Genomic DNA, 85,162 nt, shown 5'->3' with positions numbered 1-85,162 from the left:
AGGTGTCGGCGAAGCCGACGGAGGGGGAAGAAGCCGGCTCAGCAGCACTTCCCCCTCCGGCCTTCGGCCTCCTCCCCCTCTGGGGGGAGGATTTTTCAACCATCCGACTAGGGTCGCTAGCCGTCTCTAGCCTCCCGCCAGAAACCCGACACTAACGGCTACAGGTAAGCACGGCCTTCGGAGAGGATCACGACGCCCCCTACCCCTCCTGGCCGTCCTTCTTGCGCTGGCTGGGCTTGAGGATGACCTTGTCGATGCGCGAGCCGTCCATGTCGACGATCTCGAGGTCGAAACCGCCGATCGTGACATGCTCGCCCTCGGTGGGCAGGCGGCCCAGGCGGTCGAGGATCAGGCCGGCCACCGTGTGGTAGCCGCCCTCGGCCTCGAAGTTTTCGCCCAGGTGATCGTTCAGCTCCTGGATATCGAGGCGGGCGTCGATCAGCCAGCCGCCATCATCGCGACGGATGATGCGCTTCTCGTCGTCATCGTGATCTTCCGGGAAGTCCCCGGCGATCATTTCCAGCAGGTCCAGCGGGGTGATGGCGCCCTGCAACGAGCCGAACTCGTCGACGACGAGCGCCATGTGCAGGCTGGTCGACTTGAAGAGCTGCAGCGCCTTGAGCAGCGACATGGTCTCGGGGATGGCCAGCGGCTGCTGGACGTGGGCTTTAAGGTCCAGAGGCTCGCCCGACAGGCAGGCGTCCAGCAGGTCCTTCTTCAGCAGCACCCCGACATCACCGTCGAGGTCGCCCTCGGTGGCGACCACAATGCGCGAATGGGCGCTGGCGCGGATTTCGGTGAGCACGGTCTCGGTGTCGTCGGCCAGCGACACCCAGAAGAGGTCGCGGCGCGGGGTCATGGCGACGCGCACGGGACGATCGCCCAGGCGCAAGACCTCCTGGATCATCGAGCGCTCCTCGGGCTCGATCAGGCCCGCGTCAGCGCCCTCGGCCAGGACCGCCTCGACCTCTTCGGAGGTGACGCTGGTGTTGCGCTCGTCACGCACGCCCATCAGGCGCAGCACGGCGGCGGTCGAGACGGTGAGCAGGGTCACGAAGGGCCGCAGCACCGTGGCCACAATCGCCAGGAACGGCGCCATGCGGCGGGCGATGGCGTCGGGGAAGATCAGCGCCAGCCGCTTGGGCACCAGTTCGCCCAGGATCACCGACACATAGGTCAGGCCGATGACGACGATCGTGGTGGCGATGGCCTCGGAATACTGGGCCAGGGCCGGGACGCTGGCCTCCAGCCAGGTGTCCAGCGCGGCGGCGATGGTGGCCTGGCCGTAGGCGCCGGCGAAGATGCCGATCAGCGTGATGCCCACCTGGACGGCCGAGAGAAACCGCGTCGGGTGCTCCGACATCTCCAGGGCCAGCTTGGCCCCCCGATCTCCCCGCTCGGCGAAGCCCTGCAGGCGCGCCTTGCGCGCCGAGACAACGGCCAGTTCGGACATGGAAAAGACCCCGTTCAGCAGAACGAGGAAAAGGACGACGACGAGCGCGACGAGGATCATGGCCCTTCAGGGTCAGGGACGCGTCGCCGGACGGCGACTGCGACCGGCGCATGGGGAGGTCCGGCGCGCCACTATACAAACAAAAACGCCGCGGCCCATAGAGCCGCGGCGCGATTGCTGGACAGGCGCCCTCTTACGAGGCGGGACGCGCCATGGTCACCTTCTTGGCGGCCAGGTCCTTCTGGGCGTTGTGCTGGCCGGGGGGCAGCGGGATCAGACCACGGCCCTGCAGATAGCCGCCACGGCCCGTCGCGGCGTCGGACGTGAACTCGCGAACGAACTCTTCCAGGCCCGGGGTGACGCCGAGGTTGGCCTTCTTGACGTAGATGAACAGCGAACGCGCGAGCGGGTAGGAACCGTCCGAGATCGTCTGGGGGGTCGGACGCACGCCGTTGACGGTCGCGCCCTTCACCTTGTCCATGTTCTCTTCAAGGAACGAGAAGCCGAACACGCCCAGGGCGCCCGGCGTCTTGGTCAGGGTGCCGACGATGGCGTTGTCGTTCTCGCCAGCGTCAACCCAGCCGTCGCCGCGCAGCGGGTCGACCAGCGACTTGAACTTCTTTTCGTTGTCCGAACGGATCGCGTCGACCGTCGGATACTTGCGGGCGCCGGCCTCGATGGCCAGTTCGACAAAGGCGTCGCGGGTGCCCGAGGTCGGCGGCGGGCCGTAGACCTGGATGCGGTTGCCCGGCAGGCCGCCGGCGACGTCGTCCCAGCTGTTGTGCGGGTTGGGAACGAACTTGCCGTTCTTGAAGACCTGTTTGGACAGGCCTTGGTACAGGTGCTCGAGCTTGAAGTTGTAGTCGGCGCCGTCCTTGTCGGTGGCGACCACGATGCCGTCGAAGCCGATCTTGATCTGGATGATGTCCTTGACGCCCTTGGCGGCGCACTGGTCGAACTCCGACTTCTTCATCGGACGCGACGCGTTGGCGATGTCCGGGAAGCCTTCGCCCGTACCCGAGCAGAACAGCTTGATGCCGCCGCCGGTGCCGAGGCTTTCAACCTTCGGGGCCTTCTTGCCGGTCTTCTTGGCGAAGTTTTCGGCGACGCGGGTGGTGAACGGGAACACGGTCGAGGAGCCGGCGGCCCAGACGTAGTCGCGGGCGGCATGGGCGGGGGCGGCGGCGAGGCCCGACAGGGCGACGGCGGCGGCCGCGCAGGAGAGAAGCTTCTTCATGACGAACTCCGGAGGAGACGGAAGGGGAAGGCCGGGCGGCTCCATGACGGGCCGCCCGTTTCATTTCGAGCTTAGAAGTCGAACTGAGCGCGAAGCTGGAAGGTGTTGACGTCGACGTCGTTCAGCTGGGCGTTCGTGCCCGTCAGGACGGTCGGGTTGTCGTTCTTCGACTTCGTGTAGTTCGCCTGGAAGCGGACGTACGAGAAGGGGTACCAGTTCAGACCTGCGGTCCAGGCGGTGTACTTGCCGGCCGTAGCCACGCCCTTCAGATCGGTCAGGTCGGTGCTGTCGTAACGGATGGCCGCTTCCAGCGCGCCCATGCCGCCGGCGGTCACCGGGTTCAGGATGCGGGTGCGGTTGAACTCGCCGCGGGCGGCTTCATAGCGGCGGGTTTCGCCGGTGAGGAAGACGCTGGCGGTGACATAGTAGGCGTTCAGGTCGACGTCCGCAGCCTTGTTGGCTCGTTCGGCGGTGATGCGAGCGTACTCGCCTTGCAGCGAGAAGTTCTTGTGCAGCAGCACGCCTTCCAGGCCGATGGTCTTGTCGCTGACGCCGACAGCGCCGGTCGACACGTAGCGCACGCCATAGTTGGTGTTGTTGCGGACCTGGTAGGTGAAGTTGGCCTGGTCGCCGCGGTTACGATAACGATACCAGCCGCCGACGTGGACCGTCGTGTAGTCGGTCATCACCGGCGCGTAGGTCACGCGGCCGTTATAGCCGAAGGTTTCGCGCGAACCGGTCGCGGCGTTGGTCGCGACATCGGCGCTGTTCAGGCTGTCACCCGACACCGCCACGGCGGCGGTCCAGTTGAAGCCGGTCTTCTTGACCTGGACGTTCATCACGCGGCCGGCGTTGATGAAGTCGTTGAACGCGCCGCGTTCCATCATCGTGTTGTAGCGCGACGAGGTGATGTCCTCGAGCGACACGGTCTTGAAGTTACCGACGATGAACGAGGTCGTTTCGTCCGGCTTGTACTCGAGGGTCAGGTCTTCCCACTGCGTGGTGCCGCCGCCGCTCGAGATCGAGGCTTCAGCCTTGTAGGCCCAGTTGGCGTTCCAGGTGCCTTCAACGCCCAGGCGCGCCGTGCGCAGACGGGTGTTCGAAGCCTTGAAGTCCACGCCCGTGCCCGTGCGGTCGACGTCTTGGAAGACGGTGTCGACATAGACGCGGCCGCGCACCTTGAAGGTCAGCGACTCGTTGGCGAACTGCGGCGCGCCGCGCCAGGTGGTGGTGGTGTCCTGGGCTTGGGCGGCGACGCCCAGGCTCAGAGCGAGCGCGACGCCCAGCGCCGAACCAGCGACCAGCGAGCTCTTGGTGCTCATCGTGAGAAATCCCCTTTTGCGCCCCTGTTCTCGCGCCCGTTCGTCGAGCGGATCAGGAATGCTTGGGGGCTTACCGACGAGACGTGACGCTTCCGCCACAGCTTTATGACAGCCCAGCGACAAGCGTTTCCGAAGGGTTAAGCTGTGGCAAAGGGGCCACAAAACATCGCCGCGACGCTGCGAGATTCTCCGTCCACCGACGACCTGTCCTCAAAACGGGGAGCCCCGAAACGACGACCGCCTCCCTGGTCGGCCAGGGAGGCGGCGAAAAGTCAGGACTGCGGATCGATCACAGCAGCCGGGTGCGGATGACCTGGGACAACAGGTCGATCATCGAGACGGCCACCACGATGACCAGCACGATGCAGCCGGTCTGGTCGAACTGGAACGCGTTGATCGAGTCGTAGAGGATCTGGCCGATGCCGCCCGCGCCGATGATGCCCAACACCGTGGCGGCGCGGCTCGACGATTCGAAGCGATAGAGGGCGTAGCTGGTCCACAGCGGGGCCACCTGCGGGATCACGCCCCAGACGATCTCCTGCAGCTTGACCGCGCCGGTGGCGCGCACGCCCTCGACCGGGCCCTTGTCGATCGACTCGACCGCTTCGGCGAACAGCTTGGCCAGAACGCCGCCGGTGTTGAACATGATCGACATGACGCCTGCGAAGGGCCCCAGGCCCACGGCGGTGATGAAGATCAGCGCCACGACGAGGTCCGGGATCGAGCGGATCAGGTCCAGGACCCGGCGCACGGGCTGCTGCACCCACACCGGCGCGATGTTGCGCGCCCCCAGAAGACCCAGCGGGATGGCGACGATGATCGCCAGCGCCGTCCCCCACATCGCCATCTGGATCGTCTGCCACATCTTGCCGATGAACAGGCTCCAATCCATCGACATGAACAGTTCAGGATCACCGAACGGCTTGAAGAACAGCTGGGCGAAGCCCTGCGTCTTCTCCGTGTCGGTGAATAGCTGCGGAAACTTGTCGATCTCGGCCGGCTTGAAGCTGATGATCAGCAGCAGGATCACCCCGCCCCACAGCAGGGTGTCGAAGGCCAGGGCCGAAGTCGAGCGCTTCGGCGGGGGCGGGATCGCCCCGTCCATTTTTGCGGCTTGGCTCATCCAGGACCTCAGTTGGCCGGCTGAGCGACGACGCCCGCCTTGCCCTCGGCGGCCACACGCTCGGCCTTGACGCCGTCGAGGACCTTCTGGGCGGCGGCGAGCTTGGCCTGGTCACCCGCCTCGCGGGCCAGGCCCAGCTGTTCTGTCGCTTCCATCTCGCGCACCACCAGCAGGTGGGTGTCATCGGCCGGCTTGAAGCCGCCGATCGAGAGTCGCTTCAGATAGCCGCGTTGCTGTTCGGCTTCGGGCGTGTCGCCTTGCGCATAGGTCAGGAAGAACTGGCGCAGCTTCTCCTTCACGACCGGGTCGATGTCCTTGCGCCAGACGATCGGATCCTCCGGCAGCGTCGGGGATTCCCAGATAATCCGGATCTTGTCGGTGACGCCCTCGCCGCGAGCCTTGGACAGGTTGATGGCGGTGGAGTTGTTGGTCGAGGCGTCCAGCTTGCCGTTGGCCACCGCGAACAGGTTCGCCTGGTGGTTGGCGCTGATCACGGTCTTGAAGCACTCTTCGGGCTTCTTGTTGGCCGGGATGAACACATAGGTCATCGGCGCGAGGGTGCCCGAGGTCGACTTCTTGTCGCCGATCCCGAAGTCCAGGCTCTTGTCGCACTTGAGCAGGTCCTGGACGGACTGGATCTTGCTGTCGGCCGGAACAATGATCACCGACTTGTAGCCATCCGTACCCGACGGATCGAACGTGCGGGCGAACACTTCGCCATTCGCGCGGCGGACCGCCTCCAGGCCCGACTGGTTCGAGAACCAGCCCAGATCCGTCTGCTTGGCGCCCATGGCCACGATCAGCGACGAGTAGTTGGACGAGAAGAACGGCTTCACCTTGAGGCCGGTCTGCTTCTCCATGTCCTTCAGGATCGGCGTCCAGTAGCTCTCCATGTTCTGGGCCGACTCGGTCGACAGGATGGAGAAGGTGACCTCGTTAGTGGCCGCCGGCGCGTCGGACTTGCCCGAGCACGAGGCGAGCGCCAGGGCCGAAAAACCGGCGGCGATGACGAGAGCCGAACGACGGCTGATCATTGGGGAGCTCCTTCCCAGAACACGTCTTCGAATTCCGGGCCGTAGATATCGATGAGTTTTTCGCGCTTCAGGTCGGAGGCCGGGCCGTCATAGACCTTCTGGCCGGCTTTCAGGGCCACGACCCGGTCGCAGTAGCGCAGGGCGTAGTCCACCTGGTGCAAGGTGACGACAACCGTGAGGCCGTCGCTTTGATTCAGGTCACGAAGGATCTCCATGACCTTGCGCGCGGAGACCGGATCCAGCGAGGCGACCGGCTCGTCGGCGAGGATGATCTTGGCCTTCTGGACCAGCGCGCGCGCGATGGCGCCGCGCTGCTGCTGGCCGCCTGACAGGGTGTTGGCGCGCTGGGCGGCGTATTCGGAGACCCCGACACGGTGCAGCGCCGCCATGGCCGCCTCACGCGTCTCCTTGGGCCACCAGCCCATGAGCCCCTGGAGCAAGGGGATCCGCCCCAGCGAGCCGAGGGCGACGTTGCTGAACAGCGACAGCCGGCCGACCAGATTGAACTGCTGGGCGATGAAGCCGATGCGGACCCGCGCCTTGCGCACCTGATCCGAAACCTTGCCCCGCGCCTGCACGGGACCGCCGAACGCGGTGATGACGCCTTCCCCTTCATCGATGGTCTGGAGGCCATCGATGGAGCGCAGGAGCGTGGATTTGCCCGACCCCGAGGGGCCAATGAGCGCGATCATCTCGCCCCGATTTACATCGAGCGAGACAGTGTCCAGCGCGCGGCGAGACCCGAAGGTCTTCGAGGCGGCGCGGATCGAGAGAACAGGGTCCGACGTCATGGTCGGGACGAATCCTTAACGTGGTTTCACAGGTTGGGAAATGCGTTCTCCGGTTTGCGGGACGGACGCAACGGATTTGTGACAGGCGACTGCGTTTTCTAGGCCCGCCACGGACCGCCACCCCAGCAGGGAAGCCCCTGTATTTTCAGCCTTGGCGAGGTGAAAGGCGGTGAAAAGGGTCGCCCCAGCCCCTGCGACCCGGGCCTGGATCAATTCGCCCCGAAACGGGGCCGCAAAAGGGTCTTTACATCCCGGATCAATGCCCCTATTTCGCACGGCTCCGGCGGACCCGAAGTCCTCTAAACGCTGCTAACGCCGGCCTGGGTTTAACTTCCAACAGGGGGTTACGTGAATTGCGCACGTACCATTCGCCCCTGGACCTGGTCCGTGAGCGGTCACCGGAACGTCCCGTCGCACTCGTGCGGCCTGACGCGGTTGCCGTAGCTGCGCGCTGGTTCCAGTCCGAATTTAAAGGCGACGTCTTCTACGCGGTGAAGGCCAATCCTTCGCCGTGGGTGATCCGTGAGCTGGCGCAGGCCGGCGTGCGATCCTTTGACGTCGCATCGTTGAACGAAGTCGAGCTCGTGGCCGCCGAGGCCCCGGGGTCGCGCATGGCCTTCATGCACCCGGTCAAGAGCCGCGCCGCCATCTCGGCCGCGTACTTCGACCACGGCGTGAAGACCTTCTCGTTCGACACCCATGAAGAGCTGGCCAAGATCCTGGACTCCACGGGGCAGGCCAAGGACCTCAACCTGATCGTCCGCATGGGCGTGCAGGCCGAGGGCGCGGCCTACAGCCTGTCGGGCAAGTTCGGCGTCGAGATGCATAACGCACCGGGTCTTCTGCTGGCCGCGCGTCGCGCGACCCAGGACCTGATGGGCGTGAGCTTCCACGTGGGCAGCCAGTGCATGCGCCCGACCGCCTTCCAGGCGGCGATGGCACAGGCCTCTCGCGCCCTGGTCCGCGCCGGCGTGCTGGCCGATGTCGTCGACGTCGGCGGCGGCTTCCCGTCGATCTATCCGGGCATGGTCCCGCCGGATCTCTCCGAGTATCTGGCGGCCATCGACCGCGGCTTCGCCGAGATGATGGTCCACGAGACCACCGAACTCTGGTGCGAGCCGGGCCGTGCCCTGGTGGCCGAGGCCTCGTCGCTGCTGGTCAAGGTCGAGCTGAAGAAGGGCGACGCGCTCTATCTGAACGACGGGTCCTACGGCTCGCTGTTCGACGCCGCGCACATGAAGTGGCCCTTCCCGGTGAAGCTGTACCGCAAGAGCGGCGAAGTGGTGGAAGAAGGTCTCAAGCCCTTCCGCTTCTATGGCCCGACCTGCGACAGCGTCGACCACATGCCCGGCCCCTTCTACCTGCCGGAGAGCGTCGACGAGGGCGACTATATCGAGATCGGCATGCTCGGCGCCTATGGCGTGGCCATGAACACCCGCTTCAACGGCTTCGGCGAGACCGACACCGCACAGGTTCAGGACGCGCCGATGGCCTCGATGTACGGCCTGGCCAAGCGCTCGATCCCGGTCGTCCGTCAGGAGACGGAAGAGCGCAAGATCGTCCGCTTCTCGCGTCCGAAGGGCGCGGCCGGCAAGCGCAAGCGCCGTCGCTAGGTTTGATACAAGGTCTTTCCGCCGTGCGTCCTTCGAGGCTCGCCGGCGGCGAGCACCTCAGGATGAGGAACGCCTTGCACTGAACTCCTCATCCTGAGGCGCCCACGCAGTGGGCCTCGAAGGACGCACGACGCGAAATCGTCACTAAGCCTCGCGATAGAACTGAGTTACACCGCGCCGCACTCAAGCCGTGAGCGTTTGGGTACGAACCGCATTTCCACCGGTCGGTCGCTCCGTCCCGGCAGGTGGCTAGTTTCAACGACGGGCGTCCAAAGTCAGGGAAACCGAAGCGATGAACGCTCCCGTTCCGAACAACCAGAAGGCCGAACTGCTCCAGAAGGTCGTCGAGCACGTCGACATCACGTCGTACGACGCCCGCCCGATCATCGACTCGATGCGCAAGATGTCGTTCAGCTCGCGCGACACCGCCCGCGCGGCCGACATCTTCAACATGGCCCTGGCCGACAAGGGCTGCTCGACCTGGCTGATCCTGGCCGGTTCGACCTCGGCCGGCGGCTGCATGCACGTCTATCGCGACATGGTGAAGAACGGCATGATCGACGCCGTGGTCGCCACCGGCGCCAGCATCGTCGACATGGACTTCTTCGAGGCCCTGGGCTTCAAGCACTATCAGGCCGCCGGCCCGGTCGACGACAACGTCCTGCGCGACAACTACATCGACCGCATCTACGACACCTATATCGACGAAGAAGAGCTGCAGGCCTGCGACCACACGATCCTGGAGATCTGCAACCAACTGGAGCCCCGCGGCTATTCCTCGCGCGAGTTCATCTGGGAGATGGGCAAGTGGCTGGCGGAGGGCAACGCCAAGAAGGAAGGCTCGCTGATCCAGACCTGCTACGAGGAAGGCGTGCCGATCTTCTGCCCGGCCTTCGTCGACAGCTCGGCCGGCTTCGGCCTGGTCAAGCACCAGAAGGAAAAGATCGCCGAGAAGAAGCCCTACCTGATGATCGACGCGGTCGCAGACTTCCGTGAACTGACGGACGTCAAGATCGCGGCCGGCACCACGGGCCTGTTCATGGTCGGCGGCGGTGTTCCGAAGAACTTCGCCCAGGACACCGTCGTCTGCGCCGAGATCCTCGGCGTCGAGGCCGACATGCACAAGTACGCCATCCAGATCACGGTGGCCGACGTGCGCGACGGCGCCTGCTCGTCGTCGACGCTGAAGGAAGCCGCCTCGTGGGGCAAGGTCTCGACCACCTACGAACAGATGGTCTTCGCCGAAGCCACCACGGTCGTCCCGCTGATCGCCAGCGACGCTTACTGGCGCAAGGCCTGGGAAGGCCGCGAGAAGCCGCGCTGGAACAAGCTGTTCGGCAAGTAAGGCTGACGGTCCGGCGGGCTTGATCGACCGGACTTGAAAATGCAGGGTCTCCGAAAGCGATTTCGGGGACCCTTTTTTCATGCGCGCTGTCTGGCTCGTCACCACCGCCGCCCTGATGCTGACCGGCTGCGCCACGTTGGGCGGCGACGCGCCCAGCAACCGCTACCTGGCCAAGGGCGTCTTCGACGCGCGCGACCACCTGCCGCCGCCGCCCGCCAAGGGCTCGCCGGCCGCGTTGCGCGATCGGGCGGTCTTCCAAGCCACCCGCACCCTGAAGGACACGCCGCGCTGGTCCCTGGCCCAGGCCGACGACGTCGAAGAAAACGTGCTGGACGGTTACGCCTGCGCGCTCGGCGTCAGCCCCTCGTTCGAGCGCAATCCCAAGCTCGCCGCGACCCTGCTCCGCATGAGCCGCGACGTCCGCTCGGCCGTCGCCGGACCCAAGCTGAAGTACCGTCGCCCGCGCCCCTATTTCAGCGAGGAAGGCCCCATCTGCATCAAGCGCAGCCTGGGCCTGGCCTTGTCGCCGGACTACCCTTCGGGTCACGCGACCTGGGGCTGGAGCGTCGGCCTCGTCCTGGCCGAACTGGCCCCCGACCGCCGCGATGCGATCCTGGCGCGCGCCAAGGCCTATGGCGAAAGCCGCGTGGTCTGCGGCGTGCACAACATGAGCTCGGTCGAGGCGGGTCAGATGAACGCGGAGAATCTGCTGGCGGCGCTGAAAGCGTCGGACGCGTTCAAGGCGGATCTCGCCGCCGCCCGGGCCGAACTCGACGCGGCGCGATCGGCAGGGCCTGCGCCGGCCCCGGCGCGCTGCGAGGCCGAGGCGGCGGCGTTGTCCAAACCGCTTCTGTAGCTTGCGCCCGCGCCACCCGACCTCTACCTCTTGACCATGGCCAACGCCCCTTCCTGCGGACACGACCACCACAACCACGGCGTCGCCGGCGCGGCGCTGGCGGCTGAGCTCGATGCGGCCGAGGCGCGCTGCACGGCCGCCGATCAGCGCCTGACCGCACCGCGGCGCCGTGTGCTGGAACTTCTGCTCGAAGCCGGCCAACCGGTGAAGGCCTACGACCTGATCTCGTCCTTCGGGGGCGATGGTCCGCCGGCCAAGCCGCCGACCGTCTACCGCGCGCTCGACTTCCTGGAGAAGCAGGGCTTCGCCCACCGGATCGAGAGCCTCAACGCCTATGTTGCGTGCCGCAAGGAAGCCGACGGCCACGCCGCCGCCTTCCTGATCTGCGACTGCTGCGGCGCGACGCGGGAAATCGAACCCAAGGCCAGCGCCGAGATCATCGCCGCCGGCGAAGCAGCGGGCTATGCGCTGACAGGCGTGACGATCGAGGCCCATGGCCTCTGCGCGGATTGCAGAAGCTGACGCAACCCCGCTAGACTCGAACGACCGTTCCATTCGTTCGAGAGTCCTCATGACCGCCCAGTCCCTTCCCGGCGTCGAGATCTGGCGCGGCGGCGTGAACACCTGGGACTGCGACGAGATGGGGCACATGAACGTGCGCCACTACGTCGTCCGCGCCCAGGAGGGGCTGATCGGCATGGCCGCCGAACTGGGCCTACCCCACGCCTTCTCGCCCCACGCCAATGCGACCCTGCTGGTCAAGGAACAGCACATCCGCTTCCTGCGCGAGGCCCACGCCGGCGCCCCGCTCTACATGCTGGGCGGGGTCATCGAGATGAGCGAGACCGAGGCGCGGATCCTGCAACTGCTGATCCACCCGGCCTCCGGCGAACTGGCGGCCACGTTCCAGACCACCGTCGTCCACGCCACGCCGCGGGACGGCCAGCCCTTCCCCTGGCCCAAGATCGCGCGCGAGCGCGCCGAGGCGCTGAAGATCGCTGTTCCCGAACGCGCCCAGGCCCGCAGCATCGACCTGTCGTCGTTCACGCCCACGGCCAGCCTCGCGCGCGCCGACGCCCTGGGTCTGGCGCGGATCGGCCTTGGCGGCCTCCTGCCATCGGACTGTGACGTGTTCGGAAGGATGCGGACCGAACAGTTCATCGGCCGGGTGTCGGACGGCATCGGCACGTTCATCCATCCCTTCCGCGACGTCGTGGTCGAGCACGCCGAGCACAAGCCTCAACGGATGGGCGGCGCGGTTCTGGAGTACCGGATCGTGCATCTGGCCTGGCCGCGGGCCGGCGATCGGATCGAGATCCGTTCGGGCCTCCTGGGAACCGACGCCCGGACAATGCGCGTCGTCCACTGGATGTTGGACCCCGCCACGGGCGAGCCTTGGGGGACCTCCGAGGCGGTGGCCATCACCTTCGATCTTGACGCCCGCAAGGTGGTGCCGGTCAGCGACGCGGCCCGGGCGGCGCTGGCCGCCCATGAGGTCAAGGGACTGGCGCTTTAAGCCGTCGCCATCTCAAAAAGGGCGTCGCGCACCAGGTCCGGGCGCTCCATGGGCAGGAAGTGACTCGTGCCTTCGACCGTCTCGATCCGCACGTTGCGGCCCCGGCGCCCGAAGCCGTCGCCTGCGCGGCAGGTGGAGTGCTTCTGCGCCTTGAGAATTCTCACAGGCGCGGTCACACGTCGGACCGCGCGCCAGGGATCATGCGCCTGGGCCGCGTAGTTCGAGGCCTCCCAGGCCGGCGCGCAAGCCAGGCGGACCTTGCCATCCGGGGCGTCGACAACCCCACCGGCCACATAGTCGGCCAGCATGGTTTCAGGCCAGGTCTTGAAGGCGCCGCGTCCCTTGTAGCCGGCGAACACCGCCTCTCGGTTGTCGAACACCTCGCGCCGCTTCATCGCCGCCTGGGCGATCGGTAACTGCAGGAAGCCTCGGCCGGAGGTCCAGGGGGCTTTGGCGTAGAGGTTGGCCAGCCAGGGCATGATGACCGGGTCCAGCAGCAGCAGGCCCTTGACCCGTTCAGCGCGCTCGGCGGCGGCCAGCAGGCTGACGGTGCCGCCCATCGAGTGACCCGCCAGCACGACCGGCGGCCCGTCCAAGGCGTCCAGCAAACCGACGAGGTCGTCCCGCAAATCCCGCCACGAGCGCCGGCCCCTAGGATCGGCCGGCAGACTCGTCGCGCCGTGACCGCGCTGGTCGATCGCCAGAATCCGCAGACCTGCCGCCAGCGGCGACAGGAGCGTCCGGTAGGTCTGGGCGTTGAAGCCGTTGGCGTGCACGAAGACGATGTCGATCGCCCGATCCTCGGGACCAAACTCCAGGGCGGCGATCTCGCCGCCGGGCACGGCCACGACACGTCGGCGAGGTTCGCGAAAAACGGCCGCGTCCATGGCGTGGCTCCCTCAAAGTAATCAGCCGTAAGGTAGGCGTCTCCCGCCGCCGCGTCCATGCAGCTCAGCATGGCGTGACGATTGGCGCCGCGCCCGCGCCCCGAGCGGCCGGGCGCACAACGACAAAAGGGATCGCCCGTCTAAGCCAGACGAACGATCCCCTCTCAACCGCCATTGGCGGAAAGCGACTCTGTGAAGCGTTAGGCCTGGGTCAGCTGCCACTCGCCGCGATTGTCGCGGCAAGCGCTGTAGCGCTGGGTCGAGGTCGCCTGGCCGCCGCCCGAAACCGCAGCGTCGATCACGCGGCAGCTGGCCGCCATCTGGCCGTTGGGACGCACCAGCGAGGCGGCCGCATAGCCGACGCCAAAGCCGCTGCGACCGACCAGCACCCAGCCGCCCGTCGGCGCCTGGCCGATGGCGTCAAAGGTCTCGCCCGCCGCAAGCTTGCCGACCACGGCGGTCTTGGTCGAGGGACCCGCACGCAGGTTCACCGTCGACGCGGCGGTGTAGGCGCCGGCGGTCGCGGCCAGGGTTGGCAGGGTCTGCACGCCCTGGGCGTAGCGGATGTTGCGGCCGTCGATCGGCGGCCCGTAGCTGGACGAGACCACGTTGATCCGGCCCGAATTGCCGGTGCGGCTGTTGCTCCAGGTCTGGGCGACACCCGTCTCCAGCGCCTTCTTGGTGGCCTGCTCGGCCAGGGCGGCGTCGGTCGACTGCATGCGGCAGCCGATATAGGCGCCCGCCGCCGCGCCGGCCGCGGCGCCGACCAGCGCGCCCAGGGTCTTTTCGTTCTTGGAGACCTTGCTGCCCAGCAGCGCGCCGGCGGCCGCGCCGATCAGGGCGCCGCCTTCCTGCTTCTTGCCGGAGCCTTCGCAGCCGAAGATGCCGCCGAGCGGCTTGGATTGCTGGGCCAGCACCGGAGCTGGCGCGACCGTCAGGCTGGCGCCCAGGACGGCGGCGATAGCCAGGGCGGTGGCGGGGGTCTTGCGCGTCGTCATGTCGTTTCCCTTTTCCGTAGGGTCAGTGTTGTCGCCGCCCTCCCCCCGTCCGATAGTCGCGGACGACATAAGGGAGGCCGGCATGAGCAACCAGGATCAGGCGAACTATAGCTGTTTCAAGGTCGAGATCGAGGCTGGCGTCGCGCACATCCAGTTGAAGCGCCCCGAAGCCATGAACACCATGACACGGCCGTTCTGGAATGAGCTTCCCGCGATTGTAAAAGATATTGATGACAATGCGCGGGCGCGCTGCATCGTCATTTCCTCGACCGGTAGGCATTTCAGCGCCGGCATGGACCTGTCGGTGTTCACCGACGACGAGGGCGTCACGGTCCGCAACGAAGCCGACCGTTGGGTGGCGGCCGAGAGCTTCCGCCGCTTCGTCCATCACCTGCAGGACACCTTCAGCTGTCTGGACAAGGCGCGGATGCCGGTGATCGTCGCGATCCAGGGCGGTTGCATCGGTGGGGCGGTCGATTTCATCAGCGCCTGCGACATCCGCTACGCCACCACCGACGCCTTCTTCTCGATCCAGGAGATCAACATCGGCATGACCGCCGATGTCGGCACCTTCCCGCGCCTTTGCAAGCTGATCCCCGAGGGTTGGGTGCGCGAGCTGGCCTATACGGGTCGCCGCCTGCCGGCCCAACGGGCCCGCGACATCGGTCTCGTCAACGAGGTGTTCGACACCCACGAGGAAGTCGTCGCCCACGCCCTGGCCACCGCCCGCGAGATCGCCGAGAAGTCGCCGCTGGCCGTGGCCGGCAGCAAGGTGATGATCAACTACGCCCGCGACCACACGATCGCCGACGGCTTGGACTACATCGCCACCTGGCAGACGGGCATGTTCTCGGGTCCGCACATGGCCGAGGCCTTCACGGCGAAGGCCCAGAAGCGCGACGCGGTCTATCCGGACCTGCTGCCGCTGAAGAAGAAGATGTAGTTCAGGAGGATCGGCGCTTCCTGGGGGCGCCGATTTCCTTGTTCATCGCCTGGAGGGACCGAACCAGGTCGTCGCAGGCCAGCTTCGACGCTTCGCAGAGCACCTGCATCTTCACATAGACCTTGCCGCCCGGCCCGGTGACGACCTCTCGGCGGACGGCGGCCGGATAGGCGGGGTGCTTGGCGTCTGGGAACGACCACAGCGTGCGCGGCTGCGCTTGGATAATGATCGTCCAGCCTCCCTGGACAGACGTCTGGACGTCCGACCGCGTCTGCAGATCCGCCAGCGCGGCGGCGACCGACGGATAGCCGATCGGAGACTCGCTGACCTCGGGCAGAGGCCCGCTGTCCTGCGCTAGGGCGTGGGCGAAAGACCCGGCCACCAGAATGGCCGCCAACAGCATCACTCGCATCGCACGCCTCCAACTCAACCTCAGGATGCGCTCGCGACGCGCTCACGTCAAGCGGCGTTCATCCCATCAGTAAACGAATGTCATCGGCGTATCCGCCGCCGGCAGGCAGCTGCGGTCCACCGGCTTGGTCGGATCCTGGAAGAAGCTGCGGATCATCTTGCGGGCGCACGGATGACGGCTGACGCCGTGGGTGGCGTTGGTCACGATCACGACCTGCGAACCCTGATACCCCTTGGCGGCGGCGCGGGTCAGTTCAGGCGGGCAGCCGGGGTCGATCTCGGCGGCCAGGAACAGGGTCGGGATGGCGGTCTTGACCGGCGCCTGCTCCAGTTTGGAGATCGGCCCGAAATCCAGGCCGGCGCAGACGTCGTGGATGCGCTGCATCGAGGCGACCATCAGGCGGGCGACAGGATCCTTTTCGGTCCCGTCCGCCACGGCGGCGCGGGCCTCGAAGGGGATTTCCTCCTTGCACAGATGGGTCATGAACTGACCCTCGCTGTAGTAGTCACGGCTCTCGACGAACTCGGCCACCGGCGAGATGTCACCCTCGATGATCTTCCAGAGGTCACGCGGCAGGACGCTGGCGGTGAAGTAGCTGGCGTCCATCAGATAGCCGCCGAGGTCGTCGGCCGTGTAGGTCTTGCCGTTGATCGTCTGGGGCCCAGCCAGCCAGCGCTCGGCCACGACGGCCAGCTTGGCCTTCAGGTCCGGATAGCGCTTGGCGCACTCGGCGACCTGCGCGCACTTGGCCATGACGATATCGATCGAGCCCGAGACCATCGCCGGACCGCCGACCGTCCAATCGGCCTCAGGCGGCCAGGGCGAGTCCTGGACCACCGCTCGAACGCCTTGCGGCGTATGCGCCTGGATCGCCGCCTCGATGCGCGTGCCATACGAGCCGCCGTAGAGGTCGATCAGCGGCAGCTTCAGAAGCTTGCGCAGGTCCTGGACGTCCTTGGCGACCTCGACGGCGTTGTATCGCGACAGGTTCACGCCCTGGGCCTGGAACGCCTTCATGCACGCAACGATGGCCTGGGCGTCCTTATCGCTGGGCGGGCCCGCGTCGGTGAGGTTCGCGCCCGGACAGTCCAGGTTCGGCTTGGACTGCCCGCCGCCCCGCTGGTCGATGAAGATCCAGTCCTGGTCGACGGCGACATACTCCAGCGCCGCCTTGCTCTTGAGCATGCGCGGCAGGCCGCCGACCGCCGAGCCGCCGGGCCCGCCGTGCAGATAGACGACCGGCGGCTGGCCGGCCTTGGGCTCGCTGGCCTTGACGATGGCCACGGCGACGTCGATCCGGCGGCTCTTCGGGTCGCCGCGCGTCTCGTCGACAATAAGAGTCCCGCACCGCACCTGCCGCGCGGCGTCCTTGTAGTCGCCCTTGCAAGCCGACGGCTTGAACTGCGGCGCTGCGGCGTGAGCAGCTCCGCTGAGGCCGGCCAGCGCCAAGGCGCCGGCGGCGATCATCCAGGACAAACGCGACATCAAAGACTCCTACGGTTCGCGTGCATCAACACCAAGGTTAATGCGCACCGCAAGACTCAGCGCGAAATTATGCCCGGATCACTAGCTGCGGGGGGCCGGCCCGCCCCCAGCATAGGACTAGAAGCGGTAGGCCACCGAGAGCACCGCCGAGGGCTGGGTGGCCTTCACGACGAGGGGGCTTTTGCGCGCATCGCCGGTCAGGCGGCTGAGGCTGGTGGTCGCGCCCAGGCTGATCTTGTCGTTCAGGCGGTAGTTGGCGCTCAACGACATGGAGACGTCCTTGACGCCGCCGCCGGGACGGTAGACCGGCAGCTTCGAGGTTGCGGCCTGGGCGGCGCTGATCCCGAAATAGGCGCGGTTGTACTGGCTGTCGGCCCAGGTCGTCGAAACGCTGGGCGTCAGGCTCAGGCGATCAGAGACCCGGATCGGATAGGCCAGGCTGGCGTCCACCAGAGCCCCGTCGACGTCGCCGGAAACCACCTTGGTCGCGCTCACCGTGGCCAGCACCTCGCCCAGTCGCATGTCCGCCGCGACACGCAGCCCGGCGCCGCCGTCCAGACGCCCAACACCGGTTGGGACGTCGCGTCGACGATAGCCCGGGACATAGGTGGCGCCCGCGCTGACCTTCACCGGCGATCCGTCGATGACGGTATAGCCGACGCCCTTGCGCCCGCTGGCGAAGAACCGGCCATAGGTGACGTCGATCACCGGGAACGGCATCAGCCGATAGTCGTCCGCGCCCTGATAAGCGGGCGCATAGACCGCAGCGATCCCGATCACGGCGCGATCCGGCGCGCGCGACTGCGCAGCGGCGGAGGTCACCATCGCGAAGGCGCCCACGGCCGCCAGGCCGCCTGCAGCGAGCGTGGAAAACGAGGTCATGGTCAGCGGGCTCCTCTAGGCATGCCTCGTGTATACGCGAACGCCCTCGACGCGGATGTGACGATGAAATTGAAAGTTGAGAGCCCCTAGCCAGCGACCCGCGCTAAAGCCAGGTCTAGACCGGCATCTCGGCGCCGCTCAGGTCAGCCCCTTCGAGCCGCGCGCCGGCGAGATCAGCCTCAATGAACCTGGCCCGCTGCGCGCTGGCCCCGCGCAGATTGGCGCCGCGAAGCGCCGCCCGGGTCAGGTCTGTGCGGATCACGCGATCCTCTGCGATCCTGAGCGGGCCAAGCTTGGCGTCCGTCAGATCGGCCCTGGAGAGCTGGGCGCCGACCAGCCGCGCGCCGCGCAGGTCGGCGCCGCGCAACTTCACCCCGCGAAGATCCGCCCCGGCGAGATTGGCCCCCTGCAGTTGCGCGCCTTCAAGGTCCATGCCGAAAAAGACCGCGTTGGGAGCCGACAGACCACTGAGACGACGGTTCTTCAAGCGGCGCAGTGGACGAAAGTCGACGTCGGCGACGCGTGCGATCGCGCCGTCGCGGCCGTCGGTCTTGCAGAACAGCTCGTGCGCCTCCAGCACCTCGTTCAAGGGCAGATCATCGACATAGATGATCGGTGGCGGCGCGCGCAGCACCTCAGTCAAATCCGCGCCGGTGAAGTCCGCGCCGCTCAAGTCGGCGCCTGTCAGAACCGCCCGGCGAAGCGACACCCTCGACAGGTCCGCGTTGTGCAGGATGGCGCCGGTCAGGTTCGCCCCATCCATTACGGCGTTTGTCAGCCGGGATCCTTGCAGCGTGACGTTCGAGAGGTCGGCGTCGGTGAAGTCGGCCTGACGCGCGAACGCACCGGAGATCTGGGCGCCGTTCAGGTTGGCGCCTTGCAGCATGGCGTAGTCCAACTCTCCCGGGCGCTTGGAATGTTCCAGGATCCGAAGGCCCTTCTCGTCGTCCTGCACCGCCGTGACGCCTTCGCGCAGGTCGCAGTTGGACAGGTTGGCCCCGCCAAGATTGGCGCCCCGCAGGCACGCGCCGCGCATGTCGCACCGCGAGAGGTCCGCATCGCGCAGATCGCAATCCCGAAGATCCGTTCCAAAAAGCGTCGCGCGGCTCAGCTTGGCGCCGCGCAAGGACGCGCCACCCAGCAAGGCGCCGGTAAGGTCGGCCTCCGATAGATCGGCCCCGTCGAACTCGTAGTTGTTGAGGTTCACATACTGCAGCGTCGCACGCCGGCCCTTGGGAACCCCCTTCAGATACCGGGCGTGCGCCTCCAGAACCTCGCGCACCACCGACGGATGCACGTTGCGGATGAGACTCGGTCGTGACGGTGCGACGGAAGGCATCGTGCGGGACGGACGCTCAAGGAGGACGGAATGACGCGGGAACAGTCCCGAGCCTCCCACGACAGCCTTAAGCAACAGTTCAAATCGCGACAGAAAGCCGCATCGCCCGACGCGCCTCGCCTCCGGAGGGGCGACCGTCAGGGCGCCTGGTCAGCGAGACGCGGTGTGACGCGTGAGCGGCGAATAGCTTCGGCGGAAACCGACGCCTTAGCGCGGCGCGTTCGGCTTGTTGCTGGTGTCGCTGGGCGCGGCGGCGCCGCCGGTCGCGGCCTCGATCAGGGCTGCAATGCGGTCGGTCGAATCGGCGGCCTGGGTGATGATGTCCAGCGGCGAGGCGCGAACCGAGGCGGCCACCTGGTTGGCGGCGGACTTGGCGGCCGAGACCACCGCGTTCTGCGCCATGGCGATCTTGCTGGTGGCCATGGCGATCTTCATCGCCTGGGCGTCCTGATAGATGAAGCCGTTGGTCGGATAGACCGTGGTGCCAAGATCGCGGATCGGATCGTACCAGACCTTGACCTGCGTCCAGTCGCCGTTGGGCGAGACGTCCACGACGGTCACGTCCTTCTCAATCTGGCCGCGGTCACCTTCGATGACGGACCAGTTCGCGTGGGTGACCTGGATGACCCGATCGGTCAGCACCTGGCTGACGAACGCCACATGGCCAAGGTTCATGCGGGCCGTGGGCTTGAAGGAAAGGACCGAACCGATCTTCGGGGCCGAACCCGTGTCGTACTTGCCGGCCGCCTGGCTCCACCAGGTGCGGGCGTCGCCGAAGATCTGGATGCCCGACATCAGACGCGCAAACGGTACGCACTGCCAGTAGCCGTCAGCGTTCGCGCCGGACACCGGCACAAGGCTGATCATGGCGGCAGCGGCCAGGGAACCCAGGAGGGTCCTCGTCCGTTTCGTCATGCTGTGGGTACTCCCCGCGTCACTGGGTGAAGGGATAACCCTACCGGCGATTGGTGAAAAGAGTATTTATCAGGCGCCCGCCGCGGCGAGGCGGCGCTTCCGCCACGTCGCCGCCCAAGCTTTCATCTGTTCCCGGCACGGATTCTCAATGACGTGGTAGGAAATCGCGGACAGAGGGACCAACGCCGCGACAATCAAAACCCAGACTAGGAGCGGCAACTTGTCGCTATCGGTATTCAGGATTTTCGTGGCGACGTTGATCGCCACGATCTTCCAGGGGATGCAGATCATATAGGTCGAGTAGCTGATCTCACCGAGATAGACGAAAACCTTCTGACCGACGAAGGTGGAGCTCGCCGACGCCCGGCTCGCCAGCATGAAGATCAGCCCGCCCAAAAGCATGACAATGCCCAAATCCGGGGCGCCGATCTGGATGGCGACAAGGATCAGCAACGCCATAAGGGCCATTCCGGGCGAAGCGAGTCGGCTTGGGAACCGTCCCGAGCGCCACAGGGCGTGCAGCGCGCACCCCAAGGCGAAGCACGGCACGATCCGCAGCGCGCCCCAACGGATCGTCGCTTCGGTCAGAGGGAAGCCTGCGAGGGTCTGGAAAAGGGGGTAGATCACGGCGATCAGCGCCAGGGCGGCCAGAACCGCAGCGATCGGCCGCTCACGCAAACGCCAGGCGAGGAAGGCGAACCCCGGGAAGGTCAGATAGGCGAACCACTCGGCGGAGATCGACCACGAGGCATGGTTCCAGCCAGCAACGGGCGCAAAGCCCCAGGCATGAACGAGCAACAGGTTCGCCGGCAACGACTCCCAGGAAAGGATGTTCGGATCGACCGCCATCCCCGCGAGGGTTCCGGCAATCGCCATGCCCCCAACGCCGATCAGCGTCGCCAGATGCAGGGGATAGACCCGCGCCAGTCGGTTCCACAGGAAGTCGCCGTAGCGGAACCGCCCTTCACCGAAGCCGGCGAGATAGACGTGGCAGAGAATGAACCCCGACAACACGAAGAACGCCTCGACGCCCAGATAGCCCTTGGCCGCGACGGCCGGCGTGAAGCCCACATCGAGATTGGGCCAGTAGTGGTAGAGCACCACCCAGAACGCCGCGAAAAATCTAAGGGCCGTGAGCGGCTTGATGTGGGCTGCGTCGGGCATAAATCGTCCTCCGGCGTCGCTTTTCGAGACACAAGGTCTCGACAAGCAGGGCGCTCGTCCCCCATTTGGTCGCTCTCACGGTTCCGTGCGGGGAGGCGCGGCGCCAGAACCCTATTGGGGACCCATGAACGAAATCCTTAGCCTTGCTGTTGATCCGGCCGCCTGGGCCGCTCTTGTCACGCTCGTCGTGATGGAAGTGGTGCTGGGCATCGACAACCTGATCTTCATCTCGATCCTGTCGAACAAGCTCCCTGAAGAGCATCGGCAGAAGGTCCGCCGGATCGGCATCTCGCTGGCGCTGATCATGCGCCTGGTTCTGCTCTCGACCATCGCCTTCATCGTCGGCCTCACCGCCCCCGTCTTCGACCTCGGGATCAGCGGTCCTGTCGGATCGCACGGCGAACCCGGCTTCGAGACCGCCTTCTCCTGGCGCGATCTCATCCTGATCGCTGGCGGCGTCTTCCTGATCTGGAAGGCCACCAAGGAAATCCACCACGCGGTGGATCCCGGTAAGAGCGATGACGTGCTCGAGAAGGACAAGGCCACCGTTGTGATCAACAACGTCGGCTCGGCGATCTTCCAGATCATCCTGCTGGACCTGGTGTTCTCGATCGACTCCATCCTGACCGCCGTGGGCATGACCGAGCATCTGCCGATCATGGTCATCGCCGTGTTGGTCGCTGTGACCGTGATGCTGCTGGCCGCCGACCCGCTGGCCAACTTCATCAACAACAACCCGACCATCGTCATGCTGGCCCTGGGCTTCCTGCTGATGATCGGCACCGTGCTGATCGCCGAGGGCTTCGGCGCTCACGTGCCGAAGGGCTACATCTACACGGCCATGGCCTTCTCGGCCGGGGTCGAAGGCTTGAACATGCTGGCGCGCAAACGCGACGCGAAGAAGCAGGAACCTCAGGCCTGAGGTTCAACCTAAAACGGTTGACCAGAAATCCCTGGAGCGGCTCGCTCCGGGGATTTTTTTGTAAGGCGCGCCGAAGATCGGCTCAGAGGAAGCTGTAGGGGTCGACGTCGATCACGACCCGCACAGAGTTGGGAACCTTGGCCCGCGCCCGCCAGGCGGCCATGAAGCCCTGGAGGTCGACATTGCGCGCCGCCCGAACCAGGAACCGCTTGCGGCGACGGCCGCGCACCAGGGCCAGCGGCGCGTCGGCGGGGCCGAACACCTCCACGCCCTCGGCGTTGGGAATGACCGCCGCCAGCGCCTCGACATAGGCGTCCAGCGCCGCCCCGTCCGGCCCCGAAGCGATCACCGCCGCCAAACGCCCGAATGGCGGCAGGCCGGCGTCCTCGCGCATCGCCATCTCAGCGTCGACGAAGGCGTCGCGATCCTGCGCCGCAAGCGCCTGCATCACCGCGTGGTCTGGCGCATAGGTCTGCAGCAGCGCACGCCCGGGCTTTTCGTGTCGTCCCGCCCGGCCGGCCGCCTGGGCGAGAAGCTGGAACGTCCGCTCCCCCGCCCGCAGGTCGCCGCCTCGTAGCGAGAGATCCGCATCGACCACGCCCACCAGGGTCAGGTTCGGGAAGTTGTGCCCCTTGGCGGCGGCCTGGGTCGCCACCAGAATGTCGATCTCGCCGGCCGCCATGCTGGAGACGAGCGCCTTGGCCCCCTCCGCATCCATCACCGTGTCGGACGAGAACACCGCCACCCGCGCGTCGGGGAAGATATGCCGCGCCTCTTCCTCGACCCGCTCCACCCCAGGACCGATCGAGACCAGCGAGTCCTTGGCCCCGCAGTGTGGGCAGGCCTCGGGCTTCTTCATCGAGAACCCCGTCAGGTGGCAGACCAACCGGCCGGTGTAGCGGTGCTCGACCAGCCAGCTGTCGGTGTCGGGCGATTTCATCTTCTCGCCGCAGGCCTTGCACAGGACGAGCGGGGCGTAGCCGCGCCGGTTCAGGAACAGCATGGCCTGCTCGCCGCGTTGCAGCGTCAAGGCCATCGCTTTGATCAGCGGCGGCGATAGCCAGCGGCCCGGCTCCGGCGGGGTCTGGCGCATGTCAATCAGACCGATGTCCGGCAGTTGCGCCGCCCCATGCCGGGCCGAAAGCCGCAGCCAGCGGTAGCGGCCGGTCTGGGCGTTGTAGAGGCTCTCCAGCGATGGGGTCGCCGAGGCCAGCAGCACGCTGGCGCCCTCGATCTTGGCGCGGGCCACGGCCAGGTCGCGGGCCTGGTAGATGAAGCCCTCTTCCTGCTTGAACGAGCTGTCGTGCTCCTCATCGACAACGATCAGTCGCAGCTTGCGGAACGGCAGGAACAGGGCGGAACGGGCCCCGACCACGATGCGGGCGTTCCCGTTGGCGACGGCTTCCCAGACCTGCCTCCGACGCGGCGGCGACACGCCCGAGTGCCACTCGGCCGGGACCGCGCCGAATCGCTGCTCGAACCGCGCCATCACCGCCTGGGTCAGGGCGATCTCAGGCAATAGGACCAGCACCTGCGCATCCGGGTCCCTCAACGCCTCGGCGACCGCTTCCAGATAGACTTCGGTCTTGCCCGAGCCCGTGACGCCGTCCAGCAGCGCAGCCTGGAAGCCGCCGCTGTCGAGCATATCCTTCAGCACCTCGACGCAGGCGGCCTGACCCGGGTTGAGCGCGCGGGCCGGCAGCGACAGGTCAGGCTGCGGCAGGCCGCGTTCGGGCTCCACAAACTCGACGGCCAGCACGCCCTCGTCGAGCAGCCCTTTGACGACGCCCGCGGAAACCCCCGCCGCCGAGGCCAGGGCTGCGCCGGAGAGCCTGGCGCCCTCGGCGGCGGCCATGACCTTGAGTCGCGCAGGCGTCACGCGCGCGGGCTGAGCGCCGGTGAGCGCCAGAACCTTATCGGGCTTGGGCGGCGGGTGGCGCAGCCCCCGCAAGGCCATGGCCAGCGGCCAGCCAGGGACATCGACCGAGTACCGCGCCGCCCACTCGACGAACGCCAGCGCTCCAGGCGGCAACGGCGGATCGTCGACCCGCTCCAGGATAGGTTTCAGCGGTCGGTTGCCGCCCGCGCCATCGCGAACCGCCGTCACCACGCCCCGGACGACGCGCGGCCCGAGCGGCACGGTCACATGATCGCCCACGGCCAGCGTAAGGCCCTCCGGCTCGGCGTAGTCAAAGGCCTCCGGCAACGGCATCGGCAGCAGGACGGAAGCAATGCGCGACATGGTGCGAGCTTCTGCCGCGAAACCGTCCCCAGGTCGAGAGTGTCGGACGCGGGCGGCATCAAGCCGCTGTTAACCGTCTTGGCGCTTCATCTGGTCGCCTTGAGTCTGTAGCCGGTGGGGACGAGATGAGCGACGCGACGCGAGCGACCAGAACGACGGTCGTCGATGCAGAGAGCGTGCGTGACTTCCTCCGCACCGAACCGGAGTTCCTCCGCCAGGACGAGAACCTGCTGGGCGAGCTGGGCCTGCGGGTCGACGCGGCGAACGTCGTTGACTTTGGCCCCCGCGCCCTCGCCCGCGCCGCCGCCGCCCATCGCCGCGAAGCGACCGTGCGGCAGGCCATCGAAGCCAACGCCCGCGCCAACTACTCCGCCCAGGCCCAGACCCACGCTGCGGTGATCGACATGCTCGACGCCCGCAACCACTCCGACCTCGCTCGCCGGGTTGATGAGATGGCGCAACTGCGCTTTGGGCACGCCGCCGGCGTGATCGCGCTGGAAGGTCCCCACCGCGTTCCGGCGGGCTGGCGGGCCCTGGCCGAGAGCCAGGTCGACATGCTGCTGGGCGATGCGCCGATCGCGCGCATGGGCTTCTTCGCGCCCGCGCTGCCCCTGTTCGACGACAAGGCCGAGACGATCCGCAGCATGGCCATCGTGCGCATGGCGATCTGGGAGCCCCGTCGCGAGGCGCTGATCGCCTTCGGCTCGACCGACCCCGAAGGCTTCACGCCGGACATGGGGACCGAACTGGTCAATTTCCTGGCCCGCGTGGTGGAGCGTACGGCCGAACGCTGGCCCGTCCTGTGAGCGCCCGCCAGGCCTACGCCGCCTGGCTGGACCACCTGACGCTGGAGCGGCGGGCCTCGCCGCGCACCGTGCGGGCCTATGGCGACAATGTCCTGGCCTATCTGAATTTCCTCGAGATCCATCGGGGCGAACCGCTGAGCCTTACCGCGATGGGCGAAATCGCGGCGGCGGATCTGCGCGGCTATCTGGCCTCGCGCCGTCAGGGCGAGAACGCCCTGGCCCCGCGTTCGCTGTCCCAGGCGCTGTCGTCGATCCGCGCCTTTCATCGCTATCTGGACCAGCGCCACGGCGTGCCGAACGCTGCAGTGGAGCTGGTGCGCGGTCCCCGACTGAAGATCGGTCTGCCGCGCCCCGTCTCCGAGGATCAGGCGCGCGATCTGATCACTGAGGCCGCCGACGACACCGAACGCGACCCGTGGGAGACCGCCCGCGATGAAGCGGTGCTGACCCTGCTGTGGGGTTGCGGCCTGCGGATCAGCGAGGCCCTCTCCCTGCGCATGAGCGACGCGCCTTTGGCCAGCGCCCTGCGGATCACCGGCAAGGGCGGCAAGACCCGTATCGTGCCGGTGCTGGACGCCGTCCGCGATGCGATCGCGGTCTATCTGGATGAACTGCCGTTCAAGCTGGGCCCTGATGAGCCCCTGTTCCGCGCCAAGCGCGGCGGGCCATTGTCGCCGCGCCACGTCCAGGGCTTGGTGCAGACCCTGCGCGGGCGGCTGGGCTTGTCCGATCGGGTGACGCCCCACGCCTTCCGGCATGCGTTTGCGACGCACCTCCTGGGCGCCGGCGCAGACCTGAGAGCTATCCAGGACCTCCTGGGTCACGCCTCATTATCGACCACGCAGCGCTACACCGAGGTGGACGCCGCCAGCCTGCTGGCCGCCTATCAGGCCGCCCACCCAAAAGCTTGATGAAAGACAAGGCCGCCGTCGCGCCGGAGTTGATAGCGAGGCTAGATTTGGGTGCGTCAGACTGTCGCTACACCCGCCAGGCGCGCGCGCGTTAACCGCGATTTTACCGCGCAGGGGCGTTGTGGGAGTCGAGAAAAGGACGACTGCGCGACCGCTCGTCGACGAGGCCCCCATGAACTTCGACAACCTGAAGATCTCAACAAAGGTGGCGTTGCCCGCCGTCGTCCTGACCGTGGTCGCCCTGGCGATCATGGGCATGGACGCCCTTCAGGCCCGTAAGGCCGAGGACAGCACGCGCACCGTCATTGAGAATCGCGCCCCTGCGGAGCTTGCGGCGTCTCGCTTCAACCGGCGTCTGATGGCGATTGGCTATGCCTCCTATCGGACGGTCGCGAACGAAGGGACGTCGGCGGAAGCAAAACAAGCCAGCGACGATATCGATACGGCCTACAAGGAGGCCAAGGAGCAGCTGGCGGTCGTCAAGAAGAGCGACCCGAGCACGGCCAAGACGGTTGCGGACTTTTCCGCGCGCCTTGAAAAAATCTACACCAGCGCACGTCAAGGCGCGGACCTGGGCCTTCAGGACATAGATCCGGCCGCGATGATGGTCCTGGCGGTGATCGACCCCGAGATCGCCGCGCTCAACAAAGACGTCTCCAAGTTCACCAACACCCGCAACGACGAAACCAAGGCCATGGCCGAGGAGGCCTCGAAGAAGGCCGCCGCCGGAATGATGTTCTCGATCATCTTCGGCCTCGTCGCCGCGGGCAGCGCCCTGCTGTTCGCCCTTTGGATCGGCTCCAAGAAGATCGCCGCCCCGCTGATCGCCACCGCCAAGACCATGGATATCCTGGCCCAAGGCTCGGTCGATGTGGAAGTGCGCGGCGCGGATCGCAAGGACGAGGTCGGCGCCATGGCCCGCTCGGTCCAGGTGTTCAAGGACAACGCGGTGGCCCTGCGCACCGCTGAGGCCGCGCAGCAGCGCGCCAGCGCCGAGGTGGAGGCCGAGCGTCGCCGCAATCAGGAAATAGCCGACGCCGCCGCCAAGGAGCAGGCCATGGTCATGGAAGCCATTGCGGGCGGCCTGGCCCGCCTGTCGGACGGCGACCTGACCTACCGCCTGGATCAGCAATTCCCCGAGGCCTACAAGCGCCTGCAGAGCGATTTCAACGGCGCGATCTCCCAGTTGGAAGAAGCCATGGGCACCATTGTCCACGCCGCCAGCAGCATTGGCGCCGGCTCGGATGAGATCGCCTCGGCCGCCGACGACCTGTCGCGCCGCAGCGAGCAGCAGGCCGCCAGCCTTGAAGAGACCGCAGCGGCCCTGGATGAGATCACCGCCACGGTGCGGCGCTCTTCGGCCGGGGCGCAGGAAGCGTCCAAGGTGGTCGGCTCCACCCGTTCGGACGCCGAACGTTCCAGCGTCGTGGTGCGCAACGCCGTCGACGCCATGAACCAGATCGAGAAGTCGTCGCAGTCGATCAGCCAGATCATCGGCGTCATCGACGAGATCGCCTTCCAGACCAACCTGCTCGCCCTGAACGCCGGCGTCGAAGCCGCGCGCGCCGGTGAAGCGGGTCGCGGCTTCGCCGTCGTCGCCCAGGAAGTGCGGGCCCTGGCCCAACGTTCGGCCGATGCGGCCAAGGAGATCAAGACCCTGATCTCGACCTCGTCCCAGCAGGTCAATCAAGGCGTCGCCATGGTCGGTCAGACCGGCGAGGCTCTGCAGGCCATTGTGGTCAAGGTCGGCGAGATCGACGCGCTGGTCGGCGAGATCGCCGCCTCGGGCCAGGAGCAGGCCACCGGCCTCAACGAGGTCAACGCCGCCGTCAATCAGATGGACCAGACCGTCCAGCAGAACGCCGCCATGGTCGAGCAATCGACCGCCGCCTCGCATGCGCTCAAGAACGAGGCCGGCAATCTGATGCAGATGATCTCGAAGTTCCGAGTCAAGGGCTCGGCGAGCGTCGCTGCTGCGGGCGGCGCCACGCGCGCCAGCCGCTCGGTCGCCCCGCCGCCCGCCGCACCGCGCGCTTCGGCCCCAACCCCGTCGCCGTCCTCGTACTCGGCGTCGCCCGGCCCGGCCCTCGCCAGCGCGACCAGCCGTCCGGGCGCCAACCCGGTCGCCGCCGCCCAGGCCAAGCTGGCCAAGGCCGTCGGCGCTTCGTCCAGCGACGACTGGGAAGAGTTCTAAACCGTTTCAGTACGCGTAAGCCCCGCCGCCCCTCTGGCGGGGTTCCTCCCCTCGAAAAACAGACTGGCCCCGCCTTCCCTCAAAGGCGGGGCCATTTTTCTGCGCGCGTCTTCGGTTGGGTCGGGCGGACCTCAGATAAGAAAACGGCGGGGTCCGCCTTGCGAACCCCGCCGGTCTTCAAGCGGCTTGTGCGCGGCGTTACGCCTGCATCGTCCAGCCTTCGACGCCCATGGCCGCCTGGCGCAGGGCTTCCGAACGGGTCGGGTGCGGGTGGCAGGTGCGGGCCACGTCTTCCGAAGCGCCGCCGAACTCCATGGCCACGCAGTACTCGGCGATCATGTCGCCGACGTTCGGACCCACCATGTGGGCGCCCAGGATGCGGTCGGTCTTGGCGTCGGCCAGGATCTTCACGAAGCCGTCGGTCTCGTGGTTGATCTTGGCGCGGCTGTTGGCCAGGAACGGGAACTTACCGACCTTGTAGGCGACGCCCTCGGCCTTCAGTTCGTCCTCGGTCTTGCCGACCGTGGCCACTTCCGGGCTGGTGTAAACGACGCCCGGGATGATGCCGTAGTTCACGTGGCCAGCCTTGCCCGCGATCAGCTCGATGCAGGCCACGCCCTCGTCCTCGGCCTTGTGGGCCAGCATCGGACCCGAGGTCACGTCGCCGACCACCCACACGCCCGGGACGCCGGTCTTGAAGTGGTCGTTGGCGATCATGCCGCGCTTGTCCGGCGTAATGCCGACCGTCTCCAGGCCCAGACCCTGCGTGTACGGACGACGGCCGATGGCGACCAGCACGTAGTCGGCCTCGATCGTCTGGGCGTCGCCGCCGGCGACCGGCTCGAAGCTCAGCTTCGCGCCCTTGGCCGTAGCCGTCGCGCCGGTGACCTTGGCGCCCAGTTGGAACTTGAAGCCCTGCTTGGTCAGGATCTTCTGGAAGGCGGTCGCCACCTCGGTGTCGGTGCCCGGCAGGATGCGATCCAGGTATTCGACGACGGTGACCTCCGCGCCCAGGCGCTTCCACACCGAACCCAGCTCCAGGCCGATCACGCCGGCGCCGACGACGACGAGGTGCTTGGGCACTTCCGGCAGCGACAGGGCGCCGGTGGAGTCGATGATGCGCTTGTTGTCGACGGTCACGCCCGGCAGCGGGGTCGGCTCGGAGCCCGTGGCGATGACGATGTTCTTGGTCTCGAGGGTGGTTTCCGAACCGTCCTCGGCCTTAACGATCACCTTGCCGGCGCCGGCGATGCGGCCCCAGCCCTTCACGTAATCGACCTTGTTCTTCTTCATCAGGAACTCGACGCCCTTGGTCAGGGCTTCGACGCTCTCGGCCTTCTGGGCCATCATCTGGGAGAGGTTCAGCTTCGGCTTCACCTCGATGCCCAGCTTGGCGAACTCAGGACCCGTCGCGGCGGCGTACAGCTCCGAGGCGTGCAGCAGGGCCTTCGACGGCATGCAGCCGACGTTCAGGCAGGTGCCGCCCAGCTTGCCGCGTCCCTCGATGATCGCAACCTTCAGGCCCAGCTGGCCCGCGCGGATCGCCGCGTTATAGCCACCAGGACCGCCACCGATGATGACGACGTCGTACTGAGCCATGGGTCTATCGCCTTCAGGACGCGCCATAAGCGGCGCCGGACAAATGTAGGGCCTCGCCGGCCGCTTTGTCAGACCTCTGGAGGCGCGTGTTCCTTAGAGGGAACCCGGCTAAAACGAAACCCGCTTTCGACGCGCGCCCCTTGAAAATCAAGGGAAACGTCGTCGTCACCCCTTCGATGGCGACGACGCCACGCACCGACCAAGCGGTGCGGCGGGCGAGCCGTCCGAGCGGGGCGCTGTTCAGGCCGACCAATCTCTGAGCACCAAGCCATCGATGCGCGAGAACTCCCGCGTATTGCCAGTGACCAGTGTCCAGCCGCGAGTGAGCGCCTGGCCGGCGATCAGCACGTCATAGGCGCCAATCGGAGTCCCCGATCGCCTCAAGGCGACGCGGACACGGGCGGCCATGGAAACGTCTTCTCGGGAAAGAGGCTCGAAGACGACGTGGCGCGTCACGTCAGCGAATACGCCTGCGGCCCTAATCGGATCGCGGCTCGCCAAGACCCCGAACTCCAGTTCATGCTGTACGATCACCGATGCGACCATCGGCTCGGACGTTAAGACCGCTTCGATGAAGCGCTCCTCAACCTGCCTCCGCTTGCCGTGCATCAAGTCGATCAGCACATTGGTGTCGAGCGCCAGTGTCACCAGTCGAAGTCACGCTCTTGCTGGGGCGGCTGCTCACGATCGGGGAAATCAGCGCCGCCCAGAGCGCGAATGCGCTCGAACATGGCCTCCAGTTCGGCTCGTGTGCGGAGAGGCTTTGGAGGCGCGGGCTCCAAAATGACGGCATCACCCTCGCGCCTGACGGTGACCTCGGCGCCGTCAAACCGAAAGGCTTTCGGCAAGCGCACGGCTTGGCTGCCACCATGGGTGAACAGCTTTGCGCGGACGGGTTCGACGTCGATCTTGGCCATCGGCTGATCCATATCTACAAAGTGTAGATACATCATCTGCCGGCCGTCATCAATCATATCACAACGGCGACGCCAGACCGTGACGGTGCGCCAACCATCGCGTGATGGGCCGAGCATCGCTCAGAAAGGACAGACCCTCCGCAAACTGAATCTCGCCGTGCGGGCCAGCGTCCGGAGCGGGCTGGGCCAGGATGAGGGTCGGAGCGTTCTGGTGGCCTTCGCCGAGCCGCTCGACGAGGGCCGCGCGGGGACGGGCGTAGTCGACATAGACGATGTCCAGCGTGTCGCGCAGCGCCGGATAGGTCGCCAGATAGCCCTCCATCATCGCGCAGTCGGGGCAGAAGCGCTGAGCGCCGTCCTTCTCGAAGTGCGGCTTGAGGAGATAGAGCGTGTCCTTGGCCATCGTGAGGGGTCCCAGAAATGCGAACGGCCCCGACGTAGGACGTCGGGGCCGCGATTGCAAAGAGGCCTTGGAGGCTTCTCGTGAAGCCTAGAGCTCCAGCAGCAGGCGCTGCGGGTCTTCGATGGCTTCCTTGACCTTCACCAGGAAAGTCACGGCGCCGGCGCCGTCGACGATGCGGTGATCGTAGGAAAGGGCCAGGTACATCATCGGGCGGATCTCGATCTTGCCGTTGATGACCATCGGGCGTTCCTTGATGGCGTGCATGCCCAGGATGCCCGACTGCGGCGCGTTCAGGATCGGGGTCGACATCAGCGAACCGTAGATGCCGCCGTTGGTGATCGTGAAGGTGCCGCCCTGCATGTCCTCGATGGCCAGCTGGCCGTTGCGGGCGCGCTTGCCGAGGTCGCCGATGGTCTTCTCGATGCCGGCCAGGTTCAGGGCGTCGGCGTCACGGACGACCGGAACCACCAGGCCCTTGTCGGTGCCGACGGCGACGCCGATGTCATAGTGGTTCTTGTAGATGACGTCCTGGCCGTCGATCTCGGCGTTGACGTCCGGGATTGCCTTCAGAGCGGCCACGCAGGCCTTCACGAAGAACGACATGAAGCCCAGCTTCACGCCGTGCTGCTTTTCGAAGACGTCCTTGTACTGGGCGCGCAGAGCCATGACGGCGCTCATGTCGACCTCGTTGAAGGTCGTCAGCATGGCGGCGGTGTTCTGGGCTTCCTTCAGGCGACGAGCGATCGTCTGACGCAGGCGCGTCATCTTCACGCGCTCTTCGCGCTCGTGCAGGGCGCGCGGCGCGGCAGCGGCGGCGGCTGGGGCCGGCGCGGCGGCGCGGGCTTCCAGGGCGGCGAGCGCGTCACCCTTGGTCACGCGGCCGTCCTTGCCGGTGCCGGCGACCTTCGAGAGATCCAGACCGGACTCCGCAGCGATGCGGGCCGGGGCCGGGCTGACCGGCGCGGCGGCGGGCGCAGCAGCCGGGGCAGGGGCGGCGGCCGGAGCCGGCGCCGGCTTGGGCGCTTCCGCCTTCGGAGCCGGGGCTGCGGCGGGCGCGGCCGAAGCGGTGGCGCCTTCCGTCACGACGCCCAGCACCGTGCCCGGAACGACCGTCGCGCCTTCCTCGGCGCCGATGGCCGACAGCACGCCGTCGGCGGGCGAGGCCACTTCGAGCGAAACCTTGTCGGTTTCCAGCTCGACGAGGATCTCGTCCTTCTTCACGGCCTCACCGACCTTCTTGGTCCAGCGCGCCACCGTGGCTTCGGTGACGGATTCGCCGAGGGCGGGCGTATTGATGTCGGCCATGGGGCTTTCCGAGTCTCTCTTGCTTGGTCCGGCGGGTTTGTTGGGTGCGAGCCCCTCGCTTACGCGAAGGCCTCGTTGAGGAAGGTTTCAAGCTCTTTCAGGTGGCGGCTCATCAGGCCGGCGGCGGTCGAGGCCGAGGCCGGACGGCCGACGTACTTGGCGCGCTTGGCCTTGATGTCCAGCTTGTCGAGGGTCAGCTCCAGCCACGGATCAACGAACGTCCAGCCGCCCATGTTCCGGGGCTCTTCCTGACACCAGATCAGGTCGGCGTTCTTGAAGCGTCCCAGCACATTCATGAGCGACTTCATCGGCCACGGATAGAACTGTTCCAGGCGCAGCAGATAGACGTCGTCGCGGCCCAGCTTGGCTCGCTGGTCGACGAGGTCGAAATAGACCTTGCCCGAGCAGACGATGACACGCTTGATCTGATCGTCGCTCTTCAGCGTGATCCCGCCGACGTCACAGCCCGCTTCGGCGCCGTCCACCATCACGCGGTGGAAGGCCGAGCCCTCGGTGAAGTCCGAAAGGTTCGAGACGGCGCGCTTGTGGCGCAGCAGGCTCTTGGGCGCCATCACGATCAGCGGCTTGCGGAACTCGCGGTGCATCTGGCGACGCAGGGCGTGGAAGTAGTTGGCCGGCGTCGTGCAGTTGACGACCTGCATGTTGTCTTCCGCGCACGACTGCAGGAAGCGCTCAAGACGCGCCGAGCTGTGCTCGGGGCCTTGCCCCTCATAGCCGTGCGGGAGCAGCATCACGAGGCCGCTCATCCGCAGCCACTTGCGCTCGCCCGAGCTGATGAACTGGTCGATCACCACCTGGGCGCCGTTCACGAAGTCGCCGAACTGGCCTTCCCACAGGGTCAGGGTGTTCGGATCGGCCAGCGAGAAGCCGTACTCGAAGCCCAGCACCGCCTCTTCCGACAGGGCCGAATCGATCACTTCATAGTGCGCCTGGCCAGGCCGGATGTTGTTGAGCGGCGTGTAGTGCTCTTCGGTCTTCTGGTCGATGATGTCCGAATGGCGCTGGGTGAACGTGCCGCGGACCGAGTCCTGACCCGACAAGCGGACCGGAATGCCTTCGTCCAGCAGGGTGGCGAAGGCCAGGTGCTCGGCCGCGCCCCAGTCGATGCCTTCGCCCTTCTCGAACGCGTCGCGACGGTTCTCGATGGCGCGGCGCACGGTCTTGTGAGCGTCGATGCGCTCGGGGATCGTGGTGATCTGGCGGCCCAGTTCGCGCAGACGCGTTTCGGGGAAGGCCGTCTTGCCGCGACGGTCTTCGTCGCCCGGCAGGGTCAGGCCCGCCCACTTGCCGTCCAGCCAGTCGGCCTTGTTGGGCTTATAGGTCTTGCCGGCGTCAAACTCGGCGTCGAGGAACTTTTCGAACTCCAGCACCCAGCCGTCGCTGTCGGCCTGGGTGATCACGCCCTCGGCGATCAGGCGGTTGGAATACAGTTCGCGCGTCGGGGGATGACCCTTGATCTTCGCGTACATGATCGGCGACGTCATGGTCGGATCGTCGCCTTCGTTGTGACCGAAGCGACGGTAGCAGACCATGTCGATGACCACGTCCTTGCCGAACTTCTGGCGGTACTCGGTCGCGACCTTGGCGGCGAAGACGACGGCTTCGGGATCGTCGCCGTTCACGTGGAAGATCGGGGCCTCGACCATCAGCGCCATGTCGCTCGGATACGGCGAGCTGCGCGAGTAGCGCGGGCTGGTGGTGAAACCGATCTGGTTGTTGACGATGAAGTGGATGGTGCCGCCCGTGCGGTAGCCCTTCAGGCCCGACAGGGTGAAGCACTCGGCCACCACACCCTGACCAGCGAAGGCGGCGTCGCCGTGCAGCAGCAGCGGCAGGACGTGGCCGCGGCCGGCGTCCGGCTGCTCGCGCAGGGTGAAGGCCTGCTTGGCGCGGGCCTTGCCGATCACCACCGGGTTGACGATTTCCAGGTGCGACGGGTTGGCGGTGAGCGACAGGTGGACCTTGTTGTCGTCGAACTCACGGTCCGACGAGGCGCCCATGTGATACTTCACGTCGCCCGAGCCCTCGACGTCCGAGGGGACCGACGAGCCGCCTTGGAACTCGTGGAAGATCACGTGGTAGGGCTTGCCCATCACGGCGGCCAACACGTTCAGGCGGCCGCGGTGCGGCATGCCCAGGACGATGTCCTTCACGCCCAGCGCGCCGCCGCGCTTGATGATCTGCTCCAGCGCCGGAACCATGGCCTCGCCGCCGTCCAGGCCGAAACGCTTGGTGCCGGGGAAGCGCTTGTGCAGGAACTTCTCGAAGCCCTCGGCCTCGATCAGCTTCTTCAGGATGGCGACCTTGCCCTCCTTGGAGAAGGTGATTTCCTTGTCGCGCCCTTCGATGCGCTCCTGCAGCCAGGCCTTCTCGGCCGGGTCGGAGATGTGCATGTACTGCACGCCGACATTGCCACAGTAGGTGCGGCGGACGATCGACAGGATTTCGCGGACCGTGGCCGTCTCCAGGCCCAGCACGTAATCGAGGAAGATCGGACGGTCGTAGTCGGCTTCCGAGAAGCCGTAAGACGCCGGGTCCAGCTCGCTGGCGTCCTTGGGCGGATCCAGGCCCAGAGGGTCAAGGTTCGCGGCCAGGTGCCCCCGCATCCGGTAGGCGCGGATCATCATGATGGCGCGCAGGCTGTCCAGCGTGGCGGCGCGGACAGCTTCGGCGTTGGCGCCGGGCGCCTTGGCTTCGATGGCCTTGGAGACCTTGGCCTCGACGGCGGGCGCGACGGTGGCCCACTGGCCGTCCAGGGCCGACAGCCAGTCCGGACGGACGGTGGCCACTTTCTTCGGGGTCCAGGCCGGGTCCTGCGCCGCGCGCTTAACCTGGTCGGCCTGTTCCTGCAGGCTGGCGAAGAAGGCGTTCCACGAGGGCTCGACCGAGGCGGGGTTCTCCGCCCACTGGGCGTAGAGATCTTCCACGAACGCCGCATTGGCGCCGTAGAGGAAGCTGGTCTCGGTCAAGACCTGGTTGATGATGCCTGCGTCGTCCGCCATGGATTTGTCGCCTTCAGATCCGCTGCTTACGGGAGCGCTACCGCACAGCCCGTAAATATAGTCTCTCAATCACCTGGGCGCCCGTCGCTTAGCGGGGGCCCAGGTGATTTTTTCGGATCGTCGACTGGCGGTCGCAAAAAACCTGGGCCCCGCGCGAGGCGGGGTCTCGGTGTCTAGTTTAGCCCTTCAGGACTTCCAGCAGGGTCTCGCCCAGCTTGGCCGGCGACGGCGAGACGCGGATGCCCGCCTCTTCCATCGCCGCGATCTTGTCCTCGGCGCCGCCCTTGCCGCCCGACACGATGGCGCCGGCGTGACCCATGTGACGGCCGGGAGGAGCCGTACGGCCGGCGATGAAGCCGACCATCGGCTTCTTGCGGCCGCGCTTGGCTTCGTCCTTCAGGAACTGGGCCGCTTCCTCTTCGGCCGAGCCGCCGATTTCACCGATCATGACGATCGACTTGGTGGCTTCGTCGGCCAGGAACATCTCGAGGACGTCGATGAACTCGGTGCCCTTGACCGGGTCGCCGCCGATGCCGACGGCCGTGGTCTGGCCAAGGCCGGCGTTCGTGGTCTGGAACACCGCTTCGTAGGTCAGGGTGCCCGAACGCGACACAACGCCGACGCTGCCTTCCGAGAAGATCGAGCCCGGCATGATGCCGATCTTGCACTGCTTGGGCGTCAGCACGCCCGGGCAGTTCGGGCCGATCAGGCGCGACTTGGAGCCGGCCAGGGCCTTCTTGACCTTGACCATGTCCAGCACCGGGATGCCTTCGGTGATGCAGACGATCAGCGGGATCTCGGCTTCAATGGCCTCGAGGATCGAGTCGGCCGCGAAGGGCGGCGGGACATAGATCACCGAGGCGTCGGCGCCGGTGCGGTCCTTGGCTTCGGCGACGGTGTCGAACACCGGCAGGCCGATGTGCGTTTGACCGCCCTTGCCCGGGGTGACGCCACCGACCATCTGCGTGCCGTACGCGATGGCCTGCTCGGTGTGGAACGTGCCTTGAGCGCCGGTGATGCCCTGGCAGATGACCTTGGTGTGGGAACCGATCAGAACCGACATTTAGCGGGCGCCCTTCACAGCGGCGACGATCTTCTCGGCGCCGTCAGACAGATCGTTGGCGGCGATGACGTTCAGGCCGCTTTCCGAGATGATTTTCTTGCCGAGTTCGACGTTGGTGCCTTCCAGACGGACGACCAGCGGAACCTGCAGACCAACTTCCTTCACAGCGGCGATGACGCCTTCCGCGATGATGTCGCAGCGCATGATGCCGCCGAAGATGTTGACCAGGATGCCTTTGACGGCCGGATCGGCGGTGATGATCTTGAAGGCCGCAGTGACCTTTTCCTTGCTGGCGCCGCCGCCGACATCGAGGAAGTTGGCCGGCTCGGCGCCGTACAGCTTGATGATGTCCATGGTGGCCATGGCCAGACCCGCGCCGTTGACCATGCAGCCGATTTCGCCGTCGAGGGCGATGTAGGCCAGGTCGTACTTCGACGCTTCGATTTCCTTGGGGTCTTCTTCGGTCTCGTCGCGCAGCGCCTTGATGTCCGGGTGACGGAACAGACTGTTGCCGTCGAACGACAGCTTGGCGTCGAGAACGCGCAGGTGATCATCCGCCGTCACGATCAGCGGGTTGATCTCCAGCATGGCCATGTCCTTGGCCATGAACGCCGTATAAAGCTGGTTCAGCAGCGAGGCGGCTTCCTTGGCCAGACCGCCGGTCAGGCCCAGAGCCTTGGCCAGGGCGCGCTGGTGGGTCGGCCACACGCCCGTCGCCGGGTCGATGGTGAAGGTGTGGATCTTCTCGGGCGTCGAGTGAGCGACGTCTTCGATATCCATGCCGCCTTCGGTCGAGGCGACCACCGAGACCTTGCTCGAGGCGCGGTCAACGAGAAGCGACAGGTAGAATTCCTTGGCGATCGCCGCGCCTTCTTCGATGTAGAGGCGGTTGACCTGCTTGCCCTTCGGGCCGGTCTGGTGCGTCACAAGGACGCGGCCCAGCATTTCCTCGGCGTTCGAGCGGACCTCGTCGACCGACTTGACGACGCGGACGCCGCCCTTGGCGTCAGGGCCCAGGCCCTCGAACTTGCCCTTGCCACGGCCACCGGCGTGGATCTGGCTCTTCACGACGAAGACCGGCCCGCCCAGCTTCTCGGCGGCGGCGGCGGCTTCATCGGGCGTGAACGCGGCGAAACCGCGCGGCACGGGGGCGCCGAACTCGGCGAGTACGGCTTTGGCTTGATGTTCGTGGATGTTCATGAGGGCCCGGTCTCGACGACGGCTTTCTGAAATGTGGCCGGGTTATAGGAGCGCTATTTCGCAGGCGCAACCGCGTGTGGGCGATAAGGTGAAGGCTTGCGCGGTTATCTTGTCCGGTAGGCCACCGTCGCCGCCCGTTTAGGCGAGCGTGGCAAGGAAGCCCTTGACGCGGCGACATTGTTACCGGTCCCAACCCTTTCGCGAAGCCATGCTGCGCGGGCCGCGTGGCGACGACTGCACAATGGCAACGTTGTCATTGCGCGGTCGCGCCCGCAGACAGTCGCGGCAAGCGCCGCCCGGGCCTACTCAGCCCAATCCTTCTGCAGCCGCCGTGAGGCGATGATCAGCAGAGCGGCGGCCAGGACATAGAAGCCGAGCCCGTAATAGAGCGCGTACCGCATCGACTCCGCGCCAAAGCGCGGGGTGAGCAGGTCCGAGACGTAGCCGAAGAACCAGAGCCCGACAGCCAGGCCCAGCAGATTGTTGATCAGCAGGAAGAGGGCCGAGGTCGTCGTCCGCATCGACGCCGGCGCCAGATGCTGCACCGCCGCCACCACGGGACCCAGCCAGGCCAGGTTCAGACCCGTGGGGATCAGGAACAGCAGGAACGCCACCACCATCGACTGGACGTTCATCGCCAGCAGGAAGCACGGCAGGGCGACCAGGAAGCAGATGGCCGGCGCCAGGGCGTACGCGGCCTTGTTCTTGGCGCCGAAACGGTCGGCCAGCACGCCGCCCAGCCAGATGCCCGCCACGCCGCCGATCAGCGACAGCGCGCTGTAGTACAGCGCGCGGTCGGTCAGCGAGAGCCCGAAACTGCGCTGGAAGAAGGTCGGCAGCCAGAACGCCACGCCATAGCCGCAGATCGACGAACAGGCCGCGCCGAACGACAGCAGCCAGAAGCTGGGCTTGGGCATGATGGTGGCCAGCACCTTGCCGAACGCCGGCGCCTTGGGCGGTTCGGCGGGCGCGACCTCGCCGGGCGCGCGGTCAAGGCCGCCGCGCACCGGATCCTTGACCACCCACTTGAAGATCGGCGCCAGCAGCACGCCAGCCGAACCAACAGCGATGAAGGCGAAGCGCCAGTCGACATAGGCCGCGATCAGGCCGCCGAAGAGCACGCCCAGGGCCGTGCCGAGCGGGATGCCGAAGGAATAAACCGCTAAAGCTCGGGCGCGCTGCTCCTTGGGGAAATAGTCTGCAATCAGCGAGTAGGCCGGCGCCACGCCGCCCGCTTCACCGACGCCGACGCCCATGCGCGCCAGGAACAGACTCCAGAAGCCGCCGGCAAGCCCGCAGGCGACGGTAAAGCCGCTCCATACGGTCAGGGCCACGGTCATGATCCAGGTGCGGCTGACTCGGTCGGCCAACCAGGCCAGCGGCACGCCCAGCGTGGTGTAGAGCGCGGCGAACGCCACGCCGCCCATCAGGCCCAGTTGAGTGTCCGTCAGATGCAGCTCGGCCTTGATCGACCCGGCCAGGATCCCGAGGATCTGCCGGTCGAGGAAGTTGAAAGTGTAGGCCAGGATCAGCATGGCCAGCACCACGTAGCGGTAGCGGCCGCCCCGCCCCGCCGTTTCGGCCTTGTTCACGTCCTCGCTCATGCTCGCCCTCCTCAACGCCCGCCCAGATACAAAAAGGGCGGGACCTGTTGCAGCAAGTCCCGCCCGAGCAGCTATCGCCTAGATTAGAACGCCACCTCGATCGAAGCGGCCACGGTGCGCGGCGGACCGTAGAAGCCGATCACCGAGTTGTTGTAGGTCGCGACCCCGAAGTTGTAGCCGCCAGTGCGGTACTTTTCGTTGGTCAGGTTCTTGCCGGTCAGGGCCAGCTTGTAGCGGCCGCCCGGCGCCGTCCATTGCGCCGTCAGGTCGACCAGGGTGAAGGCCTTCTGGTCCAGCAGCGGCAGCGGCTGCTCGAACTGCTGGTAGGCGTCGCGATAGCTGACCATCGGCGTGATCGCCAGATCGCCGCCGGCCAGCTGGCCGCGCCAGGTCAGGCTGACATTGCCCGTCCATTCCGGCGTGTTCTGGAAGCCGTAGAGGTCGGCCACGTTGACGATCTGGCCAGTCGCCAACGTCGTCGACGGGTTCAGCGGGTTGGGCGCGCCGGCCGGCACGAAGCGGCTGAAGGTGTCGTACTCGGCGTGGATGTAGCCGAGGGCGACATTGGCCGACAGGCTCGCGCTCAGCTTGGCGTTGGCTTCGAACTCGACGCCATAGAGGGTCGAGGCGCCGGCGTTGTCGACCGAGCTGGCGATGCCCGAGGGCACCACGACCTGGGTCGTGACCTGCTGGTCGGTGTACTTCGACAGGAAGGCGGCCGACGAGAACGAGACGCGACGCTCGAACATGTAGCCCTTCAGGCCGGCTTCATAGGTCTTCACGACCTCGGGCCGGTAGCCGTTGACCGTCTGCGGGGTGATGAACGCGTCGCCGCGCATGTCCCAGCCGCCCGACTTGTAGCCCTTCGAGAACGAGACGTAGGTCGTCAGGTCGTCGTTCAGGTCATACGAGGCCGAGATGCGCGGCGTGAACTGCTCGAAGGTCTTTTCGGCGTTGTAGTTGGTGCGCGTCTGCAGGATCGGACGGGGCGTGCCGCCTTGATAGGGCGTGCGCGTCGCGCCGAGATAGAAGAAGCGATAGGCGTTGGCGCGCTTGGCGTCGCGGGTGGCGCGGGCGCCCAGCGAAACCTTGAACTTGTCCGTCAGGTTCGCGCTGAAGTCGAAGAACGCCGCGAAGCTCTGGGTGTTGACCTTGCCGCCGTTGGCGATGGCCACGCCGAGGTTGCCGGCGATCGTGTCGAACTCGCCCGAGGCCTGGCTGTTCATATAGTACAGGCCAAACACGCCCTGGACGTTCTCGTCCGAGTAGACGGCCTGCAGTTCCTGCGAGAACGAGCGGTCGTCATAGGTGGCCGGCACGTCCAGCGTCGGCAGCGGGGTGCCGTCGAAGTCGATGACGGTGTCGGTGTGGCCGCGACGGCTGGCGGTGATCGACTTGAGCGTGACCTTGTCGGTCGCGTTCCACTGGGCGGTCAGCGACACGCCCTTGGTCATCACGTGGTTCTTGTCGCCCAGGCCCGCCTGGGTGTCATAGATGTCCAGCACCTGATAGCCGCCGACCAGGGCCGGCAGTTCACGGTGGCCGTGGCGGGCGTTGGAGTCGTCGACGACCTTGTCATAGGCCAGACGGAAGAAGAGATCCTCGGTCGGCTGATACTCGGCGCTGAGGCGGAAGGCCTCGACGTCCTTGTTGTAGTGCTCGGCGCCGGTGGTCAGGTTCGAGCCGTAGCCATCACGCTTGTAGAGGGCGTAGGCGCCGCCGACCGACAGGCCGCCGCCCACCGGGGTCTGGCCCGAGACCAGGACGTCGGTCTGGTTGTAGCTGCCGTAGGTGCCCTTGATCTTGGCGCCGGCTTCGTCGCCGAGGCGCTTGGTCACGTACTTGATCGCGCCGCCGATCGTGTTGCGGCCGTACAGCGTGCCTTGCGGGCCGCGCAGGACTTCGATGCGCTCGACGTCGAAGATGTCGAGGACCGCGCCTTGCGGGCGATAGATGTAGACGTCGTCGACATAGAGGCCGACGCCAGGCTCGTAGCCCCACAGCGGATCCTGCTGGCCCACGCCGCGGATGTAGCTGATCAGGGTCGAGTTCGAACCGCGGGCGGTCTGCACCGTGATGTTCGGGGTGGTCTGCGACAGGACGGTGATGTCCGTACCGCCCGAGCGCTCCAGCTTCTCGGCCGAGAAGGCCGAAACGGCGACGGGCACGTCCTTGAGGTTTTCCTCGCGACGACGCGCGGTGACCGTCACCTCGTCGACCGAAACCGAGTTGTCAGCGGCCGGAGCCTGCTGAGCCGACGCAGCGCCGGCGATCGTGCTCCACGCAGCGCCAGCCAGCAGCGCGGCCTTCCACATCGAAGTCATGGGTTTCCCCTCCCTTGTGTTCCGCCCTCCCGAGCCGGATCCGTCTTTCGCGGACGCGCGCTCAGGGTTCGCCATTTCATCGAACGGCGAATTGGGGACACCATCACCCGAACTGGCGCGGGACGCCAGCCTTTTTTCATCAAGTGATGAAAAGGGGGCGCGTGCGGGGGATCAGCCGCTCGACAGGGCCTTGTTCTGCTTGGCGATCACCGCCTCGAAGCCGGCGGCGCAATAGGCGAAGAGGCGCTGGCGGACAGACTCAAGATCGCTGGAATGGCATTCGCCTTCCGACAGGGAGTCGATCCGGCCGGTCTCCGATAGGGTCAGCATCATTGAGCCGGTTAGGAACTGGTAGCACCAGTAGAGGTCGCGATAGGCCGCCTCTGGCCGCACAGACTTGAGCGTTTCGACCAACTGATGGACCACCGGATCAAAGAAGCGGGTCATGGTCTCGCCGCCCCAGGCCGGGGTGTTGTTCACCTGGGCGACCAGGACGAAGTAGCTCTTCCAGCCCTGCCCGCCGTCCTGCGAGATCCGCAGCAGCGGATCGATGAACGCCTCGATGACGCCCTCGACGGTCATCGCGCCCGCGTGCGCCTTCACGTAGGCGTTCATCGAAGCCTCGCGGGCCTGATTGAGGATCTCGGCGCGACGCAGGAACACTGCGTCGAACAACTCGCGCTTGGCCCCGAAGTAGTAGTGGATCAAGGCGGTGTCGACGCCGGCCTCGGCCGCCACTTGGCGGGTGGTGACGCCATAGAAGCCGTGACGCGCGAACAGTCCCTCGGCCGCATCGAGGATGGTTTCCTTGAGGTCCAGACCCTTGGCCTTGGACGGGCGCCCCCGTCCGCCGGCGCGGGCGCGAGACTTGGTTGCGGTCATGGGAAGGGCCCGCCTTGATGAAGCTCCGCCCTCGGATAGGCGCAACCCGGCGGCCCTGGCAAGGACCGCCGTTCGCTCAGGCGCCGGCGAACACTCCATGGAAAGTCACCGGCAAGGCCACTGGCGCGCGCCAGGTCGCCATGGGGCCCCGATCCACATGGCGGGCGTCGAACACGTGCAGCTCGGTCGCGCGGGCGTCGAGGTTGATCGTCGTGCCGACCAGCCAGCCGTCCAGTTCCGCTGAAGACCCGGGACGCGGCGCGAACACCATCTCCTCGACCAGGTGACGCGCGCCGAAGTCGAAGACCTGATCGCGGTCCTTCTTCCAGTCGCGGACGGCTACGCTCTGGAACAGGGGACGGTCGGGCCGCTCGTTGGTCAGATGCACCGCGTAGCGCCGCGCCAGGCCCGCGAAGCGCGGATCCGAGCGCGGGAACTCGGCGCTGACCGCCTCGGCGGCCAGCTCGGCCTGGCCGTTGGCGCGCAGGGTGATCATGGCCCGGCGCGGCGGCGGGGCCTGGAGGAACTCGCCGCGCAGGATCGCGCCGCCGTTGGCCGCCGTGCCCGAAGGGTCCTTGTCGATGCAGGCGTCGAAACGGATGGTCCCGTCGGAGTCTTCCCAGGCGTCGCCCAGGTGAAAGAAGAAGAACGGCGGCAACTCGAACACGCGACGCTTCGAGAGGTCGTTCTTGTCGAGCACCAGCACCTGGGCGCCAAGCTCCGGACGCCAGGCCATGGTCGTGGCGATCGGCATCCGGAAGCCCTCCCGCATCCAGGGCTGCAGAAGGATGACAAGGCTCCGCGCCGTCGCCGTGAAGTCGTGCATGTAGCTGGCGCGCGGCAGGTCGATGATCTCGGCCTTCCGCAAGGCGCCGTCGGCCGCCAGGTTCCAGACCACCGCCCGCTTGTTGGCGAGGCCAAGATTCCAGACCGTTCCGTCGGGCTGGACACGCGGGTGGGCCAGGAACGGCATGCCCTTCATGTCCGGGCTGAGCGCCTTGAACCCCCGCGTCTCCAGCGAGACCGGGTCCATCGCCGTCGGCGAGCCGCCCTCCCACAGCGCCCAGAGCTCGCCGCCCGCCATCATCACCGAGGTATTGGCGGCGTTGGCGTCGTCGGCCGAGCCGAGCCGGGCGCCGGGCCCCGAAGGCGTGCCATAGCCGGGGGTGATCACCGCATCGGCGGCGGCGTCCTGGCGTCGCTTGACGGTGTCGACGAAGCGCGCGGCCATGCGCGCCCGCCCGTCCGCGAACTGGAACTTACGGACCATGCCGTCGCCGTCGAACCAGTGCCCCACCGATCCGCCCGGACGACGGAACTTGGCCGGACCGTTGCGGAAGAGCGTGCCCTTCAGCTCGGTCGGCGCCCGGCCATGAACCAACGACAGGTTGGTTGGCGCGATGTCCGCCTCGACATCGGCCATGCCCAGGGTCCAGTCGCTGGCGGCGGCCGCCCAGAGAGTTTCGGGGGTAAGAACTGCGGCGGCGCCCGTCAGGGCCGCGCCACGCAGGATGTCACGGCGGTTCATGCTCGGTCCTCAGTTCAGGCGGAGGGATTGCGTGTTGGCGCCGGCCTTGACCTCGAAAGCCGCGGCGTCGAACGACGGCGGGCCCATGTTCGGCTGGGCGTCGCGCGAGAAGCCGTAGGGCTCGGTCGGCATGCCGAAGGGGTTGGTCGCCATCTTTCCGTCGCCATCGACATCCTGGAACGCCCGCACGGCATAGGAACCCGGCGGCAGGGCCAGGATCTTGGCCGCGGCAGGATCCTCCGCGGCCGAGACGTTGGCGAAGCGGACAGGCTTGCCGGACGCCCAGCCCTGCGGGCTGTCAAAGACAGCGATCATGATCTGCCCCTGCTTGGCCTTCAGGTCTGGGAAGGTCAGGGTCAGCTCGCCGAACGCCTCCTGGGCGCGCGCGGCGGGAGCGAGGATGGAGGCGGCCGCCAGGGCCAGGGCGAGCGTGCGAACGAGGGTCATGGGGTTAGTCCTTCTTGCGATTGGATGAGGGGGAGAGTCAGCCCAGGAACACGGTCCAGAGCAGGCGACCGGGGAGAAAAGCGAAGAGGCCGGCCAGAAGCAGGCCACCCACGAACATGCCGGTCATGGCCTTGCGGTGCGCCGAGACCCTGCCGCGCTTGATGGCGTAGACCGCGCCCGGCAGGCCCACGATCGTCCAGCCCGACAACAGGTGGATGAAGCTGAAGGCGCCGTGGTTGATCTCGCGGATGAACAGCGAACTGACCGCCGTCGAACCCATGGCCAAGACCCAGGTCCAGCCCAGGAGTTTGTGCAGGCCGGTACCCTTCACTCGCATCATCAGAACAACGCCGATGGCCAAAGCGGTGAGGGCGGAGAAGAGATGAGCCTGGATGACCGTCGGCGCCGCGGCGATCCGCGACAGGTCCGGCGCGTGGGGTCGAAGGCCCGCATGCTCGGCGACTGCGCCGAGATCGGCGAGCACGCCCGGCGCCGTCAGCGCAACGATCAGCGTCGCTGCGCCGACGCCCGCCGCGGCGTTGCGCAGACCGCTCCAGCGATCCGAAGTCTGCGAGATTGACTTGCCTTGCGAGGCCATCTTCCTTCACTCCCGGTTCGAGGGGGGCGGTGGATCGCCTCGCCGTCGAAAGCCTTGGTGGAGTGGTCGGGTCCGTGCCTCAATCGTCGTTGCGCCAGTCGCCGGCCTCGTTTCGCGAACGGCTGGCCGACGCCGTTCACGCTTCGCGAACGGCCATGACCCGTCATGACAGCCTCCGAGGCTTCGCCGTATCGGCGGCGGCCGGCGTCTTCCTGGCGCTGATCGGCGCGTTCGGCAGCGACGCCGCGCCGGTCGGCGTCCGCCTCGCCTATTGGGTGGGCCTGTGCCTGGCGGGCGCGGTGGTTGGAACCGGGATCACCCACCTGATCGGGCGTGAGGGCCGGGCCGACGCGCGCCCCTGGCTTTACGGCGCGCTGACGGCGGTCAGCATCACCCTGCCCTTTACGGGCGTGGTGTGGCTGGTCAGCGAGCTGGCCTTTCACGGCCCGCCGCGCCCGCGCACCCTGCCGCTCTATCTGGGGCCCGTGTTTATTGTCACGGTGGGCATGACCGCGCTGAACTTCATGGTTCAACGGCGCCCCGTGGAGACCCACGCCGCCCCGACCGGAGCCTCGCCGCCCCGTTTCCTCGACCGCCTGCCGCCCAAACTGCGCGGCGCCGAGCTCTACGCCGTTGAAGCGCAGGATCACTATCTGCGCCTGCACACCTCGCGCGGCCAGGACCTGATCCTGATGCGCCTGTCCGACGCCGTAGCCGAGCTGGAAGGGATCGAAGGCGCCCAGACACACCGCTCGTGGTGGGTCGCCAAGACGGCTGTCGAAGACGCCCGACGCGGCGATGGGCGCGCGACGTTGAAGCTCAGGAGCGGGATCGAAGCGCCCGTCAGCCGCGCCTACGCCAAGGCGCTGCGCGAGGCGGGCTGGTTCTGATTGATCGCGTCGCGGCCGCGCTTCACGCCCGCGTGCGCAGCAGGATCTTCGACCGCGCCTCCAGCGCCAGAAGAACCGTCAGGACAAGGAAGGCGAAGGCCAGCAGCAGCAGCGACAGGCGGTGCGCCTCGCCCCACTCCAGCGCCTCGACCAGGCGATAGATCTCGGTCGACAGCACCGTCGTCTCACCCGGGATGTTCCCCCCCAGCATCATCACCACCCCGAACTCGCCGACCGTATGGGCGAAGGTCAGGATGGCGGCGGCGACATAGCCCGGAACCGCCAGCGGCAGCGCCACCCGCCAGAAGGTCTGGGCGCGCGAGGCGCCGAGGCTGGCGGCGGCTTCCAGCGGCTCGTCGCCGATGGCCAGAAAGGCGTTGCGCAGGGGTTGGACAGCGAACGGCAGCGAATAGATCAGCGAACCGATCACCAGCCCCTCGAAGGTGAAGGCCAGGGTCCGCACGCCGAAGGGCTGCAGCAACGCGATCAACGGGCTGTTCGGCCCCAGGGCGATCAGCAGGTAGAAGCCCAGCACCGTCGGCGGCAGGACGATCGGCAGGGCGACGATGGCGGTGACGGGCGTGCGCAGGGGCGAGCGGCCCCGGGCCAGCCACCAGGACAACGGGGTGGCCAGCAACAGCAGAAGCAGGGTGGTGATCCCCGCCAGCTTCGCCGTCAACCACAGCACTTCGCCCACGGTCAGCGCGCCTCGTAGCCGTAGCGGCGGATGATCGCCTTGGCCTCGGCGCTCTTGAGGAACGCCAGGAAGGCCTTGGCGGCGTCGTTGTTCACGCCGGTCTTCAGCAGAACCGCCTGCTGCTCGATCGGGGCGTGGTTCGCGGCCGGCACGATCCAGCGCGAACCGCCCTTGTCGTTCACGACCTGGGACAGCGCAACGAAGCCCAGTTCGGCCGCGCCGGTCTGGACGAACTGAAAGGCCTGGCTGATCGAGGCGCCCATGACGAGCCTGGGCCGTACGGCGTCGTATCGCTTCAGCTTGGTCAAGGTTTCGATCGCCGCCTGGCCGTAGGGCGCGGCCTTGGGATCGGCGATGGCCAGCTTGTCGAACCGGCTGCTGGCCAGCACCGCGCCCCCACCGTCGACAAGGCCCGGCGTCCGGCTGAACAGCACCAGGCGCCCGGTAGCGTAGGTGAAACGCGATCCGACGACGGCCAGCCTCTCCGCCTCGGCCTTCTGCGGGCGCTCGACATCGGCCGACAGGAACACCTCGTACGGCGCGCCGTTGGCGATCTGGGTGTAGAACTGGCCCGAGGATCCAAAGCTGAGCACGGCTTCATGGCCGGTCCTGGCCTTGAAGCGCGCGGCGATCGCCATGGCCGGTTCGGTGAAGTTGGCGGCGACCGCCACCTTGGTCTCGCCGGCCAGGGCCGCGCCAGCCACCGCCAGCGACCACAGGCCGGTCAGAACGGCGATCAGCGCCGGACGGCGAGTGATCATCTGATATGCCTCTAGCCAAGCGCTTCGGTTATGAAGTCAAACCACATAACGATGAAATCGAGACCCGACCAGTGAGCAACGACGCTTATTTCAGCGCCTCCCTGATCCTCAAGCGTGACGGGCTGGCGCGCGTGGGATTGGAGCGCATCGCCTTACTGGAGGCGGTGGCGCGTCATGGCTCGATCACCTCGGCGGCCAAGGATGTCGGTCTCTCCTACAAGGGCGCCTGGGACGGCGTGCAGGCGCTGAACAACCTGTTCGAGGCGCCGCTGGTCAGCGCCGCGCCGGGCGGGCGCGGCGGCGGCGCGGCGCAGGTGACCGCCCGGGGTCAGGCGGTGATCCGCGCCTTTCGCGCCGCCGAGCGAGAGGTGAGCGCCGCCTTCGCGCGCCTGGAAGCCGACCTGTCCGGCGACGCCGAACTGCTCTGGAGCCTCGGCCTACGCACCAGCGCCCGCAACGCCCTGCGCGGCCTCGTGACTATGGTCAGCGCAGACGATGTCACCGCCGCTGTCACCCTGGAGGTCGGCGAGGGTCTGGCGCTCATCGCCCGGGTCACCCGGCGCAGCGTGGAGGACCTTGGTCTCGCGTCGGGTCGTCCGGCCATCGCCCTGATCAAGTCCAGCTTCATCCGGCTGGACGAAACTCTGGCGGAGAACAGGCTGGAGGGGCGAATCCTCGACCGCGAGGGCGGTCAGGCCGCCGCCGAGGTGACGATCGGTCTGTCCGCCGGCAAGTCTCTGGTGGCTACGGTCGAGGCCGGCGCACCCGGCTGGGGGCTTGCCGTCGGCGATCCTGTCGTCGCCTCGATCGCCGCAGCCGACATCATCCTGGCGGTGGACTGAGCGTCCGTACTAACGCGCGCGGCGGGCGCGCCACGCGTCAGCGGTCTGCCCCCAGATCTCGACGACATGATCTTCAAACGGCGGCGGCAATCGGCCCGCGCCGCGATTGACCGAGCCTAGGCGCTCGGCGACCGCCTGGGACGGCGTGTTCTCAGGGTCGATGCAGTGGATGACGTCGGTCCATCCCAGATGATCGACCACCCAGTCGATCGTCGCGCTCGCGGCCTCGACCGCATAGCCCCGTCCCCAGGCGTCGGGGTGCAGCCCCCAGCCGACCTCGGTCCCGGGCCAGCCCTCGGGACGCCAGGGCCCGACGCGCCCCAGCCATTGGCCGGAGGACTTCTCGATGAGCGAGAACATGCCAAAGCCGTTCAGGGCCCAGGATCCCGCCATCGTCGCCATGAACCGCCAGGCCGTGGCCCGGGGCTGCTGACCACCGATGAAGCGCGCCGCGACCGGATCGGCCATCATCTGCGCCCAACGGTCGAGATCTTCGTCAGCCGGCGGTCGCAGGACAAGGCGTTCGGTCTCGAGCGTGGGCCCCGGTGCAACAGGCATGGCGATCTCCGTCCTAGGCCACGCAATCGGCCAGACCGTCGCGGCGCACCGCGCCGGAAGCCTTGCCGATCTTCTTCGTGCGCTTGGCGACGTACTTGCCCGGCTTGATCACCTTCCACTTCAGGGGACTGGGCAGGATGGCGGCCAGGCGAGCCGATTGGGCCTGGGTGAGCTTGGCGGCGCTGACGCCGAAGTAACGCTGCGCGGCGGCTTCCGCGCCATAGATGCCCGAGCCGTACTCGATGGAGTTCATATAGACCTCCATGATCCGTCGCTTGCCCCAGAAGGTCTCGATCAGCACGGTGAACCAGGCCTCCAGCCCCTTGCGGACATAGGAGCGCCCCGGCCACAGGAAGACGTTCTTGGCCGTCTGCTGGCTGATCGTGGAGCCGCCCCGGATCTTCCGGCCCGATTCGTTGTTCTCGTAGGCCTTCTGCAGGGCTTCGAAATCGAACCCGCGATGCTCGCAGAACTTGGCGTCCTCGGCGGCGATCAGGGCGCGGGGCAGGGCTGGCGAGATCTTGTCCATCGACCGCCAGCGGTGATCCAGCCCGCGCCCCTCGACGGCGCGGATCACCATCAGCGGGGTCACCGGCGGCGGGATGAAGCGATAGAGAATGACCGCCACCACGGGCCCGGCGACCAGCACCAGGAACAAGGCCAGCAAAAGATTGCGCAAAAGCCGCCGCACGAAACGCCCCACTTGTCTTGACGCAGCGGACGGATGCTAACGACAGCCAACGCCGCTGTCGCGCGGGATAAACATATTGGGTTAAGGGAGCTTTCGATGGACGTGATCGACGCCGTGAACCGCCGCATGTCGGTGCGCGCCTTCAAGCCCGATCCGGTCGACGCCGGACTGATCCGCGAATTGCTGGAAGCCGCCGCGCGAGCCCCGTCGGGCGGCAATCTCCAGCCCTGGCGCGTGCAGGTCGTCGGCGGCGCGCCGCTTGAGGCGCTGAAGGCCGCCATGCTGCAGCGCGTGGCCTCGCCCGATCCCACCGAGTACGACGTCTATCCGGCCAATCTTTGGGAGCCGCTGCGCAGCCGTCGCTTCCAGGTCGGCGAGGACATGTACGGCGCGCTGGGCATTCCGCGCGAGGACAAGCTGCAGCGCCTGCAGTGGTTCGCCAACAACGGCCAGGGCTTCGGCGCGCCGGTGCAGCTGTTCTTCTCGATCGACCGCCGCTGCGGCCCGCCACAGTGGAGCGATGTCGGCATGCTGATGCAGACCTTCATGCTTCTGGCGGTCGAGCGCGGTCTCGACACCTGCCCGCAGGAGTTCTGGTCGCACTACAACAAGCTGGTCGACGAGCATGTCGGCCTGCCCGAGGGCCACATGCTGTTCTCCGGCATGGCGCTCGGCTACCGCGACGCCGACGCGCCGGTGAACAATTTCCGCTCGCGCCGGGCGCCGTTCGAGGAATGGGCGGAACTGAAGGGCTTCTAGGCCTGACTGCCGATTTCCAGACTACCCCACGAACTGGCGCGGACCGGACAGGTCGGGGATCTGAAGCACCCCGGCCTCGCCGCTCTCGTCGCCCCACGCCATCATCTTGCCGTCGGCGCTGACCGAGAGGGCGCTGATGGGAGCGCCCTTCTCGGCCTTGAGGGTCTCGATGCGGCCGTTGCGCATGTGGGCGGCCCAGATCTTGCCGTTGTCCTGGCCGGCGATGCAGACCGGCTGCGGATCGATCCCCGCGACGCGAACCACCATCGAATCGCGCGAGAAGCCGATCTCGGCGGCCTCCTTGCCCATCGGGCCATTGGCGCCCGCGAACGGCCAGATGACCGCGCCCGAGGCGCCGGCCGTGGCCAGGAGATTGCCCTTGTCGAAGAAGGCCACGCTCTTGATCTTGGACGGATAGCCGCCCATCCGCATGTCCTTGCCGTCCGACAGCCGCCAGCCGTGCAGCTGGTTTTCCTGCATGGACGAGATCAGGAACTTGCCGTCGGGGCTGAATTCCACCGCGATATGGCTGCCGGCCCACTTGAGAATCGTCGGCTTCTGGTCGGCGATGCGCGCGTACCAGAGATTAGCGCCGCCATAGGTCGCCGAAGCCAGACGACGGCCTTTGGGTTCGAACGTCAGGCCCGACACCGTCTTCTCATGCGCGAACACGCGCGCGAAGGCCGGATCGGCGGCGTCGCGGACATGGACCTCCTTGCCGGCGGTGAAGGCGATCAGGCCCGAGGCGGCGCTGGCGGCCACATGCTCGATCCACTTGTTCTTCACCTCGGCGATCAGGGTCGCGACGACCTCGCCGCCTTCGATTCGGCTCCAGACCACGCGACCGTCGTCGCCGCCGGTGACGATCCCGACGCCGCTGGGGTGGACAGCCGCCGCAAGCACCGCGCCGCCGAGCGGCCCGCCGTGCGCCTCGACCGTGACGAATCCCTCGTTGGTCTGCAGCCGAACCGTGCCGTCGCCCAAGGCGAACATGGCGCGGCCAGAGCGGTCGAACAGGGCGTCGGTGACGAAAGCATCGAACGAAAAGATCATGCGCGCGAGATAGGACAGGAGGATCGCGACGACTAGACTCTTTCGGAAAGCGTCACATTCGCGCGTCGCGCGAACCCCGGCGCGGCCCGGCGCCCATTCGAACGGCGTTCCGTCAAAAAGAGTCAAAAAGGGGGTTGCTATTGCGCCGCGTCGTCGGGCTTTACTTCCGCGCCCGTCTGCGCCAGACGTGGCGAGGTAACGACATTTCAGGCCTGTGCGACGCGCGCGGCCTTCTGGGAGACAGTGCAGGCTATGGCGGCTAAACTTGCTGGCGGCGGTGGTGGCCGTTACGATCTGGGCCAGAACTCCGAAATCAACGTCACGCCCTTCGTGGACATTCTGTTGGTGCTGCTGATCATCTTCATGGTCGCCGTGCCGATGGCCGTGACCTCCATCAAGATCGACCTGCCGCCGGCGGTGCCGCCGCCCCCGAACGCGCCGAAGCCGAAGGAACCGGTCTTCATCTCGATCCAGAAGTCGGGCGCGATCTTCATCGCCGACAAGCAGAGCAGCCTCGACAACCTCGAGTATGATCTGAACGCCAAGTTCGCCGCCACGGGCCAAGCTGGCGCCAAGGACGAGCAGCGCATCATGATCCGCGCGGACGCCGACGTGCTGTATGCCGACTTCATGGGCGTGCTGAACCAGCTGCAGACCTCGGGCTGGTTCAAGGTCGGCCTGATCAACGAGGACATCCACTAAAGATCCTCCTCGGCGACAGCCAGAAACATGAAAGCCCCGGAGCTACGGCTCCGGGGCTTTTTCTTTGTCTGAAATCCTCCCCTCGTGGGGGAGGCGGCCGAAGGCCGGAGGGGGGAATCCTGCTGAGCCTGCTCCTTCCCCTCCGTCGGCTTCGTCGACACCTCCCCCTCGAGGGGGAGGATTTGAGAGTCGCCCTAAGCCGCCGTCGCCTCGAAGCCCGCCCGCAGCTCGGCCTCGTCGAGATCGCGGCCGATGAAGACCATGCGGCTGTAGCGCTTGTCCTTGTCGGTCCACGGACGCTGGAAGTCGCCCTCCAGGATCATGTGCACCGCCTGGAAGACGAGGCGCTTGTCCTCGCCCTTCACGTCGATGATGCCCTTGGCGCGCAGGATATCCGGGCCGCGACGGGCCAGCAGGTCGTTGAGCCAGGCGGTGATCTTCTGCCCGTCGACCGGCTTGTCCAGCGTCAGCGAGATCCCCTTCACGCCGTCATCGTGGACGTCGCTCTTGGCGTCGTGATGATGATGGTGGTCATGGCCGCAATGCTCGTCATGCACGTGGTCATGATCGTGGTGGTGATGATGGTGGTCGCAGTGCTCGTCGTGCACGTGACCCGGCTCGCCATGGGCGGGATTGAGGAAGTCCGGCTCCAGATCCGTGATCCGCTCAAGATCGAAGCTGTGCTTGCCCAGGATGGCGTCCAGCGGAACATTGGAGCGCTGAGCCCGATGGATCGGCGCCAGCGGATTGATCCGACGGATGCGCGCCTCGACGTGGCGAAGATCGTCCTCGGACACGAGGTCGGTCTTGTTCAGCACGATCTGGTCGGCGAAGGCGATCTGCTCGACCGCCTCCTTGCTGTCCGACAGGCGCAGCAGGATGTGCTTGGCGTCGACCACAGCCGTGACCGAGTCGAGCGCGGTGCGCGCCTTGACGTCGTCATCGACAAAGAAGGTCTGGGCCACCGGGCCCGGATCGGCCAGGCCCGTCGTCTCAACGATGATGGCGTCGAAACCGCCCTTGCGCTTCATCAACCCCTGGAGGACGCGGATCAGGTCGCCGCGAACGGTGCAGCAGACGCAGCCGTTGTTCATCTCGAACACTTCCTCATCGGCGCCGACCACCAGGTCGTTGTCGATGCCGACCTCGCCGAACTCGTTGACGATCACGGCGTAGCGCTTGCCGTGCTCCTCGGTGAGGATGCGGTTGAGCAACGTGGTCTTGCCGGCGCCGAGATAGCCGGTGAGCACGGTGACGGGGATCTTGCCGGAGGTCGGAACAGTCTGGGTCATGGCCGCTATTTAGGCGCCCTGACCGCCGAACGAAAGCGGGCTTTACGTCTTGAGGAACGCGACGGCGAGACCGACCAGAACAAGGGCGACACCCAGGATGGTTTCCTCGTAGCGCTCGACCCATTGCAGGCCCAGGCGCTTGAAGCCGGCCAGGCTCAGGCTGGTGAAGATCAGCATGCCCGCCGCGGTGGCGGCCATCAGCACGCCGCTCAGCACCAGGAAGGCGACCCAGCCGTGCTCCATACCCGCCAGATAATAGGGCAGGAAAGCCTCACAGGGCGACAGCGTCAGGAGCGTCACCAAGGCGGCGACGGCGGCCCGGTCTGAAGCGTAGGTCCGGCGGCTGGCCTCAGGCAGCGCGTGGTTGTGCCGCCCCCGCATAATATAAAAGACGCCGACCGCGATCATCAGCCCGCCCACGATCAGGTGAAACAGTCCGCCCAGCGACGGCTGCAGAGCCATGCCCGCCAGCACTAGCGCCAAGCCGAGCGCGATCGTCAGACCGACGTGACCAACGCCCGCCAGCAGCGTGACGCCCAGCGTGCGGCCGGTCGACCACTTCTGCGCGCGCCCCACCAGCACGAACGGCAACCAGTGTGTCGGCAGCGCGGCGTGCAGGAAGGCGACCGCGAAGGCGGTGACGGCGATCGAGGCGAAGAAGGGCGAGGTCACGGAAGGGCATATAGCGTGTTATAAAGTAACATTCCAGAGGCTTCCCACCCACTTGCGTAGTTTCGTCGCGCGCCTCGGCTGAATCCTCCGCTACGCCGTTGACTCCCGGGCCTTGGGCTGTATAAGTCGCGCCCTCTTCGCCCGCCGGGTTTCCGAGCGGGCGTTCCCTATTTTGCGAACGCACGTTTTTAAGGCGCTAACCTATGTACGCGGTGATCAAAACCGGCGGCAAGCAGTACCGGGTTCAAGCCGGCGACCTGCTGGTGGTCGAAAAGCTCGAAGGTGAACCCGGCGCTGCCGTGGCCTTCGGTGAAGTCCTGATGCTTGGCGAAGGCGAGGCCGTGACGGTCGGCGCCCCCACCGTGGACGGCGCTGTCGTCTCCGGAACCCTGCTCGAAACCCGCAAGGGCGAGAAGGTGAAGATCTTCAAGAAGATCCGCCGCCAGGGCTACCGCCGCACCCGCGGCCACCGCCAATTTGAATCCGTCGTGCGCGTCACGTCGGTCGCTGGCGCTGGCAAGGAAGCCAAGTGGGAAGGTTCGATTGACCTGACCCCGAAGGTCATCCTGAACGCCCGCGCTCGCGGCCTCGGCGACGCCGCCGTTCCGGCGACGATCCCGGCTCCGGTCGAAGCCGCTCCGGCCAAGGCCGAAGCCGCCCCGAAGAAGAAGGCCGCCCCTAAGAAGGCTGCCGCCAAGACGGAGGAAGGCGAAGCCTAAGGGCGACGCCTTCTAAGGTAGGAGAGCAAGATGGCTCACAAGAAATCAGGCGGCTCGTCCAGCAACGGTCGCGACTCAGAGTCGAAGCGCCTTGGCGTAAAGAAGTTCGGCGGCGAGAAGGTTCTCGCCGGCAACATCCTCGTGCGTCAGCGCGGCACCAAGTTCTACCCGGGTTCGGGCGTGGGCATTGGCAAGGATCACACCCTCTTCGCGCTTGTTCAGGGCGCCGTGGGCTTCGTGACCAAGAAGCACAATCGCACCTACGTGACCGTGACCCCGGCCGCCCAGCCGGCCGAGTAAGCACGATCCAAGGTTCTTTCGGGTCGTGCTTCGCAAGAAGACGATCCGGACAGACGATCTCTAGCGGGGAGTCCGGACGCCGGGCTCCCCGCTTTTGTTTTGTCTCGCCGCCGAAACAAGCTTCGCCATGGCGGCGTCACGGTCCCGGATGAAAGAGGACCGGAAGAACCTGGGAGGCGCCGATGTGCGTCATCGAAGAAAGTCCTGTCGTGGAAACTCAGCGCCTGACGCTGCGCGCCCCGGCCCAGGCCGACATTGAGCGCGTGGCGGCGTTCTGCATCGACCATGACGTGGCGCGCATGACCACGCGCATGCCGTCGCCCTACACGCGCGCCCATGCTGAGGACTTCGTGGCCCGGTGCGGGACGCAGGATCGCTCTCGGGACAACACATTCGCCATCGCGCTGGCGGACGAGGGCTTGATCGGTGTGGTCGGCCTGTTCACAAATCCCGACGGACCGGTGGAGATGGGCTACTGGATCGGTCGCCCCTACTGGGGCCGCGGCTACGCCACTGAAGCCGCGCGCGGCGCGCTGGACTGGGCTCGCTCGGCTTGGCGAAAGCGGTATGTCACGGCGGGCCACTTCGCCGACAACGAGGCCTCAGGGCGCGTGCTGATCAAGGCCGGCTTCCTCTATACCGGCGTCGTGGAGCACAAGCCGTCGATCGCGCGCGGCGAGCCGGCGGCGACACGCATGATGGTGTGGCTGGCCTGAGGGCTTAAGCCGCGCGGTGGGTGTGGATCACCTTCTGCGGACCTTCACGGAAGCGCTTCTCGGCGGTGACGATCCGCTCGCACAGGGCGTCCAGATCGCTGAGCAGCGAATAGGTCGCATAGATGGGGATCTCCATCATCGCCACCTGAGCACGCGGCATGAACTCGGTGTACTTCTTCCACGCTGGGTGATTGTCGCGCGCATTCAGGGCCCGCTGGCCCAGCGGGTTCCACAGATCCAGGTCCATCAGCTCGTCACGGCACTGCTTCATGACCGGCAGGGCGATGTAGAGGAAGAGGAACGTCGGCGTCGCGGCGCGACCGAACTGCGGCTGAACCTGCAGGTGCCAGATCCGGTAGGCCTCGAAGAAACCGGCCTTACGGACGGGGTCCGGCGGCAGCCAGGTGGCGTTCTCGTTGATCAGATCTGCCGACGTCGCCGCCCGCTTGACCAGTTCATCGGCGCTGGAGCCCGGCGGCATGGTCTTGGAAAGCGCATTGACCGGAATGGCCAGACGCTTGGCCACATCAGGATAGGTGACCAGCTTGCCGCCCATCGGGGTCCATTGCCCGAAGGAAGGCGCGCCCGGCGTGCTGGCGCGCCTGGTGGCGGCGGCCTTGTGCAGGAGCAGTTGCTCCTCGCGCATCTGCTCGGCGCGCAGGCGATCGAACTCGGCTTCGTGCGCGGCTTGCTCCTCGGCGGTCATCCAGCGGGCGCGGCCCGGGCCATAGGTGCGCTCGTATCGATTGAGCAGCACGAGTGTGTGCTCGGCGGACGGCTTGGGCCCCACCTCACCAATAAAGACCCTGAAATCGCGCCACTGCGGCGCAACGCCTGTGCCCCGACCGATCAAGATGTTGCGATGCGCAGAAGCCTCGGCGCTATACTTGCGGTGGAGTTCCTGCGTCGACAGATCGCGCAGATCCTTCGCCAGCAACGCCATGCCCTCTTCTTCGCTCGCCAAGGTCAGCCTCCTGATCGGCCGTAGCAAAAACCACGGTTTTGCTGCCAAGACTCTTTGTCGCACTCCGTGGTTTAACATTTCGTCACGACGACGAACGCTGATCGCGGCTTCAGGACAACCCGGCCCGTGACCAAGCGACACAGGCCCTGAAGCGTCCCAACGGCGATTGGGCTCGACGCGCGGGACGCCTTGGGACAAAAGAGCCCCATGAAATTCTTGGACCAATGCAAGATCTACATCCGCTCCGGGAACGGCGGCGGCGGATCGGTGTCGTTCCGCCGCGAGAAGTACATCGAGTACGGCGGCCCGGACGGCGGCGATGGCGGTCGCGGCGGCGATGTGTGGATTGAGGCCGTCGAAGGCCTGAACACTCTGATCGACTACCGCTACCAGCAGCACTTCAAGGCCGGGACCGGCGTCCATGGCATGGGCAGAGCGCGCCACGGCGCCGCCGGCGAAGACGTGGTCCTGAAGGTGCCGGTCGGCACCGAGGTGCTGGAGGAGGACAAGGAGACCCTGATCGCGGATCTCGACCACGCCGGGATGCGCATCCTGCTGGCCAAGGGCGGCAATGGCGGCTGGGGCAACCTGCACTTCAAGGGACCGGTCAACCAGGCGCCGAAATACGCCAATCCCGGCCAGGACGGCGAGGAGCGCTGGATCTGGCTACGGCTGAAACTGATCGCCGATGTCGGCCTCGTGGGCCTGCCCAACGCCGGCAAGTCGACCTTCCTGGCCGCGGCCAGCGCCGCCAAACCGAAGATCGCCGACTATCCGTTCACCACCCTCACGCCGAACCTCGGCGTCGTGGACCTGTCGAGCAGCGAACGCTTCGTCCTGGCCGACATTCCCGGCCTGATCGAAGGCGCCTCTGAAGGCGCAGGCCTGGGCACCCGCTTCCTTGGCCACGTCGAGCGATCGGCCACCTTGATCCACCTGATCGACGCGACCCAGGATGATGTCGCGGGGGCGTACGAGACGATCCGAGGCGAGCTCGAGGCCTATGGCGACGAACTCGCCGACAAGGCCGAGATCCTGGCCCTGAACAAGATCGACGCCCTCGACGAGGAGACCCTCGCCGAGAAGGTCGCCGAGCTGGAAGCCGCCTCGGGCGTCAAGCCTCGGCTTGTCTCGGGTGTCTCTGGCCAGGGCGTCACCGAGTTGCTGCGCGCGGCCTACAAGCAGGTGCGCATCCGCCGCGGAGATCTCGAGGACGAGATCGAGGACGACGAAGATCACGTGGACGAGACTCCCGGAGGCTGGACGCCGTGACATCGGGCTCCCGGGAAGCCTTTGAGGCCGCCCGTCGCATCGTGTTCAAGGTCGGCTCGGCCCTGTTGGTCGACGCCGAAACCGGCGCGGCCAACCGCGCCTGGCTGGAAGCGTTCTGCGCCGACGCCGCCGCGCTTCGCGCCGCCGGGAAGCAGGTTCTCGTGGTCTCGTCGGGCGCCGTCGCGCTGGGTCGCCGTCGCCTTGGCCTGAGCAGTCAGCGCGCCACCCTTCCTGAGAAGCAGGCCGCCGCTGCGGCGGGTCAAAGCCTCCTGATGCGCGCCTGGGAAGAGGCGTTCGAGCCCCACGGGATCGGCGTCGCCCAGATCCTGCTGACCCGGGACGACACCGAGATGCGCCGCCGCTGGCTGAACGCCAGGGCGACCACCGAAACGCTGATGGGCCTTGGCGTGGTGCCCGTGGTCAACGAGAACGACACGGTCGTGACTGAGGAAATCCGCTACGGCGACAATGATCGCCTCGCTGCGCGCGTCGCCCAGATGGCCGGCGCCGACCTCCTGGTGCTGCTGTCGGACATCGACGGCCTCTACACCGCCGACCCGCGCAAGAACCCCAAGGCCGAGCACATCGCGCGCGTGGCCGAGATCACACCCGAAATCGCAGACATGGCGGACGGCGCCAACGCTGCGGCGGGGGTCGGCACGGGCGGCATGGCCACGAAGATCGCCGCCGCCCGCATCGCCCGCGCCGCCGGCTGCGCCACCCTGATCACGCTGGGCTCCCGGCCTCGCCCCCTGGCCGAGATCGCGAACGGCGCCAAGGCGACGTTGATCGAGGCGGGCGGTTCTCCGACGGCGGCGTACAAGGCCTGGATCGCAGGCTCCCTGGCGCCGCAGGGCTGGGTCACGGTCGACACTGGGGCCGCAACGGCGCTGATGGCGGGCAAGAGCTTGCTGGCGGCCGGCGTCCGCGCTGTGGAAGGGCCGTTCGACAAGGGCGACGCGGTCCGCGTCCGCGACGAGACCGGGCGCGAGGTCGCGCGCGGCCTCGTCCGCTATGACAGCGCCGACGCCCAGCGGATCGCGGGACTGCGATCGGACGCGATCGAGGCCGAACTCGGTTTTACCGAGGGTCCGATGATCCACGCCGACGACCTCGCCGTAGCCAGCTAGACCTTTCCAGTACGAGCATCACATGGCCTATCGATCCCTCCGCGAATTCATCGATGTCCTGGAGGCCAAGGGCGAGCTGGTCCGCGTGAAGGAGCCGGTGTCCAGCGTGCTGGAAATGACCGAGATCCAGACGCGACTGCTTGCGACCGGCGGCCCGGCTGTCCTGTTCGAACATGTGTTGCTGCCCGACGGCTCGCGCTCGGAGATGCCGGCGCTGGCCAACCTTTTCGGCACGGTCAAGCGCGTGGCTATGGGCGTCACCCTGGGCGGCGAGCCGCGCGAGACGGCCGGGGAACTGCGCGAGGTTGGCGAACTGCTGGCCTTCCTGCGCCAGCCCCAGCCGCCGAAAGGCCTCAAGGACGCCCTCGATATGCTGCCGTTGGCCAAGACGGTCATGAGCATGCGGCCCGGGACGGTGAAGAAGGCCCCCGTGCAGGAGATCGTCCTGACCGGCGACCAGATCGATCTCTCCAAGCTGCCGGTCCAGACCTGCTGGCCGGGCGAGCCCGCGCCGCTGATCACCTGGCCGCTGGTCGTCACCAAGGGCCCGAGCAAGGACCGCGAGGACGACTTCAACCTCGGCATCTACCGGATGCAGGTGCTGGGCAAGGACAAGTGCGTCATGCGCTGGCTGGCTCATCGCGGCGGCGCCCAGCACTACGCCCGCCACAAGAAGGCCGGCTCGAAGGAGCCCCTGCCCGCGTGCGCCGTGCTGGGGGCGGATCCCGGCACGATCCTGGCGGCCGTGACGCCGGTGCCAGACACCCTGTCGGAGTACCAGTTCGCCGGCCTGCTGCGCGGCGCCAAGGTCGACCTCGTCCCGGCCAAGACCGTGCCGCTGATGGTCCCGGCCCACGCCGAGATCGTCATCGAGGGTCACGTCCTGCTCGACGAGTTCGCCGACGAGGGGCCCTACGGCGACCACACCGGCTACTACAACAGCGTCGAGAAGTTCCCGGTCTTCCAGGTGACGGCGATCACCATGCGCAAGGACCCGATCTACCTGACCACCTTCACCGGCCGGCCGCCGGACGAGCCCAGCGTGCTGGGCGAGGCGCTGAACGAGGTGTTCATCCCGCTAATCCGCCAGCAGTTTCCCGAGATCGTCGACTTCTGGCTGCCGCCCGAGGGCTGCAGCTACCGCATCGCTGTGGTGTCGATGAAGAAGGCCTATCCCGGCCACGCCAAGCGCGTGATGCTGGGCGTCTGGAGCTATCTGCGCCAGTTCATGTACACCAAGTGGGTGATCGTCGTGGACCACGACATCAACGCCCGCGACTGGAAGGACGTGATGTGGGCGATCAGCACCAAGATGGACCCGGCGCGGGACATCACGGTGATCGAACATACCCCGATCGACTATCTGGACTTCGCCAGCCCCGAGAGCGGCCTCGGCTCCAAGATCGGCCTCGACGCCACCGACAAGTGGCCGCCCGAGACCAAGCGCGAATGGGGCGAGGAGATCCGCATGGACCAGGCGGTGATCGACACCGTCAGCGAGAAGTGGGCGAGGCTGGGCCTGCCGGGTGACGGCAAACCGATCTGGAAATAGGGTCAAGGCGCAACAACGGTCGGGGGGCCATTGATGAGCGGGTTCGAGTTCTTCTTTTCGCTTTACGGGCTGGTTCTGGGCCTGTCGGTGGTCGAGATCATCGGCGGCGTCGCACGGCTGACCCATGACGCCAAGGGCGTTCGGATCGGACTGCTGACACCCGTTCTGATCGCGGTGTTGCTGACGGATCTGTGCGGCTTCTGGGTGACGGCCTATCTGCTCTACAATGACCGTCCGCTGAATTATCTCATTGTCGTGCTCAGCCTTTTCGCGGCCTCGCTCTACTATCTCGCGGCCGCGATCGTCCTGCCGCGAGACCTGACGGAGGAGCCTGATCTGGACGCCGTCTATCTACGGCACCGCAGACTGATCATGGCCTGTATCGCCATAGCCGGTTTGGTGATGTTCGAAGTGACGCCGTCATTGACGCCCGCGGGTTTCGCTCAGCGGCTCGCGTTCTGGACCAACCTGTCGCAAAGCTGGCAGCCCCTGACCTTTTTCGCCTGCATCGGCGCGATCATGCTCACGCGGAACAAGATGGTGAACCTTGGACTGATGGTGCTGATGCTGTCGGTCAACGTCGCCTCGTTCCTCCGACTGCCGTCCATCTGAGGGGGCTTGGAACGCCGTCAGCACGGCTGGCTGGCGTCGAGCGTCGCAGACTGCGGCTGACAGGCAATCGATCAGAAGCGTTGATCAGGTCCTTTCTGGCGCTGACGGCTGGACAGGCGCCCACGCTCCCGATGACGCCTTGGCGCCAACTCGCTAACCTGTGACTCGCCGCCTGGGGGACACATGGACGCCATCGAGATCTTCTTCACTGTCTATGGCGCTCTGCTGGCCCTGGCTGTCGCCAAGCTGATGTCGAACGTGGCGCGGATTGCGCGCGCGCGGGACGGCATCCGGATCGGCTGGTCGATGCCGCTGTTCATGCTGCTGTTGCTGCTGGACATCTGCAGCCTGATCAACAACGGCGGTCGTATCCTGGGCCTCGCCGACCTGAGCCTGAGACTCGTCACAAACGGCGTGATCACCGCCAGCCTCTACTATTTGCTGGCGACGCTGACGGCGCCGAACGACGGTGGCAACACCACCGATCTGGACGATTACTATGATCGGCACCGTCCGCTCCTGATCGGGGGGATGGCCTTGGGCAGCGTTCTCGGCTTCGAGGTCAATGCTGTTCTGATCCGGGGGTTCAGCGAGACGCTCGAAGCGCGCTGGATGGGCCTGAACGCGACGTTGATGTTCGCCTTCTACCTGTTGCTAGCGGTCTTGCTGTTCGTCCGTAATCGCGCGGTCAATCACGTCGCTCTGGCGATCCTCAACGCGATCTTCCTGGTGGTGCTCTTCACCTTCTAACCGCCCCTGCCCCAACGGCTCTTGCCAGGGCGGCCCGAAGGCGCGACGACAGCGGCCATGCGCCGCTCGATGCTTATCGCCGCCTCCGCCCTGTTCGCCTTCGGAGCCCCCGCCATGGCCCAGACGCCCTTGTCTCCACCCGCCGGCGCTGCGCCGTGGGACCAGCCCTTCCTGCCGCCGGCGCCGCACTGGCAGGGCGCCAGCCAGGCGCTGATCCGCGACAAGGCCGATCCGTGGGTGACGCCGTTCGAGGCCGATGCTGAGCACGATTTCTCGCCGAGCTACGCCGACACCCGCGCCTGGTTCCAGAAGCTGGACAAGGCCAGTGCCCTGATCCGGCTCGAGGACTTCGGCGTCTCGCCGCAAGGCCGCGAGATCTTCGCCGTCATCGCCTCCAAGGACGGCGACAAGCTCGACCCCAAGAAGCCGCTCCTGCTGGTCCAGGCAGGCATCCACCCCGGCGAGATCGACGGCAAGGACGCCGGCATGATGCTGCTGCGGGACATGGCCTTCCACGGCAAGGACGCACTTCTCGACAAGGTCAACCTCGTGCTGATCCCGATCCTGTCGGTCGACGGCCACGAGCGGGCCAGCGCCTATTCGCGTCCCAACCAGCGCGGACCGCGCATCCAGGGCTGGCGCAACACGGCGACGAACCAGAACCTCAACCGCGACTTCATGAAACTGGACCAGCCGGAGATGCGGGCGCTGAAGCGCCTGCAAGCCAAGTACAAGGCTGATCTCTATGTCGACGTCCACGTGACCGACGGCATGGACTACCAGTACGACGTCACCTACGGCTTCAACGGCGAGAACGGCGTCTGGAACCGCTCCCCCGCCATCGCAAAGTGGCTGGATGGCGTGCTCAAGCCCGTCATGAACAAGGGCCTGGAGGCCGAAGGCCACATCCCGGGCGAGCTGGTCTTCGGGATCGACGAGCACAATCCTAAGGCTGGCTTCTCCGACGGCGGGCTGGGCGAGCGCTTCTCGAACGGCTGGGGCGCAGCGGCCCACGTCCCCACGATCCTGATCGAGAACCATAGCCTCAAGCCCCACGCCCAGCGCGTGCTGGGGACCTATGTCTTCATCGAGACGGCCCTGAAGCTGCTGGCCGAACAAGGCGGCGACCTGCGCAAGGCCATCGCCGCCGACAGCGCCCTGCGCCCGACGGAGATCCCTGCCAACTTCGTCGCCGATCCCAAGCCCGCCTATATGCGGGCCTTCAAGGGCATCCGTTACGAGTACTATGACAGCCCCGCCTCGGGCCGGAAGGAAGTGCGCTGGCTGGGCGAGCCAGATCCCGAGATCTGGAATGTTCCCTTCTACGGCTCCAAGCCTTCTCTGACCCTCAAGCGCCCCGCGGCCTACTATGTGCCGAGCCACCGCGCTGACATTATCGAGCGCCTGAAGCTGCACGGCGTGGCGCTGGAGACCCTGACCGCCGACAAGACGCTCAAGGTCGAGATGATCCGCCTCGTCGAGCCCAAGATCGCCCCGCGCGCCAACGAAGGCCACGTCCAGATCAGCGTCGAGAACGTGACGACCGAGGCCCGCGACTGGACCTTCCCGAAGGGCTCGGTGCGCGTATCCACCGATCAACCGCTCGGCGACCTCGTCGTGCTGCTGCTGGAGCCGCAGTCGAGTGAAAGCCTGTTCGCCTGGGGCATGGTCCCCGAGGTTCTGAGCCGCGTGGAGTATATCGAGCCGTATGCGATCGCACCGCTGGCCGAAAAGATGATGGCGGCGGATCCGGCGCTGAAGGCCGAGTTCGAGGCCAAGCTGGCGGCCGAGCCCAAGTTCGCTGCAGACCCGGCCGCGCGCCTGGCCTGGTTCTACAAGCGCACGCCCTTCTACGACGACCATCACCTGCTCTATCCGATCGCTCGCGAAATCGCGCGATAGGCACGCTGGGTTGCCGAGCCCGGGCGGAAGGCCTCATATGGCGCTCCGCTCGGGGGAGCGGGCGTAAGGACGACGAGAAGACCATGGATACGATCGTTTCGGGCCACGCCGCCGCCCTGTGGGCCGGCCTCAACCTTTTCCTGCTTCTGATCCTCTCCCTGCTGGTCGTGCGCCTGCGCCAGAAGCACAAGGTGGCCCTGGGCGACGAGGGCATCCCGGAACTCGCCCGCGCCATCCGCGCCTTTGGCAACGCCTCGGAGTACATCCCGTCGGGCGTCGCGGCCCTGGCTGTGCTGGCCGTCGCCGGCGCCGCGCCGCTAGCGATCCACGTGGTGGGCTTCATCCTGTTCGCCGGCCGTGTGGTCCACGCGATCGGCCTGTCCAACAGCGGCGGCGCCTCGGTGCCGCGCGCCATCGGCATGGTCGCCACCTGGCTGGCCTATATCTTCGCCGGCGTGGCGCTGCTGCTGTCGGCTATCGGGTAGCTACGAATTGTCCTCCCCCGTTGCACGGGGGAGGAGATCACGTCCATAAGACCCCATGGACGATAATCTGCTGCATGACGTGGTCGCCGCCGCGCGCAAGGCCGGGGCCGACGCGGCCGAGGCTGTCTTCGCCGAGCGCCAATCCCTTTCCGTTTCGGTCCGCCTGGGCGAGCTTGAGGAGGTCGAACGCGAAGAGGCCCGCGATCTGGGCCTTCGTGTTTTCATCGGCCAGCGCAGCGCCACCGTCTCCGGTTCCGACATCTCGTCCGAAGCCCGCGCCAAGCTGGTCGAACGCGCCGTGGCCATGGCGCGTCTGGCCCCGGAAGATCCCTACGCCAGCCTCGCCCCCCACGATCGCCTGGCGCGAGGTCCGTTCCCGGACCTTGATCTGATCGACGCCTACGAGCCCTCGGCCGAGACGCTGGAGACCCAGGCCCGCATCGCCGAAGAGCACGCTCGCGCGGTCAAGGGCGTCACCAATTCCGACGGCGGTTCGGCCAGCTGGTCGTCGTCGCGCTGGGCGCTGGTCACCAGCGACGGCTTCCACGGCGCACATGCGGCCACGGGTCACTCGATCTCGGCCTCGGCCATCGCGGGCGAGGGCGCGGGCATGGAGCGCGGGGGCGAAGGTCGATCGACCCGCCACTTCGGCGATCTGCCGGCGGCCGGCGACATCGGCATGGAGGCCGGCCGTCAGGCCGTGGCCCGCCTGAATCCGCGCAAGATCGCCTCGACCACCGCGCCGGTGATCTTCGAAAATCGCCTGGCCATGAGCCTGATCGGTCCGCTGCTCGGCGCGATCTCCGGCCCGTCGATCGCGCGCGGCACCTCGTTCCTGAAGGACAAGCTGGGCCAGGCGATCTTCGCCAAGGGCGTCAACCTGCTGGAAGATCCGCACCGGGTGCGTGGCCTGGGCTCGGCGCCCTTCGACGACGAGGGCGTGGCCACGCAGGCGCGGGCGCTGATCGAAGACGGCGTCCTGACGACCTGGCTTCTGAACACCAGCGCGGCCAAGCAACTGGGCCTTGCGACCACCGGCCACGCCTCGCGCGGCCTGGCGGGTCCGTCCGGCGTCTCGACCCACAACCTGACGCTTCAGCCCGGCGCCAAGGATCTGCAGGGCCTGATGAAGGATGCGGGAACCGGCCTTGTCGTCACCTCGATGTTCGGCCCGTCGCTGAACGGCAACACCGGCGACTGGTCGGTGGGCTGCTCGGGCTACTGGTTCGAAAACGGCGAGAGCACCGGTCCGGTCACCGAGATCACCGTCGCCGGCAACCTTATCGACATCTACGCTCGCCTCGTGCCGGGCTCGGATCTTGAGCTGCGCGGCGCCAGCAACAGCCCGTCGCTGCTGGTCGACGCCCTGGCGATCGCGGGCAAATGAACGACCTGGACCTGATCATCGCCGCAGCGCGGGAGGCGGGCGAACTGGCGCTCAGCGCCCGCGAGAACGGCCTGAAGATCTGGTCCAAGTCTGGCGGCTCGCCGGTCACGGACGCCGACCTCGCGGTCGACACCCTGTTGCGCACGGAGCTGCGCGCCGAACGGCCGGACTACGGCTGGCTGTCGGAAGAAACCGCCGACGATCCCGCGCGCCTCTCCACGGGTCGACAGTTCGTCGTCGATCCCATCGACGGCACCGTCGCCTTCATGAAGGGCAAGCCCTGGTTTGCGGTGTCGATCGCCGTGGTTGAGGACGGCAAACCCGTCGCGGGCGTGGTGCATGCGCCCGCTCTGGACGAGACCTACGCCGCCACCTTCGATGGTCCCGCGACACTGAACGGCGCGCTCATCGGCCCCAGCGCCACCGACGCCCTTGAGGGCGCGGCCATGCTGGGCGACGCCAAGATGTTCGCCCACCCCGCCTGGCGCGAGCCGTGGCCGACGATGCGGATCGAGACCCGCAACTCCATCGCCTACCGGGCCTGCCTTGTCGCGGCTGGGGCGTTCGACGCGGCGGTGGCGCTATCGCCCAAGAGCGAATGGGACGTCGCGGCGGCCGACCTGATCTGTCAGCGCGCCGGCGCGGCGCTCAGCGATCACAAAGGCCGTCCCTACGCCTATAATCGGCCCGTTCCGCAGGTTCCGAGCCTCGTTTGCGCCAATCGCGCGCTTGCGCCATTGATCCTTAACCGTGTCGGGCATATCGAGCTGCCATAATTACAATTCCTCGCAGGAACGTGCTCCAAATGCCTGACAAGCAGCTTCTTCATATCGTGGTCGGCGGTGAACTGAAGGACGTCGCGGGCGTCGAATTCCGCGATCTCTCGAAAGTCGAATTCGTCGGCGCGTATCCGAGCTACGACGAAGCCCACAAGGCCTGGAAGGCCAAGGCCCAGGCCACGGTCGACAACGCCCACGCCCGCTATTTCATCATCCACGCCCACAAGCTGCTGGATCCGAGCGAGGGCTGATCGGGTCTGAAATCCTCCCCCTAACGGGGGAGGTGTCGGCGAAGCCGACGGAGGGGGAAGAAGCCGGATAGCCGGTTACGCCCCCCTCCGGCCTTCGGCCGCCTCCCCCACGGGGGGAGGATTTGGGTCACTCCCGCCGCAGGATCTTGTCCGTCAGCACCTTGCCCAGCATCCCCGCGCGGAAGGTCTTCTTCATCTCGACCGGGTCGTAGTCGTCGCTCTCGACCCATTCGCTGAAGGTCAGGCCCTTGGGCTCGCCGCGCTCCAGATACTGCTCGAAGACGTAGTCCAGCACGCCAGTGTTGCCGTGCTTGATGTGCAGGTAGCGCGGACCCAGCTGCTGCATCGCCTCGCGGATCGGCTGACCCAGGCGATAGTGGGCGTAGAACACGCTCATGATCCCCGCCCGGTCTGCGCCGGACTTGCAGTGCATCAGGGCCGGATACTCGATCCGGTCGAACAGCGCCTTGGCGCCCCGCACCCGCTCGCGGATCGGAACCTCGCGCGAGGTGATCACGAAGTCGACGAAGTTCAGGCCCAGTCGCTCGCAGGCGTCCTTCTCCAGCGCATAGAAGCTGCCGTCGAAGCCGCCGCGCAGGTTCACGATCGTCTTGATCCCGCGCTTCTTCCACCAGGCCAGCTGGAACGGCCAGGGCTGGTTGGCGCGGACAAGCTCGGGGCTGATCCAGTGAGCGTTCGAAAAGCCTAGCCGCAGATAGGCGTGGTCGTTCCACAGATAGTGGAGATAGGTCTTGAACCGGCCCCAGGGCGTGGTGAGGTCGAACTTGGCCAAGGCGGCGCGATCCTTCGGAAATTCCGGCTCTAAGTAGGGGCATAGCCCGCGAAAGGCAAAAACGCGCGACGATCCGCCTTCAGGGCGTCGCTTTTCGACGCCAGTGCGTCCCAACCGTCCTTGACAGCCTCCTCCCGAAATCCGACCCCTCCCCCATGACCGCACAGGATCGTCCGCAGCCCTCGAACCGCGCCCTGATGGGCCGGATGTGGCGCGAGTTCCTTCAGCCCCGCTGGAAGGGCTTCCTGGTCTCGATGCTCAGCGCCGTGATCGTGGCGCGCCTGACGGTGATGCTGGGCGAATATGTCGAGCCCGCCGTCGATCAGCTGATCGCCCATCCAAAGCCGGGCGCGCTGATCTGGGTGCCTCTGACCATCGCTGGCCTGGCTGTGGCGCGCGGCGTCTTCCAGGTGATCCAGGCCAGCCTGATCAACCGCATCGGCAACGGCGTGGTCGGCGACATGCAGACGCGCCTGTTCGGCCGCCTGATCCGGGCGGACCTGGCCCGCCTGCGCGGCGCGCACTCAGGCTCCTATGTCGCCTCGGTGCTCTACGACGCCGGCTTGATCCGCGAGGCGGCGACCACCGGCGTCATCAACTATGTCCGCGAAGCCCTGATCGTCGCCATCACCCTGTGGGCGCTGTTAAACAGCGACCCGATCCTGGCGGCCGGCGTGCTGATCATCGTGCCGGGCGTCAGCGGGGTGATCCGTCACTTCTCCAAGCGCACGACCAAGGCCGCCAAGGGGGCCATGGGCGAGACCTCCAACCTCTCGACGGCGATCATGGAGAGCCTGGACGGGGTCAAGATCGTCAAGATGGAGAACCGCGAGGCCTATGAGGAAGCCCGCGTCGCCGCCGTGGTCGAGCGCCGCCAGCGCCATCTGATCAAGGGCAGCAACGCCCGCGCCATGGCCGCTCCCGCCACAGAACTCTTCTCGCAGTTGGTGATCGCCGCCGTCTTCGCCTACGCCGGCTGGCGGGCGATCACCGGCGCGCTGGTCGTCGGCCCCTTCACCCTGCCGCCGATCACGCCCGGCGGGTTCCTCAAGTTCGTCATCCTTTTGGGCATCGCAGCACAATCCCTGCGTCAGGTCGCCAACCTGCAGACCGTGTTCAGCGAAGGCCTGACCGCAGCCCGTCGCCTGTTCGAAGCGCTGGACGTGGCCCCGACCATCGTCGACCCCGCCGACGCCAAGGCGCTGCCGCCGGGCGAAAGCACGATCGCCCTGGCCGATGTGACCTTCTCGTACGGCGCGGACATTCCGGCCCTGTCGAACGTCAATCTTCAGGCGCGCAAGGGCGAGACCGTGGCCTTGGTCGGCCCGTCGGGCGGCGGCAAGAGCTCGATCCTCAACCTGATCCCGCGCTTCTACGACGTGAACGCCGGCGCGGTGACCATAGACGGCCACGACGTGCGGTCGGTGACCCTAGCCAGCTTGCGCGACCGCATCGCCCTGGTCACCCAGGAGCCGTTCCTGTTCGACGACACGATCCGGGCCAACATCGCCTACGCCCGTCCTGGCGCCAGCCAGCTGGAGATCGAGGCCGCTGCGCGGCAAGCCGCCGCCCACGACTTCATCCTGGCCCTGCCCGAGGGCTATGACACTGCGGTCGGCGAAGCCGGCGCGCGCCTGTCCGGCGGCCAGCGCCAGCGCATCGCGATCGCCCGCGCCTTCCTGAAGGATGCGCCGATCCTGCTGCTCGACGAAGCCACGAGCGCGCTGGACACCGAGAGCGAGGCGCAGGTCCAGGCCGCGCTGGAGCGCCTGATGGCGGGCCGCACGACCATCCTGATCGCCCACCGCCTGTCGACCGTGAAAAACGCCGACCGCATCTATGTGATCGACAAGGGGCGGGTCGTGGAGACGGGCTCGCATGCCGAGCTGGTCCGCGCCGGCGGCCTCTATGCCCGCCTCGCCAAGGCTCAGGATCTGGACCACCCGGCTCCCGAGCAGGACGGGGAGATCACGGCTTGAGACCGCTGCCTTCGCCTTGGGTGATGGGCGCGCTGACCCGCGTCTTCTCGGGCTACATCGCTCTGACCTACAAGACGCTGCGCTGGACGCGCGAGGGCCAGGAGATCGCCGCCCGCGTCCAGGCCGAGGCCCTGGCCAGCGGAAGCGGCGCGATCCTGGCGCTTTGGCACTCGCGGGTGCCGGTGGGCCCCGCGACCTGGCCGCAGGGGCCGGACAAGCCGGAGATCCGGGTGCTGGTCAGCCAGTCCCGCGACGGTGAGTTCATCGCCCGGGTGATCGCGCGGCTGGGCCTGCCATCAATCCGGGGCTCGTCCCTGAAGAAGACCGCCGACACCAGCAAGAACAAGGGCGGCGAGCAGGCCTTCCGCGACATGGTCAAGTGGGTCAAGGACGGCGGCGCCATGGCCATCACGCCAGACGGTCCCCGCGGCCCCGTCGAGGTGATGCAGAAGGGTGCGATCGCCCTGGCCCGGGTCAGCGGCGCGCCCGTGCTGTTCGTCGGCGTGGCGGTCCATCCCTGCATCCGCCTGAAGACCTGGGACCGCACCATCATTCCCTTGCCGTTCGCCAAGGCCGCGATGGTCTGGGACGGTCCGGTTCACGCCGGTCGCGAGGACGACCCCGACGCCCTTGTCGAGACCTGGGGCGCGCGACTGAGCGCCGTTTCCCGCCGCGCGGAAGCCATTGTCGGCGAAACCGCGCCCAAAGATTGATCCTCGCCCGCCTTGGTGGGATGTAAGCGCCATGCCCCACGACGCTCACGGACACGTTCACGATCATGGCCACGGTCATGGCCACCATGGCCATGACCACGCGCATGAGCATGGGCATCATCACCACGGCCATGGGCATCACGGCCACCACCATCATGCCCCCAAGGACTTCGGCCGCGCGTTCGCAATCGGCACGGCGCTGAATCTCGGTTTCGTCATCGTCGAGGCGGGCGCGGGGATCTTTACGCACTCCTTGGCGCTGCTCGCCGACGCCGGCCATAACCTCTCCGACGTCCTGGGCCTGCTGATGGCCTGGGGCGCGACGATCCTGGCCAAGCGCGCGCCCAGCGCGCGGCGGACCTATGGTCTTCGCAAGGGCACGATCCTCGCCTCTCTGGCCAACGCCGCCTTGCTGCTGGTGGCGGTGGGCGCCATTGCCTGGGAGGCTGTCCGGCGCTTCGCTGCGCCGCAGCCCGTCGAGACCGGGCCGGTGATGATCGTCGCCGCCATTGGCATCATCATCAACACCGCCACGGCGCTGATGTTCATGAAGGGGGCCAAAGAAGACCTCAACGTCCGGGGCGCTTTCTTGCACATGGCCGCCGACGCGGCCGTCTCGGCCGGCGTGGTCATCGCCGCGCTCGTCATGACCTTCACCGGCTGGATGTGGCTGGACCCCGTGGTGAGCCTCGTCATCGTGGCGGTGATCGTGCTGGGCACCTGGGGCCTGCTGCGCGACTCGCTGGATCTGGCCCTGGACGCCACGCCGCGCGGGATCGACACCCACGCTGTACGCGACTGGCTGACGGCGCGCCCCGGCGTCAGCGAGGTGCATGACCTGCACATCTGGGCCATGAGCACCACCGAAACGGCGATGACGGCCCACGTCGTGCGTCCGCTGGACGCCGATCACGACCAGTTCCTTCACGAAACCTGCGCCGAGCTGGCCAGCCGGTTCAACATCGGCCATGTGACCATCCAGGTTGAAAGCAGCCACGGCGCGCACGCCTGCCGCCTGGCGCCGGCGGACGTCGTGTGATCCGCCCCGATGCGCTGAATCTCTACCGGGTCGCCACGGGCCTGCTCGAACCCGTCGTCCCGGCCCTGCTGGCCCACCGCGCCCGCAAGGGCAAGGAGGATCCCGCCCGTTTGGCCGAACGTCTGGCGCGGGCCGATACGCGCCGCCCTGATGGTCCGCTCGTCTGGCTGCATGGCGCCAGCGTCGGCGAGAGCCTGTCGATCCTGCCGCTCGTGGAACGTCTGCGCGTCGAGAAGCCCAGAGTCACCGTGTTGGTGACCTCCGGCACCACAGCCTCGGCCGCCCTGCTGGCCAAGCGCCTGCCGCGCGGCGCGATCCATCAGTACGCGCCCGTCGATGCGCCGGGCGCCGCCAGACGGTTCATCGCGCGGTGGAAACCCGACCTCGCCGTCTTCGTCGAAAGCGAGCTGTGGCCGAACCTGTTGCTGGAGGCGAAGGCCGCCGGGACGCGCCTTGCGCTGGTCTCCGCCAAACTGTCGGATCGCAGCTTCGCGAGCTGGTCGACGCGTCCGCAGGCCGCTTGTCGGCTGCTCTCGGTCTTCGACCTGATCCTGGCCCAGGACGCGCGCGCGCGTCAGCGCTTCGAGAGTCTCGGCGGCAGGGTCGCAGGCGAGGCCGACCTGAAGTTCGGCGCCGCGCCGCTGCCGGCCGATCCGGCGGCTCTGGCGGTCGAGCAGGGGCGGTTCCCGATCCCGCCCCTGCTGATCGCCAGCACGCATCCCGGCGAAGACGAGATCACGCTGGATGTCCTCGCCGCGCTTCCAAAGCGCCCCCCGGTGATCCTTGCGCCCCGTCACGTCGAGCGGGGTCCCGCCATCGTCGCCCTGGCCCAGGCGCGGGGCCTGTCGGCGTCGCTTCGCAGCCAGTCGCCCGGACAGCCCGCTGACATCGTCGTCGCGGACACGCTGGGGGAGATGGGCCTCTGGTTCCGGCTGGCGCGCACCAGCGTCATCGCCGGAAGTCTCGTTCCCGACATCGGCGGCCACAATCCGCTGGAGGCGGCGCGGCTGGACTGCCCGGCGATCAGCGGCCCGTTCGTCGAGAACTGGACCTCGGCCTATGCAGGCCTCGAAGCGGTCGGCGGCGTGGTCGTGACCGCGCCACGCGATCTGGCCAAGGCCGTCGCCGCAGATCTAGCCGATCCTAACGCGGCGCGCGCCCGCGCAGCACGCGCCCGCGACTTCGTCGACCGCCGCGACCAAGAGGCCCGCGTCGGCCTATCCCGTATTCTTGAGCTCGTTCCATGAAACTCGGCACGCCCCGCTGGTGGTACGTCAAGAGCGGCGCGCCTGCGCCGATCACGCGAGCTCTACTCACGCCCCTGTCCTGGCTGTGGGCCGGAGCCACGCGACGCCGCATCGCGCGCGCGACACCGGCCATCGTCAGCGCGCCGGTGATCTGCGTGGGCAATGTCACCATGGGCGGCGCCGGCAAGACGCCGATTGTCCGTGAACTGCTGCTGACCCTGACCCAGCGGGGCGTCGCCGCCCACGGCCTGTCGCGCGGCTATGGCGGCAAGCTGAAGGGGCCAGTACAGGTCGACACCGCTCGCCACACCGCCGACGATGTGGGCGACGAGCCGCTGATGCTCGCGCAGGACTTCCCGATGTGGATCGCCGCCGACCGCGTCGCCGGGGCAAGGGCGGCCGCCCGAGCGGGCGCGCAGGCGATCGTGATGGATGACGGGCACCAGAACCCCAGCATCCGCAAGGCGCTGTCGCTGGTCGTGGTCGACGGCGAAACCCGCAACGGCGAATGGCCGTTCGGCGACGGCAGAGTCTTCCCCGCCGGGCCGATGCGCGAACCTTTGAAGGTCGGCCTGTCCCGCGCGGACGCAGTGATCGTGCTGCTGCCGGTCGAGATGGAGCAGCCGGACCTCGAGCTTCTGACCGCGTTGGGCGACATACCCGTACTGGTCGCCCGCCTGGAAGCCGCAGCGCCGGTCCCCAAGGGACCGCAGGTGGGCTTCGCCGGCATCGCCAAGCCTTGGAAGGTCGAGAAAGCCCTGACCGCCGCCGGCTGTCAGCTCGTTGACTTTGCGCCCTTCCCCGACCACGGCCCCTACAGCGAGGCGACGCTCGCCTTCCTGGAGGACCGCGCCAAGGTCTACGATGCGGGGCTGGTGACGACCGAAAAGGACTGGGTCCGGCTCCCCCCGGCCTGGCGCGACAAGGTCACGCCTTGGCCGGTGCGCGCCCGGTTCGACGATCCGGTCGCTCTGGACAAACTGCTCAACAGCATCGGGCTGTAGAGACCAAAATCCTCCCCCTCGCGGGGGAGGATCGGATCACTTGTAGACCACGCCGCCCTTGATGACCGACGTCACGCGCTGGAGTTCGGTGACGTCCTTCAGAGGATCGCCCTTCACCGCGATAAGGTCAGCCGCCTTGCCGGGCGTCAGACTGCCGATCTCGTTGCTCAGCGAGAAGTGGTCGGCGGCGTTGACCGTGGCGGTCTGGATCGCCTCCAGCGGGGTCAGGCCCGCCTTGACCAGCAGCGCGAACTCGCCGGCGTTGTCGCCGTGGGCCGAGACGCCGCTGTCGGTGCCGAAAGCGATCTTGACGCCGCCGGCGTGTGCGCGGCGAACCATGTCCAGCATCTTGGGCCCCGCCTCCAGCGCCTTCGCCGTCTGGGCCGGCGTGAAGTAGTTGTTCGGCCCCGAGGCGATGCGGGTGACGAAGTCGCCGGCCATCAGGGTCGGCACCAGATAGCCGCCCGACTTCTTGATCAGGGCGATGCCCTCGTTGTCGAGATAGGTGCCGTGCTCGATCGAGTCGCCGCCGGCCTTGAGGAACGCGTTGATGCCGTCGCCGCCGTGGGCGTGGGCGGTCACCTTGCGGCCCATGCTGTGCGCGGCCTCGACGATCGCCGCCAGCTCGGCGTCGGAAAACTGCTTGGCGAGGCCCGCGGCGGTGTTGGACAGCACGCCGCCCGTCGCTGTGATCTTGATAAGGTCGGCGCCGAGCCAGATTTGCTCTCGCACGGCGCGACGGCAGTCGTCCGCCCCCGAGCACACCGATTCCGGCCGCAAGGCGTGCATGACGTCCTCGCTATAGCCGTTGATGTCGCCATGGCCGCCGTGGACGGAGATCGACGAGCCCGACGCCAGAATACGGGGCCCAGCCACGTCGCCGCGCTTGACGCCTTCCCGCAGGGCGAAGATCGCTTGGCTGTTGGCGCCCAGATTGGCCACAGTCGTGAACCCGGCCATCAGGGTCTTGCGTGCGAATCCGGCCCCGACCATGGCGCTGTCGGACGGCGACTGCGTCACGGCCTGCAGGCGTCCGTTCGGGTTCTGCTGGCCGGTCAGGTGGACGTGGCTGTCGATCAGGCCGGGCAGCACGAAGCTGTCCTTCAGATCGACGACCTTGCCGCCGGGCTCGGCGACGTAGCCGTCGAGGACACGCGTCACCTTGCCGTTCTCGACGACCAGGGTCTTGGCGGTCTCGACCTTGCCTGTTGCAGGGTCGGCCAGAAGGCGTCCCGCCTGGACAAACGTCGCCTGAGCGCTCGCCGCGCTGGCCAGCGCGCTCGTCACAACCAGGGCGCAGGCGCCCGCCATCAGTTTCCGCATCAAGGTCTCAAGCCCCCGCTTTGCGCGCGAAGTCCCAGGCCCCTTTGGCCAGGACCGGCACGCGCGCCTCCATCAGCTGCGCATGGGCGCTGGCGGCGGTGCCGTCACGGACGCGGCCGACGATGCCCTGGCAGATGCCCGCCAGTCTGAAGAGGTTGTAGCTGAAATACCAGTCGAGTTCCGGCAGGCCGTCCCGGCCGGTGGCCTTGCAATAACGGGCCACGGCCTCGGGGATCGTCGGGATACCGTAGGCGGTCAGATCATCGACGCCCGAAAGGCCGCCGCGCTGGTCGGACGGCATCACCCAGTTCATCAGGAAGTAGCTGAAGTCGGCCAAGGGATTGCCTAGCGTCGACAGCTCCCAGTCCAGCACCGCGATCACGCGCGGCTCGGTCGGGTGCAGGATCATGTTGTCGAGGCGATAGTCGCCGTGAACGATCGAGGTCTGGTCGTCCGCCGGCACGGTGGCCGGCAGCCATTCCATCAGCCGGTCCATCTCCTCGATGGTCTTGGTCTCGCTGGCCTTGTACTGCTTGGTCCAGCGGTCGATCTGGCGCGCGAAGTAGTTGCCGGGCTTGCCATAGTCCGCAAGGCCAACGGCGGCGTAGTCAACGTTGTGCAGCGCCGCCAGGGTGTCGATCTGGGCCTCGTAGATCGCGCGCCGCTCGGCCGGCTGATAGTCCGGCAGGGTACCGTCCCACAGGATCCGGCCCTCGACGTTCTCCATCACGTAGAAGATCGTGCCGATGACGTCCTCGTCCATGCACAGGGCATAGGCCTTGGCGACCGGGAAGTCGGCCTTGTTCAGGCCCGAGATCACCTTGTACTCGCGATCGACCGCGTGCGCGCTGGGCAGCAGCTTGCCCGGCGGCTTGCGGCGCAGGACATACTTCCGGGCCGGCGTGACCAGCTGATAGGTCGGGTTGGACTGACCGCCCTTGAACTGGCGCACCTCCAAGGGACCGGCGTAGCCTTCGACGTTCGCCTCGAGCCAAGCGGCCAGCTTGGCCTCGTCGATCGCATGGCGCGGGTCGACCGGCTTGGTGCCTGAATTCAGGTCCTGGGCGGACGGTTCGGCGGCTTCGGCCATGGCGCTCTCTCCCCAACGCTTGTTTGAATTGGGGAGTTTAGAGGGTGACAGCGCTGAGGCAAGCGCCGATCCTCCCCCTAGCGGGGGAGGTGTCGGCCCGAAGGGACGACGGAGGGGGACGAGGCAAGGTCCGCGGAACTTCCCCCACCGTCCGCTGCGCGGACGCCTCCCCCGATGGGGGGAGGATTTAGGAAGGCTGCGACAACGCCCGCCAGCCGATGTCGCGACGATAGAAGCCGCCTTCCAGCGAGACGTGCTCTAGCGCGCCATAAGCCGCCTCGCGGGCCTCACTCAAGGTCTCGCCCAGGGCGCAGACGTTCAGCACCCGGCCGCCCGAGGCCACCAGACGCCCCTCGAACTCACGCGTCGTGCCTGCGTGGAACACGACCACCCCGTCCCCAAAGTCAGCGTCGGCGCCCTGGATGCGGCCGCCGGTCTTGGGCGCGTCGGGATAGCCCTCGGCCGCCAGCACCACGCAGATCGCCGCCTCGTCGCGCCACTGGGGCGGCTCAGCCGAGGCCAGTTCGCCCTTCGCCGCCGCCAGCAGGATCGGGACGATGTCGCTTTCCAGCCGCAGCATGAGGGTCTGGCATTCGGGATCACCGAAGCGGGCGTTGTATTCGACGAGCTTGGGACCCGCAGGCGTCAGCATCAGACCAGCATAGAGCACGCCGACGTACGGATTGCCCTCGGCCGCCATGCCTTCGACCGTGGGAACGATCAGCTCGCGCCACGCCTGGTCGATCAGGGCCTTCGTCAGCACTGGGGGCGGCGAATAGGTGCCCATGCCACCGGTGTTGGGGCCTTTGTCGCCGTCATAGGCGCGCTTGTGATCCTGGGCCGCGCCGAACAGCACGGCGGTCTTGCCGTCGGAAATGGCGAACAGCGAGGCCTCCTCGCCGTGCATGAACTCCTCGATTACCACCCGCGCGCCGGCCGAGCCGAAACGGCCGCCCAGCATGTCGACCACGGCCGCGTCCGCCTCTTCCCGCGTGGCGGCGATGACAACGCCCTTGCCGGCCGCAAGACCATCGGCCTTGATCACGAAGGGCGCTTCCAGGGTGTCGAGGAAAGCGCCCGCCGAGGCGGCGTCCTCGAACACGCCATAGGCCGCCGTCGGGAGGCCGTGCCGCTGACAGAAGTCCTTGGTGAAGGCCTTGGAGGTTTCCAGCTGCGCCGCGCGCTGGCTGCCGCCGAAACAGGGAATGCCGACGCTCGCCAGCTTGTCGGCAAGGCCGACCTCCAGCGCCGACTCCGGCCCAACAACGACGAGATCGGCGCCGATCTCCTGAGCCAGCGCCACCAGACCGTCGGCGTCAGTCACCTTGACTCCGCGCAGCTCGGCCACGGCCTCGATGCCCGGATTGCCCGGCGCCGCGACAAGACGGCCGCACAATGGCGACTGGGCGATCTTCCAGGCCAGGGCGTGTTCGCGCCCGCCGGATCCGACAAGGAGGATGGTCAGCTTTTCCATGAGCGCGGGGTGTGGCGTGGGCGACGCGCTGGGTCAAGGTCTTCCCCTTAGACCGCACGCCCCAACCCACGAGCCGCAGGCGCTGCGCGCTCAGAGACGCCGTCCTCAGGCCGCGTCCATATCCAGCGAGTAGCCGGCCGAGCGCACGGTGCGGATGGGATCCGCGTCAGTCGTGCCGTTCAGCGCCTTGCGCAGACGGCCGATGTGGACGTCGACGGTGCGGGCCTCAACATAGACGTCCGAGCCCCACACGGCGTCCAGCAACTGCTCGCGGCTGAACACCCGGCCTGGGTGCTGCATCAGGTAGTCGAGCAGGCGGAACTCCGTCGGGCCGAGGTGGATCTCCTTCCCGCTGCGCTTCACGCGGTGCGCGACACGGTCGATGATGATGTCGCCCACCGTGATGCGGTCGTCGGCGAGGCCCGGGCGGATCCGGCGCAGGACGGCGCGGACGCGGGCGGTCAGCTCGACCATCGAGAACGGCTTGACCACATAGTCGTCGGCCCCGGTGTCGAGGCCCCGGATGCGGTCGGTCTCTTCGCCGCGGGCCGTCAGCATGATGATCGGCACGTTGCGCGTCTCGGCCCGACCGCGCAGACGGCGGCAGACCTCGATGCCCGAGACCTTGGGCAGCATCCAGTCCAGGATCACCAGGTCGGGGGCCCGCTCATTGGCCATGATCAGGGCTTCCTCGCCGTCGCCGGCGACGCCGACGCGGTAGCCCTCCTTGTCGAGGTTGTAGTGCAGCAGGGTGGCCAGGGCGTCTTCGTCTTCGACCACCAGAACGTAGGGAGTCACTTCAGGCCGCCTTTTTCAGACTACTGCGAGAGCACGTCGAGCTTGGGACGTTGCGAGGTCAGTTCCTCGCCCGTCAGCTCGAAGTGGATGATTTCGGCGATGTTGGTGGCGTGGTCGCCGATCCGCTCAAGGTTCTTGGCCACGAAGAGCAGGTGCGTGCACGCGTTGATCGTCCGCGGATCGCCCATCATGTAGGTGAGCAGTTCGCGGAAGATGGCGTTGTAGTGCTCGTCCACCTCTTCATCGCGGCTCCAGACGCCGATGGCGCGCTGGAGGTCCGAGGTGGTGTAGGCGTCCAGGACGTCTTTCAGCCGGCCCTGGACCAGCTTGCCCATGCGTTCGATCGACCGCGTCAGGGCGCTCATCGGATCGGCTTCGGTCAGGATCAGGGCGCGCTTGCCGATGTTCTTGGCCATGTCGCCGCAGCGCTCCAGGCTCATCGAGATCTTCAGCGCCGCCACGGCGTGGCGCAGGTCCACCGCCATCGGCTGGCGCAGCGCGATCAGGCGGAAGGCCTTACGCTCGATCTCCGACTGCAGCGTGTCGAGGCGTTCGTCGCCGGCGACCACGGCCTGGGCCAGCGGGCCATCGCGGCGGGCGATGGCGGCGATGCAATCGGCCACCTGGCTCTCGGCGATGCCGCCCATGCGGGTGACTTCGGCCGTCAGGTGGGCCAACTCTTCGCCGTAGGATTTGACGGTATGTTCGGTCATTTCGGTCTCTCTCCCCGGATCAGCCGAAGCGGCCGGTGATGTAGTCCTGGGTGCGGCTGTCGCGAGGATTGGTGAACATCTCCTCGGTCGGACCGCTCTCGACCAGCTTGCCGAGGTGGAAGAACGCGGTGCGCTGCGAGACGCGGGCGGCCTGGGCCATCGAGTGCGTGACGATGACGATGCAGAACTGGCTGCGCAGCTCGTCGATCAGCTCCTCGATCTTGGCGGTGGCGATCGGATCGAGGGCCGAGCAGGGCTCGTCCATCAGGATCACTTCGGGCGAGACCGCGATGGCGCGGGCGATCACCAGGCGCTGCTGCTGGCCGCCCGAGAGGCCGGTGCCCGGCTGGTGCAGGCGATCGGCCACTTCGTTCCACAGACCGGCCTTCTTCAGGCTGCTCTCGACGATGGCTTCCAGCTCGGCCTTGCCGGTGGCCAGGCCGTGGATGCGGGGGCCGTAGGCGACGTTCTCGAAGATCGTCTTCGGGAAGGGATTGGGCTTCTGGAACACCATGCCGACGCGCGAGCGGAGCACCACCGGGTCCACGCTCCTGGCGTTGACGTCGGCGCCGTCGATCTCGATCGAGCCCTCGACCCGAGCGCTCGGGATCGTGTCGTTCATGCGGTTGATGCAGCGCAGGAAGGTCGACTTGCCACAGCCCGACGGGCCGATGAAGGCGGTGACGGACTTGGCCGGAATGTCGAGGTCGACGTCGAACAGCGCCTGCTTGTCGCCATAGAAGACCTTGACGCCGCGCGCCTTAATCTTGGGGTCGGCGGTGGCCGGGGCGGCCGGCGCAGCGGCGGACATTGCCGGCGCGCGGGCGGAATCATTGGGGCTTTGGACGGTCATGGCGTGTCCCTGGAGGAGGGGCGAAGCGAGGGGGTTCAGGATCGAGGTCATGGACGATCTACCAGCGGCGCTCGAAGCGGCGGCGCAGGATCACAGCCGCAGCGTTCATGACGATCATGAAGACGAGAAGGACGATAATCGCGGCGGCGGTGCGCTCATGGAAGGCGCGTTCGGACGCGTTTTCCCAGATGAACACCTGCACCGGCAGCACCGTGGCGGCGCTGGTGAAGCCTTCCGGTACGCCCGGCACGAACGACACCATGCCGATCATCAGCAATGGAGCGGTCTCACCCAAGGCGTGGGCCAGCGACAGGATGGCGCCGGTCATCACGCCCGGCATCGCCAACGGCAGCACATGATGGAAGACCGTTTGGGTCTTGCTCGCGCCGACGCCCAAGGCGGCCTCGCGGATCGACGGCGGCACGGCCTTCAGCGCCGAGCGGGTCGCGATGATCACGGTGGGCAAGGCCATCAGCGCCAGCACCAGGCCCCCGACCAGCGGCGAGCCGCGCGGCACATTCAGCCAGTTGATGAACAGCGCCAGACCCAGCAGGCCGTAGACGATCGACGGCACGGCGGCGAGGTTGTTGATGTTGACCTCGATGATGTCGGTCCAGCGATTCTTCGGCGCGAACTCTTCCAGGTAGACGGCGGCGAGCACCCCCACCGGGACGGCGATGAGCGCGGTGATCAGCAGCATCATCGCTGAGCCGACAACAGCGCCGAGGACGCCCGCTTGCTCGGGCTCGGTCGAGTCGGAGTGCGTGAAGAAGCCCAGATTGAAGCCGGACGTGATCGCGCCATCCGCTTTTAGCTTGTCCAGCCAGTCCAGCTGCTGGTTGTCGAGCTTGCGATCCGCCTCGTCGGTCGAACGCTTGAGTTCGCCCTTGAAGTAGAGGTCGGCGTCCGCCTTCAGCGGGCCCGTGATCGTGATCGTCTGGCCGATAAGCTTCTGATCGGCTTTCAGCTTGTTCAAGATCTGGAAGCCGAAGTCCCGCGAAACCAGGTCCTGGACCTTGAGCGAGACCGAGCCCAGGTCGTCGTCCTGAACGCCCAGCTTCTTCATCACCGCCTCGGCGACGATGTAGTCGTAGTTGACGCCGGTCAGGTCGGACGTGTCGATCCGGTCCGGGTTCAGATAGACCGGGACGGACAGCGTGTGGGTCTCGAAGGTCGAGTAGCCCTGGGCCACGATCCGGCCGACAAGCACCACCAAGAAGATCATCGCGACGATGATCGCGGCGACCCCTTGCGCCTTGAACAGGCGCTCGGCGCGGTGGCGCTTCTTCAGACGGGCGTCGGCGGCCGAGAGGGCCGGGCGCGGGGCGGCCGCGCCGAGGGTCGCGTCAGTCATATTGTTCCCGGTACTTCTGGACGATGCGCAGGGCGACGATGTTCAGCGTCAGGGTGACCACAAAGAGGGTCAGGCCCAGACCGAAGGCCGACAGGGTCTTGGGACTGTCGAACTCCTGGTCGCCGGTGAGCAAGGTGACGATCTGGACGGTGACCGTGGTCACGGTGTCGAGCGGATTGGCGGTGAGCTTGGCCTGCAGACCGGCCGCCATGGTCACGATCATGGTCTCGCCGACAGCGCGCGACACGGCCAGCAGCATGGCCGCCATGATCCCGGGCAGCGCGGCCGGCAGGACGACCTTCTTGACCGTTTCCGACTTCGTGGCGCCCATCGCGTAGCTGCCGTCACGCAGGCTCTGCGGCACAGCGTTGATGATGTCGTCCGACAGCGAGGAGACGAACGGGATCAGCATGATGCCCATCACCACGCCGGCGACCAGCGCCATCTGGTTCTGGACTTCCATGAGATAGGTGGCCAACGGCCCCGGCGGCAGCGCCGCGCCGATGGCGTTGAAGCCGGCGCGGAACAACGGACCCACGGTCAGGGCTGCGAAGAAGCCGTAGACGACGGTCGGCACGCCGGCCAGGATCTCGAGCAGCGGCTTGACGACCCCGCGCACGGTGCGTCCGGCGTACTCCGACAGATAGATCGCCGAGTAGAGGCCGATCGGAGCGGCCACCAGCATGGCGATCAACATGATGAGGAAGGTGCCGGCGAACAGCGGCACCGCGCCGAAGGCTCCCGCCGAGGCGACCTGGTCGGCGCGCATGGCGATCTGCGGGCTCCACTCGGTTCCAAGCAGGAATGAAAGCGGGCTCACGCTCTGGAAGAAGCGCCAGCTTTCCCAAACCAGCGACATCACGATACCCAGAGTGGTGAGCACCGCCGCGACCGAACAGGCGATCAGCAGCGCGCTGGTCCAGCCTTCGACGCGATTGCGGGCGCGGAACTCCGGGTTGATGCGCGGGAAGGCCAGCAGGAAGCCCGCCAGGGCCAGGACGCCGGCGCCGGCCAGCATGCCCGTGTTCAGCACCGTCTCGATCCGGCGGGCTTCGGCGACCTTGGCGTCAAGAGCGACCTTCAGTTCGCCCTCATAGGTGACTTCCGAAGGCGCTTTCTTGGCCGCGATCGCGCGGGCGTCACTGTAGAAGACCGCCTGACGATCAGCCTCCAACGCCTGCACGGCGGCGGGCCGCGTCGATTGCAGGATGGCGTCCTCAGCGCGACCGCCGAACATCACGCCCAGCAACAGCAGCAGAGCCGCCGGAATACCGGCCCACAGCGCTACGTAGGCGCCGTAGTAGTCCGGCAGGGAGTGAAGGACGCGTGCGCGCCCGTCGGCGGTTTTGGCGGCGCGGCGGCGGCCGGCCACGAAGGCCGCGCCGGAGAACAGCGCCAGGACGAGAAGCGAGAGCCAGGTCAGCATGCGTGAGGCTAATCTTGCGCGAGTTGTCGAGGGCCGCGCAGGATCGCGGGCCCTCCCCCGGTCCGTCTATGCCGGTCCGGCGCCGCGCTTATGCGACACTTACATGACAGTTTGACGACAACGCCCGAAGCCCCGACGACTCTCCGGGCCAAAACCCCGCTTTCAGGCGTCGACAGGCGTCAACGCGCTGGTTGCGGCCTCGGCTTTTGCCATCGGAAGGTAGACTCCGAATGTAGCCCCCTGGCCCTGAACGCTCTCGACGGTCAGGCCGCCGCGATGGCGGTTCATGATGTGTTTGACGATCGCCAGCCCCAGACCCGTTCCTGACCTGTCGCCGCTCTTCTGGCCCTCGACGCGATAGAACCGCTCGGTCAGGCGCGGCAGGTGTTCGCGCGCCAATCCGGGACCGCGATCGGTGACGCGAAGCACCGCGTAGCGCTCGGCCGGATCATGATCCGGCGTCAGCAACGACATCCTCGAGGCCGCCGGATCGCGCGGCGCGGAGGCCGCCTCGACGGCCAAGCTGGGGAAGACCTCGACCCGCACCACGCCCTCGCGCGGCGTATACTTGATGGCGTTGTCGACCAAGTTCTGGATGACCTGGATGATCTGGTCGCGGTCGCCCTCCACCACGGCCCCACCGCGCGGCGGCAACACCGGGTCAAACGTCACCGCCTTGTCGCGGGCCTGGGGACCAAGCGCGTCAATCACGTCGATCACCGCCATCGCCAGATCGACGCGGCCCAACGGCGCGATGTGCTCGTTCAGCTCGATCCGCGAGAGACTCATCAGGTCGTCGATCAGGCGCGACATGCGCTCGGCCTGGGCCAGCATGATGGCCAGAAACTTGTCGCGCGCGCCGGGATCATCCTTGGCGTGGCCGCGCAAGGTCTCGATGAAGCCGGACAGCGAAGCGAGCGGCGTTCGCAGCTCATGGCTGGCGTTGGCCAGAAAGTCCGCCCGCGTGCGCTCGCTGCGCCGGGCGTCGGTTTCGTCCCGCAGGGCGAGCAGCGCCAGGCGGGAGCGGCCGATCGTCTCCTTGAGCGGACGGGCGTAGGCTAGCCACGAGCGTCCCTGGACACCTCCGGTCTCAAACTCGGCCATGCCCTCGATCCCGCCGAACAAGGCCTCATCGACGGCCTCCAGGACGCGGGGATGTCGTACGGCCGTCACGAGCAGCGCGCCATCGTGCTGGATCTTGAACAGCTCCCGCGCCGCGGCGTTGGCGAACAAAAAGCGACGCCCCGTCAGATCATCGGCTTCCTCGGCGGCGATCACCATCAGCGGGTCGGGCAGGCGATCCAGAATCGCGGCGAACGGTGGCGGTTCGACAGATTTCGCGGCCGGTTGAACCAGCGCGCTGGGCGCGGCGCCCGCAGGCTCGGTCTCGCTCCGGCGATTCAGCAGAACGCCCGCGCCGCCGACCGCCAGGGCGGCGAGGACCGCAGGCAGGGGCTCGGCGAAACCGCCGACCGCAAGGCCCAGCAGGGCTCCGGGCCCGATCAAGAGAGGCCACGGCGCTCGCTGCGACGCGGGCTGCGGACCGGCCTGGGGCGTTTTCGCCAGCGACATCGTGGGCTTCACCGATTCAAGCGAGAGGCGATTCGACGAAGCAGATATGGCGCCCCGCCAAGCCATGCGATAGACGATTGGCGCCCTAGTGCGTGTTGCGAGCGGGACTCACCGCATTTTCGCCGCATCGTGACCCGAATTAGTGGCCCGGTTTCTATCGAGGTGTCGTTCGTAATGCAGCGCAAGGTCCTGGTCGCGACGGTCGCGGCCGCTCCTCTCCTGGCCATCGGTTTCGCCGCCTCGGCCGAGACCCCGGTCTCCAACGCGCGAACGACGCCGATCGCCACCAGCACGGCGACCGGAACGGCTGCGGACGATATTCGCATCACCGCCGACGGCTCGATCAAGCCGACCACGGCCGGCCCGATCGTGACCATCGACAGCAATCACAAGGTGACGAACCTCGGCACGCTGTCGACCACCGGCGTCAACGACGGCGTCGGCGTGCTGATCATCGGCGGCCGGACCGGCGGACTGACCAACTCGGCCACGATTTCACTGCTTGAGGACTATACCGCGTCCGACAGCGATTCGGACGGCGACCTTGACGGCGTGTTCGCTCAGGGCGCCAGCCGCTTCGGCGTTCGCCTCACCAACGCCGGGACCTTCACCGGCGACATCGTCAATGACGCGACCGGCCTCATCAGCATTGAGGGCAACAACTCCGCTGGCGTTCTGCTGGAAGGTTCCGTTGTCGGTAACATCACCAACCTCGGCTCGATCAGCGTCATCGGCGACAACGCCTATGGCGTGAGGATCGCCGCG

80 protein-coding genes and 2 pseudogenes (1 of these 82 cut by a window edge) are annotated in these 85,162 nt (G+C 67.0%); 34 read left to right on the top strand and 48 right to left on the bottom strand.

Annotated elements, in window-relative coordinates:
* The 7 genes and pseudogenes from J2X45_RS19000 to phnC form a co-directional block, all read right to left on the bottom strand.
* Positions 1-103 (bottom strand): annotated as a pseudogene (locus J2X45_RS19000) (hypothetical protein); the annotation flags it as partial.
* Positions 104-199: 96 nt separating this feature from the next.
* Positions 200-1,513, bottom strand: coding sequence for a hemolysin family protein (locus J2X45_RS18995; RefSeq protein ID WP_310218045.1), 1,314 nt, complete (start codon positions 1,511-1,513; stop codon positions 200-202).
* Between the two features lie 133 nt (positions 1,514-1,646).
* Positions 1,647-2,690 carry a substrate-binding domain-containing protein gene (locus J2X45_RS18990; RefSeq protein WP_310218042.1) on the bottom strand — a complete coding sequence of 348 codons (1,044 nt, stop codon included), beginning with the start codon at positions 2,688-2,690 and terminating at the stop codon, positions 1,647-1,649.
* A 71-nt stretch (positions 2,691-2,761) separates the two neighbouring features.
* Positions 2,762-4,012 (bottom strand): porin, encoded by a 1,251-nt coding sequence (locus J2X45_RS18985; protein ID WP_310218039.1) that lies wholly within the window; start codon positions 4,010-4,012, stop codon positions 2,762-2,764.
* Positions 4,013-4,301: 289 nt separating this feature from the next.
* A complete protein-coding gene (phnE, locus tag J2X45_RS18980) occupies positions 4,302-5,135 on the bottom strand; it encodes a phosphonate ABC transporter, permease protein PhnE (RefSeq protein ID WP_310218036.1) in 834 nt (277 codons plus the stop codon).
* Between the two features lie 8 nt (positions 5,136-5,143).
* On the bottom strand, positions 5,144-6,169 hold the full coding sequence (phnD, locus tag J2X45_RS18975) for a phosphate/phosphite/phosphonate ABC transporter substrate-binding protein (RefSeq protein ID WP_310218033.1): 1,026 nt from the start codon (positions 6,167-6,169) through the stop codon (positions 5,144-5,146).
* Entirely contained in the window at positions 6,166-6,960 is a 795-nt protein-coding gene (gene phnC, locus J2X45_RS18970) for a phosphonate ABC transporter ATP-binding protein (RefSeq protein WP_310218030.1), read from the bottom strand. Before phnC ends, phnD begins: the two co-directional genes overlap by 4 nt.
* A 353-nt stretch (positions 6,961-7,313) precedes the next feature.
* Between phnC and J2X45_RS18965 the strand changes: the two genes are divergently transcribed.
* The 5 genes from J2X45_RS18965 to J2X45_RS18945 all read left to right on the top strand — a co-directional run bounded on the left by J2X45_RS18965 (position 7,314) and on the right by J2X45_RS18945 (position 12,290).
* Positions 7,314-8,573, top strand: coding sequence for a type III PLP-dependent enzyme (locus tag J2X45_RS18965; protein WP_310218027.1), 1,260 nt, complete (start codon positions 7,314-7,316; stop codon positions 8,571-8,573).
* Positions 8,574-8,865: 292 nt separating this feature from the next.
* Entirely contained in the window at positions 8,866-9,918 is a 1,053-nt protein-coding gene (locus tag J2X45_RS18960) for a 1,9-bis(guanidino)-5-aza-nonane synthase (RefSeq protein ID WP_310218023.1), read from the top strand.
* 79 nt (positions 9,919-9,997) lie between these two features.
* Positions 9,998-10,774 (top strand): phosphatase PAP2 family protein, encoded by a 777-nt coding sequence (locus J2X45_RS18955; RefSeq protein ID WP_310218021.1) that lies wholly within the window; start codon positions 9,998-10,000, stop codon positions 10,772-10,774.
* A gap of 36 nt (positions 10,775-10,810) precedes the next feature.
* Entirely contained in the window at positions 10,811-11,296 is a 486-nt protein-coding gene (locus tag J2X45_RS18950) for a Fur family transcriptional regulator (RefSeq protein WP_310218019.1), read from the top strand.
* 49 nt (positions 11,297-11,345) lie between these two features.
* Positions 11,346-12,290: a thioesterase family protein gene (locus J2X45_RS18945; RefSeq protein ID WP_310218016.1), complete on the top strand. Its 945-nt coding sequence runs from the start codon at positions 11,346-11,348 to the stop codon at positions 12,288-12,290.
* On the opposite strand, the gene J2X45_RS18940 is transcribed toward J2X45_RS18945, so the two are convergent.
* On the bottom strand, positions 12,287-13,177 hold the full coding sequence (locus J2X45_RS18940; RefSeq protein ID WP_310218014.1) for an alpha/beta hydrolase: 891 nt from the start codon (positions 13,175-13,177) through the stop codon (positions 12,287-12,289). The genes J2X45_RS18945 and J2X45_RS18940 overlap by 4 nt on opposite strands.
* Before the next feature lie 200 nt (positions 13,178-13,377).
* The gene (locus tag J2X45_RS18935) at positions 13,378-14,175 is read right to left on the bottom strand and encodes an SH3 domain-containing protein (RefSeq protein WP_310218012.1); all 798 of its coding nucleotides are present in this window, start codon (positions 14,173-14,175) and stop codon (positions 13,378-13,380) included.
* Positions 14,176-14,257: 82 nt separating this feature from the next.
* Here J2X45_RS18935 and J2X45_RS18930 point away from each other — a divergent pair, with 82 nt between their 5' ends.
* A complete protein-coding gene (locus J2X45_RS18930; RefSeq protein WP_310218009.1) occupies positions 14,258-15,118 on the top strand; it encodes a crotonase/enoyl-CoA hydratase family protein in 861 nt (286 codons plus the stop codon).
* Position 15,119: 1 nt separating this feature from the next.
* Here the strand turns inward: J2X45_RS18930 and J2X45_RS18925 are convergent, their stop codons facing one another.
* From J2X45_RS18925 to J2X45_RS18900, 6 genes are all read right to left on the bottom strand, one after another.
* Positions 15,120-15,530, bottom strand: a complete 411-nt coding sequence (locus J2X45_RS18925) for a hypothetical protein (protein WP_310218006.1) — start codon at positions 15,528-15,530, stop codon at positions 15,120-15,122.
* A 66-nt stretch (positions 15,531-15,596) separates the two neighbouring features.
* Positions 15,597-17,018 (bottom strand): alpha/beta fold hydrolase, encoded by a 1,422-nt coding sequence (locus J2X45_RS18920; protein ID WP_310218003.1) that lies wholly within the window; start codon positions 17,016-17,018, stop codon positions 15,597-15,599.
* Between the two features lie 114 nt (positions 17,019-17,132).
* The gene (locus J2X45_RS18915; protein ID WP_310218001.1) at positions 17,133-17,897 is read right to left on the bottom strand and encodes a MipA/OmpV family protein; all 765 of its coding nucleotides are present in this window, start codon (positions 17,895-17,897) and stop codon (positions 17,133-17,135) included.
* Positions 17,898-18,012: 115 nt separating this feature from the next.
* Positions 18,013-19,236 (bottom strand): pentapeptide repeat-containing protein, encoded by a 1,224-nt coding sequence (locus tag J2X45_RS18910; protein ID WP_310217999.1) that lies wholly within the window; start codon positions 19,234-19,236, stop codon positions 18,013-18,015.
* 207 nt (positions 19,237-19,443) lie between these two features.
* Complete coding sequence (locus tag J2X45_RS18905; protein WP_310217996.1) at positions 19,444-20,151, bottom strand: CHAP domain-containing protein; 708 nt, start codon at positions 20,149-20,151, stop codon at positions 19,444-19,446.
* Between the two features lie 69 nt (positions 20,152-20,220).
* Positions 20,221-21,315 (bottom strand): acyltransferase, encoded by a 1,095-nt coding sequence (locus J2X45_RS18900; RefSeq protein ID WP_310217993.1) that lies wholly within the window; start codon positions 21,313-21,315, stop codon positions 20,221-20,223.
* Between the two features lie 124 nt (positions 21,316-21,439).
* On the opposite strand from J2X45_RS18900, the gene J2X45_RS18895 reads away from it, so the two are divergent.
* Entirely contained in the window at positions 21,440-22,237 is a 798-nt protein-coding gene (locus J2X45_RS18895) for a TerC family protein (protein ID WP_310217991.1), read from the top strand.
* Between the two features lie 82 nt (positions 22,238-22,319).
* Here J2X45_RS18895 and J2X45_RS18890 read toward each other — a convergent pair whose 3' ends face one another.
* Positions 22,320-24,479 carry a primosomal protein N' gene (locus J2X45_RS18890; protein WP_310217989.1) on the bottom strand — a complete coding sequence of 720 codons (2,160 nt, stop codon included), beginning with the start codon at positions 24,477-24,479 and terminating at the stop codon, positions 22,320-22,322.
* A gap of 125 nt (positions 24,480-24,604) precedes the next feature.
* Here J2X45_RS18890 and J2X45_RS18885 point away from each other — a divergent pair, with 125 nt between their 5' ends.
* From J2X45_RS18885 to J2X45_RS18875, 3 genes are all read left to right on the top strand, one after another.
* The gene (locus J2X45_RS18885; RefSeq protein WP_310217987.1) at positions 24,605-25,285 is read left to right on the top strand and encodes a DUF484 family protein; all 681 of its coding nucleotides are present in this window, start codon (positions 24,605-24,607) and stop codon (positions 25,283-25,285) included.
* The gene (locus J2X45_RS18880) at positions 25,282-26,196 is read left to right on the top strand and encodes a tyrosine recombinase XerC (protein WP_310217985.1); all 915 of its coding nucleotides are present in this window, start codon (positions 25,282-25,284) and stop codon (positions 26,194-26,196) included. Before J2X45_RS18885 ends, J2X45_RS18880 begins: the two co-directional genes overlap by 4 nt.
* Before the next feature lie 172 nt (positions 26,197-26,368).
* Positions 26,369-28,390 carry a methyl-accepting chemotaxis protein gene (locus J2X45_RS18875; RefSeq protein WP_310217983.1) on the top strand — a complete coding sequence of 674 codons (2,022 nt, stop codon included), beginning with the start codon at positions 26,369-26,371 and terminating at the stop codon, positions 28,388-28,390.
* Positions 28,391-28,588: 198 nt separating this feature from the next.
* Here J2X45_RS18875 and lpdA read toward each other — a convergent pair whose 3' ends face one another.
* The 14 genes from lpdA to J2X45_RS18805 form a co-directional block, all read right to left on the bottom strand.
* Complete coding sequence (gene lpdA / locus J2X45_RS18870; RefSeq protein ID WP_310217980.1) at positions 28,589-29,989, bottom strand: dihydrolipoyl dehydrogenase; 1,401 nt, start codon at positions 29,987-29,989, stop codon at positions 28,589-28,591.
* 240 nt (positions 29,990-30,229) lie between these two features.
* Entirely contained in the window at positions 30,230-30,637 is a 408-nt protein-coding gene (locus J2X45_RS18865) for a PIN domain-containing protein (protein ID WP_310217978.1), read from the bottom strand.
* Positions 30,634-30,906, bottom strand: coding sequence for an AbrB/MazE/SpoVT family DNA-binding domain-containing protein (locus tag J2X45_RS18860; RefSeq protein WP_310217976.1), 273 nt, complete (start codon positions 30,904-30,906; stop codon positions 30,634-30,636). Before J2X45_RS18860 ends, J2X45_RS18865 begins: the two co-directional genes overlap by 4 nt.
* Positions 30,907-30,964: 58 nt before the next feature.
* Positions 30,965-31,309 (bottom strand): DUF3088 family protein, encoded by a 345-nt coding sequence (locus J2X45_RS18855; RefSeq protein WP_310217974.1) that lies wholly within the window; start codon positions 31,307-31,309, stop codon positions 30,965-30,967.
* A gap of 87 nt (positions 31,310-31,396) precedes the next feature.
* Complete coding sequence (gene odhB / locus J2X45_RS18850; protein WP_310217971.1) at positions 31,397-32,614, bottom strand: 2-oxoglutarate dehydrogenase complex dihydrolipoyllysine-residue succinyltransferase; 1,218 nt, start codon at positions 32,612-32,614, stop codon at positions 31,397-31,399.
* Positions 32,615-32,673: 59 nt separating this feature from the next.
* The gene (locus J2X45_RS18845) at positions 32,674-35,637 is read right to left on the bottom strand and encodes a 2-oxoglutarate dehydrogenase E1 component (protein WP_310217969.1); all 2,964 of its coding nucleotides are present in this window, start codon (positions 35,635-35,637) and stop codon (positions 32,674-32,676) included.
* 178 nt (positions 35,638-35,815) lie between these two features.
* Positions 35,816-36,700: a succinate--CoA ligase subunit alpha gene (gene sucD, locus J2X45_RS18840; RefSeq protein WP_310217967.1), complete on the bottom strand. Its 885-nt coding sequence runs from the start codon at positions 36,698-36,700 to the stop codon at positions 35,816-35,818.
* Entirely contained in the window at positions 36,701-37,900 is a 1,200-nt protein-coding gene (sucC, locus tag J2X45_RS18835; protein ID WP_062094649.1) for an ADP-forming succinate--CoA ligase subunit beta, read from the bottom strand. It lies immediately after the preceding gene.
* A gap of 302 nt (positions 37,901-38,202) precedes the next feature.
* Complete coding sequence (locus J2X45_RS18830; RefSeq protein WP_310217963.1) at positions 38,203-39,519, bottom strand: MFS transporter; 1,317 nt, start codon at positions 39,517-39,519, stop codon at positions 38,203-38,205.
* Between the two features lie 68 nt (positions 39,520-39,587).
* Positions 39,588-41,828, bottom strand: coding sequence for a TonB-dependent receptor (locus tag J2X45_RS18825; protein ID WP_310217960.1), 2,241 nt, complete (start codon positions 41,826-41,828; stop codon positions 39,588-39,590).
* Between the two features lie 171 nt (positions 41,829-41,999).
* The gene (locus tag J2X45_RS18820) at positions 42,000-42,710 is read right to left on the bottom strand and encodes a TetR/AcrR family transcriptional regulator (protein WP_310217957.1); all 711 of its coding nucleotides are present in this window, start codon (positions 42,708-42,710) and stop codon (positions 42,000-42,002) included.
* 76 nt (positions 42,711-42,786) lie between these two features.
* Positions 42,787-44,238, bottom strand: a complete 1,452-nt coding sequence (locus J2X45_RS18815; protein ID WP_310217955.1) for a carotenoid oxygenase family protein — start codon at positions 44,236-44,238, stop codon at positions 42,787-42,789.
* Positions 44,239-44,247: 9 nt separating this feature from the next.
* A complete protein-coding gene (locus tag J2X45_RS18810) occupies positions 44,248-44,685 on the bottom strand; it encodes a DUF2141 domain-containing protein (RefSeq protein WP_310217953.1) in 438 nt (145 codons plus the stop codon).
* A gap of 37 nt (positions 44,686-44,722) precedes the next feature.
* Positions 44,723-45,283, bottom strand: coding sequence for a DUF2306 domain-containing protein (locus tag J2X45_RS18805; protein ID WP_310217949.1), 561 nt, complete (start codon positions 45,281-45,283; stop codon positions 44,723-44,725).
* A 62-nt stretch (positions 45,284-45,345) separates the two neighbouring features.
* Between J2X45_RS18805 and J2X45_RS18800 the strand changes: the two genes are divergently transcribed.
* Positions 45,346-46,173: a LytTR family DNA-binding domain-containing protein gene (locus J2X45_RS18800; RefSeq protein WP_310218053.1), complete on the top strand. Its 828-nt coding sequence runs from the start codon at positions 45,346-45,348 to the stop codon at positions 46,171-46,173.
* Between the two features lie 22 nt (positions 46,174-46,195).
* Here J2X45_RS18800 and modB read toward each other — a convergent pair whose 3' ends face one another.
* Together modB and modA are read right to left on the bottom strand one after the other, a co-directional pair.
* The gene (gene modB / locus J2X45_RS18795) at positions 46,196-46,870 is read right to left on the bottom strand and encodes a molybdate ABC transporter permease subunit (protein ID WP_310217947.1); all 675 of its coding nucleotides are present in this window, start codon (positions 46,868-46,870) and stop codon (positions 46,196-46,198) included.
* 2 nt (positions 46,871-46,872) lie between these two features.
* The gene (gene modA / locus J2X45_RS18790) at positions 46,873-47,631 is read right to left on the bottom strand and encodes a molybdate ABC transporter substrate-binding protein (RefSeq protein ID WP_310217945.1); all 759 of its coding nucleotides are present in this window, start codon (positions 47,629-47,631) and stop codon (positions 46,873-46,875) included.
* A gap of 71 nt (positions 47,632-47,702) precedes the next feature.
* Here modA and J2X45_RS18785 point away from each other — a divergent pair, with 71 nt between their 5' ends.
* Positions 47,703-48,473 carry a molybdenum-dependent transcriptional regulator gene (locus tag J2X45_RS18785; RefSeq protein ID WP_310217942.1) on the top strand — a complete coding sequence of 257 codons (771 nt, stop codon included), beginning with the start codon at positions 47,703-47,705 and terminating at the stop codon, positions 48,471-48,473.
* A gap of 9 nt (positions 48,474-48,482) precedes the next feature.
* Here the strand turns inward: J2X45_RS18785 and J2X45_RS18780 are convergent, their stop codons facing one another.
* Complete coding sequence (locus J2X45_RS18780) at positions 48,483-49,031, bottom strand: GNAT family N-acetyltransferase (RefSeq protein WP_310217940.1); 549 nt, start codon at positions 49,029-49,031, stop codon at positions 48,483-48,485.
* Between the two features lie 13 nt (positions 49,032-49,044).
* Positions 49,045-49,734: a monofunctional biosynthetic peptidoglycan transglycosylase gene (gene mtgA, locus J2X45_RS18775; protein WP_310217937.1), complete on the bottom strand. Its 690-nt coding sequence runs from the start codon at positions 49,732-49,734 to the stop codon at positions 49,045-49,047.
* A gap of 84 nt (positions 49,735-49,818) precedes the next feature.
* Between mtgA and J2X45_RS18770 the strand changes: the two genes are divergently transcribed.
* Positions 49,819-50,481: a nitroreductase gene (locus J2X45_RS18770; RefSeq protein ID WP_310217935.1), complete on the top strand. Its 663-nt coding sequence runs from the start codon at positions 49,819-49,821 to the stop codon at positions 50,479-50,481.
* A gap of 21 nt (positions 50,482-50,502) precedes the next feature.
* On the opposite strand, the gene J2X45_RS18765 is transcribed toward J2X45_RS18770, so the two are convergent.
* Positions 50,503-51,534: a WD40 repeat domain-containing protein gene (locus J2X45_RS18765; protein WP_310217931.1), complete on the bottom strand. Its 1,032-nt coding sequence runs from the start codon at positions 51,532-51,534 to the stop codon at positions 50,503-50,505.
* Positions 51,535-51,777: 243 nt separating this feature from the next.
* Here J2X45_RS18765 and J2X45_RS18760 point away from each other — a divergent pair, with 243 nt between their 5' ends.
* Together J2X45_RS18760 and J2X45_RS18755 are read left to right on the top strand one after the other, a co-directional pair.
* A complete protein-coding gene (locus J2X45_RS18760) occupies positions 51,778-52,236 on the top strand; it encodes a biopolymer transporter ExbD (RefSeq protein WP_082749393.1) in 459 nt (152 codons plus the stop codon).
* A 79-nt stretch (positions 52,237-52,315) separates the two neighbouring features.
* A pseudogene (locus J2X45_RS18755) lies at positions 52,316-52,419 on the top strand (hypothetical protein); the annotation flags it as partial.
* A gap of 11 nt (positions 52,420-52,430) precedes the next feature.
* On the opposite strand, the gene J2X45_RS18750 reads toward J2X45_RS18755, so the two are convergent.
* Entirely contained in the window at positions 52,431-53,528 is a 1,098-nt protein-coding gene (locus J2X45_RS18750; protein WP_310217928.1) for a GTP-binding protein, read from the bottom strand.
* A gap of 42 nt (positions 53,529-53,570) precedes the next feature.
* Positions 53,571-54,200 carry a hypothetical protein gene (locus J2X45_RS18745; RefSeq protein ID WP_310217925.1) on the bottom strand — a complete coding sequence of 210 codons (630 nt, stop codon included), beginning with the start codon at positions 54,198-54,200 and terminating at the stop codon, positions 53,571-53,573.
* 203 nt (positions 54,201-54,403) lie between these two features.
* On the opposite strand from J2X45_RS18745, the gene rplU reads away from it, so the two are divergent.
* The 3 genes from rplU (at position 54,404) to J2X45_RS18730 (ending at position 55,935) form a co-directional block, all read left to right on the top strand.
* The gene (rplU, locus tag J2X45_RS18740) at positions 54,404-54,919 is read left to right on the top strand and encodes a 50S ribosomal protein L21 (RefSeq protein ID WP_310217923.1); all 516 of its coding nucleotides are present in this window, start codon (positions 54,404-54,406) and stop codon (positions 54,917-54,919) included.
* A 30-nt stretch (positions 54,920-54,949) separates the two neighbouring features.
* Entirely contained in the window at positions 54,950-55,219 is a 270-nt protein-coding gene (gene rpmA, locus J2X45_RS18735) for a 50S ribosomal protein L27 (RefSeq protein ID WP_010918207.1), read from the top strand.
* A 182-nt stretch (positions 55,220-55,401) separates the two neighbouring features.
* Positions 55,402-55,935 carry a GNAT family N-acetyltransferase gene (locus tag J2X45_RS18730; RefSeq protein ID WP_310217921.1) on the top strand — a complete coding sequence of 178 codons (534 nt, stop codon included), beginning with the start codon at positions 55,402-55,404 and terminating at the stop codon, positions 55,933-55,935.
* A gap of 4 nt (positions 55,936-55,939) precedes the next feature.
* On the opposite strand, the gene J2X45_RS18725 is transcribed toward J2X45_RS18730, so the two are convergent.
* A complete protein-coding gene (locus J2X45_RS18725; protein WP_310217920.1) occupies positions 55,940-56,899 on the bottom strand; it encodes a hypothetical protein in 960 nt (319 codons plus the stop codon).
* Between the two features lie 207 nt (positions 56,900-57,106).
* On the opposite strand from J2X45_RS18725, the gene obgE reads away from it, so the two are divergent.
* The 10 genes from obgE (at position 57,107) to J2X45_RS18675 (ending at position 67,019) form a co-directional block, all read left to right on the top strand.
* Positions 57,107-58,171, top strand: coding sequence for a GTPase ObgE (gene obgE / locus J2X45_RS18720; RefSeq protein WP_310217919.1), 1,065 nt, complete (start codon positions 57,107-57,109; stop codon positions 58,169-58,171).
* The gene (gene proB, locus J2X45_RS18715; RefSeq protein WP_310217916.1) at positions 58,168-59,301 is read left to right on the top strand and encodes a glutamate 5-kinase; all 1,134 of its coding nucleotides are present in this window, start codon (positions 58,168-58,170) and stop codon (positions 59,299-59,301) included. Before obgE ends, proB begins: the two co-directional genes overlap by 4 nt.
* A 22-nt stretch (positions 59,302-59,323) precedes the next feature.
* On the top strand, positions 59,324-60,853 hold the full coding sequence (locus tag J2X45_RS18710; protein WP_310217913.1) for a UbiD family decarboxylase: 1,530 nt from the start codon (positions 59,324-59,326) through the stop codon (positions 60,851-60,853).
* Positions 60,854-60,886: 33 nt separating this feature from the next.
* Entirely contained in the window at positions 60,887-61,465 is a 579-nt protein-coding gene (locus J2X45_RS18705; RefSeq protein WP_310217910.1) for a hypothetical protein, read from the top strand.
* 183 nt (positions 61,466-61,648) lie between these two features.
* On the top strand, positions 61,649-62,215 hold the full coding sequence (locus J2X45_RS18700; RefSeq protein WP_310217907.1) for a hypothetical protein: 567 nt from the start codon (positions 61,649-61,651) through the stop codon (positions 62,213-62,215).
* Between the two features lie 69 nt (positions 62,216-62,284).
* The gene (locus J2X45_RS18695) at positions 62,285-64,117 is read left to right on the top strand and encodes a M14 family metallopeptidase (RefSeq protein ID WP_404980121.1); all 1,833 of its coding nucleotides are present in this window, start codon (positions 62,285-62,287) and stop codon (positions 64,115-64,117) included.
* Positions 64,118-64,200: 83 nt separating this feature from the next.
* Entirely contained in the window at positions 64,201-64,602 is a 402-nt protein-coding gene (locus J2X45_RS18690) for an MAPEG family protein (protein WP_310217903.1), read from the top strand.
* 55 nt (positions 64,603-64,657) lie between these two features.
* Positions 64,658-65,989, top strand: coding sequence for a TldD/PmbA family protein (locus J2X45_RS18685; RefSeq protein ID WP_310217901.1), 1,332 nt, complete (start codon positions 64,658-64,660; stop codon positions 65,987-65,989).
* On the top strand, positions 65,986-66,765 hold the full coding sequence (locus J2X45_RS18680) for a 3'(2'),5'-bisphosphate nucleotidase CysQ (RefSeq protein WP_310217899.1): 780 nt from the start codon (positions 65,986-65,988) through the stop codon (positions 66,763-66,765). The genes J2X45_RS18685 and J2X45_RS18680 overlap by 4 nt, the downstream gene beginning before the upstream one ends.
* A gap of 20 nt (positions 66,766-66,785) precedes the next feature.
* Complete coding sequence (locus J2X45_RS18675; RefSeq protein WP_310217897.1) at positions 66,786-67,019, top strand: DUF4170 domain-containing protein; 234 nt, start codon at positions 66,786-66,788, stop codon at positions 67,017-67,019.
* A gap of 127 nt (positions 67,020-67,146) precedes the next feature.
* Here J2X45_RS18675 and J2X45_RS18665 read toward each other — a convergent pair whose 3' ends face one another.
* Entirely contained in the window at positions 67,147-67,812 is a 666-nt protein-coding gene (locus J2X45_RS18665) for a tyrosine-protein phosphatase (RefSeq protein WP_310217894.1), read from the bottom strand.
* A gap of 155 nt (positions 67,813-67,967) precedes the next feature.
* Here J2X45_RS18665 and J2X45_RS18660 point away from each other — a divergent pair, with 155 nt between their 5' ends.
* Genes J2X45_RS18660 through lpxK form a run of 5 tightly spaced genes read left to right on the top strand, consistent with a single transcriptional unit; the run spans position 67,968 to position 73,794 of the window.
* Entirely contained in the window at positions 67,968-69,791 is a 1,824-nt protein-coding gene (locus J2X45_RS18660; RefSeq protein WP_310217891.1) for an ABC transporter ATP-binding protein, read from the top strand.
* On the top strand, positions 69,788-70,504 hold the full coding sequence (locus J2X45_RS18655) for a lysophospholipid acyltransferase family protein (protein WP_310217889.1): 717 nt from the start codon (positions 69,788-69,790) through the stop codon (positions 70,502-70,504). Before J2X45_RS18660 ends, J2X45_RS18655 begins: the two co-directional genes overlap by 4 nt.
* Before the next feature lie 31 nt (positions 70,505-70,535).
* Positions 70,536-71,543: a cation diffusion facilitator family transporter gene (locus tag J2X45_RS18650; RefSeq protein ID WP_310217887.1), complete on the top strand. Its 1,008-nt coding sequence runs from the start codon at positions 70,536-70,538 to the stop codon at positions 71,541-71,543.
* Positions 71,513-72,790 (top strand): 3-deoxy-D-manno-octulosonic acid transferase, encoded by a 1,278-nt coding sequence (locus J2X45_RS18645; protein WP_310218051.1) that lies wholly within the window; start codon positions 71,513-71,515, stop codon positions 72,788-72,790. Before J2X45_RS18650 ends, J2X45_RS18645 begins: the two co-directional genes overlap by 31 nt.
* Entirely contained in the window at positions 72,787-73,794 is a 1,008-nt protein-coding gene (lpxK, locus tag J2X45_RS18640) for a tetraacyldisaccharide 4'-kinase (RefSeq protein ID WP_310217885.1), read from the top strand. Before J2X45_RS18645 ends, lpxK begins: the two co-directional genes overlap by 4 nt.
* Before the next feature lie 36 nt (positions 73,795-73,830).
* On the opposite strand, the gene J2X45_RS18635 is transcribed toward lpxK, so the two are convergent.
* The 9 genes from J2X45_RS18635 to J2X45_RS18595 all read right to left on the bottom strand — a co-directional run bounded on the left by J2X45_RS18635 (position 73,831) and on the right by J2X45_RS18595 (position 84,397).
* Positions 73,831-75,120 carry an amidohydrolase family protein gene (locus tag J2X45_RS18635; RefSeq protein WP_310217882.1) on the bottom strand — a complete coding sequence of 430 codons (1,290 nt, stop codon included), beginning with the start codon at positions 75,118-75,120 and terminating at the stop codon, positions 73,831-73,833.
* Positions 75,121-75,124: 4 nt separating this feature from the next.
* Positions 75,125-76,207: a phosphotransferase gene (locus J2X45_RS18630; RefSeq protein ID WP_310217879.1), complete on the bottom strand. Its 1,083-nt coding sequence runs from the start codon at positions 76,205-76,207 to the stop codon at positions 75,125-75,127.
* 187 nt (positions 76,208-76,394) lie between these two features.
* Positions 76,395-77,681 (bottom strand): phosphoribosylamine--glycine ligase, encoded by a 1,287-nt coding sequence (purD, locus tag J2X45_RS18625; protein WP_310217876.1) that lies wholly within the window; start codon positions 77,679-77,681, stop codon positions 76,395-76,397.
* Between the two features lie 105 nt (positions 77,682-77,786).
* The gene (phoB, locus tag J2X45_RS18620; RefSeq protein WP_010918183.1) at positions 77,787-78,479 is read right to left on the bottom strand and encodes a phosphate regulon transcriptional regulator PhoB; all 693 of its coding nucleotides are present in this window, start codon (positions 78,477-78,479) and stop codon (positions 77,787-77,789) included.
* Positions 78,480-78,499: 20 nt separating this feature from the next.
* Positions 78,500-79,192 (bottom strand): phosphate signaling complex protein PhoU, encoded by a 693-nt coding sequence (phoU, locus tag J2X45_RS18615; protein ID WP_010918182.1) that lies wholly within the window; start codon positions 79,190-79,192, stop codon positions 78,500-78,502.
* A 19-nt stretch (positions 79,193-79,211) separates the two neighbouring features.
* Complete coding sequence (gene pstB / locus J2X45_RS18610) at positions 79,212-80,045, bottom strand: phosphate ABC transporter ATP-binding protein PstB (RefSeq protein WP_310217872.1); 834 nt, start codon at positions 80,043-80,045, stop codon at positions 79,212-79,214.
* A 58-nt stretch (positions 80,046-80,103) separates the two neighbouring features.
* Entirely contained in the window at positions 80,104-81,399 is a 1,296-nt protein-coding gene (gene pstA, locus J2X45_RS18605; protein WP_310217870.1) for a phosphate ABC transporter permease PstA, read from the bottom strand.
* Entirely contained in the window at positions 81,392-82,825 is a 1,434-nt protein-coding gene (gene pstC, locus J2X45_RS18600; protein ID WP_310217868.1) for a phosphate ABC transporter permease subunit PstC, read from the bottom strand. The genes pstA and pstC overlap by 8 nt, the downstream gene beginning before the upstream one ends.
* Before the next feature lie 162 nt (positions 82,826-82,987).
* On the bottom strand, positions 82,988-84,397 hold the full coding sequence (locus J2X45_RS18595; protein WP_310217866.1) for an ATP-binding protein: 1,410 nt from the start codon (positions 84,395-84,397) through the stop codon (positions 82,988-82,990).
* Between the two features lie 162 nt (positions 84,398-84,559).
* Between J2X45_RS18595 and J2X45_RS18590 the strand changes: the two genes are divergently transcribed.
* A protein-coding gene (locus tag J2X45_RS18590; protein WP_310217864.1) for an autotransporter domain-containing protein crosses the window boundary here: on the top strand, positions 84,560-85,162 show its 5' end (the start). 2,655 nt of this gene lie beyond the right edge of the window; 603 of the gene's 3,258 nt are visible here — the first part of the coding sequence; the start codon lies at positions 84,560-84,562; its stop codon lies beyond the right edge, outside the window.

The organism is Caulobacter sp. BE264, assembly GCF_031457805.1.
Taxonomy (GTDB): domain Bacteria; phylum Pseudomonadota; class Alphaproteobacteria; order Caulobacterales; family Caulobacteraceae; genus Caulobacter.
Note: the sequence above shows the minus strand (reverse complement) of the source record. Positions and strands in the feature narration are given on the sequence as shown.

Coding starts and splice junctions, on each gene's coding strand:
- pstB (WP_310217872.1), bottom strand. CDS start 80,045: ATGACCGTCCAAAGCCCCAATGATTCCGCCCGCGCGCCGGCAATGTCC.
- J2X45_RS18595 (WP_310217866.1), bottom strand. CDS start 84,397: ATGTCGCTGGCGAAAACGCCCCAGGCCGGTCCGCAGCCCGCGTCGCAG.
- J2X45_RS18985 (WP_310218039.1), bottom strand. CDS start 4,012: ATGAGCACCAAGAGCTCGCTGGTCGCTGGTTCGGCGCTGGGCGTCGCG.
- J2X45_RS18860 (WP_310217976.1), bottom strand. CDS start 30,906: ATGGCCAAGATCGACGTCGAACCCGTCCGCGCAAAGCTGTTCACCCAT.
- J2X45_RS18955 (WP_310218021.1), top strand. CDS start 9,998: ATGCGCGCTGTCTGGCTCGTCACCACCGCCGCCCTGATGCTGACCGGC.
- obgE (WP_310217919.1), top strand. CDS start 57,107: ATGAAATTCTTGGACCAATGCAAGATCTACATCCGCTCCGGGAACGGC.
- J2X45_RS18960 (WP_310218023.1), top strand. CDS start 8,866: ATGAACGCTCCCGTTCCGAACAACCAGAAGGCCGAACTGCTCCAGAAG.
- J2X45_RS18805 (WP_310217949.1), bottom strand. CDS start 45,283: ATGGCCTCGCAAGGCAAGTCAATCTCGCAGACTTCGGATCGCTGGAGC.
- J2X45_RS18730 (WP_310217921.1), top strand. CDS start 55,402: ATGTGCGTCATCGAAGAAAGTCCTGTCGTGGAAACTCAGCGCCTGACG.
- phnE (WP_310218036.1), bottom strand. CDS start 5,135: ATGAGCCAAGCCGCAAAAATGGACGGGGCGATCCCGCCCCCGCCGAAG.
- J2X45_RS18810 (WP_310217953.1), bottom strand. CDS start 44,685: ATGACCCTCGTTCGCACGCTCGCCCTGGCCCTGGCGGCCGCCTCCATC.
- J2X45_RS18905 (WP_310217996.1), bottom strand. CDS start 20,151: ATGACGAAACGGACGAGGACCCTCCTGGGTTCCCTGGCCGCTGCCGCC.
- lpdA (WP_310217980.1), bottom strand. CDS start 29,989: ATGGCTCAGTACGACGTCGTCATCATCGGTGGCGGTCCTGGTGGCTAT.
- pstC (WP_310217868.1), bottom strand. CDS start 82,825: ATGCTGACCTGGCTCTCGCTTCTCGTCCTGGCGCTGTTCTCCGGCGCG.
- modA (WP_310217945.1), bottom strand. CDS start 47,631: ATGATCACTCGCCGTCCGGCGCTGATCGCCGTTCTGACCGGCCTGTGG.
- J2X45_RS18885 (WP_310217987.1), top strand. CDS start 24,605: ATGAGCGACGCGACGCGAGCGACCAGAACGACGGTCGTCGATGCAGAG.
- J2X45_RS18935 (WP_310218012.1), bottom strand. CDS start 14,175: ATGACGACGCGCAAGACCCCCGCCACCGCCCTGGCTATCGCCGCCGTC.
- lpxK (WP_310217885.1), top strand. CDS start 72,787: ATGAAACTCGGCACGCCCCGCTGGTGGTACGTCAAGAGCGGCGCGCCT.
- J2X45_RS18990 (WP_310218042.1), bottom strand. CDS start 2,690: ATGAAGAAGCTTCTCTCCTGCGCGGCCGCCGCCGTCGCCCTGTCGGGC.
- J2X45_RS18995 (WP_310218045.1), bottom strand. CDS start 1,513: ATGATCCTCGTCGCGCTCGTCGTCGTCCTTTTCCTCGTTCTGCTGAAC.
- J2X45_RS18780 (WP_310217940.1), bottom strand. CDS start 49,031: ATGCCTGTTGCACCGGGGCCCACGCTCGAGACCGAACGCCTTGTCCTG.
- odhB (WP_310217971.1), bottom strand. CDS start 32,614: ATGGCCGACATCAATACGCCCGCCCTCGGCGAATCCGTCACCGAAGCC.
- J2X45_RS18765 (WP_310217931.1), bottom strand. CDS start 51,534: ATGATCTTTTCGTTCGATGCTTTCGTCACCGACGCCCTGTTCGACCGC.
- J2X45_RS18705 (WP_310217910.1), top strand. CDS start 60,887: ATGAGCGGGTTCGAGTTCTTCTTTTCGCTTTACGGGCTGGTTCTGGGC.
- J2X45_RS18700 (WP_310217907.1), top strand. CDS start 61,649: ATGGACGCCATCGAGATCTTCTTCACTGTCTATGGCGCTCTGCTGGCC.
- pstA (WP_310217870.1), bottom strand. CDS start 81,399: ATGACTGACGCGACCCTCGGCGCGGCCGCCCCGCGCCCGGCCCTCTCG.
- J2X45_RS18925 (WP_310218006.1), bottom strand. CDS start 15,530: ATGCGAGTGATGCTGTTGGCGGCCATTCTGGTGGCCGGGTCTTTCGCC.
- J2X45_RS18680 (WP_310217899.1), top strand. CDS start 65,986: ATGAACGACCTGGACCTGATCATCGCCGCAGCGCGGGAGGCGGGCGAA.
- phoU (WP_010918182.1), bottom strand. CDS start 79,192: ATGACCGAACATACCGTCAAATCCTACGGCGAAGAGTTGGCCCACCTG.
- J2X45_RS18890 (WP_310217989.1), bottom strand. CDS start 24,479: ATGTCGCGCATTGCTTCCGTCCTGCTGCCGATGCCGTTGCCGGAGGCC.
- J2X45_RS18685 (WP_310217901.1), top strand. CDS start 64,658: ATGGACGATAATCTGCTGCATGACGTGGTCGCCGCCGCGCGCAAGGCC.
- J2X45_RS18770 (WP_310217935.1), top strand. CDS start 49,819: ATGGACGTGATCGACGCCGTGAACCGCCGCATGTCGGTGCGCGCCTTC.
- J2X45_RS18650 (WP_310217887.1), top strand. CDS start 70,536: ATGCCCCACGACGCTCACGGACACGTTCACGATCATGGCCACGGTCAT.
- J2X45_RS18915 (WP_310218001.1), bottom strand. CDS start 17,897: ATGACCTCGTTTTCCACGCTCGCTGCAGGCGGCCTGGCGGCCGTGGGC.
- J2X45_RS18630 (WP_310217879.1), bottom strand. CDS start 76,207: ATGGCCGAAGCCGCCGAACCGTCCGCCCAGGACCTGAATTCAGGCACC.
- J2X45_RS18690 (WP_310217903.1), top strand. CDS start 64,201: ATGGATACGATCGTTTCGGGCCACGCCGCCGCCCTGTGGGCCGGCCTC.
- J2X45_RS18820 (WP_310217957.1), bottom strand. CDS start 42,710: ATGACCGCAACCAAGTCTCGCGCCCGCGCCGGCGGACGGGGGCGCCCG.
- J2X45_RS18895 (WP_310217991.1), top strand. CDS start 21,440: ATGAACGAAATCCTTAGCCTTGCTGTTGATCCGGCCGCCTGGGCCGCT.
- J2X45_RS18910 (WP_310217999.1), bottom strand. CDS start 19,236: ATGCCTTCCGTCGCACCGTCACGACCGAGTCTCATCCGCAACGTGCAT.
- J2X45_RS18945 (WP_310218016.1), top strand. CDS start 11,346: ATGACCGCCCAGTCCCTTCCCGGCGTCGAGATCTGGCGCGGCGGCGTG.
- rplU (WP_310217923.1), top strand. CDS start 54,404: ATGTACGCGGTGATCAAAACCGGCGGCAAGCAGTACCGGGTTCAAGCC.
- J2X45_RS18940 (WP_310218014.1), bottom strand. CDS start 13,177: ATGGACGCGGCCGTTTTTCGCGAACCTCGCCGACGTGTCGTGGCCGTG.
- purD (WP_310217876.1), bottom strand. CDS start 77,681: ATGGAAAAGCTGACCATCCTCCTTGTCGGATCCGGCGGGCGCGAACAC.
- J2X45_RS18695 (WP_404980121.1), top strand. CDS start 62,285: ATGCTTATCGCCGCCTCCGCCCTGTTCGCCTTCGGAGCCCCCGCCATG.
- J2X45_RS18660 (WP_310217891.1), top strand. CDS start 67,968: ATGACCGCACAGGATCGTCCGCAGCCCTCGAACCGCGCCCTGATGGGC.
- phnC (WP_310218030.1), bottom strand. CDS start 6,960: ATGACGTCGGACCCTGTTCTCTCGATCCGCGCCGCCTCGAAGACCTTC.
- J2X45_RS18750 (WP_310217928.1), bottom strand. CDS start 53,528: ATGACCCAGACTGTTCCGACCTCCGGCAAGATCCCCGTCACCGTGCTC.
- J2X45_RS18855 (WP_310217974.1), bottom strand. CDS start 31,309: ATGGCCAAGGACACGCTCTATCTCCTCAAGCCGCACTTCGAGAAGGAC.
- J2X45_RS18900 (WP_310217993.1), bottom strand. CDS start 21,315: ATGCCCGACGCAGCCCACATCAAGCCGCTCACGGCCCTTAGATTTTTC.
- J2X45_RS18825 (WP_310217960.1), bottom strand. CDS start 41,828: ATGACTTCGATGTGGAAGGCCGCGCTGCTGGCTGGCGCTGCGTGGAGC.
- phnD (WP_310218033.1), bottom strand. CDS start 6,169: ATGATCAGCCGTCGTTCGGCTCTCGTCATCGCCGCCGGTTTTTCGGCC.
- sucC (WP_062094649.1), bottom strand. CDS start 37,900: ATGAACATCCACGAACATCAAGCCAAAGCCGTACTCGCCGAGTTCGGC.
- rpmA (WP_010918207.1), top strand. CDS start 54,950: ATGGCTCACAAGAAATCAGGCGGCTCGTCCAGCAACGGTCGCGACTCA.
- J2X45_RS18710 (WP_310217913.1), top strand. CDS start 59,324: ATGGCCTATCGATCCCTCCGCGAATTCATCGATGTCCTGGAGGCCAAG.
- J2X45_RS18815 (WP_310217955.1), bottom strand. CDS start 44,238: ATGAACCGCCGTGACATCCTGCGTGGCGCGGCCCTGACGGGCGCCGCC.
- J2X45_RS18950 (WP_310218019.1), top strand. CDS start 10,811: ATGGCCAACGCCCCTTCCTGCGGACACGACCACCACAACCACGGCGTC.
- J2X45_RS18845 (WP_310217969.1), bottom strand. CDS start 35,637: ATGGCGGACGACGCAGGCATCATCAACCAGGTCTTGACCGAGACCAGC.
- J2X45_RS18930 (WP_310218009.1), top strand. CDS start 14,258: ATGAGCAACCAGGATCAGGCGAACTATAGCTGTTTCAAGGTCGAGATC.
- sucD (WP_310217967.1), bottom strand. CDS start 36,700: ATGTCGGTTCTGATCGGTTCCCACACCAAGGTCATCTGCCAGGGCATC.
- J2X45_RS18875 (WP_310217983.1), top strand. CDS start 26,369: ATGAACTTCGACAACCTGAAGATCTCAACAAAGGTGGCGTTGCCCGCC.